At 44.2% G+C, this 115,343-nt stretch carries 110 protein-coding genes, 1 pseudogene and 1 riboswitch (2 of these 112 cut by a window edge); of the genes and pseudogenes, 49 read left to right on the forward strand and 62 right to left on the reverse strand.

Features of this window, described 5'->3' with window-relative positions; all coding sequences use genetic code 11:
• The 10 genes from ATB74_RS18240 to ATB74_RS18285 all read right to left on the reverse strand — a co-directional run.
• On the reverse strand, positions 1-41 hold the 5' end (the start) of the coding sequence (locus ATB74_RS18240; RefSeq protein ID WP_179946927.1) for a CDP-glycerol glycerophosphotransferase family protein. The gene continues 2,098 nt to the left of window position 1, outside the view; 41 of the gene's 2,139 nt are visible here — the first part of the coding sequence; its start codon is at positions 39-41; its stop codon lies beyond the left edge, outside the window.
• Entirely contained in the window at positions 31-714 is a 684-nt protein-coding gene (locus ATB74_RS18245; protein WP_061019376.1) for an ABC transporter ATP-binding protein, read from the reverse strand. Before ATB74_RS18245 ends, ATB74_RS18240 begins: the two co-directional genes overlap by 11 nt.
• Before the next feature lie 2 nt (positions 715-716).
• On the reverse strand, positions 717-1,421 hold the full coding sequence (locus tag ATB74_RS18250; RefSeq protein ID WP_179946928.1) for an ABC transporter permease: 705 nt from the start codon (positions 1,419-1,421) through the stop codon (positions 717-719).
• A gap of 113 nt (positions 1,422-1,534) precedes the next feature.
• On the reverse strand, positions 1,535-2,638 hold the full coding sequence (locus tag ATB74_RS18255) for a biotin/lipoyl-containing protein (protein ID WP_061019378.1): 1,104 nt from the start codon (positions 2,636-2,638) through the stop codon (positions 1,535-1,537).
• Positions 2,638-4,560 (reverse strand): dehydrogenase E1 component subunit alpha/beta, encoded by a 1,923-nt coding sequence (locus tag ATB74_RS18260; protein WP_061019379.1) that lies wholly within the window; start codon positions 4,558-4,560, stop codon positions 2,638-2,640. The genes ATB74_RS18255 and ATB74_RS18260 overlap by 1 nt, the downstream gene beginning before the upstream one ends.
• The gene (locus ATB74_RS18265) at positions 4,560-5,486 is read right to left on the reverse strand and encodes a polysaccharide deacetylase family protein (protein WP_061019380.1); all 927 of its coding nucleotides are present in this window, start codon (positions 5,484-5,486) and stop codon (positions 4,560-4,562) included. The genes ATB74_RS18260 and ATB74_RS18265 overlap by 1 nt, the downstream gene beginning before the upstream one ends.
• Positions 5,486-6,901: a dihydrolipoyl dehydrogenase gene (gene lpdA, locus ATB74_RS18270; RefSeq protein WP_244270927.1), complete on the reverse strand. Its 1,416-nt coding sequence runs from the start codon at positions 6,899-6,901 to the stop codon at positions 5,486-5,488. Before lpdA ends, ATB74_RS18265 begins: the two co-directional genes overlap by 1 nt.
• Entirely contained in the window at positions 6,894-8,018 is a 1,125-nt protein-coding gene (gene neuC / locus ATB74_RS18275; RefSeq protein ID WP_061019381.1) for a UDP-N-acetylglucosamine 2-epimerase, read from the reverse strand. Before neuC ends, lpdA begins: the two co-directional genes overlap by 8 nt.
• The gene (locus tag ATB74_RS18280; protein ID WP_061019382.1) at positions 8,019-9,062 is read right to left on the reverse strand and encodes an N-acetylneuraminate synthase family protein; all 1,044 of its coding nucleotides are present in this window, start codon (positions 9,060-9,062) and stop codon (positions 8,019-8,021) included. It abuts the gene before it with no gap.
• Positions 9,055-9,744, reverse strand: a complete 690-nt coding sequence (locus ATB74_RS18285) for a cytidylyltransferase domain-containing protein (protein WP_061019383.1) — start codon at positions 9,742-9,744, stop codon at positions 9,055-9,057. The genes ATB74_RS18280 and ATB74_RS18285 overlap by 8 nt, the downstream gene beginning before the upstream one ends.
• 552 nt (positions 9,745-10,296) lie before the next feature.
• Here ATB74_RS18285 and ATB74_RS18290 point away from each other — a divergent pair.
• The 5 genes from ATB74_RS18290 (at position 10,297) to ATB74_RS18310 (ending at position 14,963) form a co-directional block, all read left to right on the forward strand.
• On the forward strand, positions 10,297-10,731 hold the full coding sequence (locus ATB74_RS18290; RefSeq protein ID WP_061019384.1) for a rhodanese-like domain-containing protein: 435 nt from the start codon (positions 10,297-10,299) through the stop codon (positions 10,729-10,731).
• 122 nt (positions 10,732-10,853) lie between these two features.
• Positions 10,854-11,321: a protein-export chaperone SecB gene (gene secB, locus ATB74_RS18295; RefSeq protein ID WP_009847959.1), complete on the forward strand. Its 468-nt coding sequence runs from the start codon at positions 10,854-10,856 to the stop codon at positions 11,319-11,321.
• A gap of 178 nt (positions 11,322-11,499) precedes the next feature.
• Positions 11,500-12,564 carry an NAD(P)H-dependent glycerol-3-phosphate dehydrogenase gene (gpsA, locus tag ATB74_RS18300; protein WP_061019385.1) on the forward strand — a complete coding sequence of 355 codons (1,065 nt, stop codon included), beginning with the start codon at positions 11,500-11,502 and terminating at the stop codon, positions 12,562-12,564.
• A 265-nt stretch (positions 12,565-12,829) separates the two neighbouring features.
• Positions 12,830-13,651 carry a serine O-acetyltransferase gene (gene cysE, locus ATB74_RS18305; RefSeq protein WP_009847961.1) on the forward strand — a complete coding sequence of 274 codons (822 nt, stop codon included), beginning with the start codon at positions 12,830-12,832 and terminating at the stop codon, positions 13,649-13,651.
• A 160-nt stretch (positions 13,652-13,811) separates the two neighbouring features.
• Positions 13,812-14,963, forward strand: a complete 1,152-nt coding sequence (locus ATB74_RS18310) for a murein hydrolase activator EnvC family protein (RefSeq protein ID WP_061019386.1) — start codon at positions 13,812-13,814, stop codon at positions 14,961-14,963.
• Between the two features lie 360 nt (positions 14,964-15,323).
• On the opposite strand, the gene ATB74_RS18315 is transcribed toward ATB74_RS18310, so the two are convergent.
• Both ATB74_RS18315 and ATB74_RS18320 read right to left on the reverse strand, forming a co-directional pair.
• Positions 15,324-15,962: a TetR/AcrR family transcriptional regulator gene (locus ATB74_RS18315; protein WP_061019387.1), complete on the reverse strand. Its 639-nt coding sequence runs from the start codon at positions 15,960-15,962 to the stop codon at positions 15,324-15,326.
• A gap of 108 nt (positions 15,963-16,070) precedes the next feature.
• Positions 16,071-17,234, reverse strand: coding sequence for a nucleotide sugar dehydrogenase (locus ATB74_RS18320; protein WP_061019388.1), 1,164 nt, complete (start codon positions 17,232-17,234; stop codon positions 16,071-16,073).
• A gap of 152 nt (positions 17,235-17,386) precedes the next feature.
• On the opposite strand from ATB74_RS18320, the gene rfaD reads away from it, so the two are divergent.
• The 7 genes from rfaD (at position 17,387) to ATB74_RS18355 (ending at position 25,537) form a co-directional block, all read left to right on the forward strand.
• A complete protein-coding gene (gene rfaD, locus ATB74_RS18325; protein ID WP_061019389.1) occupies positions 17,387-18,328 on the forward strand; it encodes an ADP-glyceromanno-heptose 6-epimerase in 942 nt (313 codons plus the stop codon).
• A 178-nt stretch (positions 18,329-18,506) separates the two neighbouring features.
• The gene (gene lpxM / locus ATB74_RS18330; protein WP_061019390.1) at positions 18,507-19,520 is read left to right on the forward strand and encodes a lauroyl-Kdo(2)-lipid IV(A) myristoyltransferase; all 1,014 of its coding nucleotides are present in this window, start codon (positions 18,507-18,509) and stop codon (positions 19,518-19,520) included.
• A gap of 12 nt (positions 19,521-19,532) precedes the next feature.
• Entirely contained in the window at positions 19,533-20,768 is a 1,236-nt protein-coding gene (locus ATB74_RS18335; protein WP_061019391.1) for an O-antigen ligase family protein, read from the forward strand.
• Complete coding sequence (gene waaF / locus ATB74_RS18340; protein WP_081090145.1) at positions 20,765-21,820, forward strand: lipopolysaccharide heptosyltransferase II; 1,056 nt, start codon at positions 20,765-20,767, stop codon at positions 21,818-21,820. The genes ATB74_RS18335 and waaF overlap by 4 nt, the downstream gene beginning before the upstream one ends.
• Positions 21,814-23,085 (forward strand): lipid IV(A) 3-deoxy-D-manno-octulosonic acid transferase, encoded by a 1,272-nt coding sequence (waaA, locus tag ATB74_RS18345; RefSeq protein WP_061019393.1) that lies wholly within the window; start codon positions 21,814-21,816, stop codon positions 23,083-23,085. Before waaF ends, waaA begins: the two co-directional genes overlap by 7 nt.
• Positions 23,085-24,122, forward strand: a complete 1,038-nt coding sequence (locus ATB74_RS18350; RefSeq protein WP_061019394.1) for a hypothetical protein — start codon at positions 23,085-23,087, stop codon at positions 24,120-24,122. The genes waaA and ATB74_RS18350 overlap by 1 nt, the downstream gene beginning before the upstream one ends.
• 197 nt (positions 24,123-24,319) lie before the next feature.
• Positions 24,320-25,537, forward strand: a complete 1,218-nt coding sequence (locus ATB74_RS18355) for a glycosyltransferase (protein WP_061019395.1) — start codon at positions 24,320-24,322, stop codon at positions 25,535-25,537.
• Between the two features lie 95 nt (positions 25,538-25,632).
• On the opposite strand, the gene ATB74_RS18360 is transcribed toward ATB74_RS18355, so the two are convergent.
• A complete protein-coding gene (locus ATB74_RS18360) occupies positions 25,633-26,349 on the reverse strand; it encodes a 3-deoxy-D-manno-octulosonic acid kinase (RefSeq protein WP_061019396.1) in 717 nt (238 codons plus the stop codon).
• A 97-nt stretch (positions 26,350-26,446) separates the two neighbouring features.
• Here ATB74_RS18360 and ATB74_RS18365 point away from each other — a divergent pair, with 97 nt between their 5' ends.
• Genes ATB74_RS18365 through ATB74_RS18390 form a run of 6 tightly spaced genes read left to right on the forward strand, consistent with a single transcriptional unit; the run spans position 26,447 to position 31,021 of the window.
• Positions 26,447-27,502: a glycosyltransferase family 9 protein gene (locus tag ATB74_RS18365; RefSeq protein ID WP_061019439.1), complete on the forward strand. Its 1,056-nt coding sequence runs from the start codon at positions 26,447-26,449 to the stop codon at positions 27,500-27,502.
• A gap of 38 nt (positions 27,503-27,540) precedes the next feature.
• Positions 27,541-28,323, forward strand: coding sequence for a glycosyltransferase family 2 protein (locus ATB74_RS18370; RefSeq protein ID WP_061019397.1), 783 nt, complete (start codon positions 27,541-27,543; stop codon positions 28,321-28,323).
• A 1-nt stretch (position 28,324) separates the two neighbouring features.
• A complete protein-coding gene (locus ATB74_RS18375; RefSeq protein ID WP_061019398.1) occupies positions 28,325-29,356 on the forward strand; it encodes a glycosyltransferase family 4 protein in 1,032 nt (343 codons plus the stop codon).
• Positions 29,353-29,832, forward strand: coding sequence for a pantetheine-phosphate adenylyltransferase (gene coaD / locus ATB74_RS18380; RefSeq protein ID WP_061019399.1), 480 nt, complete (start codon positions 29,353-29,355; stop codon positions 29,830-29,832). The genes ATB74_RS18375 and coaD overlap by 4 nt, the downstream gene beginning before the upstream one ends.
• Entirely contained in the window at positions 29,829-30,752 is a 924-nt protein-coding gene (locus tag ATB74_RS18385) for a glycosyl transferase family 90 (RefSeq protein WP_061019400.1), read from the forward strand. The genes coaD and ATB74_RS18385 overlap by 4 nt, the downstream gene beginning before the upstream one ends.
• Positions 30,753-30,811: 59 nt before the next feature.
• A complete protein-coding gene (locus ATB74_RS18390) occupies positions 30,812-31,021 on the forward strand; it encodes a hypothetical protein (protein WP_061019401.1) in 210 nt (69 codons plus the stop codon).
• Between the two features lie 64 nt (positions 31,022-31,085).
• On the opposite strand, the gene ATB74_RS18395 is transcribed toward ATB74_RS18390, so the two are convergent.
• The 6 genes from ATB74_RS18395 to radC form a co-directional block, all read right to left on the reverse strand.
• Positions 31,086-32,090 carry an NAD-dependent epimerase gene (locus ATB74_RS18395; RefSeq protein WP_061019402.1) on the reverse strand — a complete coding sequence of 335 codons (1,005 nt, stop codon included), beginning with the start codon at positions 32,088-32,090 and terminating at the stop codon, positions 31,086-31,088.
• A 91-nt stretch (positions 32,091-32,181) separates the two neighbouring features.
• The gene (gene mutM, locus ATB74_RS18400; protein WP_061019403.1) at positions 32,182-32,991 is read right to left on the reverse strand and encodes a bifunctional DNA-formamidopyrimidine glycosylase/DNA-(apurinic or apyrimidinic site) lyase; all 810 of its coding nucleotides are present in this window, start codon (positions 32,989-32,991) and stop codon (positions 32,182-32,184) included.
• A 2-nt stretch (positions 32,992-32,993) separates the two neighbouring features.
• Positions 32,994-33,518, reverse strand: coding sequence for a hypothetical protein (locus ATB74_RS18405; RefSeq protein ID WP_061019440.1), 525 nt, complete (start codon positions 33,516-33,518; stop codon positions 32,994-32,996).
• Positions 33,519-33,734: 216 nt separating this feature from the next.
• Entirely contained in the window at positions 33,735-33,902 is a 168-nt protein-coding gene (rpmG, locus tag ATB74_RS18410) for a 50S ribosomal protein L33 (protein ID WP_002535344.1), read from the reverse strand.
• A 13-nt stretch (positions 33,903-33,915) separates the two neighbouring features.
• The gene (gene rpmB / locus ATB74_RS18415; protein WP_004728407.1) at positions 33,916-34,152 is read right to left on the reverse strand and encodes a 50S ribosomal protein L28; all 237 of its coding nucleotides are present in this window, start codon (positions 34,150-34,152) and stop codon (positions 33,916-33,918) included.
• A 291-nt stretch (positions 34,153-34,443) separates the two neighbouring features.
• Positions 34,444-35,118 carry a RadC family protein gene (gene radC / locus ATB74_RS18420; protein ID WP_017071069.1) on the reverse strand — a complete coding sequence of 225 codons (675 nt, stop codon included), beginning with the start codon at positions 35,116-35,118 and terminating at the stop codon, positions 34,444-34,446.
• A 224-nt stretch (positions 35,119-35,342) separates the two neighbouring features.
• On the opposite strand from radC, the gene coaBC reads away from it, so the two are divergent.
• The 3 genes from coaBC to ATB74_RS18435 all read left to right on the forward strand — a co-directional run bounded on the left by coaBC (position 35,343) and on the right by ATB74_RS18435 (position 38,334).
• The gene (gene coaBC / locus ATB74_RS18425) at positions 35,343-36,584 is read left to right on the forward strand and encodes a bifunctional phosphopantothenoylcysteine decarboxylase/phosphopantothenate--cysteine ligase CoaBC (protein ID WP_061019404.1); all 1,242 of its coding nucleotides are present in this window, start codon (positions 35,343-35,345) and stop codon (positions 36,582-36,584) included.
• Positions 36,585-36,723: 139 nt separating this feature from the next.
• On the forward strand, positions 36,724-37,314 hold the full coding sequence (slmA, locus tag ATB74_RS18430; RefSeq protein ID WP_017063086.1) for a nucleoid occlusion factor SlmA: 591 nt from the start codon (positions 36,724-36,726) through the stop codon (positions 37,312-37,314).
• 39 nt (positions 37,315-37,353) lie between these two features.
• Positions 37,354-38,334 carry a Kdo(2)-lipid IV(A) acyltransferase gene (locus ATB74_RS18435; RefSeq protein WP_061019405.1) on the forward strand — a complete coding sequence of 327 codons (981 nt, stop codon included), beginning with the start codon at positions 37,354-37,356 and terminating at the stop codon, positions 38,332-38,334.
• Between the two features lie 72 nt (positions 38,335-38,406).
• Here ATB74_RS18435 and pyrE read toward each other — a convergent pair whose 3' ends face one another.
• Both pyrE and rph read right to left on the reverse strand, forming a co-directional pair.
• Positions 38,407-39,048, reverse strand: coding sequence for an orotate phosphoribosyltransferase (pyrE, locus tag ATB74_RS18440; RefSeq protein WP_017059267.1), 642 nt, complete (start codon positions 39,046-39,048; stop codon positions 38,407-38,409).
• A gap of 106 nt (positions 39,049-39,154) precedes the next feature.
• Positions 39,155-39,871 carry a ribonuclease PH gene (gene rph / locus ATB74_RS18445; protein WP_019826449.1) on the reverse strand — a complete coding sequence of 239 codons (717 nt, stop codon included), beginning with the start codon at positions 39,869-39,871 and terminating at the stop codon, positions 39,155-39,157.
• A 248-nt stretch (positions 39,872-40,119) separates the two neighbouring features.
• On the opposite strand from rph, the gene ATB74_RS18450 reads away from it, so the two are divergent.
• Positions 40,120-40,986 (forward strand): YicC/YloC family endoribonuclease, encoded by an 867-nt coding sequence (locus ATB74_RS18450; protein ID WP_009847984.1) that lies wholly within the window; start codon positions 40,120-40,122, stop codon positions 40,984-40,986.
• A 322-nt stretch (positions 40,987-41,308) separates the two neighbouring features.
• On the opposite strand, the gene cspE is transcribed toward ATB74_RS18450, so the two are convergent.
• The 3 genes from cspE to ATB74_RS18465 form a co-directional block, all read right to left on the reverse strand.
• On the reverse strand, positions 41,309-41,521 hold the full coding sequence (gene cspE / locus ATB74_RS18455; RefSeq protein WP_004735656.1) for a transcription antiterminator/RNA stability regulator CspE: 213 nt from the start codon (positions 41,519-41,521) through the stop codon (positions 41,309-41,311).
• A 310-nt stretch (positions 41,522-41,831) separates the two neighbouring features.
• Positions 41,832-42,257, reverse strand: a complete 426-nt coding sequence (locus tag ATB74_RS18460) for a phosphate-starvation-inducible protein PsiE (RefSeq protein WP_017062464.1) — start codon at positions 42,255-42,257, stop codon at positions 41,832-41,834.
• Between the two features lie 158 nt (positions 42,258-42,415).
• On the reverse strand, positions 42,416-43,786 hold the full coding sequence (locus ATB74_RS18465) for an NCS2 family permease (protein WP_061019406.1): 1,371 nt from the start codon (positions 43,784-43,786) through the stop codon (positions 42,416-42,418).
• 58 nt (positions 43,787-43,844) lie between these two features.
• Positions 43,845-43,944: riboswitch (purine riboswitch) on the reverse strand.
• 324 nt (positions 43,945-44,268) lie between these two features.
• Here ATB74_RS18465 and gmk point away from each other — a divergent pair.
• From gmk to recG, 4 genes are all read left to right on the forward strand, one after another.
• The gene (gene gmk, locus ATB74_RS18470; protein ID WP_017062466.1) at positions 44,269-44,892 is read left to right on the forward strand and encodes a guanylate kinase; all 624 of its coding nucleotides are present in this window, start codon (positions 44,269-44,271) and stop codon (positions 44,890-44,892) included.
• Positions 44,893-45,011: 119 nt separating this feature from the next.
• The gene (gene rpoZ / locus ATB74_RS18475) at positions 45,012-45,284 is read left to right on the forward strand and encodes a DNA-directed RNA polymerase subunit omega (RefSeq protein WP_009848003.1); all 273 of its coding nucleotides are present in this window, start codon (positions 45,012-45,014) and stop codon (positions 45,282-45,284) included.
• A 39-nt stretch (positions 45,285-45,323) separates the two neighbouring features.
• A complete protein-coding gene (gene spoT / locus ATB74_RS18480; RefSeq protein WP_048607651.1) occupies positions 45,324-47,450 on the forward strand; it encodes a bifunctional GTP diphosphokinase/guanosine-3',5'-bis pyrophosphate 3'-pyrophosphohydrolase in 2,127 nt (708 codons plus the stop codon).
• Between the two features lie 178 nt (positions 47,451-47,628).
• The gene (gene recG, locus ATB74_RS18485) at positions 47,629-49,707 is read left to right on the forward strand and encodes an ATP-dependent DNA helicase RecG (RefSeq protein WP_061019407.1); all 2,079 of its coding nucleotides are present in this window, start codon (positions 47,629-47,631) and stop codon (positions 49,705-49,707) included.
• Positions 49,708-49,961: 254 nt separating this feature from the next.
• Here the strand turns inward: recG and envZ are convergent, their stop codons facing one another.
• On the reverse strand, positions 49,962-51,257 hold the full coding sequence (gene envZ, locus ATB74_RS18490; protein WP_050652100.1) for a two-component system sensor histidine kinase EnvZ: 1,296 nt from the start codon (positions 51,255-51,257) through the stop codon (positions 49,962-49,964).
• A gap of 149 nt (positions 51,258-51,406) precedes the next feature.
• A complete protein-coding gene (ompR, locus tag ATB74_RS18495; protein WP_008218409.1) occupies positions 51,407-52,126 on the reverse strand; it encodes an osmolarity response regulator transcription factor OmpR in 720 nt (239 codons plus the stop codon).
• A 178-nt stretch (positions 52,127-52,304) separates the two neighbouring features.
• On the opposite strand from ompR, the gene greB reads away from it, so the two are divergent.
• Together greB and ATB74_RS18505 are read left to right on the forward strand one after the other, a co-directional pair.
• Positions 52,305-52,787: a transcription elongation factor GreB gene (gene greB, locus ATB74_RS18500; RefSeq protein ID WP_048607646.1), complete on the forward strand. Its 483-nt coding sequence runs from the start codon at positions 52,305-52,307 to the stop codon at positions 52,785-52,787.
• A 664-nt stretch (positions 52,788-53,451) separates the two neighbouring features.
• Positions 53,452-55,782 carry a Tex family protein gene (locus ATB74_RS18505; protein WP_061019408.1) on the forward strand — a complete coding sequence of 777 codons (2,331 nt, stop codon included), beginning with the start codon at positions 53,452-53,454 and terminating at the stop codon, positions 55,780-55,782.
• Positions 55,783-55,894: 112 nt separating this feature from the next.
• Here ATB74_RS18505 and ATB74_RS18510 read toward each other — a convergent pair whose 3' ends face one another.
• Positions 55,895-56,368 carry a hypothetical protein gene (locus tag ATB74_RS18510; RefSeq protein ID WP_048618565.1) on the reverse strand — a complete coding sequence of 158 codons (474 nt, stop codon included), beginning with the start codon at positions 56,366-56,368 and terminating at the stop codon, positions 55,895-55,897.
• Positions 56,369-56,542: 174 nt separating this feature from the next.
• Positions 56,543-57,319, reverse strand: coding sequence for a pimeloyl-ACP methyl ester esterase BioH (gene bioH / locus ATB74_RS18515; RefSeq protein WP_061019409.1), 777 nt, complete (start codon positions 57,317-57,319; stop codon positions 56,543-56,545).
• Between the two features lie 93 nt (positions 57,320-57,412).
• On the opposite strand from bioH, the gene ATB74_RS24520 reads away from it, so the two are divergent.
• From ATB74_RS24520 to cysQ, 4 genes are all read left to right on the forward strand, one after another.
• Complete coding sequence (locus ATB74_RS24520) at positions 57,413-58,126, forward strand: phosphoribosyltransferase family protein (RefSeq protein ID WP_179946929.1); 714 nt, start codon at positions 57,413-57,415, stop codon at positions 58,124-58,126.
• A gap of 110 nt (positions 58,127-58,236) precedes the next feature.
• Positions 58,237-58,821 carry a Fe-S biogenesis protein NfuA gene (nfuA, locus tag ATB74_RS18525; RefSeq protein ID WP_026084098.1) on the forward strand — a complete coding sequence of 195 codons (585 nt, stop codon included), beginning with the start codon at positions 58,237-58,239 and terminating at the stop codon, positions 58,819-58,821.
• Positions 58,822-59,135: 314 nt separating this feature from the next.
• Positions 59,136-59,687, forward strand: coding sequence for an ADP compounds hydrolase NudE (gene nudE / locus ATB74_RS18530; RefSeq protein WP_060983216.1), 552 nt, complete (start codon positions 59,136-59,138; stop codon positions 59,685-59,687).
• Positions 59,688-59,723: 36 nt separating this feature from the next.
• Positions 59,724-60,551 (forward strand): 3'(2'),5'-bisphosphate nucleotidase CysQ, encoded by an 828-nt coding sequence (gene cysQ, locus ATB74_RS18535; protein ID WP_048612454.1) that lies wholly within the window; start codon positions 59,724-59,726, stop codon positions 60,549-60,551.
• 117 nt (positions 60,552-60,668) lie between these two features.
• Here cysQ and ATB74_RS18540 read toward each other — a convergent pair whose 3' ends face one another.
• The 12 genes from ATB74_RS18540 to gspC all read right to left on the reverse strand — a co-directional run bounded on the left by ATB74_RS18540 (position 60,669) and on the right by gspC (position 72,212).
• Positions 60,669-61,448 (reverse strand): type II secretion system protein N, encoded by a 780-nt coding sequence (locus tag ATB74_RS18540; RefSeq protein WP_061019410.1) that lies wholly within the window; start codon positions 61,446-61,448, stop codon positions 60,669-60,671.
• A 1-nt stretch (position 61,449) separates the two neighbouring features.
• A complete protein-coding gene (locus tag ATB74_RS18545) occupies positions 61,450-61,938 on the reverse strand; it encodes a type II secretion system protein M (RefSeq protein WP_060983218.1) in 489 nt (162 codons plus the stop codon).
• 20 nt (positions 61,939-61,958) lie between these two features.
• Positions 61,959-63,188 carry a type II secretion system protein GspL gene (gene gspL / locus ATB74_RS18550; protein WP_061019411.1) on the reverse strand — a complete coding sequence of 410 codons (1,230 nt, stop codon included), beginning with the start codon at positions 63,186-63,188 and terminating at the stop codon, positions 61,959-61,961.
• Positions 63,157-64,206, reverse strand: a complete 1,050-nt coding sequence (gene gspK, locus ATB74_RS18555; RefSeq protein ID WP_060983220.1) for a type II secretion system minor pseudopilin GspK — start codon at positions 64,204-64,206, stop codon at positions 63,157-63,159. The genes gspL and gspK overlap by 32 nt, the downstream gene beginning before the upstream one ends.
• On the reverse strand, positions 64,190-64,939 hold the full coding sequence (gene gspJ / locus ATB74_RS18560) for a type II secretion system minor pseudopilin GspJ (RefSeq protein WP_060983221.1): 750 nt from the start codon (positions 64,937-64,939) through the stop codon (positions 64,190-64,192). The genes gspK and gspJ overlap by 17 nt, the downstream gene beginning before the upstream one ends.
• On the reverse strand, positions 64,926-65,321 hold the full coding sequence (gene gspI, locus ATB74_RS18565) for a type II secretion system minor pseudopilin GspI (RefSeq protein WP_060983222.1): 396 nt from the start codon (positions 65,319-65,321) through the stop codon (positions 64,926-64,928). The genes gspJ and gspI overlap by 14 nt, the downstream gene beginning before the upstream one ends.
• Positions 65,308-65,901: a type II secretion system minor pseudopilin GspH gene (gspH, locus tag ATB74_RS18570; RefSeq protein WP_061019412.1), complete on the reverse strand. Its 594-nt coding sequence runs from the start codon at positions 65,899-65,901 to the stop codon at positions 65,308-65,310. The genes gspI and gspH overlap by 14 nt, the downstream gene beginning before the upstream one ends.
• A gap of 65 nt (positions 65,902-65,966) precedes the next feature.
• Positions 65,967-66,410 (reverse strand): type II secretion system major pseudopilin GspG, encoded by a 444-nt coding sequence (gene gspG, locus ATB74_RS18575; protein WP_060983223.1) that lies wholly within the window; start codon positions 66,408-66,410, stop codon positions 65,967-65,969.
• Positions 66,411-66,498: 88 nt separating this feature from the next.
• Positions 66,499-67,719: a type II secretion system inner membrane protein GspF gene (gspF, locus tag ATB74_RS18580; RefSeq protein WP_061019413.1), complete on the reverse strand. Its 1,221-nt coding sequence runs from the start codon at positions 67,717-67,719 to the stop codon at positions 66,499-66,501.
• A gap of 1 nt (position 67,720) precedes the next feature.
• Positions 67,721-69,223 (reverse strand): type II secretion system ATPase GspE, encoded by a 1,503-nt coding sequence (gspE, locus tag ATB74_RS18585; RefSeq protein WP_060983225.1) that lies wholly within the window; start codon positions 69,221-69,223, stop codon positions 67,721-67,723.
• Positions 69,223-71,247, reverse strand: coding sequence for a type II secretion system secretin GspD (gene gspD / locus ATB74_RS18590; protein WP_061019414.1), 2,025 nt, complete (start codon positions 71,245-71,247; stop codon positions 69,223-69,225). The genes gspE and gspD overlap by 1 nt, the downstream gene beginning before the upstream one ends.
• A 41-nt stretch (positions 71,248-71,288) precedes the next feature.
• Positions 71,289-72,212 carry a type II secretion system protein GspC gene (gene gspC / locus ATB74_RS18595; RefSeq protein WP_061019415.1) on the reverse strand — a complete coding sequence of 308 codons (924 nt, stop codon included), beginning with the start codon at positions 72,210-72,212 and terminating at the stop codon, positions 71,289-71,291.
• A gap of 288 nt (positions 72,213-72,500) precedes the next feature.
• Between gspC and hslR the strand changes: the two genes are divergently transcribed.
• The 4 genes from hslR to ATB74_RS18615 all read left to right on the forward strand — a co-directional run bounded on the left by hslR (position 72,501) and on the right by ATB74_RS18615 (position 77,887).
• Positions 72,501-72,887, forward strand: coding sequence for a ribosome-associated heat shock protein Hsp15 (gene hslR / locus ATB74_RS18600; RefSeq protein WP_060983228.1), 387 nt, complete (start codon positions 72,501-72,503; stop codon positions 72,885-72,887).
• Positions 72,888-72,905: 18 nt separating this feature from the next.
• The gene (gene hslO, locus ATB74_RS18605) at positions 72,906-73,799 is read left to right on the forward strand and encodes an Hsp33 family molecular chaperone HslO (RefSeq protein ID WP_060983229.1); all 894 of its coding nucleotides are present in this window, start codon (positions 72,906-72,908) and stop codon (positions 73,797-73,799) included.
• A 337-nt stretch (positions 73,800-74,136) separates the two neighbouring features.
• A complete protein-coding gene (gene pckA, locus ATB74_RS18610) occupies positions 74,137-75,762 on the forward strand; it encodes a phosphoenolpyruvate carboxykinase (ATP) (protein WP_061019416.1) in 1,626 nt (541 codons plus the stop codon).
• 154 nt (positions 75,763-75,916) lie between these two features.
• The gene (locus tag ATB74_RS18615; RefSeq protein WP_061019417.1) at positions 75,917-77,887 is read left to right on the forward strand and encodes an AsmA family protein; all 1,971 of its coding nucleotides are present in this window, start codon (positions 75,917-75,919) and stop codon (positions 77,885-77,887) included.
• Positions 77,888-77,924: 37 nt separating this feature from the next.
• On the opposite strand, the gene ATB74_RS18620 is transcribed toward ATB74_RS18615, so the two are convergent.
• The 3 genes from ATB74_RS18620 to ATB74_RS18630 are packed head-to-tail and all read right to left on the reverse strand — an operon-like array spanning position 77,925 to position 80,224.
• On the reverse strand, positions 77,925-78,860 hold the full coding sequence (locus ATB74_RS18620; RefSeq protein WP_060983232.1) for a bifunctional GNAT family N-acetyltransferase/hotdog fold thioesterase: 936 nt from the start codon (positions 78,858-78,860) through the stop codon (positions 77,925-77,927).
• Between the two features lie 16 nt (positions 78,861-78,876).
• Positions 78,877-79,311, reverse strand: coding sequence for a D-aminoacyl-tRNA deacylase (dtd, locus tag ATB74_RS18625; protein WP_054542071.1), 435 nt, complete (start codon positions 79,309-79,311; stop codon positions 78,877-78,879).
• Positions 79,283-80,224, reverse strand: coding sequence for a virulence factor BrkB family protein (locus tag ATB74_RS18630; RefSeq protein WP_061019418.1), 942 nt, complete (start codon positions 80,222-80,224; stop codon positions 79,283-79,285). The genes dtd and ATB74_RS18630 overlap by 29 nt, the downstream gene beginning before the upstream one ends.
• Positions 80,225-80,266: 42 nt before the next feature.
• Between ATB74_RS18630 and ATB74_RS18635 the strand changes: the two genes are divergently transcribed.
• Positions 80,267-80,908: a DUF2959 domain-containing protein gene (locus ATB74_RS18635; RefSeq protein WP_061019419.1), complete on the forward strand. Its 642-nt coding sequence runs from the start codon at positions 80,267-80,269 to the stop codon at positions 80,906-80,908.
• 30 nt (positions 80,909-80,938) lie between these two features.
• Positions 80,939-81,475 carry an AAA family ATPase gene (locus tag ATB74_RS18640; protein WP_061019420.1) on the forward strand — a complete coding sequence of 179 codons (537 nt, stop codon included), beginning with the start codon at positions 80,939-80,941 and terminating at the stop codon, positions 81,473-81,475.
• Positions 81,476-81,704: 229 nt separating this feature from the next.
• On the opposite strand, the gene typA is transcribed toward ATB74_RS18640, so the two are convergent.
• Entirely contained in the window at positions 81,705-83,540 is a 1,836-nt protein-coding gene (typA, locus tag ATB74_RS18645) for a translational GTPase TypA (RefSeq protein WP_017059220.1), read from the reverse strand.
• Positions 83,541-84,102: 562 nt separating this feature from the next.
• Between typA and glnA the strand changes: the two genes are divergently transcribed.
• The 5 genes from glnA (at position 84,103) to ATB74_RS18670 (ending at position 91,777) form a co-directional block, all read left to right on the forward strand.
• Positions 84,103-85,512, forward strand: coding sequence for a glutamate--ammonia ligase (glnA, locus tag ATB74_RS18650; protein ID WP_019826498.1), 1,410 nt, complete (start codon positions 84,103-84,105; stop codon positions 85,510-85,512).
• Positions 85,513-85,745: 233 nt separating this feature from the next.
• Positions 85,746-86,315, forward strand: coding sequence for a DUF4124 domain-containing protein (locus ATB74_RS18655; protein WP_061019421.1), 570 nt, complete (start codon positions 85,746-85,748; stop codon positions 86,313-86,315).
• Between the two features lie 168 nt (positions 86,316-86,483).
• Positions 86,484-87,560 (forward strand): nitrogen regulation protein NR(II), encoded by a 1,077-nt coding sequence (glnL, locus tag ATB74_RS18660; protein ID WP_060983236.1) that lies wholly within the window; start codon positions 86,484-86,486, stop codon positions 87,558-87,560.
• A 123-nt stretch (positions 87,561-87,683) separates the two neighbouring features.
• Entirely contained in the window at positions 87,684-89,087 is a 1,404-nt protein-coding gene (gene glnG / locus ATB74_RS18665; protein WP_061019422.1) for a nitrogen regulation protein NR(I), read from the forward strand.
• A 107-nt stretch (positions 89,088-89,194) separates the two neighbouring features.
• The gene (locus ATB74_RS18670; RefSeq protein WP_061019423.1) at positions 89,195-91,777 is read left to right on the forward strand and encodes a bifunctional diguanylate cyclase/phosphodiesterase; all 2,583 of its coding nucleotides are present in this window, start codon (positions 89,195-89,197) and stop codon (positions 91,775-91,777) included.
• An 83-nt stretch (positions 91,778-91,860) separates the two neighbouring features.
• Here ATB74_RS18670 and hemN read toward each other — a convergent pair whose 3' ends face one another.
• The 5 genes from hemN to ATB74_RS18695 all read right to left on the reverse strand — a co-directional run bounded on the left by hemN (position 91,861) and on the right by ATB74_RS18695 (position 96,481).
• Positions 91,861-93,252, reverse strand: coding sequence for an oxygen-independent coproporphyrinogen III oxidase (gene hemN, locus ATB74_RS18675; protein WP_061019424.1), 1,392 nt, complete (start codon positions 93,250-93,252; stop codon positions 91,861-91,863).
• A 363-nt stretch (positions 93,253-93,615) separates the two neighbouring features.
• The gene (locus ATB74_RS18680) at positions 93,616-94,104 is read right to left on the reverse strand and encodes a DUF2489 domain-containing protein (RefSeq protein WP_060983240.1); all 489 of its coding nucleotides are present in this window, start codon (positions 94,102-94,104) and stop codon (positions 93,616-93,618) included.
• 6 nt (positions 94,105-94,110) lie between these two features.
• Positions 94,111-94,668, reverse strand: a complete 558-nt coding sequence (gene yihI / locus ATB74_RS18685; RefSeq protein WP_061019425.1) for a Der GTPase-activating protein YihI — start codon at positions 94,666-94,668, stop codon at positions 94,111-94,113.
• Positions 94,668-95,306: a class I SAM-dependent methyltransferase gene (locus tag ATB74_RS18690; RefSeq protein ID WP_048612436.1), complete on the reverse strand. Its 639-nt coding sequence runs from the start codon at positions 95,304-95,306 to the stop codon at positions 94,668-94,670. The genes yihI and ATB74_RS18690 overlap by 1 nt, the downstream gene beginning before the upstream one ends.
• 557 nt (positions 95,307-95,863) lie before the next feature.
• Positions 95,864-96,481 carry a c-type cytochrome gene (locus ATB74_RS18695; RefSeq protein WP_060983242.1) on the reverse strand — a complete coding sequence of 206 codons (618 nt, stop codon included), beginning with the start codon at positions 96,479-96,481 and terminating at the stop codon, positions 95,864-95,866.
• Between the two features lie 148 nt (positions 96,482-96,629).
• On the opposite strand from ATB74_RS18695, the gene yihA reads away from it, so the two are divergent.
• Together yihA and ATB74_RS23915 are read left to right on the forward strand one after the other, a co-directional pair.
• Positions 96,630-97,289 carry a ribosome biogenesis GTP-binding protein YihA/YsxC gene (gene yihA, locus ATB74_RS18700; RefSeq protein ID WP_017060162.1) on the forward strand — a complete coding sequence of 220 codons (660 nt, stop codon included), beginning with the start codon at positions 96,630-96,632 and terminating at the stop codon, positions 97,287-97,289.
• A gap of 105 nt (positions 97,290-97,394) precedes the next feature.
• Positions 97,395-97,532 (forward strand): annotated as a pseudogene (locus tag ATB74_RS23915) (GTP-binding protein); the annotation flags it as partial.
• Positions 97,533-98,038: 506 nt separating this feature from the next.
• Here the strand turns inward: ATB74_RS23915 and polA are convergent.
• The 3 genes from polA to hemB form a co-directional block, all read right to left on the reverse strand.
• Entirely contained in the window at positions 98,039-100,837 is a 2,799-nt protein-coding gene (gene polA, locus ATB74_RS18705; RefSeq protein ID WP_061019426.1) for a DNA polymerase I, read from the reverse strand.
• Positions 100,838-101,515: 678 nt separating this feature from the next.
• On the reverse strand, positions 101,516-101,950 hold the full coding sequence (locus ATB74_RS18710) for a GNAT family N-acetyltransferase (RefSeq protein ID WP_061019427.1): 435 nt from the start codon (positions 101,948-101,950) through the stop codon (positions 101,516-101,518).
• A gap of 77 nt (positions 101,951-102,027) precedes the next feature.
• Positions 102,028-103,071, reverse strand: coding sequence for a porphobilinogen synthase (hemB, locus tag ATB74_RS18715; protein ID WP_017060158.1), 1,044 nt, complete (start codon positions 103,069-103,071; stop codon positions 102,028-102,030).
• Positions 103,072-103,279: 208 nt separating this feature from the next.
• On the opposite strand from hemB, the gene ATB74_RS18720 reads away from it, so the two are divergent.
• Entirely contained in the window at positions 103,280-104,041 is a 762-nt protein-coding gene (locus ATB74_RS18720) for a TatD family hydrolase (RefSeq protein ID WP_061019428.1), read from the forward strand.
• A 286-nt stretch (positions 104,042-104,327) separates the two neighbouring features.
• Here the strand turns inward: ATB74_RS18720 and tatC are convergent, their stop codons facing one another.
• The 7 genes from tatC to rmuC form a co-directional block, all read right to left on the reverse strand.
• Positions 104,328-105,083, reverse strand: coding sequence for a twin-arginine translocase subunit TatC (gene tatC, locus ATB74_RS18725; protein WP_017060156.1), 756 nt, complete (start codon positions 105,081-105,083; stop codon positions 104,328-104,330).
• Positions 105,084-105,231: 148 nt separating this feature from the next.
• Positions 105,232-105,639, reverse strand: a complete 408-nt coding sequence (tatB, locus tag ATB74_RS18730) for a Sec-independent protein translocase protein TatB (RefSeq protein ID WP_048612432.1) — start codon at positions 105,637-105,639, stop codon at positions 105,232-105,234.
• Positions 105,640-105,642: 3 nt separating this feature from the next.
• Complete coding sequence (gene tatA / locus ATB74_RS18735) at positions 105,643-105,897, reverse strand: Sec-independent protein translocase subunit TatA (protein WP_017060154.1); 255 nt, start codon at positions 105,895-105,897, stop codon at positions 105,643-105,645.
• Between the two features lie 54 nt (positions 105,898-105,951).
• A complete protein-coding gene (ubiB, locus tag ATB74_RS18740; protein WP_017065813.1) occupies positions 105,952-107,586 on the reverse strand; it encodes a ubiquinone biosynthesis regulatory protein kinase UbiB in 1,635 nt (544 codons plus the stop codon).
• Positions 107,583-108,188: a ubiquinone biosynthesis accessory factor UbiJ gene (locus tag ATB74_RS18745; protein ID WP_017063051.1), complete on the reverse strand. Its 606-nt coding sequence runs from the start codon at positions 108,186-108,188 to the stop codon at positions 107,583-107,585. Before ATB74_RS18745 ends, ubiB begins: the two co-directional genes overlap by 4 nt.
• A gap of 97 nt (positions 108,189-108,285) precedes the next feature.
• Positions 108,286-109,065 (reverse strand): bifunctional demethylmenaquinone methyltransferase/2-methoxy-6-polyprenyl-1,4-benzoquinol methylase UbiE, encoded by a 780-nt coding sequence (gene ubiE, locus ATB74_RS18750; RefSeq protein WP_026012235.1) that lies wholly within the window; start codon positions 109,063-109,065, stop codon positions 108,286-108,288.
• A gap of 65 nt (positions 109,066-109,130) precedes the next feature.
• Entirely contained in the window at positions 109,131-110,663 is a 1,533-nt protein-coding gene (gene rmuC, locus ATB74_RS18755) for a DNA recombination protein RmuC (protein ID WP_060983248.1), read from the reverse strand.
• Between the two features lie 138 nt (positions 110,664-110,801).
• Between rmuC and ATB74_RS18760 the strand changes: the two genes are divergently transcribed.
• Positions 110,802-111,695, forward strand: a complete 894-nt coding sequence (locus ATB74_RS18760; protein ID WP_060983249.1) for a DMT family transporter — start codon at positions 110,802-110,804, stop codon at positions 111,693-111,695.
• A 128-nt stretch (positions 111,696-111,823) separates the two neighbouring features.
• Here ATB74_RS18760 and ATB74_RS18765 read toward each other — a convergent pair whose 3' ends face one another.
• The 3 genes from ATB74_RS18765 to ftnA all read right to left on the reverse strand — a co-directional run bounded on the left by ATB74_RS18765 (position 111,824) and on the right by ftnA (position 114,187).
• Entirely contained in the window at positions 111,824-113,017 is a 1,194-nt protein-coding gene (locus ATB74_RS18765; protein WP_060983250.1) for an NAD(P)/FAD-dependent oxidoreductase, read from the reverse strand.
• Positions 113,018-113,267: 250 nt separating this feature from the next.
• Positions 113,268-113,591, reverse strand: a complete 324-nt coding sequence (gene uspB, locus ATB74_RS18770) for a universal stress protein UspB (protein WP_060983251.1) — start codon at positions 113,589-113,591, stop codon at positions 113,268-113,270.
• A 68-nt stretch (positions 113,592-113,659) separates the two neighbouring features.
• Positions 113,660-114,187: a non-heme ferritin gene (gene ftnA, locus ATB74_RS18775; RefSeq protein ID WP_060983252.1), complete on the reverse strand. Its 528-nt coding sequence runs from the start codon at positions 114,185-114,187 to the stop codon at positions 113,660-113,662.
• Between the two features lie 189 nt (positions 114,188-114,376).
• Here ftnA and uspA point away from each other — a divergent pair, with 189 nt between their 5' ends.
• The gene (uspA, locus tag ATB74_RS18780) at positions 114,377-114,811 is read left to right on the forward strand and encodes a universal stress protein UspA (RefSeq protein WP_060983253.1); all 435 of its coding nucleotides are present in this window, start codon (positions 114,377-114,379) and stop codon (positions 114,809-114,811) included.
• A 52-nt stretch (positions 114,812-114,863) separates the two neighbouring features.
• Positions 114,864-115,343 carry the 5' portion of a carboxylate/amino acid/amine transporter gene (locus ATB74_RS18785; RefSeq protein ID WP_061019429.1) on the forward strand. 408 nt of this gene lie beyond the right edge of the window, so 480 of the gene's 888 nt are visible here — the first part of the coding sequence; it begins with the start codon at positions 114,864-114,866; its stop codon lies off the right edge, out of view.

The raw sequence follows: 115,343 nt of genomic DNA on the forward strand, positions 1-115,343 counted from the left end.
TTTAAATCTCTACACCCTACAATTATTACTTTATTTTTCATATTCATAAATTACTTTATCTGCATCACCGATCTGACGAACTACTCCATCATCAATCCAAATAACTCTATCGCATAATCTCTTAATTTGATTTGCTGAGTGACTGACAAATACTACGGTTTGATCGCTATTAATTTTCTCTACCATAACCGATTCGGCTTTTTTCCTAAACTTAGCATCGCCAACACTTAATGCCTCATCAATTAACAATACGTCGGGCTTCATTTGAACTGCTATTGAAAAGCCTAGTTTAGATCTCATACCACTTGAATATGTTTTAACTGGCTGATATATAAAATCTTCAAGCTCAGAGAATTCTATTATTTTATCAATGTTATTTACTACTTCTTTTTGTTCAAAGCCAAGTAGTAGTGATGTGAATAATATATTATCGTAACCAGATAATTCTAAATCAAATCCAGCTTGCAAGGTAAGTAAACTTACTGACAAATTTTTCTGATACTTAATACTCCCACTATCTGGAGAATATATCTTTGATAGTAACTTTAGTAGTGTTGATTTACCTGTGCCATTTCTACCAATTATGCCTAGCGTTTCACCCTTAATAACATCAAAACTAATATCTTTTAGTGGTTGATAGTAATCCGAACCCTTCATTTTTCTTTTTAACTTATAACGCACTGAAACTTTATTCAACTCAATCAAACAAGTCATAATTACCTCATAATTTCTCGAGTAAGCTTCTCATCATTATTTTTAAACAGTAAAAAGGTAAATAATATCAGGGCAGTAGATGTTAAAGATAAAATTAACATTGACATAAATGAAGGAGAAGATTTAAAAATCAAAACATCTCTATACATATTTACTAAAATAGCAATAGGATTGTAATCAAAGAACCAATGATATTCTTCAGGGATCTTAGATATTGGATAAACAACTCCACTTATGTACATAAGTACACGCATCCCACTAGGGATTAGCATATTAAAATCTCTAAAAAAGGTGGTTATATATGCAGATATCAGCGAACAAGCACTAACAAATAGCATTTGAACGCCTAACAGCAATATCACCCAAGACCAATGAAAGTCAGGGAAATATCCAGAGAAGATTAGCATTGAAAATAGTAGTAAGAACGAAACACATTGCTGGAAAGCTTCCTGGGTACACGTTACAAAAACAAAGAAGCTTTTCGAAATAGCTATTTGAGAAGATAGCCCTTTACCTTTAACTATCGATAGCGAAGAACGAGAAACGGCTCTTTGAAACCATAACCATGGTACTAATCCAGTCAATAGATAAGCAGCAAAGTTATCTGTACCCTTTTTTAAAAATATTCCAAATACAACATAATAAACCATCATGAATAACAACGGTTCAATAACCAACCATAAATAATTAAGTCGATTCTGACTCATTTCAGACTTTATGTTTAATCTAGATTTCAAAAAAACCAGATAAGTAAACTTTTTAATATTCATCAATAATAAAGCCGATATAACTCGGCTTCCTTTAAAATAAATTTATGAAATTAACCATTTTTACTTGTCAAATTCGACATATTAGCAACAAAGCTATCACTATCTAACGAAAAGTCAGCAAAAAGTGTAGAGTTCATACCAACTAAGCAATTATCTCCAATCTTCACATTACCACCAAGAACTGCTCCTGGAGCAATATGAGTGTTATCTCCGATTGTACAATCATGACTCACAATAGCACCAGAGTTAATAATCACGCCTTTACCTAATTTCACATTGTTTCCAATAATTGCACCTTGCGCTACCTGAGTCCCTTCTCCGATATTTGCAGTTGGCTCAATCATAGCTGAACGATGAACTATGTTAACGGCTTCAATACCTGACTCATTAATGAGGTTTATCAGTTTCTGTCTAGATTTGCATACTCGTTTGTCTTTAAAGCTATAACCTATCGCAATCTTCACTCCTTTCGTATGCAAAGATTGTAGGCTCATTAGACTCAACTGATCTTCGGTAGCTATAACTTCTATACCATTGACAGCTGCACCAACTAATTTTTTATCATGCGTTATTATACCAACCAAATTTCTTCTTTCGTTTAATTGATTATTAAGAATGGTATGTAATGTATTTGCATGAAGACCAGTACCAACAAATAAAATATTTTCATGACTAGCTTTTAAGTTTCGATCAATTATATCTAAATTCATTGGTTCCTTACTAAGAGATAGTAAATGCTGCAACACAAGATTCTCATTTATTAATCCTTTGTGCTTTACTTCACTGATAGAGATACCGTGCTCATTTATCAATTGGTTTGCTGCTTTAGAGATAATAACATCCTCGACAGCCTCAATTACATTCGATTCAAGTGATTCAATTTCATTCTTATTATCATTACTTGAGAAACTCTCATCGCTCCATATTCTAGCAATGATTGAACCGACTTCAACTTCATCATCTTCCTTACATAGTAACTCAATATAGCCACAAACTGGTGCTGAAACAGAGACGATTGATTTAGATGTCTCGAGGCTAATGAAATCTGCACCTTCCTCAATATACTCTCCAGTTGAGCATTCGATATCTTGGACAACAACAAAAGTATCATTAATCACTTCTGTCGGTGTTAAAATTTCCGCTAATAACGACATTACTTTTCACCTTTAATTATTGTCTGGATAACTTGATTAGAATTCAGTAATGCACTAGCTTCTAAATTCTTCACCGACGGGATTGGGATTGGCAACGAGCCTATGCGTTTTGTTCTAACATTTTCACAAGATTCATGAATTGCCGAAGATACTTCACTGCCAAAGCCTCCAATTAAAGAACCTTCTTCCAAAATATATACTGCGTTTGTTAGCTTAGCTGATTCTATAATTTCCGATATGTCTAATGGAGATAGCTGTGAAGGTATAATAACCTCAGCCGCAATATCATATTCAGTAAATAGTTCATGGATAACGCTTTCAGCAATCGAAGCTGCACCGCCATAAGACACGATTGTAATATCTGGGGACATGCCTTTAGGTGAAATTTTTACTACTGGATATTGACTATCTGATTGTTGGTAACTGAATCCTAGTTTTGGTTTTGTCAATAATGTAGAACCATAATCAACTTTATTTTCAATTACGATTACTGGGTGAATTTCTTTATCAACAGAGTCATAAATATACTTGGGATCCAAAAATTTGTTTAGTGCAACGGTTTTAACATTATCAATTCCTATTAGAAACTTATCTAACGTCTGAGAATGAGTTGGACCATAACCTCTCCCCCCCCCCATTGGAGTGCGTATAACTAACGGGCACGTAATCTGTTTGTTATACATATGATAGAATTTAGACGCATGATTCACTATTTGATCCAAAGCGAGTAGAACGAAATCGCCAAACATAATCTCAGCATATGGCTTCATCCCTGATAGTGCTAACCCGTTTGATACTCCAACTAACCCAGCTTCGCTAATAGGTGTACTTAATACTCTTTCAGGGAAGTCAACAGATAAATCTTTAGCTACTTTAAATGCGCCTCCGTACGGTGACAGTACGTCTTCTCCAATAAATACAGAACGCTCATTGGCCATTATTTCTTTAATGGTCAAATTCAAACGGTCAACCATTCGCTTTGAACTAGGTTCAATATCAGTCCACTTGGCAGGCTCAATAAAACCTGGTTCCGAAATTTCAGAGTATTCCTCCAATGACAATTCATTTTTGGAGATCTCATTCAAGATTTCATCGATCTGTCGATCAACCGCATCTAGTTCTTCTTGAAATAGCTTCGGGTCATTTTCTTGACAAATATTGATAGGATCTAACTTCGCGTATTTCTCAACTTCAGATACTTCTCTAGTGTCATCTCCTTTAGAGTGAGGTGCTAAGCGATAAGTTTTTACATGGAAAAAGATTGGCTGATTAGTTTTTCGAACCTCATCATATGCAACCTTTGCGTCAGAAATTAACTTTTCAAATTCCCATGTGTTACCACTTCGATATTCAAGTCCAAAGCCTTCTGCACGAGATTTCAAATCGCCAGCAAAACTATCTTCTTTTACTGTAGTCTGCGCATAACCATTATCCTCGCACACGATAACTAGTGGTAGTCCCCACTTGCCAGCCATATTCATTGCTTCATAAATGACACCTTGTCCTAAGGTCCCATCACCGATAAACACGGTACCAATTCTATTATTTTTCTTTAGTTTATTAGCTAATGCCATACCAGCGGCTACTGGAACAATTCCACCTTGTATACCATTTGAAAAAAAATTGCCTTCACAAAGATGTTGACTGCTGCCAACCCCCGAACAAGTGCCTTCTTTTCGCCCCATCAACTCTGCGAGCAGCCCTTTAGTATCTTTGGTATACGCTAAATAATGTCCGTGGCAACGGTGATTTGAGAAAATAAAGTCATCTTTAGACAATTGGCCAGCAAACGCAATAGCAGATAGCTCCTCACCAATACAAGTATGAACTGTGCCATTTAATTGCCCTTGACCAAAGAGCTCTAACAGCTTCTCTTCTGTTCTTCTTATGAGCAATGCTTCTTTTAAGATTTCTTTTCTCATTATTTAATGCCTATTAATTTACAAAAATCTGTACTGTCAATTCTGGGAATCAAAAAAGGGAAATTGGAGTCAATAGGCTGTGTTTGACTGGCAATAAATCCAGCACGAATACCTAGCGACTCAAGAACCAATTGTGTATTTTCATTGTACTTCCCACATGGGTAAACACTACAATCAATAGTTCTTCCTATGTTTTCTTCTAATATTTTTTTGTTAATGGAATAACTTAATAGCTGTTCTTCATAGCTCCAAGAATCAATTGTTGTTGGATGTTCATGGGAATGTATAGCAATTACATGATTTTTGCTTATTTCAGACAATTCTTCTTGAGAAATCCATAACCGTTCAGCCATTTCATTAACATTAATCCCTGATTGCTCTATCATCTTATCCATGATTTTTACATGTTCGTCTCTAAAAACTATATCTCTAAAATATCGAAATTTTCGGTCTTGGGTAGAATAAAACGTCGCATGAGATAAATATTCATCAAAGTTAACATTATCAATCGTTAACAAATATAAGTTTTTATAGTGTTCATTATTCAACAAAAATGAGAAGTATGCGTCATAGTAATCGTCTATTTTTTCGAAAAAATAGTTCCTGTAATATCGATATATTTCAAAACTATCTTGATCACCATTAAAATACATAGAGCAAAATCCAAAAAGTCCCTGAACATTATGCTTATCGAGAACTTTAACAGCTACATCATATTGTTCTTTAATTCCATCATCAAATGTTAAACAAGTTTCGTTTTCGGCTAAAGAATCTGAAAAAAACTTATTCAACCAAACATCAAAATCTAGGACTTTATATTCATCATTAAGAATTATGGCTTCAAGATCTTCAAAGCTTAATGAGCCATCTACTTTTTTATACTTATTACCATCATCGTGGAAATAATGAAACATTATTGGTTCCATCACATTACCTTAAAATTAGGAACACTTGTCGCTCGCCCAAGATAGAGTTCAGAGAGCAATTGAAAAACTTCTGATAAATTTGGATGTGGCTGAATAAATTTAATAATATCCATAACTTTTAAAGAATTATTAACTATCAGCGTAGCTTGCCCTAAAATTTCATCACATCCTTGACCAACAAATCCGAAGCCCAAAACTTGATGGTTATCTGTGTCGACAATCATTTTGCTTAGCCCACGAGTATCATTTACTGTATAAGCCTTCCCTAATGCGCTAAAAGGAAGTTTAACCACTTCATAATTAACATGCTCAGGAATATTTTTTTCTGAATAACCAACCCAAGCGATCTCTGGTATGGTATACGCGATTGCTGGAATATGGGAATTCGGTATATTTTTGCGTTGGTCTGCAATCACTTCTGCGACATAACGGCCTTCAAAAATACCTTTATGAGCAAGCATAGGACCACCGATTACATCACCGATAGCATATATATTTGATTTACTTGTTCTCTTTTGAGAATCACTAATAATATATCCATACTTATCAGTTGAAATACCAGCAAGTTCAGTGCCTATATTCTCACTATTCGGAGTTCGGCCAATAGCAATTAAAACTGCATCATAGCATTTAGTGGCTTCATTACCTTCGGAATTCATCACAACGTGAATTCCATCTTTTCTCGGAAAGAATGAAGTAGCTTGTGTATTAAACTTTATATTGAGTTCTTTTTTGACAGAACGAGTGTATATTTTGGCAATATCATTATCAATTGTAGGTATAATTTGATCGCTAGATTCGATTATGTCAACTTTTGAACCCAATGATTGATAAATTGTTCCTAATTCAAGCCCTATTACTCCAGCCCCGATAATAAGAAATTTATCAGGTATACTTTTTAACTCTAAAGCATCCGTTGAAGTCCATATCCTAGAATCGTTATATGGCGCTGAAATAATTTCACTCGGTTTTGATCCCGTAGCTACAATAGCATAGTCAAAATTTATCTTGATTATTTCACTGCCACTATCAACTAGAATAGAGTTTGGGCAATTAAACTTTCCGTGACCTTTGACGATTGTTATATTTCGTAAAGAGGCCAATGATTTAAGGCCATCAGAAAGTTTTTTAACCACGTTGTATCTTTTGTTACGAATTTTTGAAAGGTCTATAGATTTTTTTTTAAAACTTACACCAATTCCAGACGCAGCTTCTGCTAGTTTTATAGATTTCGCGATATGAAGTAACGTCTTAGAAGGAATACATCCCACATTTAAACAAACACCGCCCAATGAGTCACCTGATTCAATGAGCGTTGTTTTTAACCCTAAATCCGCACAACGAAACGCAGCAGTGTATCCTGCAGGCCCAGAGCCAAGAACAACTACATCTGCTTTCAGTGTTTTGCTAATCATTGAAATCTACAAACACCTTTTGTTTAGCCGTTTCCCAAAGCTTAGGGTTAGAAATAGATTCAGTAAATAGCTTATCACTATCTCCAGAACCAAACTCACGATATGCAGCATACTGATTTGAGTATTCTCGATTCAAAGCATCAAGTATTTCTTTTGAAGTGTTATCAACATTAATAATTGATTCTGCAGTTGCTCGATCTTTCTGTCGCGTACCAATATCTAGTGAAGGAATACCATAAAATGGAGCTTCTCTGACGCCTGCACTCGAGTTACCAATCACTATTTTGGCGTGCTTCAATAAAGTTAAAAATGACTCAAAGCGAACACTAGGAAATACTTTAATTCTATCTAAGCTCTTGAATCGATCGTATTCATTAATAATGATATCTGTACCATGATCATTATTAGGGAATATTACAACAAAGTTTTTCCCAGATTCAATAATGGCATCAACGACTTGTGTTATATTCTCTTTTAATTGTTCCACCTCAGTCGTAACTGGATGATACATCAAAACACCATAGTCATTAAATGGAATATCGTAATGTCTGAGAACATCAGCAAAGTCAGGTAAATTTCCGGAAGACATAATGTCTAAATCAGGAGAACCTATCACGTGAATTGATTTTTCTGATTCACCTAACTGAACCAAACGACTTTTAGCAGTTTCATTTGAAACATAGTGAAGGTGTGACATTTTACTGACACTATGTCGAATCAACTCATCAATTGTTCCTGAGACTTCGCCCCCCTCAATATGAGATACAAGGATATTGTTTAAGCTTCCAACTATCGCACCAGCCATTGCCTCTACGCGATCGCCATGTACAACGATCATGTCGGGCTCGACTTCCTTAACATAATCTGAAAGCCCAGAAATAGTCTTAGCTAAAACAACATCCATTGTGTCTTCAGAATGTTGATTGATATACTTGTATACATTCGAAAAACCACACTTTTCAACCTCCTGCACTGTAAAGCCATACTTTTTCAGCATATGCATACCAGTTACAAAAATGTGAGGATGAAACTCTTTTGACTGTTCTACTTTATCTATAAGCGATTTCAGTTTTCCAAAGTCAGCTCGAGTCCCAGTTAAAAAGACTATTTTTTTCATTTAAACGATGTCCGATTTTTTGATCTGAATATCCTTTGCAATATCGACCGAAGCCTTCTTACCCAATAGCGATTCATAATCATCTGCTAAAAAGTCACCGGTACCCGGGCGCTTCACCCAAAGGTTATCTCGAGTCAACTCTTCCCCAGCTTTAATTTCTTCAATCGAAACAACACTAGCGTAAGCAAAGTCAATTGTAACTTGTTCTTCTTTAGCTGCTTCCTTCTTACCACCACGCATTTTTGCCATTCGAGCTGACTGTTCAATAAGCTCTCGACACTCTTCTGCATCCATAGAGCAACAAATATCCGGACCAGGTCTAGATTTACTATCTGTAAAGTGTCGTTCTAGAACTGAAGCTCCGCAAGCTACCGCACCTAAACAAGCAAGGTTATCAATACTATGATCAGATAAACCTACAACAGCATCCGGAAATGCTTCTTGTAGTTGCTCCATAGCCCCAATACGAATCAAGTGATCTGGTGTTGGATACAGGTTAGTTGTATGCAGTAAGCAGAATGGTGTTTCATGCTTCCTAAAAATATCTACAGCTTTCTGAATAGAAGGAATATCATTCATCCCTGTACTCAAAATAACAGGTTTGCCGTAGCTAGCAATAAGGTCTAGAAGAGGGTAGTTGTTACATTCCCCAGAACCAATTTTATATGCTGGTACACCCATTCTTTCCAAACGTTCGGCAGCTGCCCGTGAAAATGGAGTACTAATGAATATTGCACCTTTAGACTCTACATATTCTTTCAGTTTCGTCTCATCGGCTTCATTAAGTGAGCATCGTTCCATTATTTCATAAATTGAGACGTCAGCATTCCCTGGTATTACCGACTTTGCCTCTTCACTCATTTCATCTTCTACTACATGAGTTTGGTGCTTTATTACTTCAGCTCCGCCAGAAATTGCCGCATCAACCATTTCAAATGCAACTTTCAGTGAGCCTTCATGGTTAATACCAATTTCCGCGATTACCAATGGAGAATGTTCAAGCCCAACTTTACGTCCAGCGATTTCGAATACAGGATTATGCATTAATTTTTTCCTTTAAAATTTGTTCTACTTTCAAAAAATCATCAATTGTATCAATATCTTCAGATTCTAACTCAGACATAACATACGGCAATACCTTATCTCTCGGTATTTGATTAAACTCTTGAAACGCTTCTTTGTGAAAAGCATAAATTGCACCATTAGGCTGATATGCTTTAGGTAAGTCTTGCCTACGCATATAAGGGGCTTTCTTACTGTAAAGACCAGTAATGAATCCATTCTCACTTTGAATATAAGCTTTAATTGGAGTATGTGTCGGTTCAAACACACTAATAATACAATCTGCATTCGAATTAGACAAAATCTCCAACGCCTCGTTAAGATGGGCACTTGTTCTTAGTGGTGAAGTAGGCTGTAAGAGAACTATTTGTTGCGTATCAACATTCATGCTTTCTAACCATGAGATTGCATGCTCGATAACAGATTCACTAGTTGCGGAATCTGTCGCTAACAGCTCGGGTCTAGGGATAATCTCCGCCCCAAAACTCCTACTCACTTCTGCTATTTCAGCGTCCTCTGTAGATACATAGACAAGGTCAATAGATTCACACTCTTGTGCTGCTTTAATTGTCCATCCAATGAGTGGCATTCCATTTAATTTAAGAATGTTTTTCCTTGGTAATCCTTTAGAACCACCTCTAGCTGTTATCAATGCTACCCGCAAACTTCCACCTCAACCCCATAAACATAGGAGTAATTAACGACAAATCAATTTAGAAACAAATCACTTAAGCTGAGTCCACCTCATAGTTCATAGCCAGCGACATATCCGTTTCCCAACTCAATTGTGCTTGCGTCTAAATGCTCTTCACTTGAGGAGCATTTAGATGCAAGCACAACTCATAAGTCTTGTAAATCACGACACACGGAACTATCAAACTCTCTTACTCAGCTTCACATTGTAAACTCATCACAACAAATAAAAGTCAAGCCTTTGCTATTTTCAGTCTTAGATAAGATACAAAAAGTGTTAGCCTATTAAAAACTAAAGTAAGCTACCGCCCTTGGTTATTTGCGAAACCACACTACGCAGACCACGAGCTATGTTGAAAAACTCAGTAATTATCACATTTCAAGATGCAAGAGGCAAACTATCACAGTGCTCGTGAGTCACGTAAAATGAAGGGCGTTAAGCTTAGTCTATACACCAAGACTAAAACCTCGCTATACTCCTACCCTATAGTTTTTCGCCCAATAACGAATAAGAGTTCAAGATATGCAAGAGTTAGTTCCATTTGTTCAAGAGAATATGATTTTAGCCATCGTATGGATCGGCTTGGTTGTTGCCATCATTGCGAACGTAATCAAAACATCAAATGCAGCCTACAAAGAGATCACGGCAGCGCAAACCACACAGATGATTAACCGTGAAAACGGTGTCGTGGTTGATATTCGTACTAAGGATGAGTTCAAAAAGGGCCATATTACGGACGCAGTTCACATTTTGCCGTCAGACATCAAAGCAAATAACTTTGGTAGCCTTGAAAGCCGCAAAGCAGACCCAATCATCGTAGTATGCAAGACAGGTCAAACCGCTCAAGAAAGCGCGAACTTGCTGGTTAAAGCAGGTTTCGAAAACGTAAGCGTATTGAAAAACGGCTTAGTGGCTTGGAGCGAAGCTAACCTTCCTTTAGTTAAAGGCAAAAAGTAGTTAAAGGTATTAAACCGTTAACGACAAGCAGTAAGCTGACCTGATTACACGAGTATGACTTTAAGGTTTTGTCCGGCAGATATGACGAACAAAACCTAATTTAAATTTTTAAGGACAAGAAAATGGCTGAAGCAGCACAACAAGACGCACAACAAAACTTCGCAATCCAACGCATCTTCTTAAAAGATGTATCTTTCGAAGCGCCAAACTCTCCAGACATGTTTCAAAAAGAGTGGAACCCAGATGTAAAGCTGGACCTAGACACTCAAAGCCGTGAACTTGGCGAAGGCGTGTACGAAGTAATTCTACGTCTAACGGTTACAGTTAAGAACGCAGAAGACACAGCATTCCTTTGTGAAGTTCAGCAAGGCGGTATCTTCTCTGCAAGCGAAATGGAAGCTGGTCAACTGGCTCATTGCCTAGGTGCATTCTGCCCGAACATCCTATTCCCGTACGCTCGTGAAACAATTTCTAGCCTAGTAGTTAAAGGTACGTTCCCACAACTGAACCTAGCACCAGTAAACTTTGATGCTTTGTTCATGAACTACCTACAGAACCAAGCACAGCAAGCTGAAGGCGAACAGGCTTAAGTCTCAAAGTAGAACTTAACTCTAACGATTCAAGCGCTAGTTAGCTTTTAAATGCACATCGCAACTTCTGCGATGTGCATTTTTTCTTTACACTGTACTAAGATTGAAAGCTCTGCTTATTTTAGTGGAAAGCTTTTTCAGAACTCTTCGATTTCCCTCATTATTTTTAGGTGGAAGCATGACAGAAACAACTCGCCCGACTAATACGGCAGACGCTTACGGTAAAGACAGCGCTTACGGCAAAGAGATCGCCATGACTGTCATTGGTGCAGGTTCTTACGGAACCTCTTTAGCGATATCTCTAGCGCGTAACGGTGCCAATGTTGTTCTTTGGGGACATGATCCTGTTCATATGAGTCGCCTTGAATCAGAACGTGCTAACAATGAATTTCTGCCAAACATCGACTTCCCAGAAAGCCTAATCATCGAGTCAGATCTTGAGAAAGCGGTAACAGCAAGTCGTGACCTTCTTGTCGTTGTCCCTAGCCACGTGTTTGGCATCGTTTTAAACAGTCTGAAACCTCATCTATCAGAAAACTCACGTATCTGCTGGGCAACGAAAGGTTTAGAGCCAGAGACAGGACGCCTACTTAAAGATGTCGCGCACGATGTGCTTGGTGATGGTTACTCGTTAGCGGTTCTATCAGGGCCGACCTTCGCCAAAGAGTTAGCTATGGGCATGCCAACGGCTATCTCTGTAGCTTCACCTGATGAAGGTTTCCTAGAAGAGCTCCAAGAAAAAATCCACTGCGGTAAAACATTCCGCGTGTATGCAAACTCAGATTTCATCGGTATGCAGCTTGGCGGCGCAGTGAAGAATGTTATAGCAATCGGCGCAGGCATGTCGGATGGTATTGGCTTTGGTGCTAATGCACGTACCGCACTTATCACTCGCGGCTTAGCTGAGATGAGCCGCTTAGGTGCAGCTCTCGGCGCACAACCGGAAACCTTCATGGGTATGGCTGGATTAGGCGATCTAGTACTAACCTGTACCGATAACCAATCACGAAATCGCCGTTTTGGCTTGGCGTTAGGCTCAGGTAAAGACGTCGACACTGCACAAGAAGAAATTGGCCAAGTTGTCGAAGGTTATCGCAACACCAAAGAAGTTTGGTTACTATCAGAACGTATGGGCGTTGAGATGCCAATTGTTGAACAAATTTATCAAGTGTTGTATCAAGGGAAAGATGCACACTTAGCGGCGCAAGATCTGCTTGCTCGAGACAAGAAGTCAGAAAGATAGTAAGAGCGGATACGAGATTCGGGTAAACGAGATGCGAAGAGAATAAAAGCAGATACGAGATACGGGTAATCGAGATGCGAAAAGATGAAGAGCGCCTTCAAACGTTCGACGACAATGCTTTTCGTTACTCGTATCTCGCGACTCTAATCTGCTCTTTACATCTCGTTCTTCGTATCTCGAATCTCAGTTACTCGCATCTGCTCTTATAGCTCTTCGCATCTCTTATCTCGCTACACGTATCTGGTTTAAAAGAATGGATGGTAAAATGAAACACTGTGAACAACAAAAAGTTTGGCAATGCATTGTGAAGGAAGCTCGACAGCAGTCGGAGCAAGAGCCTATGCTTGCGAGTTTTTATCATGCCACGATCATCAACCATGAAAGTTTAGGCGCAGCCCTTAGCTACATCCTAGCAAACAAGCTAAAAACAGCTTCAATGCCAGCCATGGCAGTACGTGAAGTGGTTGAACAAGCATTTAAGCAGGACCAATCGATTATTGATGCTGCCGCTTGTGATATTTGCGCGACGGTAAATCGAGACCCTGCGGTCGAGATGTACTCGATGCCTCTGCTTTATCTGAAAGGCTACCATGCTCTGCAAGGTTACCGAGTGGCTAACTGGTTGTGGAAGCAAGGTCGTATTGCGCTTGCCACTTACCTACAGAACCAAATCTCGGTTGCTTGCCAAGTTGATATTCACCCTGCAGCTCGTATCGGTAAAGCTATCATGCTCGACCATGCTACAGGCATTGTGATTGGTGAAACAGCGGTAGTTGAAAATGATGTATCGATTCTTCAAGACGTGACCTTGGGTGGTACGGGTAAAGAAGGTGGCGATCGTCACCCTAAAATCCGTGAAGGCGTGATGATTGGCGCCGGCGCTAAAATACTAGGTAACATTGAGGTGGGTGAAGGCGCGAAGATTGGTTCTTGTTCTGTAGTTCTACAAGCCGTACCGCCTCATACAACAGTCGCTGGCGTTCCTGCAAAAATTGTCGGAAAACCGAAAACAGACAAGCCATCTTTAGATATGGACCAAGGGTTCAATGGTCGCTCACAGAACTTCATCCATGGTGATGGGATTTAAGAGCAGATTCGGGATTCGAATCAGCGAGATACGAAAAGCTTAAAAGCAGATGTGGATTCGATTCAGCGAAATTCGAAAAAAACTAAGAGCAGTCACGGGATGCGAGTAACCGAGATGCGAAAAGATTTAAAAGCAGCTGTTGATAATGAATAAGAGCAAAATGACGATAATGATGAAACAAATTCGAGCCATTAGCCGGACTCTTCTGATATCTGCCAGCCTTTGTGTTGCTCTTTTATCTGCATCCTCATTTGCCGCCTCTCAGGGGGAACTGAAAGGCGTGTCGAGTGAAATATCTCGCCAACAAAAAAACCTATCCTCACAGCAGAAAAAGCTCGATAGCCTGCAAGCAAACCTCAAGAAACAAGAGCTATCCATCGCTTCGCTTGAAAGAGCGATTCTAGACAGTAAAAAGCAGCTCAATACGGCCAATGCAAATATTGCCAACTTAGACACCAAGATTAAAGCGCTTACTGCTCAGAAAAAAATCCATACCGACAAGTTAGAGCAGCTCATTCAGACTTACTACATGACTAGTCGAGCTAAGGCTTCTTCTCACATTCTCAATACCGGCGTTGAAGAAGACCGTATCAGTCATTATTACCAGCACCTTGCTAAAGCTCGCTCTGCAACAATCAACACGATTGAAGAGACGCAACTTGAATTAGAAGAAAGCCACAAGCAACGTCAACTTGAGCAAGAACAGATAGCAACACTGTTAAAACAACAAACCACCAAGCGCGATACGCTAGCCAAAACCCAAACACAACGTAAGAAAACAGTTGGCAGCATCAAGAAAAACATCTCAGGTGACAAAAATTACTTGGCAGAGCTTCAGCGAAATGAAACCCGCCTTAAAGCTGAAATTGCGAAAGCAGAAAAAGCGGCTCGAGAAAGACGTAATGCAGTCCCGATGGATGGTCTAGCCAAACGTAAAGGTAAGCTACCTTGGCCGATCAAAGATAAAGTTCTACATAACTATGGTTCACGCCAAACGGGTCAAATTAACTGGAAAGGCATGGTGATCAACGCCAAGTACGGTCAGCAGGTAAAATCGGTTTACTCAGGTACGGTGGTATTTGCAGAGTATCTGCGTGGCTATGGTTTAGTGGTACTGCTTGATCACGGCAAAGGTGATATGACGCTCTACGGCTTTAACCAAGCGCTTTTAAAGAAAGAAGGTGACAAGGTTAAAGCGGGTGAAGCCATCGCACTTGCCGGTGACACTGGCGGCCAAACTCGCCCATCACTGTACTTTGAAATTCGCAGAAACAGCCAAGCTCAAAACCCGAAGAGTTGGTTAGTTAGGTAAAAGCAGGTACGGGATGCGGGTAGCCGAGATGCGAAGAGCTTAAAAGCGGATGCGAATGTTCCGGATACAGAAGGGGTAAGAGTTGGTTAGAGGAAAAGGTACTAATAGTCTTGAGCAACCCCAAATAGTTGATAGGCCTTGAACTAGTCACGTACAAACCTCGTCATTCCAGAATTGAGGGACGAAATATCTGGAATCTCAGTATCATATATTATTTGTGATGTTTGATTTACCACAACACAAAGATTCCCTATCGCGCTCGTACCTCGCTGTAGGGAATGACGCAGCTCACCATATACCGCTACTCGAACCTGCTCTTTCCCGATCTTCGTAACCCGTATCTCGCTTACTCGTCTCTTTCTATTTAGAATTCAACGCCCTTACACCATCTTCCAATAATGTCAGCTGTTCAAAACCTTGGGCTGTAGCAATCGGTTTAACGGTCGCTATCATCTGCAGCATTCCTTGATGTACGACTTGCTCTGTAATTTGGGCTTTTGGAGACATCGCAGACTGATACGCTAACCAGCCCGATGCGATCAAGTGAAGAGAGGTCACCATCGACTTCATTTCCGTATCCGTTGCTTTAAGCAAGTTCAATTCAACAAAGGCTCTCATAATATCGACAAGATTCGTTTGTAGCTTTTCTTGTACAGTCATGTAATCAAGGTGGAGTTTTTCATCACGTGACAATATTTCAGGTAAATTTGCATAGAAGAATCGGTACTTCCACATCAGAGTGAAGATAGAATCTAAGTAGCTCTTTAGTAGCGTGAGGCTTTCTTGCTGCCCTTGAATCGGTGTGAATCTTTCAAGTAACTCTGTTGAATAGAGAGTAAAGATGTCACGGACAATTTCTTGTTTGTTGCGGAAGTGGTAGTAGAGGTTGCCAGGGCTAATCTCAATATGTTCAGCAATATGATTAGTCGTAATACTACGCTCACCGTGCTCATTAAAAAGCTCTAGAGCAGCGTAAACAATCTTGTCACGTGTTTTCATTAGTTATTAGTATCCCTATCCGTTTAGAGGTTCAGTATATCGCCACTAAACGGATAGATCGAGCTGTTAACATCTGGTCTAATTAGCATTAGCTAAAATAGAACCAGATCAATCACTGCCAAACAGGTCTCGTGTGTAAACCTTATCTGCAACGTCTGCGATCTCTTCTACCATTCTGTTAGATACAATCACATCCGATACGGCTTTGAACTCTTCTAGGTCAGAATAAACCTTCGAGTTAAAGAAATGCTCTTCCTCTAACACAGGTTCGAATACGACCACTTCAATACCTTTAGCTTTCAAACGCTTCATGATTCCTTGAATCGAAGAAGCACGGAAGTTGTCCGAGCCGGCTTTCATTATCAATCGATAGATGCCAACTATCTTAGGAGATCGCTTGATAATGGAATCCGCAATAAAATCTTTTCGGGTGCGGTTGGCATCAACGATGGCACCTACAATGTTGTTAGGCACATCTTGATAGTTAGCTAATAGCTGTTTGGTATCTTTCGGTAAGCAGTAACCACCATAACCAAATGAAGGGTTGTTGTAGTGATTGCCAATACGGGGGTCTAAGCCCACACCTTCGATGATCTGACGAGAGTCCAAACCATGCGCTTCCGCGTAAGAGTCGAGTTCATTGAAGTAAGAAACACGCATCGCTAGGTAGGTATTTGAGAATAGTTTTACCGCTTCCGCTTCCGTGGAGTTGGTAAATAAGACATCAATATTCTCTTTTTCAGCTCCTTCAACTAACAGATTAGCAAACACTTTAGCTCGCTCAGAACACTCACCAACAATGATTCGTGATGGGTGTAAGTTGTCGTATAAAGCTTTACCTTCTCGTAAAAACTCTGGTGAGAACATAATGTTTTCACAACCTAATTCTTCACGTATCTGTTCAGTGTACCCTACAGGAACCGTTGATTTTATGACCATCACAGCGTCTGAGTTTATACTCATAACATCTTTAATAACAGATTCAACAGAGGACGTATTAAAATAGTTTGTTTTAGGGTCATAATCAGTTGGTGTTGCAATAATAACAAAGTCTGCATCTTTGTATGCTAGCTTATCGGTTGTAGCTCGGAAGTTTAGCGAACGATTAGCCAAAAACTCTTCAATTTCTGCATCCACGATTGGTGATTGCTTGTTGTTTAACATTGATACTTTTTCTTCAATGACATCAACTGCAATAACGTCATGATGCTGTGCAATCAACATCGCATTGGATAGGCCCACATAACCGGTACCTGCAACTGTAATCTTCATGATATTACCTATAATTTAGAGTGTTTAATAAACACTAAGCTAATACTAATCTTGTCATATCATACGCTGCTTAGGGAATTATTCCACTAGCTCGCCTTTGCAATTCCTTGCTATACTCGCGGTAGTTTTATATTCAAAAGAGTAGGTAAAATATGATTATCGTAACTGGTGGTGCTGGCATGATCGGCAGCAATATTGTTCAAGCACTCAATGACGCAGGCCACAACGATATTCTAGTTGTCGACAACCTCAAGAACGGTAAAAAGTTCAAAAATCTTGTAGACCTAGACATTACTGACTACATGGATCGTGATGATTTCCTAACTCAAGTTATGGCTGGTGACGACTTCGGCCATATTGAAGCTATTTTCCATGAAGGTGCGTGCTCTGCTACCACTGAGTGGGATGGTAAATACATGATGCTTAACAACTATGAGTACTCGAAAGAGTTGCTGCATTACTGTGTCGAGCGTGAAATTCCATTTCTATATGCCTCTTCTGCCGCTACTTACGGTGAGACAGATACGTTCATTGAAGAGAAAGAACACGAAGGCGCATTAAATGTCTACGGTTACTCTAAACAACAATTTGATAACTACGTTCGTCGCTTAACAGCGGATGCTGCAGCTCATAACGAAACATTACCTCAAATCACCGGTTTCCGTTACTTCAATGTTTACGGCCCACGAGAGCAACACAAAGGTAGTATGGCCTCTGTTGCTTTCCATCTAAATAACCAAATGAATGCTGGTGAGAACCCTAAACTTTTCGCGGGTAGCGAAACATTCCAGCGCGATTTTGTGTACGTCGGTGATGTTGCTGCAGTAAACCTATGGTTCTTAGAAAACGGTGTTTCGGGCATTTTCAACCTAGGTACAGGTAACGCAGAATCGTTTGACGAAGTTGCTAAAGCGGTGATCAAACACCATGGTAAAGGCGAAATCGAAACTATTCCTTTCCCTGAACACCTAAAAGGTGCTTATCAAGAATTTACTCAAGCTGACCTTACAAAACTTCGCGCAGCAGGCTGTGATGTAAGATTTAAAACAGTCGCGCAAGGCGTTGCTCAATACATGCAAATTATAAATAAATAGCACTTCGTAAATCTAGGGGAGCGAAACTCTCCCCTAGCATCCTTACTTTAAGTGTCGACACGCAAAGAACGTCTAATTCGTGCCATAAGTAAATACTCTATATTCCCTCGAATTCAAGCAGAAACCTGTTAGGTGACACATAGAGAAGCTAAGAAAATTTTAAGGTTAGTGATTTCGAATGAAAAATCAACGCAATGACTTTGATCCAAAAGCTTACAACCCTAGTTTTAGGCGGGCTTTTTTCGCACCTAAGTTATGGGGAACGTGGTTAGCAGTAATATTTGCACTCCCAGTAGCCCTACTTCCATTACGCTTTCATCAATGGTTAGCGCGCATTATTGCACTCAAGCTATCTAAATCGAAAAAAGGCCCTGCTCACAGAGCCAGGGTGAATTTTGAGCTATGCTTTCCGAACCTCAGTTTTCAAGAGCGTGAGCAATTAATTTATAAAACACTATACACTGCTAGCGTGTTCGTACTTCGCTTTAGCTTACTTACCTTAAAATCAAAATCCTGGTTACAAGAACAGTGTGAATTCATTGGGGAAGATAACCTGACTAAACATACTGACAACGGTGAAAATGTCATCTTATTAGTCCCACACTCATGGGCTATTGATATTCCCGCAGTAATGCTTGCGTCGATGGGCCTTCCAGTCTCAGCAATGGCAAAAAAACAAAAGAACCCAGTATCTGATTGGCTCATGCATCGTCAAAGAGTTCAATATGGAGGCCGTGTATACGAACGTTCGGGAGGAATAAAACCATTTATCAAATCAATTAAAGATGGATACTTGGGGTATTACTTACCAGATCAAGACCATGGTGCAGAGCTCAGTGAGTTCGTCAGCTTTTTTGGTACAACGAAAGCCACCCTACCAGGGCTAAGTAAACTCGCAAAGTTATCACGAGCAAAAATAGTCCCACTCTTCGCGTCAATAAATCCAGAAACAGGTAAGTACTCACTGGAAGTCCTACCTGAACTCGAGCTACAAAGTGAAGACCAAGCCGACGCTCGCTCTATGAACATTGCGATTGAAACCTTTGTTAAACCTAAACCTGAACAATATATGTGGATTCTACAGCTTCTCTATACACAACAAGACGGAACAAACTTCTATAACTTGTTTAAACCTCGTTATGACAAAGACTGGAAGGTCGATTCATGCAATTACACTAACCATAATAAATAGACAATATTATAGATGACAATATCCCAAAATAATCGCGATATCGCCAGTTCATTTGTTTCTGGGGCGTTTTTTTCGTGTTTACTATTAACTGGCTCAAGCTACAAATTAGCAGCTATACCTCTAGTATTAGCTGCTTTATTTTCTTTACCATGGACGATTCGCCAGCAGCGTACCCCAGAAATAAAGATAGCGATTTATGCACTGACCGGATACTTTTTTGTTACAGCTTTATCACTAATCGTTTACGGAGGCGATTTAGGGCAATTGGATATGCCTAGTCGCGTCATTGTTGCATCTATGATAATGCTATTTGTCGCTACGGTTCCTCCATCGATTAAAGCTTTATTCTTCTCAATCTGCCTAGGTGCAAGTATTGCAGGTATAGTTGCTATATATCATTGTACGGCCTTTGGTGGTCGAGCTTTTTTTGGTCATGGGTACATGGTGATTCAAGCAGGAGGAATAGCATCGTCACTTACTCTCTTGTCAGTGGTATCCCTAATTTATAGCAAACACACTAAAGACCAAATATTAACCACGGCATCTGCTATAAGTATAATCCTTGGGCTATTAGCAACTCTACTTTCGGGAGCTAGAGGCGCTTGGGTATTACTCCCTTTAATTATTATGTCTTTATTTTATATATATAGAGGTTATTTCTCTTTCCGCTCTAAAGCGATCGTTATCCTATCGGCAATTTCGATAGCGGTATTATCTTATCCAACTATAGGGCCTAGGATTAATTCCATGGTTTCAGATATTCATGGATATAAAAATAACAATTCTCAAACATCTTCTGGCTTTCGTTTAGAAATGTGGAAATCAGCAACCTATTCGGCTTTAGACAAGCCTATATTCGGTCAAGGCTTCGAAGGCGTAAAACAAGCTAAAAAAGAACAAGTAGAAAAAGGGTTAGTTGACAAAAGTGTTTTAAACTATAAACGCGCACACAATCAGTTTTTTGAAGAGCTTCAAACAAAGGGGCTGATAGGGCTATTTACCATATTAGCCTTCTTTGGAGTTCCGCTCTATTTGCTATGGAAAAAAACTCAAGCGTCATGCTCTAGAGATAGTCAATATTTTTTTGCAGTAGCCGGAATTGTTCACATAACATCAGTAATTGGTTTTAGTTTAACTCAGCACTATCTCGCACACCACTCGGGTATTCTTTATTACTCGATAGGCTCCGCAATACTCATTGGGGCTGCCTACTCAAAAAGAAATGAACAAGAGGTTAGATCATCATGAAAATACTCGTAATAGGGCCTTCTTGGGTAGGTGATATGGTGATGTCACAGCCTCTTTATACAATACTCAAACAACAGCACCCTGAATCTACTATTGACGTGATTGCTCCCGGATGGTGTAAACCAATTCTTGAGCGTATGCCAGAGATCCACCAAGCAATTGAAATGCCTATCGGCCATGGTGAATTCAACTTCCTTGGTCGTCGAGAAATCGGCAAATCATTAAGAGAAAAACAGTACGACCACGCGTATATTCTGCCTAAGTCAGCCAAATCCGCTCTTATTCCTTGGTTTGCAAATATCCCTCTTCGTACGGGGTGGAAAGGCGAGATGCGTTACGGCCTGCTCAATGACATGCGTCCAAACATGAAGTCTTTTCAATTCATGGTTGAGCGCTATGTTGCATTAGCCTATTCGCAAGCTGAAATGATTGACTCGTCCTCATTGGGTGGATTAGAAACCCTACCTCGCCCTAGCCTGTTTATTGATAAGAAAGAGCAGACTGAAACTGTTGCTAAATTCAATCTAAGCCAGGATCTCCCAGTTGTTGGTTTATGCCCAGGCGCAGAGTTTGGCCCTGCGAAAAAATGGCCTGAGACGCACTATGCTGAAGTAGCAATTCAAATGGCTAGATCTGGACATCAAGTATGGTTGTTTGGTTCTCCAAAAGATCTAGAAACCTGTAACAACATCAAACAACTAGTGCCTCAAGAAAATCAGTATCAAATTCATGTTTTAGCGGGACAAACAAATCTGATTGAAGCAGTAGACCTCTTGGCCGCCTGTCAAACTGTCGTAGCTAATGATTCTGGCCTTATGCACGTGGCAGCAGCTGTTGGCTGTAATGTTGTTGCTGTCTACGGTTCAACATCGCCAAAATACACACCACCACTTGCGGAGAAAGTGGAGATTGTTCACACAGATATTAACTGCCGCCCTTGCTTCAAGCGTGAATGTCAGTTCAATCACCTTAAATGCTTGACCGAATTATCACCAAAACAAGTTCTTGATAGTATTCATAAGCTTGAAGCGATCACGGTAAGCTTATGCTAATTCGCATTCTTTACACATTGCTGCTTGCCCTTACATCCCCCTTCCTATTGTTTGGTCTATACAAAAGCAAACCAAACAAACCTAAGTTTGGAAATCGATGGAAAGAGCATTTGGGTATCACGCCAAGACTAGAAGCAACTGAGCGCCCAATTTGGATTCACGCGGTTTCGGTAGGCGAAAGCATTGCCGCAATACCTCTGATTAAAGAACTGAAAAAGGAAAATCCAAAGCAACCCATTGTAGTTACCACCACGACTAGCACTGGCGCAGAGCAAATTGCCAAATTAGGTGGCTTAGTTGAACATCGCTATATGCCTATCGACTTTACTTTCGCAGTGAATGGTTTTCTTAAAGCAACACAACCAAAGCAAATGTTAATCATAGAAACTGAGCTTTGGCCAAACACGCTTAATGTTGTCCACAATGCAGGAATAACAATCATCGTAGTTAATGCTCGCCTTTCTGAAAAATCATACAAGAACTACGCAAAAGTACAGCCTCTGTTTAACCTTTTAACGCCTTGCCTAGATAAAGTGCTGTGTCAGACAGAATCTGATGCTAAGCGTTTCGAACATTTAGGCATCGCGAAGAATAAGCTTTTTGTTACTGGCTCGATAAAGTTTGATATTCAGATATCAGAAGACGTAAAAGAAAAAGGAAAAGCACTACGGGATGACCTTGGATTAAATCGGCCAATTTGGATTGCTGCCAGTACTCACAAAGGCGAAGACGAGCAGATACTAGAGGCTCACAAGAGAATTTTAGAATCTAACCCAAATGCACTTCTAATCCTTGTGCCACGCCACCCAGAACGATTCGATGATGTGTTTGAGCTTTGCCAGGGGCAATGTTTTGAAACCGCTCGTCGTACGAGCCAAACGGAAGTAGCAGAGCTGACCCAGATTTACCTCGGCGATACCATGGGTGAGATGTTGGTATTGATGGGGGCAGCCGACATTTGCTTTATGGGTGGTAGTTTAATTGGTGATAAAGTTGGCGGGCATAATGTTTTAGAGCCTATCGCCTTAAATGTCCCTATTATCTCGGGACCAAGTTACTTCAACTTTAAAAGTACCGTTGAAGATTTACTCCGAGTTAAGGGAATAATTATTAATGAAAATAGCACCAATATCGCGAAATCTGTAATTCAATTTTTTCAGATGCCTCCTAGTGAGCTAAATGCGACCATTAATTCAGCACGATATATTTTTCAAAAAAATTCAGGCTCAGTTAGCAAAACCATAAATAATTTGGAACAAATATAATGAACCTCTTTCTTGCAACCTCCCCTCTTCAATACATCTGCGCTCTTGAAGCAAAGGAATATTTCAATTGTGAAAACAATATCTTACTTTTAGTTGAGCAAAAAAGTGAACATGGTTTAATCCAGCAAGAGAAACTAGTTAATAGCAGTGAATGGGAGCATATCGTCACGATTAGTAGAGATAACCGAAGTAAACAAGTGCCTCATGCCATCAAGCAAATAAAAACGATTCTAGCAGATCAGTCAATCAAACAATTCTTCTATGCCGAGTATAATGGTTGGCGCACCAAACTACTTTTGAAGAACCTACCTGTTGAACAAGAAATCTACTTTGATGATGGAACAATGACCCTTATTGAATATGGTAAATTCATTCTTCCAGGAAAGCCATACTCGCGTCCTAGGTTTTTAGTCGACCTAAAGGTTCGTTTTAACGGTTGCAAGCCTATTGGTACTTTAGTTCAATCTCAAAATCTCGAGATTTTTTCAATGTTTGAGCTAACTGAAAATAAGTTTAAACTGCACGCCAACAACCTATCATCGTTAAAGTGTCATTATGGTAACCCCAAGCTCTACAACCCTAATGCTCCAATTGGTATTATCGGGCAAGGTGCAATTGGTGATAAGAATCAACCGAGTGTTGATGAGTATGTACAATCAATTCTAGGTTTAGCAGAAGCAATCTCCTCCAAAATACTATACTTTCCACATAGAACTGAAAAGCTAGCAGTTAGAGAAAAGCTTGAAAGCCATTCCAATATTGATTATCACTATGGTGAATATCCATTAGAAATTGAGCTGATAGATAAAAATATAACCTTGTCAGCACTGGTTGGCGCCTACTCTACAGCTATGTTTACTTGCCGAAAACTATACCCAGAAATGCCAATTATCGCAAGAAACGTGTATCATCGTGACCCAGATTTTTTAAGGGTGCTAACTGAGCAACTTAAAAAGTGTAATATTGATATTATTGATAACAGCGTATGTTTAACCACATTTTTTTCTGTTCTTGAGTCTACTCACTCAACTAAGTAAAGCATTAAAAATGCTTACAGCAAGAAGCGGCGCTGCTAAAATGTTTCTTATTCTAATTGTGACTCAAGAGCAACCATGACCATTCACTTCTCTGGCCAAAGCAATAACAGCCTCTATACCAGAGTAAAAGTTGAGTAATAATGCGTTCTTTAGAGCTGTTTCCCAAAAATAAATAATACGAATTGAGGTGATATTAAATGCATTTTTTACACCATACCCCTGATCTCTCCGCGACCGGAGGCAGTAGAAATATTCTAGACCTGTCGCAGTACCTTTGTGACAGTGGTCATGATGTTTCCATTATCATAGATTCGAAGCGAATTGCCTTTAATGTAGATCCTAGAATTAACCTTTATTTATTAAAAAAGGGGAAACTCTCTCTATTATCAAATCAACATCAAGAAACAGCAATTGAGGGTTATAAAAATAGAAATAATAAAACAAAAAAGAAAAGAAGCAATTTAAAGAAACTCATAAGAAAGATTCAAAACATAAAAAGATATTTAGTCAAGTTGTTCATATTCCCGGTTAATTATTTCATTGTAAGAAGCTTTATTAAAAATAAAAAAATTGACTTTATCTCAAGCCATAATATGTATACTTTCTTTGAGCATTTCTTTTATTACCCGAAAGAAAAGTTTGCTTTAATGCTAAGAAATTCTCCAAATGAAGTTTTCTTAGAGAGGGGAATTGTGAAACTTTTTCCTTTTAATCGTTATTTTAATGAACGTTTATGTCTTGGTGTATCACAAGCAACGATTGATGAGATAAAAGCGCTTGACCTTGGTGTACAAGACCGCAGTTTCGCTATCTATAACCCTTTTGATTTTTATAACATCAGAAAAAATGCAGATATAAAGCCTAATAGCGAATATGACATCTATAATAAAAAATATATTCTATCTCTTTCATCACTTGACAATAGAAAACGCATAGATCGAACTTTACATGCTTTATCTCTAGCTTCTGATAAAAATATTGAGTTAGTTCTCGTAGGGATAGGCCCAAGCAAAGTGGAACTAACAGAGTTAGCAGAGTCTTTAGGACTTAGTCACCGAGTTCACTTTCTAGGTTTCCAGCAAAACCCATATCCGTTTATTAAAAATGCAGAAATGTTAATTCTCGCCTCGGACTCAGAAGGTCTACCAACTGTAGTGATTGAATCTCTAATATGCGGGACTCCGGTTATCTCTACAGATTGCCCCTGTGGTCCGAATGAGATCTTAATTGATGACTTAGAAGAGTTTCTAGTGCCAATAAAAGGTATAAAAGAAGAAGTCATTCATAAAAACATTGCAAATTGCATAGATCGACTCATAACTGATAGGGTTTTAATTGAAGATAGGCATGTAGAAAGATTTAGTAAAGAGACGGTAGTGAAAAACTGGATAAAAGTTGCAAGTAAAGAGAGGTAACTACTTGCAGACTTAAGAAGTTTATATTTAGTCACCTATATACGCCTTAGTAGCATGTATAGGTGGCAAATAAAATAGCCTAGTAAAAGCTACATCTATTTATTACTATTCTCAAAGTATCCTTCTAACAAAAAGTCAAAATCCGTAGAGCTCCACATAATTGCACGTTTACCTTTCTCTTTCTTAAAGGAACGTAAGAGCCGCTCTAAGTTTTTGTTAGAAAACTTAGTTTCTGGAGATAAGAAGCACTTATCAAAGTCGATAATCCAAATGTTCTCTTGATCATCAATTAAGATATTGTGAATATTCAAGTCGGTATGGTTCACATGAACTTTGTGCATTTTGGCTATTTCTTGCCCGATCTTTTGGTACATCATTTTTGGCAATGGATTTTCTTGTAGAATACTAACCAAGTCTCTAGCATTTGGAATTCTCTCGCTCAATAGATCAGCTTGATAAGTTAAACCTGTTTTTACTGACCTTGCCGCAATTGGTCGAGGAACATTAACCCCAGCGTCTATTAATGTCTGAAGTAGATTAAGCTCTTGAGCGCTACGAGTTTGTTCCCAGCCAGAAAACCAATAATGGTCTTTTACAAACTTCCCAAACAAGCCACCTCGATGATAGTGCCGCAATGCTCCATGCATAGTATCAAGCTCAACGAACCAAGTGGTTCCTCGCCCTATCGCGCTACCAATTATTTTATTCTGCTGTAACCAGTACTCAGCCTCAAAAGCACACTTGACTTGTTGTGCTGAGATTAAAGATTCATCGAACCAGATGACTTGACTATCAAATCGAAGTGTTTGCATTGGGCGTACCTAACTAATTGCTTAGTTTTATTTTACATTCCCCTAGCCCAACTGCATAATTCTTATTAATCACTTTGATAGAGCTCACCTTATGTCCCTGTTCGAATCTGCCCCAAAGTCACTATGTGTTCTTAGGTTGTCAGCTATTGGAGATGTCTGCAACACCATAGCTACAGTACAAGCTATCCAAAAACAGTGGCCTGACACTCAAATAACCTGGATTACTGGCAAACTTGAAGCTCAACTTCTCCAAGCAGTAAATGGTATTGAAGTGATTATTTTTAATAAAAAAGCGGGGCTCGATGGCTATAAGTCATTATGGAATCAGCTGAAAGGGCGTGAGTTTGATGCACTACTTCATATGCAATATGCAATTCGCGCTAGCTTAGCTACTTTAGGCATCAAAGCAAAATACAAGCTTGGATTCTCTTCTGATCGCAGTCAAGATTTTCAAACATTGTTCACCAACGTCAAAGTACCATCCCCAACGTCCCTTCATGTCGCCGATGGTTTAATGGCATTTGCTCATCAGATTGGTACCTCTCAATCTGAGCTCTCTTGGTCTTTATCTTATTCTGATGAGGACAGCATCTGGGCGAAGACACAACTAGAATCTGGGAAACCCAACTTATTATTGGTTCCTGGTGCAAGCAAAGCCTACAAGAACTGGAACGCTAAGGGCTATGTTGATGTCATTAAACATGTGCGAGGTAAGGGTTGGAATGTCATACTAGGTGGCAGCCCTGCAAAGGTCGAAGTAGACCTAGCAAATGAGATTCAAGCTTTACTTAATGCACCCTGTTTGAACTTGGTTGGAGAAAGCTCAATCCTACAAATGCTCGCTTTGATTGATAAGGTAGAGATGGTTATCGCGCCAGATACTGGCCCAGCCCACATGGCAAGCGCGATGAACACGCCAATTATTGGCTTATATGCCCACCACAATCCTCTTCGTGTAGGACCTTATAATTACTTGAAATATGCCGTATCTGTATATGAAGAACTAATTTTTGCAGAAACAGGAAAGACTAGCCAAGAATTAAGTTGGCGAACTCGAGCAAAGGATGAAACAGCAATGAGCCGTATCACAAGCGAACGAGTCGTCGCTATGTTTGATCAAGTCATAGAAGATTTGTATCCACAATATCAGTAAAATTTACCTGTAGAAGATTGTTTAAGAAGGAAACTACCTTGTCTAAACCCACCTTAGCCGTTGCCTTGATCGTAAAAAATGAAGAGAAGCACCTTAAAGCTTGTCTGGACACTGTAAAAGATTGGGCCGATGAGATTGTTCTTCTAGATTCAGGTAGTACTGATAGCACTGAAGAGATCGCTAGGCAGTATACCGATAAATTTTATATCAATTTAGAATGGCCTGGATTTGGCAAGCAACGTCAACTTGCTCAAAGCTATGTGGAATCAGATTTTGTACTTTGGCTTGATGCCGATGAACGTGTTACCGATGAATTACGCCAAGGCATACTCAACGCAATCAGCCAACACAATGATAAAAACATTTATCGTGTAAACCGACTGACGACAGCCTTTGCCAAAGAGATTCGTTACTCAGGGTGGTCACCTGACTGGGTAGTTCGCCTATACAAAACATCAGAGACTAAATATAACGACTCACTAGTTCATGAAAGTATTGTTGTGCCCGATGGCTTTAAAGTGATTTCATTGGATGGCCGTTTGAAGCATTTTACTTACGAAAGGTTGGGCGAGTACACGCGTAAAACCCAACTGTACATGCAATCTTGGGCAGACCAACGTGAAGGTAAAAAGTCGGCCTCACTTTTTAGTGCATTTACGCACGGTTTTTTCCGTTTTTTCAAAATGTACATTATTAAGCGTGGTTTCTTAGATGGCCGACATGGCTTTTTACTTGCGGTACTGAGCGCAAATACAACTTTTACTCGCTATGCCGACCTGTGGCTGCGTGATTACGTCAAAAAACATAATAAAGAGCAATAACATGAACATTTGCCACGTTAACTTAGCTTCTGGATACCATGGTGGCGAGAATCAGACGCTACAGCTCATTAAGCAGCAAGTAAAGCTCGGCTATCAACTGACAGTTGTTGCAAACCCTAAGAGCCCTTTCGCCGATGCGGTAAAAGCGTTAGGCGTTAAAGTGGTATTAGCGAACCACTTTACCAAAGCACACTCAAAGTCGATTACCAATGATTGTGCTCTAATCCATGTACATGAAGGGCGAGCTATCTATTGGGCTCTAATCCAACATATGCTCTACGGAAAACCATATATTATTACCCGTAGAATCGATAACGCACTAAAGAAGAAATGGTTGGCAAACTTAGCCTATTCAAAAGCATCCGCGGTGATAGGTCTAAGTACTGAGATAGTTCAGAGAGTGAAAGATGCTTACCCAACTTCAGTAACGTACAAAATCCCAAGTTCACCAGTTACATACCCTGTTAACCCACAAGCCGTACAAACGATTAGAGACCGCTTCGCAGACAAGTTTATAGTGATACATGGAGCGAACATGCTGAAGCATAAAGGCTTCAATGTCACCGTCGATGCGGCACGGGTTCTAGAAGATTCTGCACCGTTCATCCATTTTTGTTTACTAGGCGATGGCTCAGAGAGACAAGCTCTTGAGTCACAAGCAAAAGACCTTAATAACATCAGCTTCGAGGGCAAACAAAGCAACATGGGCGACTGGTTTGCCGCGGCTGACTTGCAAGTACACCCTTCCTACACAGAGGGGCTTGGCTCTGTCATCTTGGAAGGTATGGGCTCTGGTTTACCTGTTATAGGTACTAATGCCGGTGGTATCCCTGATATTATCGACCACAACTCCAATGGCTTGCTTGTTGAACCCGGTAATGCTCAAGAGTTGGCGGATGCAGTAATGAAGGTAGCCCAAGACGAAAGACTTAAACAAGATTTCATCGCACAGGGGCAAGAGAAATTGAAGTTATTTGATATCAACTATACTGCGAATCAATACGCAGACGTTTATGAGAAAGCTTTACGATGAAAAAAGTTATATATCCTGGCACGTTCGATCCAATCACTAACGGCCACCTAGATATCATCACGCGCGCTGCAGACATGTTTGACCAAATCATTATTGGTGTCGCTGCAAGCCCTTCTAAAAAAACACTTTTTAGCCTGGAAGAACGCGTAAAACTCGTTGAAGAATCAACCGCACATTTAAGCAATGTATCAACGGCTGGTTTTAGTGGGTTGTTAGTCGATTTTGCACGAGAACAGCAAGCTAATATATTGGTGCGCGGCCTTAGAACAACGGTAGACTTTGAGTATGAGTTCGGTCTAACAAGTATGTATCGAAAACTACTACCTGGTGTAGAGAGCGTGTTTTTGACACCAGCAGAGGAGTATGCTTTTCTCTCTTCAACCATCGTTCGTGAAGTGGCGATTCATGGTGGGGACGTGGAGCAATTTGTACCTAAATACGTTCACGCAGCTATCAAAACAAAGGTAGCACAATGAGTTTTATAAAGTTCAAATACTACTTATCCAATAGCCTTCTGGTCTTACTGCCAAATACAATCCGTAAAACATTGGCCAATAACCTTATTCAGGCAATGCCCATAGACTCTTATATCCAAGATAGAGTCGATTACTACAACAAGGTTAACTCACCATTTAATCTCCCAGAAAAAGGCTCAGCTCATGTTAAAGACTTTAAGAAAACGGGTGGAACGACCTACTATTTCGACCTTCACAAGGTAGTAAAATCTTTTCCGTCACACTATTTTTTCCAATTTTTGAATGGTGATGTTCGCCGAATCCCTGAACAACCAAGTTTTCTAAAAAGTCGGCCAATCAATAAAGATAATCAACACTCTGTTTTGCTCAAATTGAATGAAATTCGTCATTTCCAATTTATTTCTGATTCTCAGTCATTTCGAAGTAAGAAAGACATGGCAGCCTGGAGAGGTGTTGGTTACCAGCCTCACCGAAAAAAAGTTCTTGAGCAATACTATGCTCACCCCTCATGTAACATTGGTCAAACTCAACCCGTTAAAGGAGAACCTTGGGAAAAGGGGGTAATGTCCATAGAGGAACAATTACAGTACAAATTTTTACTAGCCATCGAAGGTAATGATGTTGCAACCAACCTAAAATGGGCAATGTCTTCAAACTCACTGGTCATTATGTCCAAACCCAAGTATGAGACATGGTTTATGGAAGGCCGCCTCAAAGCCGGCGTTCACTACGTGGAAGTTACGGATGATTACTCTGACTTAATTGAGAAGATGGAGTACTACATCGCACATCCAGAAGAAGCTGAAAGCATTATCGAAAATGCACATACGTGGGTCGATCAGTTCCGAGACCAAAAGCGTGAACGTTTAATTTCTTTACTGGTAGCAAAGAAGTACTTCGAAAAGTCAGGACAGCTATAATATAACAACACGTTATCTACCCTGAAACTTTCGCTCCGGTAACCAATAGTCACCTCGATATGATCGTCCGTGCCGCGAACGAGTTTGGTCTCACCAGCATGCACAGGAAGCTACTGCCCGGCCTTGAAAGTGTGTTTCTAACCCCATCAGAAGAGTATGCATTTCTTTCTTCGACAATAGTTCGAGAAGTGGCTATTCATGGTGGGGACATTAGTCAGTTTGTACCACAAAAAGTTGCGGCTGAAATCAAACTGAAAACAGTGAAATAATCCTGTGTTCAAAAACAAAAATAGCGCTCATTGAGCGCTATTTTTTATGACTGAAATTTGGGTTTTACAGTGAGTAGTAAGCTTTATACCAATCCGCGAATGCTTTCGCGCCTTCTTGAATTTTAACTTGTGGTTTGTAGCCAACTGCTTCAAACAAATCCTCAGTATCAGCGTAAGTCGCGTACACGTCACCGGGTTGCATTGGCATGAAGTTCTTCTTCGCTTCGATACCTAACGCAGTTTCCAATGCTTCGATGTAATCCATCAATTTAACTGGGCTACCATGACCGATGTTGAATACACGGTATGGTGCTGAGCTGGTTGCTGGTGAGCCTTGCTCTACAGTCCAATCTGGCTGTTTAGCTGGAACTCGGTCTTGAACACGAATAATGCCTTCAACAATATCATCGATATAAGTGAAGTCGCGCATCATGTCGCCATTGTTGTAAATGTCGATCTCTTTGCCCGCTACAATTAAGTTCGCAAACTTGAACATCGCCATATCAGGGCGGCTCCAAGGGCCGTAGACGGTAAAGAAACGAAGGCCTGTCGTCGGTACATCGTATAAATGAGAATAAGTGTGTGCCATTAGCTCATTAGACTTCTTCGTCGCTGCGTACAATGAGATTGGGTGATCAACACTGTCTGCTGTGTGGAATGGCATTTTCTGGTTCAAGCCATACACAGAGCTTGATGAGGCGTAAACTAGGTGTTCAACCTTGTTGTGGCGACAGCCTTCAAGAATAGCTAGATGACCAACCAGATTGCTATCGGCATACGCCATCGGGTTATCAATTGAGTAACGAACGCCAGCTTGCGCCGCTAAATGAATGACGCGGTCAAACTTTTGCTCAGCAAACAACGTTGCCATGCCTTCTCTATCAGCAAGATCCAACTCGATAAAGGTTAGGTTTTCATGCTCAATGCGCTTTAGACGATCATGTTTCAAAGAGACTTCATAGTAGTCATTCAAGTTATCAATGCCGACAACCTTATGTCCAGCCGCACATAGTCGCTCTGAAACTGCAGAGCCAATAAACCCGGCAACGCCAGTTACTAAATATTTCATTCTACTATTCTCAATTCATATCATTAGTGTAATTGTAGCTACTAGCCTGCTTATCTACTAGCGTAAAAAAGTGAACATAAGTTCAGTTTTTTTATACTTGGCACTCTTCACAGAAAAACGTATTCCTCTGCCCTATTTTTAACTCTTGAATCAGAGCTTCACAAATAGGGCACTTTTCGCGGGCTTTGCCATAAACTTGTAGCTCTTGAGCGAAATACCCCGGCTTGCCATCTGCTTGTGCGAAATCTTTTAGCGTGGTGCCACCTTGTTTGATGGCGGTAGCAAGCACTTGTTTGATCTCTTGAGTTAACAAGACCCACTCTTCTTTTGTCACTTTGCATGCAGGGCGCAAAGGGCTAATACGTGAAGCAAATAGCGCTTCATTGGCGTAGATATTTCCCACTCCCACCACCACTTTGTTATCCATGATGAATTGCTTAACGGCGACTTTACGTTTTTCTGCCTTCTCAGCTATGTAGTCGGCGTTGAAATCGTCAGTTAGCGGCTCAGGGCCAGATCCCAGTAATACGGGATGAGTTTCATCAGGCGCTGACCATAGCCAAGCACCAAAGCGGCGAGGGTCGTTGTAGCGCAATACTTTGCCATTAGTGAGCTTGAGATCCACGTGATCATGCTTTGCTGCAGGGAAATCAGCATCTAATACGCGCAGTGAGCCAGACATACCAAGGTGAACAATGGCAGTGCCAGTATCCGTTTCAATCAATAGGTATTTAGCACGACGCGAGATAGAGCGAATTACCTGCCCTTCTAATGCTTTTAGCTCTTGTGGGATATCCCAACGCAGCTTCGGAGTGCGAAAGGTAAGCGTTTTAATGGTCTCACCGACTAAATGAGGCGATATCCCCATACGGCTTACTTCGACTTCGGGTAATTCAGGCATAGTTAGTCGTCCGATTTAGAGGAGTAGTTAGCGTTAAAACTTGGAAACAGGTAGCTCTCTTCAATAGACACCGCCAACCACTGATCATTCCAGTTTTTTAACAACCAGAACTCAGGCAATTGATAATAGGTAATACGCTGGGGCTCTTCTTGGTCTTGATACCATACTTCGATGGTGTGCGGTGTATTTAACCGAGGCGTAAGGTCTGTGTAAGTCTGTGAGTCGACTTCCGTGCCCACAAGCTCTCTCCAACGTTGTGACAGCTCTTGTGCATTGGTGGCTTGAGGAAAGCCTGTACCTTTGAACTGGTAAACCCATTGGTTGTTTTGTTGAATGACAGACCACTTAGCAAAGTGCAACGCTTTAAGCTCTGCTGTTGGGTTCAGGAGATAAGGATAAGGGCTATCAACCTGCTGTTCAGGCTCGATAAGGTACGCTTTGATCAATGTTGGAAGGTTTAACACGCCAATAAAAGCGATCACACTGAACATGAGTATGTTGTTCCACCTACGCCCGCGATATCTCATCTGATTCTGCTCATCTAACCTATTGAACATTCAGTATATCGTGAAAGTGGCAATACTTTCTATGTTGCGCAGTTTTCTATCTATCAGACGCTATATCAAGCGCTACATCAAACAAGAGCAATTGAGTTACTCAAATTTTAGGTATAAAAAAACCCAGCGATTAAACTGGGTTTTTCAATTCTTTCTTCTACTGAAGAAGAGCAAAAAAAGCATCAATTACTTGATTTTAGCTTCTTTGTACATAACGTGTTGGCGAACTACTGGATCAAACTTTTTGATCTCAAATTTGCCTGGCATGTTACGCTTGTTCTTATCAGTTGTGTAGAAGTGACCAGTACCTGCAGAAGATACTAGACGAATTTTCTCACGAATGCCTTTAGCCATTGCTTAATTCCTCTTAAACGTTTTCGCCACGTGCACGGATATCAACAAGAACAGCATCGATGCCTTTCTTATCAATGATACGCATGCCTTTAGCAGTTAGACGTAGTTTAACAAAACGTTTTTCGCTCTCTACCCAGAAACGATGAGTTTGTAGGTTCGGCAGAAAACGGCGCTTAGTAGCATTGCGTGCGTGTGAACGGTTGTTACCCGTTACTGGACGCTTACCAGTTACTTGGCATACTCGGGACATGAATGTCTTCTCCAATCGTTTCAGCTCGATATCAACCTTGGTGGCCGAACCTCTCTATCAATTAAAATAGAAGGTAAAAACCGTTATGGAAAATCCATACAAGGCTATCAAAGGTCGCGCATTATACTAACTTGACACGCATTGCTCAAGACCCGAACAGATCCTTTTTACGGATTTCGTGATCTTTTTTTGTGCAGCGCAGCTTGCTTGAGTAATCAGAGCTGATTTTAGGTCTAAAAATGTGGGCGGAATAATAGCAGATTTAACGCAACTAACAACCTAAAATGTGATTCAAATCCATCCACGCTCTGCAAAAGAGACAACTTCGCCATCTCCAACGACAAAATGGTCGAGAACTCGGATGTCCACCAGCGCTAATGCATCGGTTAATCGACGTGTAATCCGCCTATCCGCTTGGCTGGGCTCAGCAACACCTGAAGGGTGGTTATGAGCCAAGATTAATGCCGCCGCATTGTGATGCAGTGCCCGTTTAACCACTTCCCGCGGGTAAACCGATGCGGCATCGATGGTTCCTTCAAACATGACCTCGTCCTTTATTACTCTATTTTGGTTATCTAGGAACAATATATAGAAGGCTTCTCGCTGGCGATCGCGCAACATGCTCGAAAGATAAAGCTTAGTATGACTTGGGCTAGTGAGTGCATCTCCGCGAGATAAAGTCTCTGCTAGATAGCGCTGTGTCATCTCTAACACGGCCTGCAATTGAACATACTTGGCCTGCCCCATCCCTTTATGAGCACAAAACTCTTCCTGTGTTGCTGAAAAAAGATGACGGAGCGAGCCAAAGTCTTTGATCAACTTGTCAGCGAGCTCCAACACGTTCATTCCTTGTGTCCCTGTTCGCAGGAATATCGCGAGCAGTTCCGCATCACTCAAAGAGTCAGGCCCTCTGTTTAATAGCTTTTCTCTCGGCATCGATTCGGCAGGTATTTTATCTATTGGCATATAAAAGCTAATCACTAGTCTTGAACACGACCCACCACCTTAATGAGATCGTCATCAGATATCCTTCGATAGAGATAAAAGGAAACGAGTCACTAGCAAAACCGTGTAATTGATAAGTTTGATAACACCAACTTGATGAGCGTCAAATCTGTTCCAACTCTGCTTCTAGGCACTCATCCTTTGTTCTGATATCGTAAGTCGCAGAGAAATTAAGGAACAGAATCATGCAAACATTGGTTAATCAACTGGATAACGCTGACCTACAAGGCCTAGCTGGGAAAAAAATCCTACTTGGCATTAGTGGTGGTATCGCTGCGTATAAATGTGCCGAACTGACTCGACGCTTAATTGAACGTGGAGCACAAGTACAAGTCGTGATGACAAATGCAGCTAAGGAGTTCATCACTCCTCTCACCATGCAAGCCGTCTCTGGAAGGCCAGTGTCTGATAGTTTGCTTGATCCTGCTGCTGAGGCTTCCATGGGGCACATTGAGCTCGCAAAGTGGGCTGACCTCGTACTCTTAGCACCTGCAACTGCTGATCTGATTGCTCGCATGACAGCGGGCATGGGTAACGACCTACTGACCACCTTGGTTTTAGCAACCGATGCGCCAGTTGCGGTATCTCCGGCAATGAACCAACAGATGTATAGCCACCCTGCCACTCAAGAGAACATCGCGACTCTAAAACGTCGTGGTTGTGAAATCTGGGGCCCAGCTGCAGGCGAACAAGCGTGTGGTGATGTGGGAATGGGTCGCATGCTAGAGCCTATGCAGCTCGTGCACCGCTGTGAAGACTTCTTCCAACCTAAGCCGCTTGCTGGCCGCTCTGTGTTAATCACGGCGGGTCCAACTCGTGAAGCCATTGACCCTGTGCGTTACATTACCAACCACAGCTCGGGCAAGATGGGCTATGCTCTGGCTGAAGCGGCAGCGAAACAAGGCGCATCAGTAACTCTAATCAGCGGCCCTGTATCACTCGCGACACCAAATAAGGTTAATCGTATCGATGTCGACAGCGCTCAGCAGATGTTTGACGCTGTGAGTGCCAATGCCGCTCAACACGATATTTTCATCAGCTGCGCCGCGGTTGCCGATTATCGCCCAGAGACCATCGCAGACCAAAAGCTTAAAAAGGTCGATGGAAAAGATGACATGACGATTCAAATGGTTAAGAACCCAGACATCGTCGCTTCTGTCGCTGCAATGACTGAAGGTCGCCCATTTACTGTCGGCTTCGCAGCTGAAACTCAAGACGTTGAGAAGTACGCGCGCGGTAAGTTAGAAAGAAAGAACCTCGACATGATCTGCGCCAACAATGTCTCAGTTGAAGGTCAAGGCTTCAATAGCAGTAGCAATGAGCTGCATCTTTATTGGAAAGGCGGCGATAAGTCTCTGCCACTGGAAAGCAAAGACACACTTGGTTTCCAGATCCTCGCTCAGATCCAACAGCTTATTGATGCATAAACGCACAAATTTGCTCTGACAATCTGCTGACACCTCTCGATTCTGTTGACCTAGGGTTCACAAAACTAGGAAACAGAATTGAATGGTGTTTATAATCCTTCTTCACTCAATCCTCATCTTTAGGAAAGGAAGTAAATAGATGGCTGGTGCTCGAAAATCAAACCGTCGTGAAGAAATCCTACAAGCTCTCGCACAAATGTTGGAATCGACCGAAGGTGCTTCTCGTATCACAACGGTAAAGTTGGCCAAGCAAGTGGGTGTTTCTGAAGCTGCGTTATACCGCCACTTCCCAAGCAAAGCCCGCATGTTTGAAGGCCTGATCGAGTTCATTGAAGAAGCGTTGATGTCTCGAATCAACCGCATTCTGGATGAAGAGAAAGACACGCTAGAGCGCATACGTCTGGTGCTACAACTCATCTTAGTTTTCTCAGAACGTAACCCAGGCCTGACTCGAATTTTGTCTGGTCATGCTCTAATGTTTGAAAATGAACGCCTGCGTGATCGCATTAATCAACTTTTCGAACGCATTGAGACGCAACTTCGCCAGATCCTGCGTGAAAGAAAGCTTCGTGAAGGGAAATCATTCCCGGTTGATGAGAAAATCTTAGCCGCTCAGCTGCTCGGTCAAGTTGAAGGCAGCTTGAATCGATTTGTTCGCTCAGACTTCAAATATCAACCGACAGAAAACTTTGATGCTTATTGGGCTCTGCTAAGCGCTCAGATTAAGTAGCAATCAAATTAAGTAGCAATCAAATCTTAAGTGATGGTTATGACGACGAAAACTTCTCCGACAAGCAGCACTGCACAACACGTTATTACTAAGCCACCTTTTACTCTGGCATTACTCCACCCTAAATACTGGGGAGTGTGGTTCGGCTTTGGACTATTGGCGCTTATCGTTAATGTCCTCCCTTACCGTATATTATTAATGCTAGGTCGTTCATTGGGTTCCCTTGGGGCTCGCTATGGTAAAAAGCGCGTAGCGGTAGCAACACGTAACTTGGAGCTCGCCTTCCCAGACAAGCCCGCAGATGAAGTCGCGGCAATGGTCAGCGAGAACTTTAAGAATACCGGTATGGCACTGATCGAAACTGGCATTACCTGGTTTTGGCCAACGTGGCGTTTCAAGCGAATCCTAGTAGATAAAGACACCCAAACCCTGCGTACACATAAAGCCAACGGTAAAGGTGTTCTTCTGTGTTGTGTGCATGCCTTAAATCTAGAGATCACCGCTCGAGCAATGGCTGTTCTCGGTATTTCAGGTTTAGGCGTTTATCGCCCGCACAACAATCCGGCTTATGAATTCATTCAATATCGTGGTCGTACTCAGAACGGCAATCGCCTGATTCACCGTAAAGACGTGAAGCGCATGATCCGAATCCTGCGTCAGGGTGAGATCCTTTTCTACCTACCGGATCATGATTACGGTCGTAACAAGTCTGTGTTTGTGCCTTTCTTCGCGGTAGAAGATGCATGCACCACCACAGGCACCAGTATTCTGGCTTACACCAGTCGATGTGCACTTGTTCCGGGGTCAGGTTTTAGAAATGCCGACGGCAAGTATGAAATCATGGCCGATGAGTCAATTGAAGATGACTATCCACAGAAAGATGAGAAAGCCGCCGCTGCCTACATGAACAGCTATCTTGAGAAGATTATCTTAAGAGCACCAGAACAGTGGATGTGGCTGCACAAGCGCTTCAAAACAATGGAAGATCCAGAAGTTGAGCGCGGCATTCGCTACAAATAATTTCTGAACCAAAAGAAAAGGGGCTGATGAATCATCAGCCCCTTGTGCATTCTATAGCTATAACAAATTGTATTAGATGCCGTATTGAGCGCGGTACGCTTTTACTGACTCTAAGTGTGCTGCGTCTGTGCCTTTCTCTTCAAGGAAAGTCACAAGGTCAGTCAGACTAACGATTGAGATAATTGCACAACCGAAGTCACGCTCAACTTCTTGAATCGCAGACAACTCGCCTTTGCCCTTCTCTTGACGGTCGATAGCAACAAGCACGCCCGCTAAATCGGCACCGTTTGCTTGGATGATTTCCATCGATTCACGAATCGCTGTTCCAGCAGTGATCACGTCATCTACTAGCATGATGCGACCTTCAAGCGCGCTACCGACAAGGTTGCCACCTTCACCGTGGTTTTTCGCTTCTTTACGGTTGAAGCAATAAGGCGTATCTACATCGTGGTGATCTGCCAGTGCAACTGCTGTCGTCGTTGCAATTGGGATACCCTTGTATGCAGGACCAAATAGCACATCGAACTCAATGCCAGAATCAGCCAATGCTGCTGCGTAGAAGCGACCTAAACGCGCTAGGTCACGACCTGTATTAAACAATCCAGCATTGAAGAAGTAAGGGCTCTTACGGCCAGACTTTAAAGTAAACTCACCAAACTTAAGTACTTCTTTCTCTAGTGCAAATTCAATAAATTCACGTTGATATGCTTTCATGTTTTTCCTCTACGTTTATTCAATAAAACTTAACTTACGCTCTGCACTACTCTTTCGAGTTTTACAGACAAAAAAATAGCCCCTTATGAAAGGAGCTATCTAATAATTATTCTGCTAACGCCGACTTCTGCGCTTCAACAATATCGGCAATACCCTTATTCGCCAGGGCTAAAAGCTGCATCAGCTCTTCATGGCTGAACGGTTCGCCTTCTGCGGTGCCTTGAATCTCAATCATCTTACCGTCTTCCGTCATTACAACGTTCATGTCGGTATCGGCTGCTGAATCTTCAACGTACTCAAGGTCACACAGTGCTTGTGCACCAACGATGCCCACTGAAACTGCCGCTACGTGGCCTTTCATTGGGTTCTTTTTCAGTTTACCGCTTGCTAGTAGGCTGTTGATAGCATCCGCCATTGCAACGCTTGCACCTGAGATAGAAGCAGTACGAGTACCGCCGTCTGCTTGGATAACATCACAATCAACAGTGATCATGATTTCACCCATTACTTTCAGGTCAACTACAGCACGTAGGCTACGAGCGATCAGACGTTGGATCTCCATCGTACGACCACCTTGCTTACCGCTCGCCGCTTCACGACGGTTACGAGTGTGCGTTGCACGTGGAAGCATACCGTATTCAGCCGTTACCCAACCCTTTCCTTGGCCTTTTAACCAACGCGGTACGTTTTCTTCTACCGTCGCATTACATAGAACTTTAGTGTTGCCGAACTCAACTAATACAGAACCTTCAGCATAAGCTGTGTAGTTACGAGTAATTTTAATTGGACGAATTTGATCTACAGCGCGGTCATTTGGACGCATTGGTATCTACCTTATTAACAGTCTGAAGTGATTTACTATCGAAAGAGTGCATCACCTAAGAAAGGGGTGAGACAGTTTTGATTGGGGCAAGATTATATAGCAGTTTATCTTTCAAATCTATTTACCGTTCAAAGCTATTTATCATGAAAGGCTATTTATAGTGAAAAGCGACAAGCTTCGGGAGCACACCATATCGTGATACTATGCGTGCGCGTTATTTTCAGAATGATAAAAGACAGGAAAATTCGATGATTTATAGTATGACCGCGTACGCACGCAAAGAAGTAAAAGGCGATTGGGGTACAGCAGTATGGGAAATCCGTAGTGTAAACCAACGCTACCTAGAAACTTACTTCCGTATGCCTGAACAGTTCCGTGGTTTAGAGCCAATCTTGCGCGAGCGTTTCCGTAAGCGTCTAGCGCGCGGTAAGGTTGAATGTAACCTACGCTTCGAAGCAAACCCTGCAGCAAAGGGCGAACTAAGCATTAATGAAGGTTTGGCTCAGCAAGTAATCAATGCTGCTAACCAAGTAATGACGATGACTGGCGAAGACAGCCGTTTGAACCCATTCCAAATTATGAACTGGCCAGGCGTGATGGAAACTCCAGAGCAAGACATGGATGCCATCAACAAAGATCTACTTGAAGCATTCAACGATGCAATCGCCGAGTTCATTGATGCTCGTGCTCGCGAAGGCGAAAACATGAAGGCGCTAATTGTACAGCGCTTAGATGCGATCACTGAAGAAGTCGTGAAAGTTCGTGCACGCATGCCTGAGATCCTAGAATGGCAACGTGAGCGTCTTCTTACCAAGTTTGAAGATGCAAAAATTGAACTTGAAGGTTCTCGCGTTGAGCAAGAGCTTATCCTACTCGCACAGAAGTCAGACGTAGCAGAAGAGCTAGACCGTCTAGACTCTCACGTGAAAGAAGCGAATGTAGTACTGAAGAAAGGCGGCGCTTGTGGCCGTAAGCTTGACTTCATGATGCAAGAGTTCAACCGTGAGTCAAACACGCTAGCGTCTAAGTCTATCAGCACGGACATCACAGCATCAGGCGTAGAGCTTAAGGTTCTTATCGAACAGATGCGTGAGCAGATCCAAAACATTGAATAACAGTCTGTAAGTAGCACACAATAATCAGCCCAATCAGTGCTGATTAGATCAAAATGAGCTCCTAGTTTTAGGGGCTTTTTTTATGGATACAGTAATGACAGTCAGGGCTAGTCAGTAAGCTGGTAGTTACGTAGGAGATGTACTTAGCACAAAAGATAGATATAGATAGCAGATAGCACGGAGCAGGTGTACAAAAGGATTTTTTAATATTTTGAGGAGGTATTGCTAGTGGAGAAGAGTGTTGCGGTAAAACTGAGGGGGAAACAGATTTGAGAGAGAAAGTGACGCAAGTTGCTGTTGCAACCTGCGCCGACTTAAAATCTTATAGAGCTACAACGTTTGCAGCTTGAAGACCTTTTTGGCCTTGCTCTACTTCGAAAGACACTTGTTGGCCTTCTTTAAGAGTCTTGAAACCTTCAGAAGCGATTGCACGGAAGTGTACGAATACGTCAGCGCCGCCGTTGTCTTGAGTTAGGAAACCGAAGCCTTTCTCTTCGTTAAACCATTTTACTACGCCGTTTGTTTTGTTAGACATGATGTGTCCCTTATATAAAAATAAAAAATTAATCGCCAAAAGTGCGATGCGCTGAAAGCTTGAATTATTTAATGTATCTATGAAGCTAAGGGAAACACTGAGAATAACAATGAAGCAATACTAAGGGTTTTACTTTACAACTGGATGTTTCATTTAATAACCCTGAAAACAGAGCGACGCCATTCTTGGTGATCTTAGCCTGCTTGTAAAGCGTTATTTGGATGAATTGATGATTTTTTGTTCAATCGACCCAATTAAAAACCCAACGATATCGCTGGGCTTCATTTATAAAACCTTAACCTTCAAAGTGTTACTCGTCGGGCTGCTTGGTTCGAAGGTCTACATACGGCCAATAATGATGCCCAACACGAATCAAGAGTGTCGCCGCGGCCAAGATAAATGCCGCTAAAGATAACCAAACAATCAATACCGCATCGAGTTCTTTCATGCCCAAAGTGATGTAACGAGCAATCGCCATCATCGCGATATAGATTGGGTATCGCACTGGGATCTTACCGTTCATCACAAACTGTTGAACCATGGCCAACACTTCTAAATAGATAAACATCAATAGAATGTCGGTCAGTTGTACACGGCGTTCAGCGAAGACATGCATGAACTCTTCGACCATCGCAAACAAGGTCGCGAGCGTGATCGCCACCAGCAATACCGCTTCCATAATGTGGAACACTTTTAAAAACGGCTTACTAAAAGATTTAGGTAAATGAGAAGGCATAGTCACTCTTCAAAAAATAATTAATCCAGTCTCTACAATAGCATGCATCAATATAAGTCGCGTACTCTAGAGAGACGACAGATACAAAAATGGCCCCACACTCAATGCGGAGCCATCAGTTTGCCTTTTACTTAGCGACCTTTAGTGGCTAATTAGCCTTAAAGCAGAATCAGGTAAGTTAAGAACACCACACACAGTCCGTAGATAAGCGGGTGTACTTCTTTGCGCTTACCTGCCACAACCATTGTGAATGCGTAGCTGATGAAACCCATCGCCATACCGTTCGCTGGAGAGAAGCTTAGCACTGTGAACATGATGGTGAAGAAAGCTGCAATGCGTGACTCTTTCTTTTCCCAGTTAATCTGACCAAGGCGGCCTACCATGTAGATGCCCACTACTACCATCGCCGGTGCAACCATAGCAGCCGAGAAGATAGAGAAGATTGGGTATAGGAACAGCGAGATTAAGAACAGACCAGCCACCATGACTGCTGCCAAGCCCGTTTTCGCACCTTGAGAAGAAGCAATGCCAGACTCAGAGAACGCGGTAATCGATGTGGTACCAAGAATAGAGCCAATCACAGTACCGCCCGCATCTGCCACTAGAGCCGATTTCGCGTTTGGCACCTTACCGTCTTTATCGATGATGCCCGCATCGCGTCCAACACCAACAATCGTACTCAAACCATCAAAGAAATCGACAATCAAGAAGATAAGCACGATGAACAGTAGGTCGAACATTTTCTCTGGCGTGAAAGCAGAAAAATCAAAGATAGCGCCGAAGCTGCCTGCCATGCTTGGTGGCATAGCAATAAACTGTTCTGGGATTGGTGCATTTGAAGTGCCCATGAAGACGTCAGCAAGAATCGTCAACACGATAGCCGAAACGAACGAGATAAACGTCGCTAGCTTGATATCTCGAACCATACAACCCAGTGCGATGAAGATACTCACGTAAGCGATGATCACTTTTGGATCGGAAATGTCGCCTAAGCCAACCAGTACGAATGGGTTAGAAACGATGATGCCCGCATTCTTAAGACCTAAGAAAGCAATGAACAGTCCGAGAGAAACGGTAATCGCCAACTTCAAATCTTCAGGAATCGACTCAATCATCGATTTACGAATATTGGTTAACGAGAACGCGAGATACAAAATACCTGACAGGAAGATGCCGAACAGCGCCTCATTCCAAAGTACTGCGACTGAACCACTTAACAGCAAGCCTTTGAAGAAGCCGTTCATGCTCATGCCCGGCGCAAGCATCACTGGATAATTGCCCCAAATACCCATGATTAGGGTCGAAATAGCCGCAGCAAGTGCTGTTGCAGTAAACACGGCACCTTTATCCATGCCAGGAATACCCCCCAAAATCGCTGGGTTGACCGCCAGAATATAACTCATCGCCAAGAAAGTAATGAAACCCGCGTACAGCTCAGTGCCAATCGTGGTTTTTCTTTCAGTGATTTTAAACAACGAATCAAGTGAGCCAGAAGAGTTCTGGGCTTTTAGGGTGGAATCGGTACTCACAACAAAACCTATGCAATAAATTAAGAATTTGGTGATTCAAATGCTGTGAGAATAGAGAAGTCTCTACACTAAAAACTGTAGTCACCAAGGTAGGCTCGGTAGTAGAAACATCTAGTCCATATCACTAGACATATACAGCATTTAATCGTTTGCGCGGATTGTAAGGATTGAGATTAAAACTTCAACAAATTTTGTCCAGATCACATAAAAAAGTACCGATGACCAGTCATTACATTTATACAAAGATCCTTGAGAAGATCATTTGCTAATAAATAACGATCAAGCCAGTTGTTCTCAATCATCTAAATATGCTACTCTTCGCCTCCATTTTTCTGGCCTAATTTTCACCAGTTGTTTCTATTAGTTTTACTCGTTATCTCTTAATAGACGTAACCAACGGAACAACAATTAGAGTCAGTGCTATCTTTTATAGTGTAGGTTTATTGCCTTCACTCAATCCAACCAACAGTGGAAACATACAGATGGGCAAAGGTACTCTTTACATCGTATCTGCACCTAGTGGCGCAGGTAAGTCGAGCTTGATCTCAGCAATGCTAGAAACCAATCCAACCTACGCAATGAAGGTATCTGTTTCACACACCACTCGCGGTATGCGCCCTGGTGAAGAAAATGGTGTTCACTACCACTTCGTAGAGAAACATCATTTTGAAGACCTTATTACTAAAGGTGAGTTCCTAGAGTACGCTGAAGTGTTCGGCAACTACTACGGTACTTCACGCGTTTGGATTGAAGAAAACCTAAACCGCGGTATCGATGTATTCCTAGATATCGACTGGCAAGGTGCTCGTCAGATCCGTGAACAAATGCCTCAAGCGAAGAGTGTATTCATTCTTCCACCATCAAATGGTGAATTAGAGCGTCGTTTGAATGTTCGCGGTCAAGACAGCGACGAAGTTATTGCGAAACGCATGAGCGAAGCAAAATCAGAGATTTCTCACTATGCAGAATACGATTATGTGATCGTGAATGACGACTTTGATGCAGCCCTAATGGACTTCAGAGCTATCATTCGTGCGGAGCGCTTAAAAGAAGATAAGCAAGCAGCGAAATACAGCGGCATGCTTACTGCTTTATTGGCGGAATAATCTAGATCCCCTAGATTTTCCATTGAGATAAGTATACGGTGATCTAGAAAGTCTCTAGTTAAACTTGTATACTTTCTCGTCATCAAAAATTTATTAGTTAATTACTATTTGGAGTCCTCATGGCACGCGTAACTGTTCAAGACGCTGTTGAAAAAGTTGGCAACCGTTTCGACCTAGTTCTTATTGCGGCTCGCCGCGCACGTCAAATGCAAACTGGCGGTAAAGATTCACTAGTGCCTGAAGAAAACGATAAGCCAACGGTTATCGCTCTTCGCGAAATCGAAGAAGGTCTTATCACTAAAGACGTACTAGATGCTCGTGAACGTCAAGAGCAACAAGAGCAAGAAGCGGCTGAACTTGCAGCAGTAAGCAGCATCGCTCACACTCGATAAGAACGTCATTCGAACTAATTAACCTTCCGGGCCTTTAATTTGTATCTATTCGATAGCCTCAAAGACGTTGCCCAAGAATACCTAACAGAGCCTCAAATTGAGGCTCTGCGTCAATCTTATGTGGTAGCGAGAAACGCCCATGAAGGGCAAACCCGTTCAACGGGTGAACCATACATAATCCACCCTGTTGCTGTTTCAAGAATCCTGGCAGAAATGCGTCTGGATATCGAAACCCTGCAAGCAGCCCTACTCCACGATGTAATTGAAGATACTGAAGTTACAAAAGAGGAGCTAGAAGCTCAATTTGGCAATACTGTTGCTGAACTGGTTGATGGTGTATCTAAGCTGGATAAGCTTAAATTTCGTGATCGCAAAGAAGCGCAAGCAGAGAACTTCCGCAAGATGGTTCTCGCCATGGTGCAAGACATCCGCGTTATCTTGATCAAATTAGCTGACCGTACTCACAACATGCGTACACTTGGGGCTCTTCGTCCTGACAAAAAGCGTCGTATTGCTCGTGAAACCCTCGAGATTTATTCTCCGCTAGCTCACCGTCTTGGTATTCATAACATCAAGACCGAACTAGAAGAGTTGGGCTTCGAAGCCCTTTATCCTAACCGTTATCGCGTACTTAAAAACGTAGTGAAAGCTGCGCGTGGTAACCGTAAGGAGATGATCCAACGTATCCATAGCGAAATTGAAGGCCGCCTTGAAGAAGTAGGCTTGCCTGCTCGCGTGCTTGGTCGTGAGAAAAACTTGTTCTCCATCTATAACAAGATGAAAACTAAAGAGCAGCGCTTCCACACCATTATGGACATCTACGCTTTCCGCGTGGTGGTTGATACCCCAGATACTTGTTATCGCGCACTTGGTCAGGCTCACAGCCTGTACAAGCCTCGCCCTGGCCGCATGAAAGATTACATCGCGGTACCAAAAGCCAACGGCTACCAATCTCTGCATACATCAATGATCGGCCCTCACGGGGTGCCAGTTGAGGTTCAGATCCGTACTGAAGATATGGATCAAATGGCGGATAAAGGTGTCGCGGCGCACTGGTCTTACAAAGGCAATGGCTCACGCAGCAGTAATGGCACAACCGCACAGGTTAAAGCACAACGTTGGATGCAGAGCTTACTTGAGCTTCAACAAAGCGCGGGTAACTCGTTCGAATTCATTGAAAACGTTAAGTCTGATCTGTTCCCAGATGAAATCTTCGTGTTCACGCCGAAAGGTCGCATTGTCGAACTTCCTGCAGGTGCAACAGCAGTCGATTTTGCTTACGCGGTGCATACCGATGTCGGCAACATGTGTGTAGGCGCTCGTGTAGACATGAACCCTTACCCACTCAGCAAGTCGCTGAAGAATGGCCAAACGATTGAGATCATCAGTGCTCCGGGCGCGCGTCCGAATGCAGCATGGCTCAACTACGTGGTGACATCACGTGCGCGCACTAAGATCCGTCAGGTTCTGAAAACAATGCGCCGTGAAGAGTCGATTACCCTAGGTCGTCGTCTACTGAACCACGCACTTGGCGAACACTCGATTGGCGATATCGGCCAAGAGAACGTTGAACATGTTTTGTCTGATCTGCGTCTCGATAACATTGAAGACTTACTAGCATCGATTGGTCTTGGTGAGCTGATGAGTATCGTGATTGCTCGTCGCCTACTGGGTGATGCTGACGAACTAACTGAAGTGGAAAACAACAGCGATACACCAAGGAAAAAACTTCCTATCCGTGGTGCTGAAGGTCTGCTGCTGACATTCGCCAACTGTTGTCACCCGATTCCAGATGATCACATCATTGCCCATGTATCTCCAGGTCGTGGCCTTGTGGTTCACCGTGAAACGTGTCCAAATGTTCGTGGTTACCAGAAAGAACCAGACAAATACATGGCGGTTGAATGGTCTGACGATTACGACCAAGAGTTCACAGCTGAACTTCAGGTTGATCTGCAGAACCACCAAGGTGCACTGGCTGAGCTAACTAATGTTATCTCGAAAACAGGCTCTAACATTCACGGTATTTCAACCGAAGAACGTGACGGTCGCCTGTACACAGTGACGATCTTGCTGACCACTAAAGATCGTGTTCATCTTGCGAGCATTATGAAAAAGCTACGTGTGATGCCACACGCGCTGAAAGTAAGACGTCGCAAGAACTAACGTTCGAACTTATTGGCAACTTTGCTAAGAATTGAAATCCCCTTAATGCTTTATCGCTTAAGGGGATTTTTTGTGGCTGCGATTCTAGAGTTCCCCTAGCTTCATGCTATTCATGCCTGTACAAAAATCCAGTAAAATGCTTGAATAGATCATCTCTCTTACGTTTATGAGCCTTGTTATGTCACAGCTTTTATCTGCTATCCCTCTCAACTCTTTATCTGGAGTCGGCGCTAAAGTCGCAGAGAAACTGGAGAAGGTTGGGCTTAATAACGTACAAGACCTGCTATTTCACCTCCCTTTACGCTATGAAGATAGAACACGCATCTATCCGATCGTAAAACTGCACGCTGGCCTTTGGGCTGCGGTGCAAGGTAAGGTGATGCATGTTGATACCATTTTCGGTAAACGTAAGATGCTCGCAGTAAAGATCAGTGATGGGAATGGCACCATTACCCTACGCTTTTTCAACTTCACTGCCGGAATGAAGAATAACTTTGCCGAAGGCAAACAAGTACACGCCTACGGTGAAATCAAGCGCGGTAATATGGGGCTAGAGATCGTCCACCCTGACTACAAGTTCTTTGCCCCTAGGCAGCAGCCAGATGTTGAAGCTAACCTGACCCCTGTGTACCCAACCACTGAAGGGCTAAGACAAGTCACACTGCGCAACCTCACTGACCAAGCTCTAGAGCTAATCGACAAAGCTGCCGTCAATGAGCTGCTACCGTCTGGCCTATACGACCACCAAATTACTCTAGCACAAGCACTGCATACCATTCATAGACCACCTCCAGGTATCGACCTAGAGCTGTTTGATGAAGGTAAACACCCTGCACAGCTGCGCCTAATTATGGAAGAGTTACTGGCTCAAAACCTGTCGATGTTGTCGGTTCGTAGCAAAGGGCAACAAGACAAAGCGATGCCATTTCCCCCAGCGAACACCTTGAAAGATAAGTTATTGGCTCAGCTACCATTTTCTCCAACCAATGCTCAAGCACGAGTAACTAAAGAGATTGAAGCTGACTTAGAAAAACCACACCCAATGATGCGTTTAGTACAAGGGGATGTAGGTTCAGGTAAAACCTTGGTTGCTGCACTGGCGGCGGTTCGAGCATTAGAGCATGGTCAACAGGTCGCTTTGATGGCACCAACTGAGCTATTGGCAGAGCAGCACGCGATCAACTTCGCCAATTGGTTTGAAGCTATGGGCATTCAAGTCGGTTGGTTGGCAGGCAAACTCAAAGGCAAAGCTCGTGAGACTGAACTGGCACGCATTGCCAATGGTGAAGCGCAGATGGTGGTCGGTACTCATGCCCTATTCCAAGAGCATGTCGAGTTCAAAAACCTTGGCTTAGTGATCATTGATGAGCAACACCGATTTGGTGTCCATCAGCGATTAGAGCTGCGTGAGAAAGGCGCGAAACAAGGCTATTACCCTCACCAGTTGGTGATGACCGCAACCCCAATCCCACGAACTCTCGCAATGACGGCCTATGCCGATCTCGAAACCTCAATTATTGATGAGCTGCCTCCGGGGCGAACACCGATTCAAACCGTGGCGATTCCTGATACCAAACGTGATGACATTGTTGAGCGGGTGCGCAATGCGTGTCTTAATGAGGGCAAGCAAGCCTATTGGGTGTGTACGCTAATTGATGAGTCAGAAGTATTAGAAGCTCAAGCTGCGGCTGACACAGCAGAAGAGCTGCAACGAAAGCTGCCAGATGTAAAAATTGGTTTGGTGCACGGCCGAATGAAACCTGCCGAGAAGCAAGCAGTAATGCAGGAATTCAAAGAGAACAAACTGCATTTATTGGTTGCGACAACCGTGATTGAAGTAGGTGTGGATGTACCGAATTCGAGCTTAATGATCATCGAGAACCCAGAGCGTCTTGGCCTAGCACAACTGCACCAACTACGAGGCCGTGTCGGCCGTGGTTCGGTCGCAAGCCACTGTGTACTGCTGTATCACTCTCCGCTATCAAAAACCGCTCAGAAGCGCTTAGGCGTACTGCGTGAAAGTAACGATGGCTTTGTGATTGCTCAACGAGACTTAGAGATCCGCGGTCCAGGTGAACTGCTTGGCACTAAGCAGACAGGCTTAGCTGACTTCAAGATTGCCGACTTAGTGCGAGACCAACGTTTAATCCCTGAAGTGCAGCGTATTGCTCGTCATATTCACGATAGATACCCAGACAATGCTAAGGCGATCATCAATCGCTGGTTGGGTGAACGAGATGTGTATTCTAAGGCGTAATTAGCCATTCTATTTCCGCTTAAAACGTAGAAAGGCTTCCACAAGGAAGCCTTTTTAGTGTGCGTAACTTTAATCAACCAAGAGCGAGATTCCCTACTCATTCGTTCCTCACGATAGGGAATGACGATCAAAGTAAACTTCCATCATAAAGGTCCATGGTTAGCAATTCGTCATCCCCGAGAGGGAAGAATGACCGAGTCGGGGATCTCTTAACAGCTCACCGAACCCGTCGCCATAATGCAGACCGATGATATCTAAGGCTTAACAGGGAAACTGATCTGCGCCTTCAAGCCACCTTCACTACGGTTATTCACCACTACCGCACCTTGATGTTGGCTAACAATACGTTTCACAATCGCCAAACCTAAACCTGTTCCTTCACTGCCACGAGCCGTATCTCCGCGCGTGAAGGGTTCAAATAGCTTACCGATCTGGTCTTGTGGAATACCCGGACCATTATCTTCTACCGTTACCCAAGCTAACTTGTTATCCGCCGTCATGCCGGTCGATACCTTGACCCAGCCATTACCATAGCGCAGCGCATTCACCACCAAGTTACTCACTGCACGCTTCATCGCAATTGGATTACCTAGTGCTGGCTTCATTGACTCTGGAATATCGGTTTCAATCTGGACCTCATAGCCACCTTCAGAACTAGAGACTTCTCGCGCAATATCATCGACAAACACCGCTTGGAATGAGTCTCGGTCAACAGGCTTTAGGTAATCCATGAACTGACTGATGATCTCGTTACACTCTTCGGTATCACTGATGATGCCTTCCGCTAAGTAGCTGTCTTCTGGCGACATCATCTCGGTTGCTAAGCGAATACGCGTTAACGGAGTACGCAAATCATGACTGATACCCGCCATCAACAAAGCGCGGTCTTCTTCCAACTCTTGTATGCCTTTCGACATTTGATTGAAAGCTCGTGTTACTGAGCGAATTTCTTGAGCACCTTGAACCGGCAATGGCGGTGGAATATCACCTCGCCCGACACCTTGCGCGGCTTTCTCTAGTGCTATCAATGGCCGGTTTTGCAAGCGGATAAACAGCCACCCCCCCATTACAATCAACATCGCCATGATCAGGCTATTACGAAATAGAGGCGCAAAGTCTTCTTCTTGCAGTTCAGACAGAGGGATACGAATCAAAGAGTTAGGCAGCTGCGCAATATCCATCCACAACACATAGCTCTCTTTACCTAGGATCAACCGTACTTCGGTTTCAGAGCCCAACTCTTTGGTCATCTCCTCACTCATCAGGTCAATCGCAACCGCATGGTAATACTCCCCCGCTGCTTCGCTATTTTTAGCGTGAACGGTTACCCCGAGTTGTTCAAGTACACGCTGACGCAGTGGCGCATCAATCTCGATATCACTGCCTTGGTCCAATACTAGGTTTAACTCGTGAGCCAGAATCTTATTAAACTGCTGCAAACTCGGCATCAATGCATAGTTAAACACCGCGTAATAAGAAAAAATTTGGCTGGCCACCAGCAGGGTTAAAAAGAGCACTATCGACTGAGTAAAGGAGCTACGTATGCGCATAGAAGACCTAAAGTTAGAGGTGATAAAGTGTTATATGACTATAACCATAAACCTTCGCTCTGAATAGAAAACGGGCCATCGCATATTAATGAGATGACCCGTAAGATTCACAGAATCGGTAAAGCAGTTATAGAGCTTATAAAGCTGGATTACACAGCTTTGCCATCTGGAACGAATACATAACCCAAGCCCCACACCGTTTGGATGTAGCGAGGTTTGCTTGGATCTTCTTCCACTAGACGACGCAGGCGTGAAATCTGAACATCGATAGAACGTTCCATCGCTGAATACTCACGGCCACGAGCCATGTTCATCAGCTTATCGCGAGACATTGGCTCACGAGCGTTAGTTACCAGTGACTTAAGCACTGCAAATTCGCCCGAAGTAAGCGGCATTGGCTCTTCGCCACGGAACATTTCACGTGTACCTAGGTTTAGGCGGAATTCACCAAACTCAACCACAGACTCTTCTGTGCTTGGTGCGCCTGGTGCTTCAATCACTTGGCGACGTAATACTGCTTTGATACGAGCAAGCAATTCACGTGGGTTGAATGGTTTTGGTAAGTAGTCATCAGCACCCACTTCCAAACCAACAATACGGTCCACTTCATCACCCTTTGCAGTAAGCATCAGGATTGGTAGCGAGTTGTTTGCATTTCTTAGGCGACGACAGATCGATAGACCATCTTCGCCCGGCAACATCAAATCCAATACCATCAAGTGAAAATTTTCACGGGTTAACAGGCGGTCCATTTGCTCACTGTTTGCCACGCTACGCACTTGAAAGCCTTGCTCTGACAGATAGCGTTCTAACAGTGCACGTAAACGAGCATCGTCATCGACCACTAAAATTTTGTAGTTTTCTTGCATGTAATGGTTCCACCTATTAAAGCTTAAACCTAAGGTTAAGCATTCTTGGTAAATTGTATATTGGTATAAGACATTAAAAATGTAACATTATTGGAGAAAAAGTCGCCTAAATAATTGTTAACGTATGTTGCCTTTCTATATATTCTATCTTAGATCATCATTTCATTAAGTCAGATTTATGAAAACCAAACTTATCACCCGAGAAGGTTATAACAAACTCAAAGCAGAACATGACCACTTATGGCACGAGAAGCGTCCAGAGATCACCAAAATCGTCACTTGGGCTGCAAGCCTTGGAGATCGTTCAGAAAACGCAGATTACACCTTCAATAAGCGTTTGCTTCGTCAGATTGATCGCCGAGTACGTTTCTTACGCAAATTCCTACCTGATGTCACGATCGTGGATTACTCTCCACAACAAGAAGGTAAGGTATTTTTCGGTGCTTGGGTCGAAATTGAGAATGATGATGGGGAAATTAAGAAGTTTCGAATTGTCGGCCCAGAAGAGATCTACGGCGATGCTAAAGGCTATATCTCTATCGACTCGCCAATGGCTAGAGCTCTGCTCAAGAAAGAAGTGGACGATGAGTTTACGGTAAAAACACCGGAAGGCGACAAAGAGTGGTTCATTAACTCGATTAGCTACGCAGATAACGAATAACCACACTTAATTAACACTTAGCGATGAGCTGAGTGTTCAAGCAAACCCAAACTCCAGATAAAAGAAAACCCCGCTAGGCTTTCGCCTGACGGGGTTAAGTCTCTATCGCAGCAATCCGGCTACTGTTTATCTCTTCGAGATAAGGTGCTCCCTGCATCTTTCCTTGATAGTGGCTAAATCCTTTAACCAATTTCCTTTTTGTTCATCGCCATCCTAGCGGTGTCCATTCTAGCCTGTCATCCTGACTGGCGAATCTCATCCAGAGATTGTTACTTCCTTGCTGACCACTCATCCTAAGTAATCAAATCTTCATCCTGAAGATACCTAGTCCATTAGGCTTTTTCCTGTTCCTGCCAACTCCCTGTCGACAAGTTAAATATTACGGCAATTGCGCGAGTTTCCTAGATAGTCCCAAAAAACATTTCAGGTGGGAAATTCGCCCACAAACACACAGTCAAATAAAATCAGTAACTTAGGCTTATTTTAAGACGATTTCATCGATTTAAGGTGACTTAGTCGCACACTACGTGTGAGAGATCTCGCACAAAGTGGGTATCACAAACGGAAATTGGACTTCTGACAGGATAATTACACAGCCAAAGCTAGAAAAAGCGTACGCTCACCCCCATGTATTTGTCATGATATTAAATAAGAGATTCATCGGATGAGCCAAGCTATCTGTCGACTGATCGCTGAAGAACTGAATGTCCGTTCTGAGCAAGTCACTGCCGCAGTAAACCTAATTGACGACGGTAACACCGTTCCCTTTATTGCCCGCTACCGTAAAGAAGTTACGGGTGGCTTAGACGATACCCAACTACGTAACCTGGATAGCCGTCTTTCATACCTTCGCGAGCTCGACGATCGTCGCCAAACGATTCTTAAGTCGATTCAAGATCAAGGAAAACTCACGCCAGAGCTAGAGCGTGATATCACTCAAGCCGACAGCAAGACTCGCCTAGAAGATTTATACCTGCCATACAAACCAAAGCGCCGTACCAAAGGTCAGATCGCGATTGAAGCGGGCTTAGAGCCACTTGCCGATACACTATGGAATGAACCACAGCACGATCCGGAAACGGAAGCAGCTAACTTCATCAGCAGCGATAAAGGCATTGCCGATACAAAAGCTGCACTGGATGGCGCACGCGCGATCATCATGGAGCGCATTGCGGAAGACGCAAACCTGCTTGAAAAGATTCGCCAACACCTGAACCGCAATGCAGAGCTTGGTGCTCGTGTTGTGGCTGGCAAAGAGAACGAAGGTGAGAAGTTCAAAGACTACTTCGAGCACAACGAAGCGCTTAGCAAAGTACCGTCTCACCGTGCCCTTGCAATGCTGCGTGGCCGCAATGAAGGCTTCCTAACACTGGCAATGAACGCAGACCCTGAGCAAGAAGAAGGTGTTCGTGGTTCATACTGCGAAAACATTATCTCTGATCACTACGGCATTACCCTAAGCAGCGCACCTGCAGATACATGGCGTAAACAAGTGATTAGCTGGGCATGGCGCATCAAGGTTTCTATGCACATGGAAACCGAATTGATGGGTGCGATGAAAGAGCGTGCTGAAATCGAAGCAATTGAAGTATTCGCGACCAACCTTAAAGACCTACTCATGGCTGCGCCAGCTGGCCCTCGTGCAACCTTAGGCTTAGATCCGGGTTTACGTACTGGTTCGAAAATCGCGGTGGTGGATTCAACTGGTAAAGTTCTGGCGACAGAAACCATTTACCCTCACCCACCACAAAAGCAATACGACAAGTCTGCACACGTGGTTGAGCAAATGGTTCGCCAATACAATGTTGATTTGATTGCGATTGGTAATGGTACCGCTTCACGCGAAACCGACAGTTTTGTCGCTGACGTAATTAAACGCGGCAACCTAAAAGCGCAAAAAATCATTGTTAGCGAAGCAGGCGCATCGGTTTATTCAGCGTCTGAGTTAGCAGCAAAAGAGTTCCCGAACATGGATGTATCGATTCGTGGTGCTGTGTCTATTGCTCGCCGTCTGCAAGATCCACTGGCAGAACTGGTGAAGATTGACCCTAAATCGATCGGTGTGGGCCAATACCAACACGATGTGAGCCAAACTATGCTCGCTAAGCGCCTAGATGCGATTGTCGAAGACTGTGTAAACGCGGTTGGTGTTGATGTGAATACCGCTTCTGCTGCACTACTAACACGTGTTGCGGGCCTGTCTAGCACCATCGCTCAGAATATCGTAGATTTCCGTGATGAAAATGGTCGCTTCGAAGCACGTACTACGCTGAAGAAAGTCGCTCGCTTGGGGCCAAAAGCCTTTGAACAGTGTGCCGGCTTCCTACGTATTATGGATGGCAAAAACCCGCTGGATGCATCATCGGTTCACCCAGAAGCTTACCCTGTGGTGAAAAGCATCGCTGAGAAAAACCACAAAGACATCAAATCTCTGGTGGGTAACACAGACTTCTTACGTGGCTTACACGCCATTGATTACACCAATGAGAACTTCGGTGTGCCAACGGTCAGCGACATCATCAAAGAGCTCGATAAGCCGGGGCGCGACCCTCGCCCTGAGTTCAAGACCGCAACCTTCGCTGATGGCGTAAACAGCGTTTCAGACTTAGAACCGGGCATGATTCTAGAAGGCGTGGTATCGAACGTGGCTAACTTTGGTGCCTTCGTTGATATTGGTGTTCACCAAGATGGCTTAGTGCACATTTCAGCGCTCACCGATCGCTTTGTCTCTGACCCACGTGAAGTGGTTAAAGCTGGCGACATCGTGAAAGTGAAGGTGATGGAAGTCGATGTTCAGCGTAAGCGTATTGCGCTAAGCATGCGTATGAAAGATGAACCAGGCCAAGACAACCGCGCGCAACGTTCAAGTGCACCTCGCACGCAAAACCGCCCGAACCAAAATTCACAAGGCGGACAACGCCGTCGTGAGGAGCCGCAACAAAACGCGGCGATGGGTGGTGCTTTTGCCGCAGCCTTTGCTAAAGCGAAAAAATAATCCGTTAAACTGATTCGCCTAAAACAAAAAACCTGCATCCCTTAGGGTATGCAGGTTTTTATTATGTGTTCAAAAAAGACATCGAAGCTTGGTTGGGTCATAAGTTTTCGATTTATAAAACAACCAGCATCTCTGACGGAGCATGAGGCGCAACAGCATGACCATAATGATATTTTATGACCTTACGTCGTTTCTCCATCTGTCCCTCCTGAATCGCCGCATCTAAAACATGCTTTGGCAGGCGAAAACGCATGGTATAGCCCTTTCCTTGGTCTGCACTGTAAGTTCTCAGTGCCAACAAGCTGAACAGCCTATCAAAAGGATCTTGTGGCTCTTCTTGGCTAATCGAATTGGCCTCTGACTCGTTCTCCATTTCATAACCAGGATGGTCTGAAGGATCCCAAGCCGACTGCTGCCTTCGCTTATCGTCCGACTTTACCTTTCGCTCTGCATTGGTTTTCGCCAACGCTACTGCGGGAGCAACAGGCTCTCGAACTCTATTATCACGCGCAACTTGCTCTGTTTGCACATTAACGGACGGGGCGATAAGTGGCACACTCACTGCAGTTGCAGGTGACACAATCATCGCGAACTCCTCAAGAATCGCCCATCGTTATTGCTATAACGCTGTTGTACTGTGAGTCAGCACAACAGGCATAGCCCAACTTACTGCAATCAGCTCAGGAGAGAGTTAGGTCTGAGTATCAAGCAACACGTTGGTTAGGTTATATATCGACCAAGTCGGCGATAAATTTAGCGATTATTTTTGCGCGAAGCTAACCAGTTCACTGCAAAAGGCATCGGCTTCGGTCATAAACGGTGCATGTGAAGACTGAGTAAAGATATATTGCTCGGTATGAGGCAAGGCTGCGCCCAAGTCTTTTGCAACCTTGATTGGCACCAATCCATCTAATCGACCATACAGACGCAGCATTGGTACTGAAATCTCAGGCAGTTGTTCACGCAGGTCGACATCCGACAGCATCTTTAGTCCCGCCAATAATGAATCAGGGTTCGGTAATGGGCGAGACAGCACCGCTTGCTTGAGCTGTTTTACATCTTGTCTTGCTGAAGGGCTACCCATAGCTTGCAATGCCATAAAGCGTTCGATGGTGGTTTGGAAGTCTTCAACCAGTTGTTCGGTGAATGCGCTTAATACGTTTGGCTGAATGCCTCGCCATAACACTGGCTCTTTTGAGGCCGAGAATTTAGGAGAACTGGCGACAGTCACCAGCTTACTCACGTAGTCTGAGTGATAGAGAGCCATGTGCGTTGCGACCAAACCACCCAGTGACCAACCCACCCAAATAGCTTGTTTAGGCGCTTCGGCCAACAGTTGCTGAGCAATCTCTTCAAGATCTTGAGCGTGGCAGTGTGCGCTGTGTCCATATCCTGGTAAATCGACAACATGCACTCGGAAATCAGCTTCTAATGCATTAACGGTTTGTTGCCACACCGCACCGTTCATTCCCCAGCCGTGAACCAGTACTAAATCAGGCCCTTGCCCAGAAACATGCCAATATAACCCGTCACTCATTCTCAATATTCCCTACTTTTTCCATCAGCGATAATCCGTGCTTTTCAGTATGGTTAGCAAAAGGAACACCATAACCCAAAAGCATCGCGAGCTATGTTATCCGATTGGCTACAAAAACACACACCACGTCTGGTCACACCTCAATGCCACCTGTGTAAGCTCGATAAGCTTCCCGAAGACGCACATCCTCGATGGTGCAATTCTTGTCTCAAGCTCTTTGAGCCTGTACCACGCTGTCAAAGATGTGGTTTAAAAACACTGACCACTGTCGATCAATGTGGTGAGTGCTTATCAAAACCACCACCCTGGCACCGCCTCTACTGTGTCGGCGACTACACCTTCCCTACGGCAGGTTATATTCAACAAATGAAGTACGCTGATAAGTTTTGGTTTGCCCATGACCTGTCAAAGCTATTGGCATCTCGTATCAAACATCCAGCTCCGCTGATCACCAACGTACCGCTGCATTGGCGCCGATACGCCCATCGAGGTTTTAATCAAAGTCAGCTACTAGCCAATTACACGGCTCAAGAGCTTGGCGTTGAAAGTAATGTGCTATTTCGTCGAATTCGCTCTACCGCTTCCCAACAAGGGCTGACTAAATCCGCACGATTACACAATCTAAAGAGCGCTTTTACGCTGCGAAAACAAGACTTTCGAGGAACTACCCCCTCTCACGTCGCGATAATTGATGATGTTGTAACCACCGGCAGTACTGTGTATCAATTATGCCAATTACTACTTGAAGTGGGCGTTAAAAGGATTGATATTTACTGCATCTGCCGCACTCCTGAGCCCTCTGGATAAAAGCTGTGAATCACTACTTGTACAGCAATCCAACAAAAAAAGGGCTGAATTACAAAACTGACAGGAGTAGAATGGCGCTAATAGCCTACAAATTTACTCAGGTATTCGTCGTGTCAAATATTACTATTACAGAAACAGCTCAAACTCATTTTGCCAATCTGCTGTCACAGCAGCCTGAAGGTACAAACATTCGTGTATTCGTGGTAAACCCAGGTACGCAAAACGCAGAGTGTGGTGTTTCTTACTGCCCTACAGATGCTATTGAAGCATCTGACACAGAGCTAAAATTCGAAGCGTTCTCTGCATACGTAGATGAGCTAAGCCTACCGTTCCTAGATGAAGCTGAAATTGACTTCGTTACTGACAAAATGGGCTCTCAACTAACACTTAAAGCACCAAACGCTAAGATGCGTAAAGTATCAGACGATGCACCACTTCTAGAGCGTGTTGAATACGCAATCCAAACTCAAGTGAATCCACAGCTTGCTGGTCACGGCGGTCACGTTAGCTTAGTAGAAATCACTGAAGACGGTGCTGCTATCGTTGCATTCGGTGGCGGCTGTAACGGTTGTTCTATGGTTGATGTAACGCTAAAAGAAGGCATCGAGAAAGAACTTCTTCAACAATTCGAAGGTGAACTGACTGCTGTTCGTGATGCAACTGAGCACGATCGTGGTGAGCACTCTTACTACTAAGCTCTTTTACGACTAAGCACTCATGCAGTCTTAGTCAGTAAAAAGTGAAAGATTCAATAAAAAGGTTGATGTGCAAGCATCAACCTTTTTTGTGTTTAAAACAGCAGAAGTCCTTCCGAATAATATATTTCCCTTTCAATACCAATAATGGCGGATGCGTTACCATTTAGAGTAAGGTATTCAAGTGATCGCAATCGGTTCCTGCTCTAATAATTCTAGGATATGAAAACTCGGATCTAGGAACTCAACGTCATTTCCCCTATATTAGAATGACTTTATAAGAAAGAATTCCAATGAGCTGAGGAGCGAGCGCAATGACAAAAAGGACCAAGCCAGAAATTTTGGCTCAGCAAACTGTCGCTCAATCAAAACTATTCTCGATCGAGTCTCTCGATTTACGGTTTTCAAACGGTGAACAGCGTACTTACGAACGTATGAAACCTAGCGGCCGCAACGCAGTAATGATGGTTCCGATTACTGAACAAGGCGATATTCTGTTAGTGCGTGAATACGCAGCAGGCACAGAACGCTATGAACTTGGCTTTCCGAAAGGGCTTATCGATCCAGGAGAGCAGCCAAACGAAGCCGCCGTTCGCGAACTCAAGGAAGAAATTGGCTTCGGTGCCAACAAGCTTACTCCGTTGAAAGAAGTGATCCTTGCGCCCTCTTACTTCTCTAGCAAAATGACGCTATTTATCGCAGAAGACCTCTACCCAGAGAAGCTAGAAGGTGATGAGCCTGAGCCACTAGACGTTGTGCGCTGGCCACTGGCTCAAGCCGAAGAACTGTTAACACATCTCGATTTCTGTGAGGCTCGCAGTATTACCGCCCTACTATTAACCCTTCGTGTCTTAACCAATAATTAGAACATTCAGGATCACTCGAAGAGTAAGAGAATATTTATGCCAATAACAAAAGATTTGTCTCACCTCCTACCCTCTGTCATTGAGATTGCTCGCTCTGCTGGCCAACTCATCTTAGAGATCTACGAGAAAAAAGATTACGAAGAATTCACTAAGAGTGATGACACACCTGTCACCAGTGCCGACCTTGCGGCACACAAGCTGATCTCGAAAAAGCTCAGTGAGCTCACACCTGACATTCCAGTGCTGTCTGAAGAAGCCGCAGACATCAGCCTAGAGCAACGTTCTCAATGGGATCGCTACTGGTTAGTTGACCCACTGGATGGTACGCAGGAGTTCATTGCACGAAGTGGTGATTTCGCGACAATTATCGCCCTAATTGAACATAACAAGCCAGTAATGGGCGTGGTATATGCACCCGTTTCAGGCGTGAGCTATTACGCTTACAGTGGCAAAGGGGCTTGGAAGATCCCAGACCTTAATGACAGCGTTAAAATTAAAACGCATCGTCACGAGCTGCCAAACCAGTCAATCGCAATGGCGATCAGCCGTCGCCAAGACATCAATCGAATCACTAGCCGTATGAGCTCAGCATGGAATTATGATTTGGTTCCTCTAGGCTCAGCAGCGCTTAAGGCATGTTTAGTAGCAGAAGGGGCTGTAGATTGTTATCTGCGCCTTGGACCAACCGGAGAGTGGGATACCGCCGCAACGCAGTGCATTGTTGAAGAAGCTGGCGGTCGCATCTTAAGTACTCAACTAGAACCGCTTTCGTACAATGAAAGAGAGACGCTTGAGAACCCGAACTTCATTGTGCTTGGTGATGCTGACTTACCGTGGGCAGAGATCTTACAAGGTAAAGACTAGGCGAGCTTGCTCGCTGTCACTCTCGACGATTCAAACAAAACGGGCACCTCAATGAGGTGCCCGTTTTTTATATCTCGTAATTTAGTAGCCCTTAGCCCTTAGCCCTTAGCTGTTTAGCTAAAAACGACCTTGATAAGTAAACTGGTACTTACCTTGGCTATCAGGGTTACCCAGCCACTTAAGCTGACTCTGCATCGCTGGCGGGAACTCTGCCCCCGGCTTAAACCAAGCCGCCGACGTGTAGCGTTGGTTAGGTGTTACGCTCGCTGAGAACTCACTGTCCACATGTTCGCTCTTCTGAGTGCCTTTCGCTGCAACTGTGCTGTCTTCACAGGTTATGTCCGCAATCACAGGACCAAGGTCTAACGATCCAACAGGAGAGTCGACTGCAGCACCAGACCAAGCCAGTGTGCCTTCACCAGATTGACACCAAGGCTGAGCATGAACTGCATGTTTGATCGTCAGTTCAACTTGTCCACCAATTGAAATTGGGACTGGAATGGCTGGGGCGTATTTCATCACGTTCATAGCAGGCATTGAAGTCACTAAGTTCTCTGCATACGCGCCGCTCATGCTGTACCCGACACGCCCTTTACCTGATAAGTTCATGTCGCTGTTACGACCAAAACGAACCGCCAGTTCTGCTTTGGCTTGAAATAGCTTAGAAAACTGGAAGTCCCACTGCACTGAACCGTAATTGATGCGCTGCCACACAACATTGTTGGCGCTGCCTTGCCAAACGGTGCCCTCAACGCCTTCGATACTCAAACCACGCACAACCTGTGCTTGCTTGAGAGCAAAAGAAGCCGGCAAGTGCAGCAACAGACTGACTGAAAAAAAGACGATAAAGATGCCACTGAAGAGCAGGCCATACTTAAAAGATAAACCGCGTTTCACATTAACCTCGTTTAAACTGTAGTCGGTTGACCTCAATAACCCCAGGGTTATCAGAGCGATCAATATCCATAAACTCAACCTCCACACCCTGTTTTTCTTTCAGGTATGTTAGCCAGTCAACGAACTTATTAAAAGGCACAGGTTTTACCCACACTTGCAGCATTTCGCCACGTGGTTGCACACGTATTAGCTCGATATTAAAGCGACGCATAGAAGCTGGCACCGATTGGTTCAGAGGCTGACTAGCACTGATACCACCGCTGCCTCGCAGCTCAACCACTTCATTGGCTTTATTGGTTACCCAAGCCAGTAGTTGCTTCTCACTTTGAATACGGCTCTGTGCAAGTTCAGCTCGCTGACTGAGTGGCTGGATTAGCCCCCAATAAACGACACCAACCACCAATAGAATTGAGCAACCAATCACTAAACGTTGCTCTCTTTGACTTATTGAAGTCCACCACGCTTGGAGTGGCTCAATCATATTTCTCATCACTGATCTCCTTACGCAGGTTATTGATGGGGTTTAAGAGTAAAGCTGCCAAATACAGCATCGCCATTACGGTTCAATGGACCTTGTTCGACAGTAAACTTCTCTTCGAGCTTCACTCTCGCAGTCTCAAAGTGTTGGAAATCAGAGCTTTTAGCCTGAAGTCGAACCTCAGAGCGGTTGCCATCGTAGCGAATACTTTCGACTTCGATTGACTTCACCTGCCCTAGCGTTTCTGGCAGTAACGCTAGCCAGCCTAGTAAGGAGTCACCATCGCCTGAACCGCCATATTTCTTGGCTTCATCGTTCATCTGACGCTTAAGATAGCTGACTGTTGGGATACGTTGTTTACCTGGCAGCACTGCTCTAAAGATACGTTCACTCTCCATGCGGTAAGCTTGTGCTTGAGCTTCGTATTGTTGAACCTTCAACACTTGTTGAGTCACAATCACAGCCACCAGCAAACAAGCAGCAATCGCTACTTTCTGCCATACGCGCCAATATTTACTGAATGAAGATTTGGTTTTAAAGGTGCCAGTCAGTAAGTTTACGCCGCTTGTGATCGCTTGCTGGCTCAGTAAAGACATCACCAATTCCGCAGGCTTTGCCTGCCAATTCGCACCGCTTTGCTGTTGAACGTCTTCACTCGGCATTGCTGTATAGCTGAAGATAGTCGTCGCTTGCTCTTCGTCATCAGCAACCACCCAATCACTCTGCAAAAACATCGGTAACCATGCTTCGCTGATCGATACTGCTTGATAGTTGCCTTGCCGCAGTAGCCAATGCTGGTCGATCTGCAATGCACTGATGCCAGGTTCTTCAAAAGGCACGGCCAATGTATCTGGCAACACCTTACGGAAGATAATATTGGCTTCACGAAACAGATCTAAAGCTTGCTTTAACCATTCGCGGTCGACACCACACACGGTAGCGTGCGTTGAGTCTTTATCTAAAATCGTCAGGTGTAAGTCTTCGATATCTTGTGCGACTTCGTCTTCTAATAAAAACGGCAGCATAGAGTCGAACTGGCGAGCAGCACCTTTCGGGATCTCAACACGCTTAATTAAGCATTCATTTCCCGGCAATAAAGCGATACAGCTGCGCTTTTCAGCGTAAGGCGTTAACTCATCAAGCTGCTCCCAGCTAGACAACTCGCCACTTGCTATCACTTCTTGTTGGCTTGTCGACCAAACTAACCACTGCACAGGGCTTTGTGGTTCGCTACTCAGTCGAACGGTCAGAAACTCGCTCACTGATTCCTCCAAAACGACGGCGTACTACCGTCACTGTTTCTCGATTACTACTATAGAAAAGCGTCCGTATACGTACACGTGACTGCTCAACTAATACCTCTGCATCTAGCTCAAAATAGGCGCTATCTACAGTTAAATACGCTTTCGCTTTTTTGCTAACTTCGGCACTCACGCCAACAATGGCAGGTTCAGCCATAAAAGCATCCACCGTATCCCAGCCATCAAATGGGCGTTTGTCTATTAGCTGTTTAGCATCTGACTCACTTAAGCCAGGAGCAAACATCGCCTCCAATAAAGGCGCCTGCTTTTCCGTGAGTGTATTCACGTTCAAGCGAAAATCGTCGCTCGGCAGAGCGCAAACAAACGGGCGAACCTTATTCATGACTTCACCCGTGACCTGATAAACCGCTCTTAGCTCAGATTCATCCGCCATTAAGCCATTCGCCGCCAAATAAGATGGCTTCATCGCTTCATAGGTGCTGTCTTCAACCCCCGCTGAAGAGGTGGTTCGGGTATCTGCGTCAACAAATTCCCACGTTGAGTTTGCGATAACCTCAGCCTGATAAGGCTCAACGTCTTGATTTTCTAATAAGGTTTGCCAAACCGTGATCAAATAAGGTGTCTGGTTACTTGAAGTGGTCGTCACCCCAGCTAACGAATTAAGGTTAAAGCAAGCCTGAGCATCAACGATTCGTCCCTTAACTTGACCGTAATCTAATGGGTATACCTGCTCTTCTAGCGCCCATGGTTGACTTAGGTTCACGGTATCACTGTCTTTGTAGCTTTGCCTAATGCCGTCTTGCACCAGCGCTTCTACACCAATGCTGTACCAGTAAGCCTGTTGGTAATTCAGTTGATTACCAACGCGCTTGAATTGCGTAAACAGACGTTCCGACATACTGCCAGCGATAGTTGCCATGATCGCCAGTAGCATCAGAATAATGATCAGTGCGACACCACGCTGCTTGCGACCCATAGCAGACCTTGTCAGTGCAAGCTTGTTAGTTCGATGAGTCATTATTCCCCTCATTACTGCCTGAAGAGTCACTGTTTGAAGAATCATCGGCCTGATCTAGCGTGCCACCGGGAGTGAGATAAACACGCTCTATCTCACCATAATCTTTCAAGGTTAGCTTTAATCTTACCGCTTTCGGTAGCGATTTGTCGGTTTGCCACTCTTTCCCCCAGCGGCTTCCGTCATAAAACTCGAATTCCAAGCTTTCAACATCATCAAGCAAAGGCGTAATCACACCTTCTTGTCCTGCAGGGGTATCGGGGTAACGCCACCACACACGCTCAAGTGTTTCTTCTTTAATGCGGTAACCCACTTTGGTGACTTCTCCGCGAGGAAACTGCTGCTGTGGGTTATGCCAGCCAAGGCGAGTAAACATGATGCCAACGCTGTCGGAATCCAGTAAATACTCTTTAATTAAGATCAGCTTAGATGATGCTTCTTCACCGTTGGTACGAAATTGTCGTACCGCCATCTGGCGAAAATCATTATCTAAAATGACCAAGCTACGTTGCAGTTGGTTTAAACGAGCACTGCGCTCGATTGAAAGCTCGTTGCTGCGCTGAACCTGATTCACTACCTGATAAGCCGCCATACTTAACGTGGCAAAGATCGCGATCGAGACTAAAACCTCAATTAAGGTAAAGCCTCTCCCTTTCGAAGATAGACCTTGTTTATGAGGCACACGCTTATTGTCGGACATGATCTTACTTGACCACATGCTTTTAATTAACCACATAGCTGCGCACCGTGACCACTGGAGAAGCTTGTTTACTGGTTGCCGCACTCACATCAAACGCCTTTAATAAATCATCGCTGGTATCGATGGGAGTCACCTTCCAGAACCACTCTCTTCCCGCCAACTCTTGTGTACCCTGTGCTTTTTTAAGCTTCTCAGGATGCAGCATCACCAAGGCCATTTGATTATCAACGACCATAGCAGCGAAGGTTTTTTCTTCTAGATAACTGAGAGTATTGATGTGCTGCGTAACAGCACGAATCACACTGATCGCTGCCGTTGCGAAAATAGCGAGCGCAACCAATACTTCAAGCAGAGTCATTCCTCGAGAACCAAGGGTCATACCACGAGAACGAGAAGGAGAACGGTTATTCCTCTTCATATTCTTCTCCCGGCTCTAGTAATCGAATGACACCATTATCCAATACTCGAATACGCCAACCATCTTGTATGGTGTCACCCGTATTAGGATAAAACGATAGTACAAACGGTGTCATTTCAGCACTCGACAAGATGTAGATCTGTGGTGGTTTCGGCTTCTTTTCCTCTTCAAGATCCGCAAACATATCTTCATCAAACAAGCTTCCGGGATTGAACAACCGATCATCATCTTCCCATGCACCACCACCTAGAGTCAGTGACAATGCGAGCTCTTCCGGTAGCTCAGTTGAAGAGGGAATTTTTTCAAAGTCGACTTCTTGCCAGCCTTCAGACTTAAGCGCCATCAGTACATAGGTCGATTTCTTTTCATCAACCCGAACGCCAAAATCCAAGCCACTTAAAATAGCTTCTTCATTGAGTAGCTGAACTCGCTGATAAAAGCTTTGAGCGTATTTTTTAGCAACATCTTTACTATTGGTAGGAATGGTCGCGATCACCGCGACCGCCGTTACTGACAGTAATACCAACACCAAAAGAATCTCAATTAAGGTGAAACCTGGCTGTGTTTGCTTAGTTTTCACCTTTAGACTCCATCTGTTTACGTCCTAACATCAAATAACGGCATCAAGTGACAATAAGCCTAGGCTTACTGAAAGTCTTGCATGTTCCAGTTGCCGATATCCGCAGCAACACCTTCACCACCTTCTTGGCCATCAGCGCCAAGTGTAAAGATATCGATAGTGCCGTTATCACCAGGGCTTAGGTATTGGTACTCATTGCCCCATGGGTCGTTAGGTAGACGCTTGATGTAGCCACCGTCACGGTAGTTACGAGGCTCAGGGCTACTTGGTTTAGAAACCAATGCATCAAGACCTTGATCCGTTGTTGGGTAAACGCTGTTATCCAGTTTGTACATATCGAGCGCATTCTCTAGCGCCACGATATCAGTGATGGCTTTTTGTTGGTCAGCCTTCTCTTTGTTACCCAATAGGTTAGGTACAACAAAGCTCGCCAATACGCCAAGGATAACCACAACAACCATCACTTCTAATAGGGTAAAGCCTGATTGTTTCTTCATTCTGTTTTTCATTATTTTCTCCAAATTACAGACAGCGAGTTGAAGGTAATAATGTCCTTCTTCTCGATAATCCAAAAACTAACGTCTTGTGAGCAGTCATTTAGCCGCTCATTAAATTATTCATTTCAAGCATCGGCATTAAGGTCGCCATCACAATGAACAGCACTAAGCCTGCCATCAAAGCGATAAGTGCTGGTGTGAAAATACCTAGCGCGATATTCACGGTCGATTCAAAGCTTTGGTCTTGGTTGTCCGCCGCTCTTGTCAGCATTTGTTCTAACTGACCACTCTGCTCACCACTGGCGATCATATGCAGCATCATTGGAGGGAAGAGTTTGGTTTGATCGAGCGCTTTACGCAGGCTTGCCCCTTCTCTAACACTATCTGATGCCTGTAATACTTGTTGCTTCACATGGTGATTCGACATTACATCAACCGCCACTTTCATCCCTTCAAGAATAGGAATCGCACTCGAAGTACAGATAGAGAGTGTTCGTGCAAAACGAGAGGTATTAATCCCTTTTGCTATTTTGCCGATCAGTGGAATGCTTAATAGCTTGCGATCCCAACTCATGCGAACGCCCGGTTTTTTCAGCGCGGTCTTAATCAACACAATCACACTAATGATCAACAACAGTAATTGGATACCCCAATTCTGGATAAATTCACTCGATGCCAATAAAAATTGTGTCGATTGAGGAAGCTCTTGGCCCATTTGGATAATAGGCTCGACAATCTTAGGTACCACGGTTGCCAACAGGAACGAAACAATCGTCACCGCAAACACCACCAGCACCACAGGGTAGATCATCGCTTGTAGCAGCTTAGAGCGCATCTTCTGGCGGTTTTCTGCATAATCGGCCAACCGCTCCAATACCGCATCTAAGTGACCCGATTTCTCACCAGCCGCAACCATGGCTCTAAACAGTTCATCGAAGATGTGTGGGTAATCAGCCAAGCTATCCGCTAGCGAATAACCTTCCGTTACCTTCGAACGAACCGCCAGTAGCATGGTTCGAATGCGTGGCTTTTCAGATTGCTCCGCCACGGCCTTCAGACACTCTTCTAGCGGCATACCAGACTGAACGAGCGTGGATATTTGTCGAGTAATTAAAGCAAGATCAGGTGTACTGATACCACGCTTAAAGCTGGTCGAGGGCTGAGCACCTTTCGCAGTTTTAGCCTTGGCTTCAGTCATCTCAACCGGCATCAAGCCTTGTTCTTTCAAGCGTTGGCGAGCCTGACGAGCGTTATCCGCTTCAATAGAGCCTTTTTTGCTCTTACCTTTGGCATCCAGTGCTTTGTATTCAAATGCCGCCATACTAGACTTCCTTGGTCACACGCATCACTTCTTCTAAGGACGTTACCCCTTTCAGAACTTTGCTCAAGCCATCATCTCGAATACTTGGGGTTGTGCCACGAATTGCTTTCTCAATCGCCTGTTCGCCAGCTTCACTGTGAATAAGCTCTTGCACCGAGTCGTCAATCATCAGGAGTTCATGAATACCGGTACGGCCTCGATAGCCTTTGTGACTGCAGTTTTCACACCCTTTGGCATGGTAAAGCGTCAAGCTGTCTTTCTTCTTCAACCCAAACAGCTTCTTCTGCTCTTTATCCGCTTCGTAAGGTTCTTTACAGTCGTTACACAGGGTGCGAACCAAGCGCTGAGCCAAAACACCCAGCAGTGAAGAAGAAATCAAGAAGGGTTCGATGCCCATATCACGTAGACGTGTAATCGCACCGATTGCCGTATTGGTGTGAAGGGTCGACATTACTAAGTGACCGGTCAAAGAGGCTTGAACAGCGATCTCAGCGGTCTCTAAGTCACGTATCTCACCAATCATTACCACATCCGGGTCTTGACGAAGAATGGCACGTAAACCACGCGCAAAGGTCATATCAACCTTAGGGTTCACTTGTGTTTGGCCAATGCCATCGATATCGAATTCGATTGGGTCTTCAACGGTTAGAATATTTCGCTCATTACTGTTGAGCTCTTGCAGGCCAGCGTACAAGGTCGTTGATTTACCAGAACCCGTAGGACCAGTAACCAAGATGATACCGTGTGGGCGCTGAATAAGTTTTCGGAAGTTTTCGTGGTTCTCTGCCGTCATGCCTAAACTGTGCAGGTCTAGACGAGTCGCGTTCTTGTCCAACAGACGCATTACCACACGCTCACCGTGCGAAGACGGCATGGTTGAAACACGAACATCGACCGCTCGACCACCGATACGCAGAGAAATACGACCATCTTGTGGCACGCGTTTTTCCGCAATATCTAGCTTAGCCATAACCTTGACACGTGACACCAACAGCGGAGCCAGTTTACGGCTCGGCGCTAACACATCACGCAACACACCATCAATACGGAAACGGATAGACAGTGATTTCTCAAACGTTTCGATATGAATATCCGAAGCACCCTCTTTGATCGCCTCACCCAACATCGCGTTAATTAGCTTGATGATTGGTGCATCGTCTTCCGATTCAAGTAAGTCTTCATCTTGTGGCAGCTCTTCAGCTAGCGAGAAGAAGTCGTCGTTGTCAGCACCAATGTCTTCCATTAGCTGACGAGCTTCCGACGAGTCACGCTGATACGCATCGGTCAATTTTTTATCAAATTCGTCTGCGCTGATCGCTTGTGGCGTGAAGCCATTTTTCACCACACGGCTTACTTCAATGATCGCCGCCGATTTTAGAGGCTCCACATAATAAAGTACCGGCGGACGCTCTGGGTGCTGATATTCCAACACCATCTTGTAGCGGTTCGCAAAGCTAAACGGCAAGCGCTGATAAGTACGTGCCGCCCCTACCAATTCAGCCATTACTCTGTTTCCATTTGATCGATGAAGGCTTGGATTTCAGCCGGGTGGTTCATATCTGCACCAAATTTAGGCAGTACTGGAATATTATCGTCGGCCATCAGTTTCAAACCTTGCTCCGCCTTGTACAACTGCTCAGCACGGATGAAATTGTATTTACGCTGAGTGATGCCGTCTGCTGTCATGCCATCACGGATGATGGTTGGCTTAATGAATACCATTAGATTCTTTTTCTCAACCTGAGTACTGGTTGATTTGAACAGGTGCCCAAGAACAGGAATATCACCTAAGAATGGCACCTTAGATTCACTCTCTAGCGCTCGCTCATCAATCAGGCCACCCAGCACTAGCATTTGACCATCTTGAACAATCACAGACGTATTTAGCTGTCGCTTAGCAAAACGCACATCAACCGCACCATTTGCGCCTAATACGTTCGATACTTCTTGTTCAATATTCAGCTGAACCGAATCACCTTCATTGATTTGTGGCACTACTTTCAGCTTGATACCGACTTCTTTACGTTCAACCGTTTGGAATGGATTATCGTTGCTTGAACCTGCTGTTGAACCTGTTAAAACAGGCACCTCTTCACCCACAATGAATGACGCTTCGCCGTTGTCCATCACGGTAATACTTGGAGAAGATAGGATGTTTGAGTTTGAATCGGTCGCTACCGCACTAATAAGTGCAGTCCAGTCACCCATCACCACACTCATAGCCGCGCCATTAACACCTGAAAGTGCAGAGGCTAATGTTGAATAATCACCTTCTTCAGTCGTGGTTTCGTTTCGTAGGAATTTTCCGTCAGAGTCATAAACAGCGGTGGTTGTCGTAGAATCTTTTGCTTCTTCTAGGCCAACCATCACACCACCAATCGACGCACCAGTGTTGCTGTACTGGATCATTGCACCCGTTTCTAAGTTACCCCACTGCACACCAAGATTAACGCCGTCACCTTCTGCCATTTCGACAATCAAGGCTTCGATCAATACTTGAGCACGACGAATATCCAGTTGTGCGATCACGTCTTGCAGCGCATTCATGATGTCTGGCTGTGCAGTAATAACCAAAGAGTTGGTATCACTGTGGGCGGAAATCATTACTTGGTTACGTTGCGATGAGCTGCCTTTGGTTGATGACTGCTTCTCTGATTGTAGGTTGTCCGACACGCCTTTCAGCACATCAACAAGATCTTCTGCTTTTGCGTATTTGAGGTAAATAACTTGGTTGTTACCCTTAGTTGCCATTTCGACATCAAGCTGCTCAATAAGCTTTCTTAGTCGGCTACGAACCTTAGGGTCACCTGAAATCAGAATCGCATTGGTACGCTCATCAGCAACTAATTTAGGTTGTAGGAAGGCAGGTGTGTTTTTAGCATCTGTGGTTTTGCTTAATGCATCAACGATACGTACCATTTCTGCCGCAGAAGCATTCTTTAGCTCAACGACTTCGATTTCTTTATCACCCGCTTGGTCAACGCGCTTGATGATTTCAGCTAAACGGTTTACTACCGCCGCTCGGCCTGTAATAAGGATGATGTTGGCTGGGTCGTAGTGCACAACATTACCCGCACCTGCATTGTCGTTCAATTGGCGAAGCAAAGGAGAAAGTTCACGAACCGAGACATTACGAACCGTCACTACGCGTGTCACGACACTATCACCAGCGATCGAATCACGGTCACCAACAACAGGAATGGCAGAGGTTTTAGAGTCTTTGGCTTTGATGATCTTAAGAACACCCGAGTCCATTTCAACGACCGCGTAGCCATACACCTCTAATACGTTTAAGAAGAAGCTGTAATATTGCTCTTCATTCAATACGTCGTAGCTGCGTACATCGATTTTTCCGCGCACCGATGGATCAACGATGATGGTCTTCTCTAGGTTACGACCAACAATATTAATAAACTCTTGGATATCAGTGCCTTTAAAGCTGGCACTAAAATCACTCGCGATGGCTGCGGGTGTGCAGATCAAGCTTCCTGCCAATAACCATGCACTTTTCTTAAACCAATGCTTCACGTACTTCTCCTACACTTTCGTCCTTCGTTAGACGCAAAGTTTTAAAATTCAATAAACACTTCATGTTGTTGACCATCTCTCTCGACGACGAGATTTAACTCTGTCAGCTCTGAGATAGAACGGAATATGTTGCCCATAGCGGCTGGGTCTGTCAGGTCTTGTCCATTTAACTGAGTAGCAATATCTCCGTTTTGGAGCCCTACTGAATTAAAAAGTTCTGAATCTTTGCCAGGGCTCACACGATAACCGATCACACTGTCGTCGCGCTTCACCTGAGACAGTCGAACATATTGGAAGATTTGTTGCGGATCTTTCATTATCTTCGCTTTAATTTCATCGAGCTTCTCTTCTGCTGAAGCTGGGTTATTACCGCGAACCGAAGAAGAGGTGCGAGGTGCTGCAGGCGCTGATACTGCCAAACGCTTGTACTCGATACCTTCGAGCATCAAAGTTTCATCTCGCCCTGAGTTATCAATGATCACGCGATCCACTAATACGGCTTTGAGCTTAGCTCGGGTGCCTTCAATCTCTTCATTAATTCCGTAAGTCGCTTGTGTACCGCGATTGGCAATCACCGCTAAGCTCAATTTTGGATTTGAGCTCGCTACCGCACCAACCAAAACCAAGTTCAGTCGCGTCTTTGGTGCATCTTGAATAACTTGCTGTTCAACTACAGCTGGCGTGGTTGGGTTATAAGCACCAAACATGTTGCTCTGCTGCAAAGAAGAGATATCAAGGATCGATTGGGGAGTAGAAGAGGATGAAGCTGTTGCTTTCCAAGGCACGACGGTGTGCTCAGCAGGTTCAATAAACCATGCAAGCTGTCCTAAAATCCATGCGGAAGCTGCAATCAATACACAGCACGTCGCTAGACTTAATTTCTGCTGGAGTACAAATCCGTTCTCTAACAAGCGGCTCAACACAGGAGAATTTCCTACGCGACTTTTGAGCTCTAAAAAGTTCACTTTCCTTGCCCCTTTTCATGACGGCAAACGCTGTAAATTATTAAACTTTCAGCTTTTTTATTCATTCGTTCGATACCGAGCTTATTTAAGCATAAGATCCTGAACTATATCATAGCAAATCTATAAATCGGCATTACATGGCTATTTTGTATTATGACTTGAAAAAAATGCCAACCGCCTCCACATAAAACCTCTATCTAATGTGATAAGCATCATCAAAAACATGTTGCGCACTGTTCACTACAGTTAAACCGCATTCATTTCTCACTTAATAAGGCACAGCCCTATATGAAAACTTCTAATGAAGCTGTCAGACTCGATAAATGGTTGTGGGCAGCACGCTTTTACAAAACTCGGTCTATTGCTCGTAACATGGTCGATGGTGGCAAAGTCCACTATAATGGTCAGCGCAGCAAGCCAAGTAAAATTGTCGAACTTGGGGCAGTGATTACACTGCGCCAAGGTAATGAAGAAAAGACGGTGACTATCGAGAGAATCTCAGCCCATCGTGGCGGAGCTCCGATCGCTCAAACCCTCTATGAAGAAACCACCGAGAGCTTGGCAAAAAGAGAAGAGTTTGCGACACAACGTAAACTAAATGCTCATAACCCAGCTCCAGAGCGTCGCCCTGATAAGAAGCAACGTCGTGACATCATCAAGTTCAAGCATCAATAAGCTAGAAGGAATAGCCAAATGGCAGACCCAATGTCTACAAGTAATGTTTTAAATCGCTACCTATTTGAAGACCTATCAGTACGTGGTGAATTGGTACAAATGGATGAAGCGTACCAACAAATTATTTCTAGCAAGGAATACCCAGCACCAGTACAAAAGCTACTGGGTGAGCTACTGGTATCAACAACGCTACTAACTGCGACCCTAAAGTTTGAAGGATCTATCACTATGCAATTGCAAGGTGACGGCCCAGTATCTCTAGCAGTTATCAATGGCGATCACGATCAAAAGATCCGTGGTGTTGCTCGCTTTGAAGGCGATATCGCAGACGACGCAGGTCTACACGACCTAATGGGCAAAGGCCACCTAGTGATCACTATCGATCCTAAGAAAGGTGAGCGTTACCAAGGCATCGTTGGCCTTGAAGGTGACACGCTTGCCCAAGTACTTGAAGGCTACTTCGCTAACTCGGAACAACTTAAGACTCGTCTATGGCTGCGCACTGGCGAACATGAAGGCAAAGCACACGCTGCAGGTATGTTGCTACAAGTGATGCCAGACGGCACTGGTACGCCAGATGACTTCGAGCACCTAGAGCAGTTAACTGACACCGTTAAAAACGAAGAGCTATTCTCTCTAGAAGCGAACGAATTGCTTTACCGCCTGTACAACCAAGAAAAAGTACAACTGTTCACACCACAACCAGTTCAGTTCTTCTGTGGGTGCTCTCGCGAAAGAAGTGGCGCTGCTATCATTACCGTTGCTCAAGAAGAGATCTACGACATCCTAAGCACCGAAGGAAGCGTTGGTCTTCACTGCGATTACTGTGGCACAAACTACTCGTTCGACAAGAACGATGTTGATGCTCTGTACGCAGAAGCAGCAGATAAAGGCAGTAATACGGTTCATTAATTTACGGCGTACCAAAAACACGTAATTTACCCCAAAAAGGTCAGCGCAAAGCTGGCCTTTTTTGTGATCAAAATAGCGCAAAGTCCGTAACATCTCGTAATAAAATCACCGCTTAATTTTAATCAATTAATAATGTTCTCGCCCCTAGCGCAAAGGTTTGCGTACAGGATAGACTAGTTGGGCCAATATGTGACGAGACGCTTAAAACCCTATGGTTAATATGGATATTTTTTGAGCTGTATCCCTGTTTCCCCCGAGTCTCGTTGCTAGCATGGTGAGCAGATAACAATAAAAAATTAATACAAAATCCCTACAAAATATCCTACAAGGAGCACCTATGACCGTTATGGAACATACAAAGGCTGCACAAATTGATCTAACTAAGCACGGACTGACTGGCGTTACTGAAGTTCTTCGTAATCCTAGCTACGAGCAGTTATTCGTTGAAGAAACACTGCCAGGTTTGGAAGGCTACGAAAAAGGCGTAGTAACGGAACTAGGCTCTGTTGCGGTAGACACTGGTATCTTTACTGGCCGCTCACCAAAAGATAAGTACATTGTTAAAGATGACACGACCCGCGATACCATGTGGTGGTCAGATCAAGGCAAAAATGACAACAAACCGATTACAACTGAAGTATGGAATGAGCTTAAAGAGCTTGTGACAACTCAGCTATCTGGCAAGCGCCTGTTTGTCATCGACGGTTATTGTGGTGCTAACCCTGATACGCGCTTAAGTGTACGTATTATCACTGAAGTAGCGTGGCAAGCGCACTTCGTTAAGAACATGTTCATTCGTCCAACTGACGAAGAGCTAGCAACGTTCGAACCTGATTTCGTGGTAATGAACGGTGCTAAAACAACCAACCCTAACTGGGAAAAGCAGGGTCTAAACTCTGAAAACTTCGTTGCTTTCAACCTAACAGAGCGCGTTCAAATCATCGGTGGTACTTGGTACGGCGGTGAGATGAAGAAAGGCATGTTCGCAATGATGAACTACCTGCTTCCTCTGCAAGGTATTGCTTCAATGCACTGTAGTGCAAACGTCGGCGAGCAAGGCGATGTTGCCATCTTCTTCGGCCTATCTGGTACAGGCAAAACAACGCTTTCAACCGATCCTAAGCGTGAGCTAATCGGTGATGATGAGCACGGTTGGGATGACGATGGTATCTTCAACTTCGAAGGTGGTTGTTACGCGAAGACTATTCGTCTATCTAAAGAAGCAGAACCTGAAATCTACAATGCAATCCGTCGCGATGCACTACTAGAAAACGTAACGGTTCGTGGTGATGGTTCTATCGATTTTGATGACGGTTCAAAAACTGAGAACACTCGTGTTTCTTACCCGATTCACCACATCGACAACATCGTTAAGCCAGTATCAAAAGCCGGTCACGCTCAAAAGGTTATCTTCCTGACTGCTGATGCATTCGGTGTACTACCACCCGTTTCTAAACTGACTCCAGAGCAAACTAAGTACCACTTCCTATCTGGCTTCACTGCGAAACTAGCGGGCACTGAGCGTGGTATTACTGAGCCAACGCCAACCTTCTCTGCGGCATTTGGTGCAGCATTCCTAACACTTCACCCGACTCAGTACGCTGAAGTGCTTGTGAAGCGTATGGAAGCGGCTGGCGCTGAAGCTTACCTAGTCAACACTGGTTGGAACGGTACTGGCAAGCGTATCTCTATCCAAGATACGCGCGGCATCATCGACGCTATCCTAGATGGCTCAATCGACAACGCTGAGACTAAGGTTATCCCTATGTTTAACCTAGAAGTACCTCTAGCGCTGCACGATGTTGACCCAGCGATCCTTGACCCACGCGATACGTACACTGACCCTCTACAATGGGAAAGCAAAGCGAAAGATCTAGCAGAGCGCTTCATCAACAACTTTGATAAGTACACTGACAACGCTGAAGGTAAATCACTGGTTGCGGCTGGCCCTCAACTGGACTAACCCAATCATCTGCTCGGGCTTAGCCAAAAGCGAACGCCCAATTTAAAGTGATATTTTTGTAGCAAGCCCCTCTTTTGAGGGGCTTTTTTGTTGCTGCTTGCCCCTTTTTGTTCCACTCTGTTTTGAGACTATTGAAATTTAAGGCTTTCAGGGAATGAAAAAGGTATTGATGGTGTTCGGCATTGTGTTGGCTATCGCCGTTGCAACTATCGCAGCGTTGCTATTAAGCCTGCAGACCCAATACCGTGCGGATGTTGCTAACTTTTTTATCAAACATACGATCGAACAACCTGTACTCATTGAAGATGTTGAGTATCAGGCGCCTTATCACATCACCTTAATGGGCATTACCCAAAGCCAACCTGAAAAACAGACACCTCTGTATATCGACAAAATCGATCTTTGGTTCAGTCCCAACTCAATTACAGAGGGCAAACTGGTCTTTGAATCTGTTTTGATCAGTGGCCTGCAATTAGAAGCAGACGATCTAAGAACACTGACATCTTTATTTACCCAGCCAAACATCAAGCTCCACCAGCTGGCCATCAACAATCTCGACTTTTCGACGCCAGAGTTTAATGCGCGAGGCATCGACCTGCAGATCTCTGACCCAAGGTGGCACGACGACAACTCGCTTCTACCTTATGGAAAAACCCAACTCTCTGCCTCACAACTGTATTGGCAAGGTGAAGCATTCGATAATCTGTTGATTGACCTAGACCTAAAGCCGAGTGATAGCACCCTTTATGGTGCTTCCTTTGACTGGCGTGGCGCCAAGATTTCAGGGCAAGCAGAGCAATATAAGCATGACTGGTCGCTAGTGAATGTCACCGTCGATGGCTTACGGCTCAATCAGCAGCAAACTCAGAGCCTACGAAGCAAAGAATGGGATGTGGCAGGCATTCATATCAACCACATCAACAGCTTAGACATCCTGCGTAGCGACATCGAATGGCAAGATGGTCACCTAACAGCCTTTGATGCCTCACTAGAAAATATCCAACTGCCCTTTGAACTGTGGAAGCAGAAGAAAGCCATTTTCTCTCTGCAAGCAGAAGGGGTGAGCATTGATGATGACATGTTCATCGAGCCAAATATCAAGCTAAGCCTAGAGCCAAACCAGATTCTAATCGAAGATTTCTATACTCAATTCCTGCAGGGCACTGTACAACTCACTGGCGAAGTCACCCCTAGCAGCATTGAATTAGAGCAGCTCGACCTGCAAGGCATAAAATGGGTCACTGAAAACCAAGATAACCCTCTAGCCGCCGCTCGCCTATTACCTTGGCTTACAAAGCTTCAGCAAGCCTCTATAGACCGCCTGAATGTAGAACGCACCCAACTCATTCAACTTGCACAAAAGCCTTACTGGCAAGTCTCTGGGCTGCACATTGAAGGACATCAAGTTCAGTTGCTTCAAGAACGGAAACTAGGATTATGGCAAGGCAAACTGATGGCCAGCGCAAACGATGCCAGTTACCAAAACATTGTTAGCGCACAGCCGGTGGTTGAGATGAATAGCGAACAAGGGAAATGGACGCTGACACGTCTGTTTGCGCCACTCAGGAATGGTTATATTGAAGCCAATGCAACACTCGATTTTAACCAAATCAGCAAGCCATGGAGCTTAGATATCTCTGCCGATGGGTTACCGATAGCGCCCATGCTACAGCAACTTGAATTACCACTCGATGCAACTGGTTATGGCGAGTTTGAACTTCAAGCCGCAGGTTTATATGGCGACTCACTGATGCTTGGTTACTCAACCACAGGGCAATTCACAGGCAGCGTTCGCCAAGGTGTGATGACCTTTAACGACAAGCTTTCTGAAACATCGACTGATAATGTGTTTGAAATCCCAGAGCTCAATGCGAATTTTGACCGTGGACGCTTCACTCTCGAACCGATGCACATTATTGGTGCATCGGCAGCAGAGCAAGGCGAACAAAGGATTCAAACGCTCAATGGTGAGGTTTCTGGAAAGCTCGACTTGCTTAAAGCCGATCAACACACCCTCTCGATTACCCTATCGGACACATGCCATCAAATCTCAGGCAAGCTCACCCAAGCTGAGTATTCTGAGATTAACAACTGCCAACAAAAAAGCGCCACTCCTCAGGAGTAGCGCTTTCAGTCAATCTTTACAGTATTACCGGTGTTAGCTATTCGCTCTCATTTGAATCTGTCGAGAGTATCTTTTTATAGTCGGGGATCAACATGTAGGTTCCGGTAAACTCTACCGCTTCCACATCACCACTGTTAATAGTCACATGAATGATGATACGTGCCTTTCTGCCCGACGCGAGGCGGTCTAAATCCCCACTGATCCCATCCAAAGAGGTAGAGGCTACTGGGTTTTGCTCGACTGGATGACGATAACGAATATTGCTGTCTGCCAATACGATATCACCAGTCAGTCCACGCTCTTTCATCAATAACCAAGTCATCCCCCAACCGGTTAAGGTCGCTAGAGTGAACGCTGAGCCCGCAAACATGGTGTTATGAGGGTTCAAGTTGGGATTCAGCTGAGCACTGCACTCAAATTGGTAACCCGTGTATTGGTTAATCTTGATACCCATCTTGTCACTGATCGGGATCTGATGTTCCCAACGTTGCTGAAGCTCATTACACCACTCAGGCTTACGCAGAACATCTGCCATTGGATCAAGCTGTTTCACCATCTGTTGGTGGCGCACAGGGCCACGTTGATCATTAATTTCACCGCGACGTTCAAACTCATTCTTCTCATAGAATGAGATCGCATCTTCACGTGCATTACACACCAAACGCTTAGCACCCTCTTGGCGAGCCAATGACTCAAGCGCGACTAGAATCAACGAACCCATACCTTTACTACGGCGAGAGTTCTTAACCGCCATGTAGCGGATCTGACCTTCTAGATCTGGGGTGATATACAGACGACCAATCGCCATCGGACGACCTCGACCATCAACAATCATGCGATGGTGACTCATTGGGTCATATTCATCGCGCTCAGAACCTACCGGCATTCGCCAAGGTTCACGGAGCATCTGCCAACGAAAATGGTAATACTTATTTAGTTGATTTTCGGTGGTCGGTGTTATGAGTTTAAACATGCTTATTCCTTTAAGCCTAAACCTGCAGCCAGAATGTCACAGGGCCATCATTAACCAAAGACACTTTCATGTCGGCTGCAAATCGGCCACGTTCCGTTGGCAACACTGATTCACATTGGTCAGAGAAATAGTTGTAAAGACGCTCAGCATCTTCAGGGGGAGCACCACGAGAAAATCCTGCTCGTGTTCCTTTCTTGGTATCGGCTGGCAGAGTGAATTGAGACACCACTAATACCTTACCTTCTACCTGCTTCACGTTGAGGTTCATTTTATCGTCTTCATCTCCAAAGACACGATAAGTAGTTACTCGTTCCATCAAACGTTTGGCTTTGGCTTCGTCATCACCTTTTTCTACGCCTAACAGAACCAATAAGCCTTGCTCAATCTCACCAACGACTTCGCCATCAACACGGACGGCAGCTTCACTTACTCTCTGGATCAGTGCTATCACTGTTGTTTCCTTGCTCTGTGATTTTGTCTTTATCCGACGAGTGTACCATTTCTTTCGAGTCACTCCACTGTTCCTGCTCACCCAATGCGGCCGTCACCTCAGCACCCACCAGTACGATCAACCAGCACAAATACACCCAGACAAAAAGAATAGGAATTGCCGCTAATGCGCCATAAATCAACTGGTAAGAAGGGAATTGCGTAATGTAGGCTGCAAAGCCTTTCTTACTGAGTTCGAACAACAGAGCCGCAACCAGAGAGCCCGCTGCTGCATGAGAAAAGTGTATCTTTTTGTTGGGAACCAGCAGGTACAAACCGAAGAATGCAAAGAAAGAGAGAATCAAAGGAAGTTTGCGAATCACGGTATTAAAGGCACCAGACACAACCTCATTTTGCAGTAAGCTCAATGATGTCACGTAAGACGTTGCAGCAATGCTCGCACCGACCAAGATAGGTCCAAGCGTGAGCACCATCCAGTACATAGAAAAAGACAGCACTGCACGTCGCTTTTCCGTTACTCGCCAGATGTAGTTTAAGTTTTTATCAATATTGGAGATCAGCATCAGCGCTGCAATGAATAAGAACACACTACCTACCGCCGTCATCTTGCCGGTATTGGCAACGAACTCTAACAAAGCACCGTGCACCGCATCTCCTGATGCTGGAACAAAGTTGGTAATGACGAAATTTTGAATCACCACGCCAACATCAGCAAAGACTGAGAATGACGACAAGATAGAGAGCAAAACCGTCAACATCGGCACAATTGAGAGCAAGGTAATGTACGCCAAGTACCCCGCATTCACGTTGACTCTATCATGTGTCATGCGCGCCAAAAGATAGCGGGAAAACTGAATGCTGAGTGTGCCGACCTTTTTTATCTTCAACTTGTAACTCCCTGGTAACTCGTTCATAGTTCTAATTAATATTCCGTTACTTAACTATAGGAAACAAGGATGCCTTATTTAATAGTTATAGTCCTCTCTATTTTTACTCTTACTGGATGCCAATCCGCTTATTACTCTGCAATGGAACAGGTGGGCTACCACAAGCGTGACATTATGGTCGATAGAGTGGAAGACGCTAAAGAGTCGCAGCAGGATGCTCAGGAAGAGTTTACCAGCGCACTTGAAGCCTTGGGTAGCCTGACTAATTTCAGTGGCGGCGACCTTGAAGACATGTACAACCAAATCAACGATAAATATCAAGACAGCGAGAAAGCCGCGCAAAATGTCAGTGATCGTATTGCTGCGATCGAAGATGTGTCAGATGCGCTGTTTGAAGAGTGGCAGAGTGAATTAGATCTCTACACCAGTGATTCACTACGCCGCTCGAGTGAGCGAAAGCTACGTGAAACCAAATCGTCTTACCAAACGATGCTGTCAGCAATGAAGCGCGCCGAGAAGAAAATGGATCCCGTGCTCAATACCCTTCGCGATAACACGCTTTACTTGAAGCACAACCTCAATGCGAGTGCTGTGGGTTCACTGCAGGGCGAATTTATGAGCTTAGAAAAAGACATCGCTTACGCGATCAAACAGATGAATGCTGCAATAGCAGAATCAGATAAGTTCCTAGCTCAGCTGAACCAGAAATAACATAATTAGAAACGCATTAGATAAGCCCGTATGAACCCAATCATTATTACTGGCGGCCCTGGCGCCGGAAAAACCACATTGATTAATGCCTTGGGTGGTGCGGGTTACCCCACCTTCTCAGAGTCCTCTCGCCAGTTAATAGAACAGCAAAGTCAGATTGAAGACGGTATCTTGCCTTGGGTAGACCTTCCCGGCTTTGCTGAGCTTTGTTTAGGTGTGATGGGCGAGCAAAAAGACCAAGCCAATCAACATCCAATTGCCTTTCTCGATCGTGCTATTCCGGACATTTGTGGCTATTTGGCGCAGGCTAAACTAGAGATAGATGCGACCTACCAAGAAGCAAGCCAAGGATATCACCCTCAAGTGTTGTTCTGCCGCCCTGAGGATTCGATCTATGTTCAAGATGAAGTACGCCCTTACCCATTTGAAGAAGCGTTAGAGATTCACCACGCGCTGGTCAACGTCTATCAAGAGCTGGGTTATGATGTGGTTGAAGTACCGTTTATGTCGGTAGATGAGCGAGTGCAGTTCGTTGAAAGTTACTTAGCAATAAAAACTGCTCTCTAACTTAGTGAGCATCTCTTGCCTACCGCCAATGCATATCGAAGAGAGATTCCAGATATTTCGTTCCTCAATTCTGGAATGACGATTCGATGAATAGATATGGTACATGCTCTTCGTATCTCGCATCTCGCTTACCCGTATCTAAGCTTACACCACATAAAACAAAAGCCCCGAGCAGCTAGGCTACTCGGGGCTTTCTTATCTACTTAGCTAGAAGCTAGTCAGTTGGCAATTAAGCCTTAGCTGGACGTGCTGCACGCTTACGTTCGTTTTCAGTAAGAAGCTTCTTACGGATACGAATGCTTACAGGCGTTACTTCTACTAGTTCGTCTTCGTCGATGAACTCAAGAGCTTGCTCTAGAGTGTGACGGATAGGTGGCGAAAGAACCTGTGCTTCATCAGTACCAGATGCACGAACGTTCGTTAGCTGCTTACCTTTCAGACAGTTTACTGTTAGGTCGTTTGAACGGTTATGAATACCGATGATTTGACCTTCGTATACTTCGTCTGCGTGCTCAGCAAATAGACGACCACGTTCTTGTAGGTTGAATAGTGCGTAAGTCAGAGCTTTACCAGTTGCGTTCGAGATTAGAACACCGTTGTTACGTTGACCGATTACGCCGCCTTTGTGAGGACCGTAGTGATCAAATGAGTGGTAAAGAAGACCTGAACCAGACGTTAGCGTTAGGAACTCAGTTTGGAAACCGATAAGACCACGAGAAGGCATCATGAAGTCCATGCGAACACGGCCTTTGCCATCTGGAGACATATCAGTTAGCTCACCTTTACGTAGACCGATGTTTTCCATGATGCCACCTTGGTGCTCTTCAAGCACGTCGATAGTCACAGTTTCAAACGGTTCAGTTAGGTTGCCATCTTCGTCTTTCTTGATGATAACTTCTGGACGAGATACAGCTAGCTCGAAACCTTCACGACGCATGTTTTCGATCAGGATAGATAGGTGAAGTTCACCACGACCTGAAACACGGAAACGATCTGGGTTATCAGTTTCTTCAACACGTAGTGCAACGTTGTGTACTAGTTCTTTCTCTAGACGCTCAAGGATGTTACGTGAAGTAACGAACTTACCTTCTTTACCCGCGAACGGAGAAGTGTTTACTTGGAACGTCATTGTTACTGTTGGTTCATCAACAGAAAGCGGAGTCATTGCTTCAACATTGTTTACGTCACAGATAGTGTCTGAAATTTTCAGCTCACCAAGACCAGTGATTGCAATGATGTCGCCAGCGTTAGCTTGCTCAACTTCGTGACGGTCAAGACCTAGGTAACCAAGAACTGTACCTACTTTACCGTTACGTTTTTTGCCTTCTGCATTTACGATAGTTACTTGTTGGTTTGGCTTAACAGAACCACGAGTAACACGAGCAACACCGATAACACCTACGTAAGAGCTGTAATCAAGTTGCGAAATTTGCATTTGTAGTGGACCGTCAAGGTCAACTGCAGGCGCGTCTACTGTATCAACAACAGCTTGGAACAATGGTTCCATGTTCTCGCCAGTTTCGCCTTCAGTCATTGTTGCCCAACCGTTTAGAGCTGAAGCGTAAACAACTGTGAAGTCTAGTTGCTCATCAGTAGCACCTAGGTTGTCGAAAAGGTCGAATACTTGATCCATAACCCAATCAGGACGAGCGCCTGGGCGGTCAATCTTGTTGATTACAACGATTGGCTTAAGACCGTGTGCGAATGCTTTTTGCGTTACGAAACGAGTTTGAGGCATTGGGCCATCAACTGCGTCAACGATAAGCAGAACAGAGTCAACCATAGACATGATACGCTCAACTTCACCACCGAAGTCCGCGTGTCCCGGAGTATCTACGATGTTGATGCGGTAATCATTCCAGTTGATTGCTGTGTTCTTAGCAAGAATGGTAATGCCACGCTCTTTTTCGATGTCATTCGAATCCATGACACGCTCTTCAGCTTCACCACGAGACTCAAGAGTGCCTGACTGTTGTAGCAGTTTATCAACCAAAGTCGTTTTACCGTGGTCAACGTGCGCGATGATCGCGATATTTCTTAACTTATCAATCTGTGGAGTAGACATGGATTCTCGATTCACTCATAAAAGTAGCCGTCACTTATCTCAAAAGTTTGGATAATAACCGCTAGCTTGATTTAAAAAACGGTCAATAATATACCAGATTCTAGACAAAAACCCAGAAATATGTGATCTGAACCGGGGCTTTTTTCTTTATTAGCGATTCATATCCGCTTAACTTTGATTCAGTACAGTGTTGAGCAGCCAAATTCGTAGGACTCTAAAAAAGCATCACCTGCGAGTGGCGAGTCAAATCTCCCGCTAAATAACAAAAGTGGATTGACAACTTAGGCAATTCATTGCTGAATGGTGCTCGCTTATGTCTCATATTGGTGCACAGACAACCGATTGCACCAACAATGTGCAATCAGAGATCATTTTGGTGCAAAAACCAGATTAAGCAAAATCGAAAAACAAGTAAATCATTGAAATTAATGGAATAATTTTTTTGGCACGTTTTTGGCAATAGATAAATCAGCATCGATTAATGCACTTATAGACATTAATCAATGCTAGTTTCAACCGAATCGAGCTAATACCGAATTAATAACACTGGAGGTTATCCAAGATGTCAGTAGAAAATGTACTATCCCTGATCCAAGAGAACGAAGTTAAATTTATCGACTTACGTTTTACTGATACAAAAGGTAAAGAGCAGCATATCTCTATTCCTTCTCACCAAGTTGATGCAGACTTCTTCGAAGAGGGCAAAATGTTTGACGGCTCTTCAGTAGCTGGTTGGAAAGGCATTAACGAATCTGACATGGTAATGATGCCAGACGCAGCATCTGCTGTACTGGACCCATTCACAGAAGACGCAACGCTAAACATCCGTTGTGACATCCTTGAGCCTGCAACAATGCAAGGCTACGACCGTGACCCACGCTCTATCGCTAAACGTTCTGAAGAGTACCTACGTTCTACAGGTATCGCAGACACAGTTCTAGTTGGTCCAGAGCCAGAATTCTTCCTATTTGACGACGTTAAGTTCTCAAACGACATGTCTGGTTCTTTCTTCAAGATTGATGACGTAGAAGCAGCTTGGAACACAGGTTCTGACATCGAAGGCGGTAACAAAGGTCACCGTCCTGGCGTTAAAGGCGGTTACTTCCCAGTAGCTCCTGTAGATTCATCTCAAGACATCCGTTCAGCAATGTGTCTAGTAATGGAAGAGATGGGCCTAGTAGTTGAAGCTCACCACCACGAAGTAGCAACTGCGGGTCAAAACGAAATCGCAACTCGCTTCAACACGCTAACAGCGAAAGCTGATGAAACTCAAATCTACAAGTACGTTGTACACAACGTTGCTCACGCATTTGGTAAAACAGCGACATTCATGCCTAAGCCACTAGTTGGTGACAACGGTTCTGGTATGCACGTTCACCAATCTCTAGCAAAAGATGGCGTTAACCTGTTTGCTGGTGATAAGTACGGCGGCCTATCTGAAATGGCGCTTTACTACATCGGTGGTGTAATCAAACACGCTCGTGCAATCAACGCGTTTGCTAACCCATCAACTAACTCGTACAAGCGTCTTGTACCTGGTTTCGAAGCACCTGTAATGCTTGCTTACTCAGCACGTAACCGTTCTGCTTCTATCCGTATCCCAGTAGTACCAAGCCCTAAAGCTCGTCGTATCGAGCTACGTTTTGGTGACCCAGCAGCTAACCCATACCTATGCTACTCAGCAATGCTTATGGCTGGCCTTGACGGCATCAAGAACAAGATTCACCCAGGCGAAGCTATGGATAAAGATCTATACGACCTTCCTGCAGAAGAAGCAGCTGAAATCCCAACAGTTGCAGAATCTCTACAAGAAGCTCTAGCTGCGCTTAGCGAAGACCGTGAGTTCCTAACAGCTGGCGGCGTATTCTCTGACGATTTCATCGATTCTTACATCACTCTGAAATCTGACGACGTACAACGCGTGAACATGGCTACACACCCACTTGAGTTTGAACTGTACTACTCAGTTTAATCTCCAGTAGAGATAAGCTATTTCTTACTGCAATCTTGTAAGAATCGCTAACTAAATATTAGGCTCGCCTCGCAGGCGGGCCTTTTTTATATTCTCCCAACCTCACCTTCTTCGTAACATGCCTTAGATAATAGACAAAAGTCCCCAGAGGCTGTCGATCTAAATACAATAAAATCAATAACAAAACCAACGCCAAACGTGAAATCACCTAGCGGTGAAAAGAGGCTAAAGATATGAAAAACATACTGTTCCTGATCGGGTTAACAGTCGCGCTCTCGTGCTCTGCTCAAACGGTGTATACCTGGGTAGATGAGGATGGCGTGCTCCACTTTAGTGATAACCCTAGCGCTCAAGATGCCGAGGCTCTTCGCCTGCCAGATGTGCAAGCTTCAGCACCCGCCCCTAAATTTGAGGCCTCGACTCCGGTTGACGCCGCAGCTTCACCTGCAACTAAAACGGCAACGCCAGCTAAAACTCAGGCAGAAACAGAAACCACAAAGCGTGAGGTTCCCACTCAATTAGCCCTCACCATGCTGACTCCAGTTCATGATCAAACCATTCGTAGCAACCGCGGCTTAATCCCAATTCAGATAGATCTCAACCGAAAACTTGGTATTGGTGAGCAGTTACAATTGATGCTTGATGGCCGTCGTTATGGCGCCCCACAGACCCAACCTATTTGGGAATTAAAAGGGATCGATCGAGGTACTCACACCATTGCAATTCAAGCACATAGAAGCGGCAAGCTTATTGCATCTACTAGTCCAGTCACCGTGTATTTACATCGAGCGACGCTCAAGTAGGCCAATGTGTGAAAAGAGACTGAATTACCTCTACTTTTCACCAAATCGAAGCAGCTTTCAGCGACTCTAATGAATTATCTTTAGCTTCTGGTTGATATGCGCCATACTTGAACTTAGCTACGCACCAATTTGGTGCAGTGAAAAAAACACCAGTTCAAGGACGAAATAGTGAATCGATCAGCCAAAAGCGACAGCATAGATACACATCATCTTTCCAGCGCCATTCTCGACAATATGGTGACTTCGACATTGATGCTCGATGAGCAGCTGTATGTCCGATACGCCAATCCGGCGGCTGAACAACTCTTTTCACAGAGCGCGCGACGCATCGTTGATCATCCACTGAGTCAACTTATCCAACACGCGTCACTTGATTTGGCACTGCTGACGCAACCGCTACAAAGTGGCCAGAGTATTACCGACAGTGACGTGACCTTTGTGGTTGATAACCGCCCTCTAATGCTTGAGGTAACGGTTAGCCCAATCTCTTGGCAGCGAGAGACGCTGTTATTGGTTGAGATGCGCAAGATCGACCAGCAAAGACGTCTTAGCCAAGAGCTCAACCAACACGCACAGCAACAGGCAGCTAAACTGCTGGTACGCGGGTTAGCACATGAGATCAAGAACCCATTGGGCGGCTTAAGAGGTGCAGCACAGTTACTTGGCAAGATGCTTCCTGATCAGTCTCTTAATGAATATACCCAGATCATTATTGAACAAGCCGACCGCCTAAGAGCTTTAGTCGACCGCCTGCTTGGCCCGCAGAAGCCGGGAACCAAGTCAGAAGAAAACCTCCACCAGATACTTGAGAAAGTAAGACAGCTCGTAGAACTTGAGTCGGGCTCAGCACTGACTATCGAAAGAGACTATGACCCTAGCCTACCGCCAATTTTGATGGATTCTGCACAGGTTGAACAAGCGATGCTCAACATCGTGAGCAATGCAGCACAGATTCTAAAAAACCAAGAATCAGGAAAAATCACCATTCGCACCAGAACGGTGCATCAAGCCAACATTCATGGTCAGAGACACAAACTCGCCGCTCGTATTGAGATCAGCGATAACGGCCCGGGCATCCCTGATGATTTAAAAGACACCCTATTTTACCCAATGGTCAGCGGGCGAGAAGGTGGCACAGGGCTGGGGTTATCGATTTCTCAAAACCTAATCGATCAACACAATGGGAAAATTGATGTTGAAAGCTGGCCGGGCAATACCACATTCACGATTTATCTACCAATTTAGGTCAACAGAGCCTCGCTATTGGACAGTGAGATGAAAGGCTTAACTCGGTAGCACAAAGAATTAGAGACATCATAAAAACAACAATGATTATCACAATAGATTTGGCTGCAAAGGAATTGAATTATGAGTAAGGGATACGTTTGGGTCGTCGATGACGACAGCTCTATCCGCTGGGTAGTAGAAAAAACACTTTCATCTGCGGATATAAAGTGTGAAACATTCGCTGATGCTGAGAGCGTATTACTTGCTCTGGAGCGCGAAACACCAGACGTATTGGTGTCTGATATTCGCATGCCCGGCATTGACGGGATTGAACTGCTGCATCAGGTTCATCAACGCTCCCCTGACCTACCCGTGATTATCATGACCGCGCACTCAGACCTTGATGCTGCGGTGAATGCTTATCAAAAAGGCGCCTTTGAATATCTACCAAAGCCGTTCGATATTGATGAGACACTGACTCTAGTGGAGCGAGCGATCGCGCACAGCCAAGAACAGAAACGTGAGCAAGCCAGTGAAGTAGCCGAAGATACCAACGCTCCTGAAATCATCGGTGAAGCGCCGGCAATGCAAGAGGTTTTCCGTGCTATTGGCCGTTTGTCTCGCTCATCCATATCCGTACTGATCAATGGTGAATCGGGTACCGGTAAAGAATTGGTCGCTCACGCTCTGCACCGTCACAGCCCAAGAGCCAAGAAACCCTTCATTGCCTTGAACATGGCGGCAATTCCCAAGGATCTGATCGAATCTGAGTTGTTTGGCCACGAGAAAGGCGCCTTTACCGGAGCCAACAGCGTTCGCCAAGGACGTTTCGAACAAGCCAACGGCGGCACGCTTTTTCTTGATGAGATCGGCGACATGCCACTCGATATTCAGACTCGCTTGCTACGTGTACTTTCTGATGGTCAGTTTTATCGTGTGGGTGGACACTCTGCGGTGAAGGTTGACGTGCGCATCGTTGCCGCAACCCACCAAGACCTTGAACGATTGGTGCATGAAGGCGACTTCCGTGAAGACCTTTTCCACCGACTCAACGTTATCCGAATTCATATCCCGGCACTTCGCGAACGTAAACAAGACATTGAAAAGCTCACACATCACTTCCTCGCATCCGCCGCCGAAGAGCTCGGTGTTGAAATGAAGACACTGCATCCTGAGACCATTTTGAAGCTCAACCAGCTCAATTGGCCGGGTAATGTGCGTCAGCTAGAGAACATTTGTCGTTGGCTCACCGTGATGGCGAGCGGCAGCGAAATTCTTCCTTCAGACCTACCACCAGAGCTGCTAGAAGAAAAAGTGGTGACAACCTCAGGGGGTGGAGATAACTGGCAACAACTGCTCGCTAATTGGGCGAAGTGTGCGCTTGATTCAGGAGAAAAAGAACTGCTGACTTATGCGCTACCAGAGTTTGAACGTATACTACTTGAGGCTGCACTCAACCATACTAATGGTCACAAACAAGATGCAGCCAAGGTTTTAGGTTGGGGAAGAAACACCCTAACTCGCAAGCTTAAAGAGCTGTACTGACCTAATATGACTCTCGATGCAGCTACTTTTTAACCAAAAAAGTGTCGCTTGGTTTGAATAGTGTCGGTACAATTACAGTACACTATTCACCAAAGTTGTAGCTAAAGATGTCTTTGAAAACACAAATTACCTTGAGAACCGCAGTGGTTCTGCCATTCGTGATGATTTTTCTATTCACTATGGGCGTAATGGTTTTTACTCAAAAGCAAAGCTACAAAGAGATGGTGAGTGATGTTAGTGCACGCCAGCTAACATCACTTACTGATCACGTTCACCAAAGCCTGTCCAATTTTTTAGAAAAGCCATTTCACGCGAACCTCTCGCTCAGCCATAACATCGGCTACCACCATCTTTATCAGCCCGGTAATCTCAGCAAGGTTCAAGACTATATTTTTTATACGTTTTCAGACCATTACACAGCTGTGCCTCAACTCGATGTGATCGGCTTTGGCTCTGAAGACGGTAACTACGTCGGTTTCCGCAAAGAAGCCAACAAGGGCTACACCTTGATGGTGCAAGACGAACGCACTAATGATCAGTTGGTCATTTACCGTGGCAGTAAGATTAGTGAAGACATTCGATCGGTGATTTCAGGTTACGATCCTAGAATTCGTCCTTGGTACACACCCGTTGCGACACAGAAAAAACCGTTATGGTCACCAATTTATGCCAATGCTGACGAACGTCAAGAAATCACCTTATCTGCTCTCGCGCCTATCTATGATGATAATGAATTCAAAGCCGTCGTCGTCAGCGACATCAAAATCAATACCTTCAATGCGTTTCTCAGAAAGCTCAAAGATAGAACGGATGCCTCTGTTTACATCATCGATAAGCAGCAACGCTTGGTCGCGCACTCAGGTGGAGGCAGTGTCGTTTCATGGGGCACAGGACAAACCAACAAAGGGCAACGCAAACTAGCAACAGAGAGTGCTAACCCAGTCATACGTGAGAGTGCTAGCTACGTAGACCAATTCCACCTAATCGATAATTTGGGCGAGCAGCGCTTTAGCTTCAGCCTAGACAACGAACGATATTTCAACCAAATCACCCCTTACGAAGATGAACATGGCCTCACGTGGTTTATTGGGGTATCGATCCCTGAAAGCAATCTGCTCGGTGAGTTGCCAGAAAACCAAAGAAACAGTTGGTTACTCGGGCTAGCACTGAGTTGCATTGGGGTCATTGCAGGGTTAATTGCCTTTAATCGCGTAACCCAACCCATTACCTCGACAGCAGATGCGGCAAAGCGTCTTGCTAAGGGCGATTGGGACACGAGCATGCCAAAGACTGGGCATATCTATGAAACCAGTATGTTGGTGGAGTCATTCAATGAAATGGCCAGCAACTTAAAGGCCTCGTTTCACGCATTACAGTCTCAGCTTACCTATGACTCACTTACCAAACTATACAGCCGTGAAGGCTTTATTGATGCTGCCAAGAAACACCCCGACAACGAAAAAGGCACGCTGTATTTGATTGGTATTGATCGCTTCCGAGACATCAATGACAGCCTAGGTCATTACAATGGTGACCAACTGCTTATCATTGCGGCAGCTCGTTTAAGGGGCACACTGCCATCCGAATACCTACTGGCTCGTACTGGTGGTGATGAGTTTGCCATCTACGCACCAAACGTTACGCGAAGCGATGATGTTCAGCTACTGACTAATCGCTTACTTCAAACCTTCGCTTCCCCATTTTCTATGGAATCGGAAAGCGTGGTGATCAAGGTATCGATGGGGATAGTCAATGTCTCGAATCTCCACGACATTACACTCCTGCTACGCAGCAGCAGCATTGCACTGAGCAACGCGAAACAAGACAAAACCAGTGTCAGTATTTACAGCCCGGAGATGGGCCAAGCATCGAGATATCGCACCAAGATGCTAGCTCGGATGAACCGAGCGATTGAGCTTCAACAATTCGAACCGTTTTATCAGCCTATTATTGATCTGGAATCTGGCTCAACCATAGGTGCAGAAGCTTTAGCTCGTTGGATAACCGATGAAGGGGTGATCTCTCCGCTCGAGTTCATTCCTCTCGCGGAAGAGAGCGGGCTCATTTACGATATCGGAAAACAGATTCTGCATAAGTCCTGTCGAGATACAGCGATCGCGATTGAGTCAGGAAAGTGGAGCAAAGACTTCTCGATTCACGTCAATCTATCGGTCGATCAACTAAGCGAAAGTGGCTTTGTCGAACAAGTTAAAGGCACGCTACGTGACACCAAGCTTCCAGCAGGCAACCTGACACTAGAGATCACGGAGTCACGCATCGTCGATAATGACCCGACCATCATCGACAATATGCTGACGCTAAAAGCACTCGGTATCTCAATTGCGATTGATGACTTTGGCACTGGCTACTCATCCCTAGCCTATCTGCAAAAACTGCCATTTGACTGCTTAAAGATCGATCGCAGCTTCGTCAGCAAGCTCGAAAAAGAGAACCTAGACAGCTCCATTGTCGCGGCCATCGTTAACATCACTAAGGGTTTCAAAGTAAGCTTGGTGGCAGAAGGCGTTGAAACACAGCAACAGGCTGAACTCCTCAAGCAGCTGCAGTGCCCACTTGCTCAAGGATTCTTATACAGCCGTCCAGTTCCGTTTGACCAATGGCCTACCGACCTCAGCAACTCCAAGCAAAGTGCCACGGTCAAACAAAATACCAAACAGAGCCTCAACTAAGTCACGCAGAAATCGAATGAGTCAGATACAAAAATGCCAGCATAACGCTGGCATTTTTTATTGTTCTATTCTCTATCGAGCGATTAGATAACGCGAGAGAATTGCTGCTGGCGAGCCTTGGCACGTAGGTATTTATCAAAACACATACAGATGTTACGGATCAGCAAACGGCCACGCAGAGTAACGCGGATTTCTTTATCATCGACTTCAACCAAATCGTCGTTGATAAAGGTTTGTAGAAGCTCTAAATCTTCTTTGAAGTAGCGACTAAAGTTAACCGAGAACTCAGATTCGATCATGGTCTTATCAAGCTTAAAGTTACAGATAAGCTGCTTGATCACCTCACGACGTAGAAGGTCGTCACTGTCTAGTGCCACTCCTTTCCAAAGTGCATGGCGCAGGTCATTCACCTGAGCGTAGTACTTCTTCAGCTCTTTTTGGTTTTGTGCGTAAGCATCACCCACCATAGAGATAGCAGAAACACCGAAGCCAATTAGGTCAGCTTCACCTTGGGTGGTGTAGCCTTGGAAGTTACGATGCAGAATGCCTTCACGCTGGGCAACCGCTAGCTCATCTTCAGGTAGAGCAAAGTGGTCCATACCGATGAACTGGTAACCCGCCCCCGTTAGCGTCTCGATGGTATCTTGTAAGATAGCCATTTTCTCTTTCGCTTCAGGTAAGTCTTCGTCTTTAATCTTACGCTGCGCCGCAAACAGCTGAGGCATGTGTGCGTAGTTAAATACCGATAAACGACCTGGTTTCATCTCTAGCACTTGTTTCAATGTTTCAGCAAACAAAGCTTGAGTCTGCTTTGGTAGGCCGTAAATCAAATCAAGGTTAGTCGAGCGGAAGCCTAGCTCTTTCGCTCGTTGAACCATCGCAATGATGAACTCTTCATCTTGCTCACGGTTAACCAGCTTCTGTACTTCTTTATTGAAGTCTTGAACACCAATACTCAGGCGGTTGAAGCCTTCGCTACGTAGGTGGTCGAGTACGTCTAGCTCAATCTCACGCGGGTCAACTTCGATACTGATTTCAGCGTCAGCGGTGAAGTTAAATTCCTCACGCAGAATCATCATCAAGCGAGTGATTTGTGTTTTGGTCAAAAACGTTGGCGTACCACCACCGAAGTGCAATTGAGTCACTTCACGACCATTCAATAAAGAGGCGCGTTGGCGGATTTCATGTTCAATCACATCAAGGTACTCATCCGCTTTATGCGAGTGACGAGTAATGACTTTATTACAACCACAGTAGTAACAAAGCTTGTGACAGAATGGGATATGCACGTAAAGAGAGAGTGGACGCTCAGGATATTGAGTACACGCCATGTCGTAATCAGCGACGGTAAACGCTTCATGAAACTCCAACGCAGTTGGGTATGAGGTGTAACGAGGTCCCGAATAGTTGTACTTGTTTAAGATCTCTTGATCCCAAACGATTTGCTGATTCGTTGTTACTGGCTTGCTCGACATAGCGGTATTTCCAATTTAGATCCGCGAGAACCTAAGGTCTCTCAAATCATTTTACATACATTAAAATATAGACGGGTTATTTTGCCACACGACCAGTAAGGTCGTTCTAAGACAAAATCAATTTTTCAGACAAAAACTCAGAACTGCTAGCTTGATCACTAACAAAGCGTCGGGATTAACGAGACGCAAAAGGTAAGAAGGCTCATTTAACACTATCTGTTAAAGACAAATCGCACTAAAGACAATGAGTCTTAAAAGCTGTATGTCTCAAAAGCAGCGCGTCTTAAAAACTGCGCGTCTTGAGAACTGCGCGTTTTGAGAACTAAATGTTAAACAAGCCTCTATATTAAATAGTCTTAGTGACTAGATCATCTGAATGTTGATTTGATTGTTGAGTGGTTTAACCTTCTCCTGCAATCTTTTCAAATCCTCGATGACCGCATCATTCAAGCGAGTCTCTGCCTTATGGCGTGTGAGATTCTGCTGCATGCGTTCTTTCTTGGTCAGTTCCTGCCTTTCATCTCCGCGAGCCATATCTTTTACGATGTGGTACAGCTCAGAAAGAGCAGGATACTCAGAATCAAAATCGACGCGCTCATCACCCTGCACATTATCCATAATGATACACACTCGGATACTGATCTCAGGTAAGTCACATTGCCCTTGAATACCCGCTAAGCACAAAGTATTTACGTTTTCGTAAATCGTCGCGTTACGTTTTTCAATGGCTAGTGCTTGATGCTGCTTTTGCAACTCCGTCTGCTTCTTCACTTGAAGTAGAAGGTAACCTGCGTAAGAGCCCAAGCCGAGAATGATAATTCCACCAGCAATTGCTAATAAGGTTACGTTCATTGGCTATTAACCTTTAAAGCTGTCTAAATCGAAATCTTCGAATTGAGATAGCAAGTCTTCGTCAGAGCTCGCTTTCTTCTTAGATGCAACCGGTGCTTCTTCGAAGGTCTCTTCTTCATCGTCTTCTGGCTCTAGTAGACCTAAGCGGCCCATTAGGTGTTCGATACGATCAAGTTTCTCATCAACAAACTTCTGTAGACCAGCACCTAGGTTTTCACCATTTTCGATACGATCTAGCAATGTGTTCAGTTGAGCATCATTCTCAAGCATTTCTAACTCTTGTTCGTTAGATAGCTTGCGCTCTTGTTTAGTCGGCTTCTTCACTGGTTCAACGATCAGCGGGATTTTTTTCTTGCTGCCTAAACGAGGGTCACGAGCTTGTGCAGCTTTACGCTGTTTTGCTTCGCTACCATCTGAGTGACGGCTGCCAGACTTAAGGCCTTTACGTTTTTTAACACGCTTACGTTCACGACCTTCAACATCAGATTCACTACGGTTACGAGTAACCATAGGTTCCGGAGCGCCAAGTGCTCCCGGTTTTCTTGATTTCTTACTACGACCCATTACTGCACTTTCCTCAGTAAAATTACATCATTTCCAAAAAATTCTAGTTCGAGCTTATCCCGCTCTGCCAAAAACTGGAATGTTTGACGACTAAAGAAGACGACATGTGTCGGGTCATTCTTGTAGTGCCAACCAGCAAACGCATCTACGTCTATTACTAGTTTAGTCATAAGACCAATCCAGCCCTTGGGTTTAACTAAATTCAACCATTGCTGCCACACTTTGTCTGGGTGATAAAGATGCTCTATCACCTCCGTGGCAGTCATAAAGTCATACGTTTTTTCCAACACAGAGGTATCTGGGTGGTAATAGATATCGTACAACTCCATGGTGTGTCCGGCTTCTTCTAACATAATAGATAGCGTAGGGCCTGGGCCACAACCAAAATCTAACCCTTGTGAGTTAGATGAAATTTTGTCTGTTAGTGGATCCGCAATGCGAGATAAAAAGCGGCGATAGCCTGCATCACTAGGATCGTTCTCATGGAGATCATAGTGTGCTTTTTCTTCTTTTGCTTCTAACCTTTGTTCAGGTTTAACAAATACCAGTTCACATTGCTGACACTGCAGATAGGCTCTGCGTTTGTCTTCAAAATAGTGATTCACGCCTTGGTGATGGCATAAGGGACAAGTATACATAGCACATCCTTAAACAGGGATGCGAAACATACCAGAAACTGAGTTTATAGTGGAGTGGTATTGGGTGTTTTTTCATCAAATCAATAAAAAAAGCGATAGGAAAACCTATCGCTCTCTAAATCTGCCTATATCGGCCAAAATTTGCATACTCAACTTGGTACACAAATCTCCATTTGTTATTGGTGCTTTCCATGCCAAATTTGTTTGTTGTTCATCGTCCTGATGAGTTTTGGCTATCCTTTTCTAACACCTTGTTGCTGGGCTGTCCTAGCCTGATCCATTTCTGTCTATACCGTTAGACTAGATGATCATCCATATCTAAGTCAGCTCCTAGCTGATGGCCGTTACTTTACCCGGTTACAAAAAGACTACAAGAGTGCGACTTCACACTTTTGTACACAAATCGATCACACATTGATAAATCAGACACAAGCGTATAATTCATTAATAAAACCAATACAAAAGAAAACGCCCCGATCATTACTGACCGGGGCGTCTCTTCAATCTCGCTCGAGCGTACATTCCTTGACTCTGGCTAAGAGCAAGAAACCGACAAATTAGTGTAAACCACCAACGTACTTCGATAAGGTATCAATTTCTGCGTCTGTTAACTTTTTAGCTACATCACGCATCATCGCATTCATGTCGTTATTACGGCTACCATCGCGGAATTTCTCAAGTTGAGCCTTGATGTAATCTGCGTGTTGGCCTGAAATCTTAGGGAAACCAGAAAGTTCGGTACCATTACCACGAGGGCCGTGACAAGCAATACATGCCGTTACGCCGCGTTCTGCGTTACCCGCTGTGTAAAGAACCTTACCTTCATCTACTACATTTTCAGGAGTAGAGTTACTAGAGATAGGTAGCGATGCGTAGTATGCCGCTAGGTCAGCCATATCTTCTTCAGATAAAGGCATCGCCATTGCACCCATTACAGGTTCATAACGACCTTGCTTACCACCACTCGTCATACCTAGCTTAAGCTCTTTTAACTGCTTATCTAGGTACTTCTCGTGTTGACCAGCCAGCTTAGGGTACTGAGTGATCAGACTGTTGCCGTCAGCACCGTGGCAGGCAACACATGTTTGTGATTTGGCTTTACCAGCTTCAATACTACCTTGAGCCCATACTGAGCAGCTGGCTAAAAGACTCAAAATTAGCGCTAATTTCTTCATGACATTCCATTATAATTATCAAGCTTCCAGTACCACTCTATGTTGCCACTCATGGTACAATAGGCGACCTTATGCCGAGCACGGTTATTTTACACAAATTCACAAAAAAGTAATCAATCGACTACACAAAGTCGAGATGGAGTTAACAGTGAGCGTAAAAATTCATTATCAAAACACGCATTTCATTACCAGTGCACCTGATATTCGTCATTTACCAGAAGACGAAGGGATCGAAATTGCGTTTGCAGGACGCTCCAATGCTGGTAAATCTAGCGCGCTAAATCGCGTTACAAACCAAAAAAGCTTGGCGAAAACCAGTAAAACACCCGGTCGAACTCAGCTAATTAACCTATTTAAGGTAACGGACGGTTGTCATATCGTCGATTTACCTGGATATGGCTTTGCTCAAGTACCACTTGAGATGAAGAAAAAATGGCAGAAATCGCTAGGTGAATACCTACAACGACGTGAAAGCCTGAAAGGTTTAGTGGTACTGATGGATATCCGTCACCCAATGAAAGACCTTGACCAACAAATGATCTACTGGGCTATCGATAGCCGTATCCCAGTACAAGTTTTGTTAACAAAAGCAGACAAACTGAAAAGTGGCGCGCGTAAAGCACAGCTACTGAAAATTCGTAACGATGCAAAATCTTTCGGTGGTGATGTGGCGGTTGATGTCTTCTCTTCAATGAAGGGCATCGGCGTTGACCAACTACGTGCCAAAATGGATGAGTGGTTTGCCCCAGCACTTGCTGATCAAATCATTGATGAGTTAGCGGACGAAGAGCACAACGACTCAGAGTAGTTCCTCTACTTGTCGCTATAGGTTAGAAAACTTACAACAAGTAACTTAGCCTTATCAATGCCCCTCCTTATATAGGTGGGGTATTTTTTTTCTGTAAATTCGTGAGTTAAAGCGACCAACAATATCCCTTCGATGGCGCAATCCATCCAAATTGCTGCTGAAGCCCTGAAATACAGCACCGAGAAACAACAGAAAATCATGGATTACATTGAGCATTCACCGACTCAATACACTGATAAATAAGGCGTGAGCCATCAATCCTTTATCGATTACTTGTAAAATAAAAGTTATTTCAAGTGATAAAACAATCAACTTAGAGACGGATTTAAATTACCAAAAGCTGATCGAATTCCAGATCTAAGGCAAATAAGGGGTTATCACGGTGCTTGAGAAAGTGTAATAAAAGGCACTAAAAATGAGAGATTTTACGGGGGAATGGTAGCTTGGAAATATTTTTCTTTCGCATAAGAAAAAACGCCCCAGTCAAATACTGACTGGGGCGGCTGAATCAGCCTAATCCAATAACGTGAAACAAAAGGTCTGAAAGATAGAACATCTTACCTCTGTACCCTACGAGATTTAATGTACAACAATTGCTCAGAAATGAAAACAATTTTTGTAGTTTTTTTTCATGAATGTTTTATTAAAACATCCAAATTCTTCTTACGACTCAACTTTATTTGAGATAAAAAAAAGCCAGTGTTTGTGCACTGGCTCATACTAATTTGCTTATTAAGGTCAAAAACTGATTAGTGGGCTTGATCCCAGTTGTCACCATGGCCAGCTTCAGCGACAAGCGGCACTTCTAGCTCTGCAGCGGATTCCATCAATTGTTGTACTTTACTTTCAATTTCGGCTAAAGCTGACTCTTCTACTTCAAATACCAATTCATCGTGTACTTGCATAAGCAATTTCACACGACCATCGCCTTCCGCTTGAATCCACTCATCAACCAATAACATCGCTTTCTTAATGATGTCTGCCGCTGTACCTTGCATTGGCGCGTTAATCGCCGCACGTTCAGCCGCCTTACGACGCATACCATTACGAGATTGAATTTCAGGAAGGTGCAGACGACGACCATAAATGGTTTCTACGAAACCTTGTTCTGAAGCCGCACTGCGCGTGTCTTCCATATACTGCATCACGCCAGGGTAACGCTCGAAGTAAGTATCCATGTAGTGCTGTGCTTCGCCACGAGGAATACCCAGTTGCTTAGCCAAGCCAAAGGCACTCATGCCGTAGATAAGACCGAAGTTAACAGCCTTGGCACGACGACGTTGTTCCGTCGTTACATCCTCAATATTAACGCCGATAATCTCAGCCGCAGTTGCTGCGTGGATATCTTTGCCTTGTTGGAACGCTTCCAGAAGCGCTTTATCACCCGATAGGTGCGCCATGATACGCAATTCAATTTGAGAGTAATCGACCGCTAAAATCTTCCAACCATGTTGTGCAACGAATGCTTGGCGGATACGACGACCTTCTTCATTACGAATTGGGATGTTCTGTAGGTTTGGATCCGTCGAAGACAAACGACCCGTTGCTGTCACCGCTTGGTGATAAGACGTGTGAACACGACCCGTTTCAGCGTTGATCATCTTCGGTAGTTTATCTGTGTAAGTCGACTTCAGTTTCGCAAGACCACGATACTCAATGATCAGCTTAGGTAGCGGGTAATCAAGAGCCAGCTCTTGCAGCACTTCTTCATTGGTTGAAGGCGCACCTGATGGCGTTTTCTTGATAACTGGCAAACCCATTTTCTCAAACAGGATCGCTTGCAGCTGTTTTGGCGAGTTCATGTTGAACTCTTGCTCTGCAATCTCGTAGGCTTTCTGTTCTAGCTCATCGAGACGAACCGCAATCTCTTGCGATTGAGCGCCTAGCAGCATGTCATCGATGAATACGCCTGTGCGTTCAATGCGAGACATCACAGGGATCAGTGGTACTTCAATTTCTTCATAGATGGCTTTTAGCTTTTCATCTTGCTCAATGTTTTCCATCAAACGGTTATGAAGACGTAGTGTCACGTCTGCATCTTCTGCAGCGTAGGGAGACGCTTCACCCAGCTCAATTTGGTTGAAAGTCAGCTGTTTCTTGCCTTTACCTGCGATTTGCTCAAATGAGATACAGCTGTGCTGTAGGAAACGCAGCGCTAGGCTGTCCATATCATGCTTGCCGCCTACGCTATTGAAAACGTAAGACGCCAGCATGGTGTCGTGTTTGATGCCTTTCATCTCGATACCGTAGCGCGCTAGCACACTCATATCATACTTAAGGTTCTGACCTACTTTTGCTTGTGCATCATCTTCAAGAATCGGCTTAAGCTGTTCAAGTACCCAATCGCGATCCAGCTGCTGCGGTGCATCTAGGTAATCATGAGCAACTGGCACGTAAGCGGCAACGCCTTCTTCAGTCGCGAATGACAGGCCAACGAGGTTCGCCACCATGTAATCTAGGCTGTCTGTTTCAGTATCAAAGGCAAACACTTCAGCCGCTTTCAGTTTCTCTAGCCACGCATTAAAAGAGGCTTCATCTAAGATGGTTTCGTAGTTGCTGCGATCAATCGTCACTGCAGAGGTGTTCATTTCTACGGTAGAAGTGGTTAATGCCGTATTGCTACGCACTGCGCCCGACTTTTCATCCGCCTCAACCACACCACTGCCACCTTCAAGTAGCTCGTTCAACCAAGACTTGAAGACCAGTTGACCGTATAGCTTAATCAGCTCATCCGTGTTTGGTTGTGCTTTTACAAGCGACTCAGGTGTCTCTTCTAACTCGACGTCCAGTTTGATCGTTGCAAGCTCGTAAGACATCTCAGCGTTGTCTTTATTATCAATCAGCTTCTTAGCCATGGTTTTTGAACCACGGAAACCAAGCGCCGCAATATCATCAAGATTTTGGTACAACTTTTCGATGCTACCAATGCCTTGCAGCAGAGCAGTCGCTGTCTTGTCACCGACACCCGGAACACCAGGAATGTTATCGACTTTATCGCCCATCAGCGCAAGGTAGTCGATGATCAACTCTGGCGGAATGCCAAACTTCTCAATCACTCCTTCACGATCCATTACCACGTTGGTCATGGTGTTGATCAGAGTAACGTTGTCATCGACAAGCTGCGCCATATCTTTATCGCCAGTACTAATAAGCACAGGCATACCCATCGCAGAAGCTTGAGAAGCAAGCGTACCGATCACATCATCCGCTTCAACGCCGGGAATAGAGATAAGTGGCAAACCCATTGCACGAATCACATTGTGCAATGGCTCAATCTGGCAACGAAGATCATCCGGCATAGGTGGACGATTTGCCTTGTACTCTGGGTACATATCATCACGGAACGTCTTTCCTTTCGCATCAAAAATTACCGCAATACGATCAGAAGCAAATTGACGCATCATGCTGCGCAGCATGTTAACTACACCGTAAACAGCGTTAGTTGGGATATCACCATTGCTCATTGTGCCAGGGTAAGCATGGAACGCGCGATATAGGTAAGAAGAGCCATCGATCAGAATCAATGGATTATCAGGAATACGAGCCATAATGTTTGTGTATCCAGTAAGTACAGAAATTATCTGTTAAGAATGCCACGTCTGTTGGTTGGATTCCACGTTGTCGATCTGTATCCGTTCACTCGGTTGTGTTCGTTATAAGCGATTTGTTGTTATTTTTTGTTCTTAGACGCAAGCGTTCTGTGGATAACTCTGTTTATATTATTTATCCACCCTGTTGAGAACTAAGGTGGACAACTCAAAAAACACCAATAAGCACCTGAAAACAAAGAATAATTTTACAGATCGAACATATGATCAACGATCTTTTCTCGATCTTGCGTTGTGGAAAAGAATGCTGATGGCGTTTTATTCATAAAAATACGTGCCACTAAATATGCATCTTGTTGAAATGGTAGGTATAAAAAAAGCGACATCCGAAGATGTCGCCTAGCAAAAACCGGTAAAGCCATTCAATTGAATACCACAGCTGTACCTAAAAGCTATAAATTACACTGGAAGCAATGTGAGCAATGTCGTGTCAAAAAGAACTTAGTACAAGTTCACGAGAATTCTGTTGGGTAACCAAGTAGATACTTGAGTACTTAACATCCTTATGAACATTTCCTCATTCCCTAAGACGAAGTTAATAATAATGATTCTCATTTAATAGTCAACACTTAAGTGAGAATAAATCTCATTTAATTTATAAACCGTTAACGCCAGTGCTCAAATTTGCTTCAAAAAATGGATTCTATGGTCATTAATGTCTTCTTTTTCTTCAAATTTTTCGATTAGGTAACCGTTTCTCAATAACAGGCGCAACATTGCAGGGAACTGGTTACGAGACTTAACCTTTAACTGTCTGTAGCCCTGCTCTTTCGCCCACTGTTCTTGAGCGTCTAATTGCGCCTGTGCAACGCCTTTGTTCCTCGCGAGCGGTGACACGCCACCAAACCAGCTGTAAAAAGTATCTTGATCCAATTCATAGCCGATCTTAAAACCGAGCAGCACGCCAGCTGCTTCAGCCACTAAGATAAGATTCTTTTTCCCTGCTAGCCGCTCTGATAGAGAAGCGACGCTCTCTTTTTTAGCGAACTCAGAGATCTGCTCGACCACAGACACCACTTCTTCTAAAGAACCTTCACGTACGACAACTGACATCTTATCCATCCTCATAAACGAAAGGGCTGGCACAATGGCCAACCCTTTTACTGATCACTTAAGTGAGCTCTACACGGTTACTTTTCTTTTAAGTGCTCTGCGGCTTGTGCATTGTCTTCTGCAAGCCACTCAGCCACATCTTTAGCGAAGTAAGTAAGAATGCCATCGGCACCAGCGCGCTTAAAGCACAACAGTGATTCCATGACGGTTTCACGCTCTTTCAGCCAACCGTTTTGGATCGCTGCTTTGTGCATCGCATACTCACCAGACACTTGGTAGGCAAATGTCGGTGCTTGGAGTTCATGCTTCACACGGCGCACGATGTCTAGGTAAGGCATGCCAGGCTTGACCATCACCATGTCGGCACCTTCATTAAGATCCATCGCGACTTCGTGAATCGCTTCATCGCTGTTCGCAGGATCCATTTGGTAGTTCTTCTTGTTACCACCTTTCAGGTTCGAAGCACTGCCGACTGCGTCGCGGAATGGACCGTAGTAGCACGATGCGTATTTCGCAGAGTACGCCATAATCTGAGTATGAATATGGCCCGCTTCTTCTAACGCTTCACGGATCTTACCAATGCGACCATCCATCATATCTGACGGTGCAACCACGTCAGCACCTGCTTCAGCGTGTGATAATGCTTGCTTGATCAAGACTTCAGTCGTCTCATCATTCATCACGTAACCATCTTCATCGATGATGCCGTCTTGGCCGTGAGTGGTGAACGGGTCTAGTGCTACGTCAGTAATAACGCCAATGTTTGGCACATGCTCTTTTAGTAAACGTACAGCGCGCTGCACCAAACCTTCTGAGTTATGAGCTTCAGCTGCGCATAAACTTTTAGCATCTTGGTTCACGACTGGAAATAGAGCAATCGCAGGAACACCCAGTTTTGACAGGTAATCTGCTTCCTCGAGCATGTAATCGATCGACAAGCGTTCAACACCTGGCATTGACTCGACAGGCTCGCGGCGGTCTTTACCCATCAGGATAAACATTGGGTAGATTAGATCATCCACAGACAATTGATTTTCTGCCATTAGGCGACGGCTAAAGTCGTGCTTACGCATACGGCGCATACGGCGACCTGGGAATTGACCTTGAATTGAAACAGACACTAGATTCTCCTTGCCTAGTCTAAGCACCGAAATACTTAGATATGAAAAGTGCTAAATACAGGCAAAAGCATATCACTGATGGCTCAGGACGCTAGCAGTAAAATATAAAACCCACTCAAAAACAGGTAGAAATGGCAAAAAATGACCTTCACCTCACACTGCCGTATACTCATGACAACTCAGTAATGACCGCTTTCAGGACAAAACAATGATCGACACCCATGCCCATATTTACGCTAGCGAATTCGATGAAGACCGTGAACAAGTGGTGCAACGCGCACTGGCTCAAGGTATTGATAAAATTCTACTACCAAACATCGATTTAGAGTCTATCGAGCCAATGTTAGCGACGGAAGCTCAGTTTCCTGATGTGTGCCGTTCAATGATGGGCTTACACCCTTGTTATGTGGATGCGAATATCGAGCAAACCCTCAAAACCATTCGAGCTTGGTTTGATAAGCATGACTTTATCGCGGTAGGTGAGATTGGTATCGACTTGTACTGGGATAAAACCTTCAAGGCTGAACAAGAGATGGCTTTCGTGACTCAGCTGCAGTGGGCAAAAGAGCTCGATCTACCGGTGGTGATCCACACCCGTGATTCAATTGAAGAGACACTTACCCTACTTCGTAAAGAACAAGATGGCAGCTTACGTGGCGTATTCCACTGCTTTGGTAGCAGCTTAGAGGAAGCTAAAGCGATTAACGAGCTGGGCTTTCACTTAGGTTTAGGCGGCGTATCGACGTTTAAGAACTCAGGGATGGATAAGGTGATCCCACACCTTGACATGAATTACATAATCCTAGAAACAGACTGCCCGTACTTAGCACCAGCACCAAACCGCGGTAAACGCAACGAACCAGCCTACACAGAGCTAGTCGCAAAACGCATTGCTGAACTACGAGGCATCACTCTAGAAGAAGTCGAAGCGATCACAACAGCTAATTCTAAGTCATTGTTTAATTTATAAATAAAGCCAACAAGCGATTTCTATTGTTTTCAATAAAATTCATTTGTTAATACACAGTGATGTGTATATTATCAACCACCTGCATATGGAGGTAGTTGATTATGTGTGACCATTCACAACACTTACAACGTCAACATCGAACCCTATGGCATAAAGTTTTGGGCATCAAAGAGCTCTATATATGTCAGAACTGTGGCTATCAGTTAAAGATTCGATAAACAGACATAATAAAAAAGCGGCCCTAGGCCGCTTTTTTATTATGTGATTTTTACTGAAGCATTCCGAATCAAGATTCAGCTTCTTCCTCTTCATCCGCATCTGGCTTACGCGTATAAAAACGTGCGAAGAACAGACCAATCTCAAACAGAATACACATTGGAATCGCCAACAGTGTTTGCGAGATCATATCGGGTGGTGTCAGCATCATACCTATGATGAAAGCACCCACAACAATGTAAGGACGCTTTTCAGACAGAGATTGAGGCGTTGTTGCACCCGTCCAACACAGCAAGATAATCGCAACTGGCACTTCAAAGGCAATACCAAAAGCAAAGAACAGCGCGAGTACAAAATCAAGATAGCTTGAGATGTCGGTTGCGAACTCTACTCCCCCTAATGATATAGCCGTAAAAAAGCCAAATACCAACGGGAATACAATGAAGTAAGCGAACGCCACACCACAGTAAAACAGCAATGAACTTGAAGCCAATAGCGGCATGATCAAGCGTTTTTCATGCTTGTATAAACCCGGAGCAACAAAAGCCCACACCTGATACAAAATAAACGGAACCGCGAGGAATATAGACGCGATCAAGGTTAATTTCAGTGGTGTGAAAAATGGCGATGCAACATCGGTTGCGATCATCGTCGCCCCTTCCGGTAGACGATCTACCAAAGGTGCTGATACGAATTCATAAATATCATTAGCAAAATAAATTAGCCCGACAAATATCACTAGCACCGCGACAATCGCACGTAGTAGGCGATTACGTAGTTCTAGAAGGTGGCTAATTAAAGGCTGTGTCTGCTCAGTCGAAGACATGTCAAACCTCTTAAACAGGAAGATCGAAAAGGAGCCGCGCGTGTATCTATCCAGTTGAATTGGTATCCACATGAATAGTTATTTACTTGAATAGCTATCTATTTAAACATCTAGCGACTCAAGTATCCGGCGACTCCTCCTTGCGAGACTATTCGGCTTTCTTATCTGACGGTGCTGAAGCTTCGCTGTTGACCTGAATGGTTTCAGATTCCACAGTTTCCGTGACACTAGGTTTAGTCTCACTTGGCTTATCAGACTCAGGCTTAGCATACGGACGTTGAACCTCAGCAGCGGCCTGCTTGAGTTCATCGACTGACGCTTTAAGGTCTGGAGATAAATCTTCCATACCCATTTTTTCCGCCTTGCGTAGGTTTTCTTGTAGCTCTTGCACCTTAAGCTCATGAGAAAGTTCATCTTTCACACTATTTGCCATGCTTTTCGCTTGTCCAACAAACTTGGAAATACTGCGAATCGCCACGGGCAAACGCTCAGGCCCTAAAACCACTAACCCAACGACAGATATTAATACCAGTTCCCAAAAACCGATATCAAACACGATTTACGCCTGCTCTTTGTCTTTCTTTGTTTCAGCAGTTGTTTCAGCGTGAGCTTCTGTCTTCTGCTGTTCAATATTCTTTGGTTCGAAGTCTGCATCTTTCTTATCCGCAGGCTTGTCTTCATCGCTCATCGCTTTTTTGAAGCCTTTAACCGCTGAACCTAAGTCACCACCCATACCGCGCAGTTTCTTTGTTCCGAATAGCAAAATTACAATTACAGCAATGATTAGAAGTTGCCAAATACTGATACCACCCATTGTCATTGTCCTCGGGTCTGTCTACACATAAAAAATATTAAGAGAGTCTACTGCCTAACGACGGTAAGCTCGCCAACTAAGCAACCAAAATGTGACACCTGCGATGCCACAGCCCATAGATAGCTGCTCATAAGGGCTTGAAACTAATATTGCGGAGCATACGACTAAAGTGGCTCCAACGCCAAACAAAAACTTTCCAGTTGCTTGCTGACGCTTACTATCTCGGTAACCTTGATAAAGCTGATCCATTCTGTGGTTCATCGCTTTACCTTGGCGTAAGCTGTCATAAAGTAGCTCTGGCAGCTCTGGCAGTTTTTCTGCCCAGAATGGCGCACGCTCTTTTACTGCGTTGATCACAGCCTGCGGCCCCACCTGATTCATCATCCAGGTTTCAAGGAAAGGCTTGGCGGTTGCCCACAAATCAAGTTGCGGATACAACTGGCGACCCAATCCTTCTACATACAACAAGGTCTTCTGCAGAAGCACCAACTGAGGTTGAACCTCCATGTTGAAACGTCTTGCTGTATTAAATAAGTTTAGCAACACATGGCCAAATGAGATCTCGCCAAGTGGTTTTGCAAAAATTGGCTCACACACCATGCGAATCGCGAACTCAAAATCATTGACGTTGGTGTCGTGTGGCACCCAACCCGAATCCACGTGCAGCTCTGCGACCTTACGGTAATCTCGATTGAAGAAAGCCAACAGGTTCTCGGCTAAATAGCGCTTATCTTCACTGTTGAGCGTACCGACAATGCCGCAATCCAAACCAATCCACTGAGGGTTATCTGGATTCTCTGGGTTAACAAATACGTTGCCAGGGTGCATGTCTGCATGGAAAAAGCTGTCTCGGAATACTTGGGTGAAGAATACCGTCACACCGCGTTCCGCGAGCAATTTCATGTTGGTGCCGTTGGCTTCTAGCGTCTCAATATCGGAGACTTGAATACCATAGATTCGCTCTGACACCATCAGGGTTTCGCTGCTTAGATCAGGGATAACCTCTGGAACATACAGCTCTTCACTGCCTTCAAAATTACGTCGTAGTTGAATGGCATTAGCAGCCTCACGGCGCAGGTCGAGTTCATCAAGTAACGTTTTCTCGTACTCGTGAACCACTTCAACTGGTTTCAAACGACGTGCTTCAGGAAGCGACTTAGCGACTATACGCGCCATTCGGTGCATCAGTTTTAGATCTGCGTCAATCACCGGGCGAATATCAGGTCGAATTACCTTCAGAACAATCTCGCGACCGCTCTCTTTAAGCTTTGCGGTATGCACCTGAGCAATAGAAGCAGAAGCCAGTGGCTCGATATCAAAGTCGGTAAACCAGTTGTCTAAACTGCCACCCAACGCCTTTTCCATATCTTGCTTCGCCAGTTGACCATCAAACGGCGCAACTTGATCTTGCAACAACGCCAACTGATCGGCGATATGAGGAGGGAACAGATCACGACGTGTCGACATCATCTGTCCAAACTTGATCCACACTGGGCCAAGTTCTTGCAGCGCAAGGCGCAAGCGATGACCCAACTCTTTATCTTGATGCTTGTTCTTGAGCCAAAACAGTGACTTTCGCGCCAACAAAGGAGCTTTAGTCAGTTGGTGTTCCGGCATCAACTCATCAAGGCCGTACTCCAACTGTACCTTGATAATATGATAAAGACGTTTCAGTTCTGCTGGGGTCATGCTTTCTCCAACAGAGCGTTCAACTTAGCTTCAAGACGAGCAGCAGAGCTTTTTACGTCATCAACTTGGTCGCAAAAATGCGCGACTTCTAACGGTGCGGGTGCGATCTTCCACTCTTCAGTCAGAACTTGAGCAACATGGTTTTGATGCTTAGTCGCCTGTTTTGCGACAAAGCCACCGACGTTTTTAACGCCTTGCACCAAGGTATGCGCAACCACATCCCCCGTCACACGCGATAACCACTCTTCCAAATCAGGCTTGCAGTCTGTCATCAGCTGAGCAAATTTCTGTGCCAGTTGAATGTCACCCTCTAAGATCAGCTTATCTTGCTTGATCAGCTTGGTGATGTTCGATTGTTCACGCAGTTCAGGTAACACCGATAGGTTCAAAGATAGGTAGCAGTCAGGCTGCCCTTCGTACTCCGACAACACATCGATCTGTTGGCTGAAAACGAAAGTGAGTGTTTTATTCAACTCTTTCAAATTGACTTGAATGATCTGCCCCTTTAAACGAGACAAACGACGAACCAAAGCTGGATCATCGTTCACGAAAGTATTTAAAGAGGTTTCAATAACCGCGGTTACCAATGGATCAAATGGCATGACTGTCCTTACCTTTGAAAACGGATAAGCGTTAACCTATCCGTTCTATCTTTATTCTTATTTTTAGCACGCCCTACGAGCCTGCTACCAAGCTCGACTAGAACTTGTAACCGCGGTGCAGCGCAACAATGCCGCCCGTTAGGTTGAAGTATTTAGTATTCTCGAAACCCGCTTCCTGCATCATACCTTCCAAGGTTTCTTGGTTAGGGTGCATGCGGATAGATTCTGCAAGGTAACGATAGCTGTCTGCATCGTTAGCAATCAGCTCACCCATTTTTGGCAACAGGTGGAAAGAGTAGGCATCGTAAACTTTTGATAGCGGCTCAAGTACTGGCTTAGAAAACTCAAGAACCAACAGACGGCCACCCGGCTTAAGCACACGGTACATTGAACGCAGCGCTTGGTCTTTATCGGTTACATTACGCAGACAGAAGCTGATGGTAATGCAATCGAAGTAGTTGTCTGGGAAAGGCAGCTCTTCAGCGTTTGCTTGAACGTAATGGACGTTGCCCACAATACCGCTATCACGCAGCTTATCACGGCCAACATTCAGCATTGAGTTGTTGATATCAGCAAGAACCACGTGGCCTTTTTCACCAACGATACGCGAGAACTTCGCAGTCAGGTCACCGGTACCACCACCAAGGTCTAGGATACGTTGACCAGGACGAACGCCACTGCAATCAATCGTGAATCGCTTCCACAAGCGGTGAACACCACCCGACATTAAGTCATTCATGATGTCGTATTTAGCGGCTACAGAGTGAAATACCTCTGCTACTTTCGCGACTTTTTCGTCTTTTGCGACTGTTTCGAAACCAAAGTGTGTGGTTTCTGACTCTACTGCTGAATTTGTCTGCACGCTTGTGTCCATAATGCTGTTATCTACCATGGTAAGTTCTCATCGACAGCGCTCTTTGTATTTAGAGGCGCTGCGGCCGATTAGTTTACTTTATCCTCAGCAGGTTGTCTTTCTACTAAGGAGGCATTTTCTGAAAAAGCCTCATTTTGCGCCATTTCAGCCAAACCAATCGAGATCGGTTTCTTCACTTCAACCCCCAATTGCTTGAAGCTTTCAGCCTGACGAATCACATTGCCCCGCCCTGTGACTAGCTTATTCATCGCCCCTTGGTAGCTTTGGTTAGCTCTATCAAGCGAGCTGCCAAGGCCTTCCATGTCATCGACAAACAAGCGCAGTTTGTCGTATAGCTTACTCGCACGTTCCGCGATAACTTGTGCGTTCTGGTTTTGTCTGTCGTTGCGCCATAAGTTATCAATGGTCCGCAGTGCCACCAGCAGAGTGGTTGGGCTAACCAAGATAATGTTTTGCTCCATCGCATCTTTCACCAAGCTAGGATCCGCCTGAATCGCCACTTGGAATGCTGGCTCAACCGGGATAAACATCAACACGTAATCCAAGCTTTGGATGCCTTTGAGCTGATGATAATCCTTCTGGCTCAAGCCTTTAATGTGCGCTCGCAGTGACACCAAGTGATCACGCAGTGCGGCATCGCGTTGTTGGTCGGTTTCGGCATTGAAATAGCGCTCAAACGCCACCAACGCCATTTTCGAATCGACCACCACTTGCTTATCTTGTGGCAGATGAACGATCACATCCGGCTGGTAACGCTTGCCTGCATCGTTTTGCAGGTTCACTTGCGTTTGGTATTCGTGGCCTTCGCGTAGCCCTGATTCAGCAAGCACGCGAGCCAGTACCACTTCGCCCCAGTTACCCTGCTGTTTGTTATCGCCCTTTAGCGCTTGAGTCAGGTTAACCGCTTCACGCGTCATACTCTCATTCAGACGTTGTAGGTTCTTAAGCTCGTGCACTAAGGTGTGACGCTCTTTGGCTTCTTGGCTAAAGCTGTCGTTCACTTGTTTCTTGAAGCCTTCAAGTTGCTCTTTCAGCGGCGACAACAAACCTTCTAAGCTCTGCTTATTCTGCTGATCGACCTTGGCAGTTTTACTCTCAAATAATTGGTTCGCTAACAACTCAAACTGCTGCTTAAGTCGAGATTCAGCTTGTTCTAGCAACTGCAGCTTTTCGCTATTGGCGAGGTTTTCTTGATCGTGCCTTGCCTCTTGCTCACGAAGTTCAGCTTCCAATTCAGACTTGTGATCCTTGAGTACATTGATCTCATCGGCATACTGCTGGCGCTCTTGCTTTACCGCCTCAAAGTAGCGCAGCTTTTCCATCGCAGCCATCACCTTACCGTGCGCCTGCTTGAGCTCGAATGCCGCTTTGTCTCGGTCATCATCTAACTCATTGAGTTCTTGTTGCGCCTCTGCGAGTGATGATTTGAGCTGAGATTGCTGAGATTCATGCAACAAACGATCGGACTCTAGCTGCTGCTCGAGCAATCGCTGCTGAAAAGAGAGCTTCTGTTTAATCCACCAACCCACGACGCCACCGCTGACGAGCGCGCCAGAAATTGCAGCAATAAGCGTTGCCTGATGTTCGATAATCCATTGCATGATAATGATTTAGCCTAATTGGAAATAACTCATTAAATGGTATTTTGATACTGGATAAATGTCCAGTTTGCCGTATTAAAATTCGACAGATAGACTAGGCGCTCCGTATTCTGTTCCATCAAATTAGAATGAGTTGCCATGAACGAACGTCGTGCCTTGGGCTTTGGCCTTTCCGCAGTACTGCTGTGGTCAACGGTCGCTACTGCTTTTAAGCTGACCCTTGCTGAGTTTTCACCTATTCAAATGCTGACCATCGCTAGTATTGTGTCATCAATTGCGCTGATCGCAGTCTGCGCCTTTCAAGGCAAGCTTTCTCAGCTGAGTACTACGTTCCTTTCAAACCCGTGGTATTACCTACTGCTCGGTTTGGTGAACCCTCTAGCCTACTACCTGATTCTATTCAAAGCCTACGACCTGCTGCCCGCCTCTCAAGCGCAAGCTATCAACTACAGCTGGGCTATCACGCTAACCTTAATGGCAGCGGTTTTTCTGGGGCAAAAGATTCGTAAGCAAGATTGGATTGCCTGTACCTTCAGCTATGCGGGTGTAGTAGTTATTGCGACCAAAGGCGATGTGTTAGGCATGCAGTTCGACAGCCCACTCGGTGTGGCACTGGCGCTGCTTTCTACTCTACTTTGGGCGGGATATTGGATTCTCAACACCAAAAACAAGGCTGATCCTGTGGTTGGCGTACTGCTTGGTTTCTTAGTGGCATTACCATTCGCGATCGGTTTAACCCTTTACGAAGGCGAAAGCTTTAGCCAAATTACGGCGAAGGGTTGGATGGCGGTGACTTACGTTGGTCTGTTCGAGATGGGCATTACCTTTGTATTGTGGTTATCAGCACTCAAGCTTACCAACAATACAGCACGTATCAGCAACCTGATTTTTGCCTCGCCATTTATCTCACTGATGCTACTTTCAACCATCATTGGTGAAGAGATTCACCCAGCGACACTGTTTGGTTTGGTACTGATCATTGCTGGCTTGGTGATTCAACAGATCAAGTTTTCAAAAAACAAACCGGCGTGAATAAGAGCCAAAAGACTCGATTGATCGCGAAAACCATCAATTTAGTTACTTTTAACGCTAAACTAGATACAAAAATGGCGAGTCGTATGACTCGCCATTTTTATATAATTTAAAATCTATGGGTAAACTTAAACCCACTGGCCCGCAGCAAAACCCGAGCTCCAACACCATTGGAAGTTATAACCCCCAAGCCAACCTGTTACGTCCATTACTTCACCGATGAAGTAGAGGCCAGAGACACTCTTACATTCCATGGTTTTTGAAGATAGGTGATTGGTGTCCACACCGCCTAGAGTCACTTCGGCCGTTCGATAACCTTCAGTGCCGTTTGGCGCAATTTTCCAGTTCTCTAGGTGCTCAACAATGCCACTAAGCTGCTTTTCATTGAACTGCTTAAGCGGTTTGTCTTCCAGCTCTTTACGGTCAATCAACACTTCCACAAAACGCTTCGGCAGTGCTTTCGCCAAAGTGTTTTTCAGGCTCTGATTTGGGTGCTTCTCGCGAGAGTTAGCTAACAGTTCAGCCACATCCACTTCAGGTACTAGATTAATCGAAACCGATTGACCCGCTTTCCAGAACGAAGAAATTTGCAAAACTGAAGGACCAGATAGGCCACGGTGAGTAAACAGCAACGCTTCTTTGAACAAGGTTCCGTCTTGCGCCGTGATCTCAGCAGGAATTGCGATACCAGAAAGCTCTGCGAAAGCTTCTTTGTCTTCTTTATGCAGCGTGAATGGTACTAGCCCCGCCGTAGTCGGCATTACAGACAAACCAAATTGCTCTGCAATCTTATAGCCAAATGGCGTTGCGCCCAGCTTAGGCATCGACAAACCACCTGTCGCTACCACCAGTGAGTCACACTCAACTTGGTCGGTATTGAGGTGCATCTTGAAGCCAGCGTCTGTTTTTTCGATGGAGTGAACATCACAACGGTAGCGTTGTTCGACTTTCGCTTGCTTACACTCGTCAAGCAGCATACTTACGATATCTTTTGCGGTGTGGTCATTCACACAGAACAACTGGCCGTGATCGCGCTCTTCGAACTCAATACCGTACTTGCTCACCATCGAGATGAAATCCCAGTTGGTGTATTGAGATAAGGCTGATTTCACGAAGTGAGGGTTGTTACACAGGAAGTTGTTTGCTGAAACATCGTAGTTAGTGAAGTTACAACGGCCGCCACCTGAGATTAAAATTTTTCTGCCTGGCTTTTTCGCATGATCAACCACCAGCACTCGTCGGCCACGTTTACCAGCTTCCGCAGCACACATTAAGCCTGCGGCGCCCGCACCAATTACGATTACATCAAATTTTTCACTCATGTGGTTCTGCTTTTCTTCACTTTTGCAGCCCGAGTACGCCCTGTTCTCGAAATGCCATCAATAAAAAAGGATGTGCATAAACAGCACATCCTTACTAATTGCTCGCTATTTTAGCGGCAATTTTAAACTTTGCAATTGATGTTCAATTGTACAATTTGCAGACAGCAGCAAAACCACTACTTGGCTTAGCGAACCAACAACCAAAGCTTTACACCAAAAACTAAGTTCTACTTCACACGTACTAAATGACTTAGACGATGAAAGAAGCCAGCAAGGTTACACCTAGCAGAGCGGAAGAGAGTATGAATAACTGTCTTACACGATCGCACTTCGCAGTAAACACTTCATCGTGATGATGGTGATACTCTTTGCTTTTGATGTAACTAAACAAACGAACCTGTTTGGTCATATTGCCATGAGTTGTGAAGAAACCACCTCCGTCTACTTGTTGATAAAGCAGAGGATGTGCTTCTCGCATAATATAAATGAGTGTTCTTAACGCAGTAAAATAACGCGCCCAGTTCACACAAGTCACAACCATTAGTGCAAATAGAATAGTGTCGCCGCTGATCATCCTTTCCTCCCTACATCTTCCGAAGAAAACTCAAAAGAAAAAGATAATCAGTGTCTTTCTCATACTACCTAAACGGCAGGAGCTTCCATAATTGAAGATGAACCATCTTTTGCCAATTGCGCTAAGTCTTTATCAATAAAGAACAGTGCTTTACCGTCTTCACCAACAAGCTCTAGCTTATCCAATACACCTTTAAACAACTTCTCTTCTTCATGTTGCTCTGCAACGTACCATTGCAGGAAGTTAAAGGTTGAGTAGTCTTGTGTGCTGAAAGCAACGTGAGCCAGTTTGTTGATTTTTTCAGTAATCATCTGCTCATGTTCATAGGTTTCACGGAACACTGCGCCAAGGCTTTCAAATTCATGTTTTGGCGCTTCGATAGCACCCAGAATTGGCATAGCACCTGTTTCGCTTACGTAAGTGAAAAGACGCTGCATATGTTCCATTTCTTCTACTGCATGTGCACGCAGAAACTCTGCTGCGCCTTCAAATCCTTTGTCTTCACACCAAGCACTCATTTGTAAGTATAGATTGGATGAGAAAAATTCTAGGTTAATTTGATCATTCAGTTGCTCAACCATAGTTTTTGACAGCATTTAAGACTCCTAATTACATCCTCAATTTTCTCTACTATATCACTATTTAATGATTATCTCGCTGACCATTAGTTAACCGATATTTCGAGCAGATATTACGCAAGACAGTGGATATGAGATCACTTCAGCAAAAAAAGCCACCGCATAGTGCTAATCTTTAAACAGACAATGAATAAAGGAGGTAGCGATATGAGTTACAAACATATTTTGGTCGCAGTCGATTTATCAGAAGACAGCAAATTAATTGTGGATAAAGCGGTAGCATTGGCAAAGCCATTGGAAGCCAAAGTCTCTTTTATCCATATCGATATTAACTACGCGGAGCTCTATACCGGCCTGATAGATATCAACATGGCCGAAACCCAACACAATGCGATGGAAGCATCACGAATTCAGCTACAGAATTTTGCTGAGCACGCTCAATACCCGATCACCCATACCTTAGTGGGCAGTGGCGATTTGAGTCATGAACTGTGCGATACCATCGCTGAATACAACGTTGATTTAGTGGTCTGTGGCCACCATCAAGATTTTTGGAGCAAGCTGCTTTCTTCAACACGACAACTGATCAACGCCTCTCCGGTTGATATGCTGGTCGTGCCTCTCAGAGATTCAGAAGACTAATGATTTAAGGTTAGGTAACATACAGCTCATATCTTATTAACGAAGTTTTACTATGAGCTATTTAGCTGGTGTTACCCTCCTATGGGCCTTCTCCTTTAGCCTGATCGGTGTTTACCTTGCGGGTCAGGTTGATTCTTGGTTCTCTGTTCTGATGCGTGTTGCCCTTGCTGGCGTCGTATTTCTTCCTTTCCTAAAGTTTCGCGGTGTATCGCGTAAGCTGATCGCTAAATTGATGACAATTGGTGGTATCCAGCTTGGCCTGATGTACTGCTTCTACTATCAGTCTTTCTTGCTGCTATCCGTTCCTGAAGTCCTTTTGTTTACCGTTTTCACACCAATTTACGTCACGCTGATTTATGACTTTCTCAAAGGGCAATTCTCTCCGTGGTACCTAGTGACGGCAGCAATTGCGGTATTGGGCGCGGTTTTCATTAAATTCGCAGGTATCAACGAAAACTTTTTAGTTGGCTTCCTAGTCGTTCAGGGCGCAAACCTGTGCTTTGCTATCGGTCAGGTGGGCTACAAGGTGGTG

This window comes from Vibrio splendidus (genome assembly GCF_001557875.1).
GTDB lineage: Bacteria > Pseudomonadota > Gammaproteobacteria > Enterobacterales > Vibrionaceae > Vibrio > Vibrio splendidus_F.

What these genes read in the sequence shown, in the direction of transcription:
- ATB74_RS18245 (WP_061019376.1), bottom strand. Translation starts at nt 714, where the DNA reads ATGACTTGTTTGATTGAGTTGAATAAAGTTTCAGTGCGTTATAAGTTA.
- ATB74_RS18250 (WP_179946928.1), bottom strand. Translation starts at nt 1,421, where the DNA reads ATGAGTCAGAATCGACTTAATTATTTATGGTTGGTTATTGAACCGTTG.
- ATB74_RS18255 (WP_061019378.1), bottom strand. Translation starts at nt 2,638, where the DNA reads ATGTCGTTATTAGCGGAAATTTTAACACCGACAGAAGTGATTAATGAT.
- ATB74_RS18260 (WP_061019379.1), bottom strand. Translation starts at nt 4,560, where the DNA reads ATGAGAAAAGAAATCTTAAAAGAAGCATTGCTCATAAGAAGAACAGAA.
- ATB74_RS18265 (WP_061019380.1), bottom strand. Translation starts at nt 5,486, where the DNA reads ATGGAACCAATAATGTTTCATTATTTCCACGATGATGGTAATAAGTAT.
- lpdA (WP_244270927.1), bottom strand. Translation starts at nt 6,901, where the DNA reads ATGATTAGCAAAACACTGAAAGCAGATGTAGTTGTTCTTGGCTCTGGG.
- neuC (WP_061019381.1), bottom strand. Translation starts at nt 8,018, where the DNA reads ATGAAAAAAATAGTCTTTTTAACTGGGACTCGAGCTGACTTTGGAAAA.
- ATB74_RS18280 (WP_061019382.1), bottom strand. Translation starts at nt 9,062, where the DNA reads ATGCATAATCCTGTATTCGAAATCGCTGGACGTAAAGTTGGGCTTGAA.
- ATB74_RS18290 (WP_061019384.1), top strand. Translation starts at nt 10,297, where the DNA reads ATGCAAGAGTTAGTTCCATTTGTTCAAGAGAATATGATTTTAGCCATC.
- secB (WP_009847959.1), top strand. Translation starts at nt 10,854, where the DNA reads ATGGCTGAAGCAGCACAACAAGACGCACAACAAAACTTCGCAATCCAA.
- gpsA (WP_061019385.1), top strand. Translation starts at nt 11,500, where the DNA reads ATGACAGAAACAACTCGCCCGACTAATACGGCAGACGCTTACGGTAAA.
- cysE (WP_009847961.1), top strand. Translation starts at nt 12,830, where the DNA reads ATGAAACACTGTGAACAACAAAAAGTTTGGCAATGCATTGTGAAGGAA.
- ATB74_RS18310 (WP_061019386.1), top strand. Translation starts at nt 13,812, where the DNA reads ATGACGATAATGATGAAACAAATTCGAGCCATTAGCCGGACTCTTCTG.
- ATB74_RS18315 (WP_061019387.1), bottom strand. Translation starts at nt 15,962, where the DNA reads ATGAAAACACGTGACAAGATTGTTTACGCTGCTCTAGAGCTTTTTAAT.
- ATB74_RS18320 (WP_061019388.1), bottom strand. Translation starts at nt 17,234, where the DNA reads ATGAAGATTACAGTTGCAGGTACCGGTTATGTGGGCCTATCCAATGCG.
- rfaD (WP_061019389.1), top strand. Translation starts at nt 17,387, where the DNA reads ATGATTATCGTAACTGGTGGTGCTGGCATGATCGGCAGCAATATTGTT.
- lpxM (WP_061019390.1), top strand. Translation starts at nt 18,507, where the DNA reads ATGAAAAATCAACGCAATGACTTTGATCCAAAAGCTTACAACCCTAGT.
- ATB74_RS18335 (WP_061019391.1), top strand. Translation starts at nt 19,533, where the DNA reads ATGACAATATCCCAAAATAATCGCGATATCGCCAGTTCATTTGTTTCT.
- waaF (WP_081090145.1), top strand. Translation starts at nt 20,765, where the DNA reads ATGAAAATACTCGTAATAGGGCCTTCTTGGGTAGGTGATATGGTGATG.
- waaA (WP_061019393.1), top strand. Translation starts at nt 21,814, where the DNA reads ATGCTAATTCGCATTCTTTACACATTGCTGCTTGCCCTTACATCCCCC.
- ATB74_RS18350 (WP_061019394.1), top strand. Translation starts at nt 23,085, where the DNA reads ATGAACCTCTTTCTTGCAACCTCCCCTCTTCAATACATCTGCGCTCTT.
- ATB74_RS18355 (WP_061019395.1), top strand. Translation starts at nt 24,320, where the DNA reads ATGCATTTTTTACACCATACCCCTGATCTCTCCGCGACCGGAGGCAGT.
- ATB74_RS18360 (WP_061019396.1), bottom strand. Translation starts at nt 26,349, where the DNA reads ATGCAAACACTTCGATTTGATAGTCAAGTCATCTGGTTCGATGAATCT.
- ATB74_RS18375 (WP_061019398.1), top strand. Translation starts at nt 28,325, where the DNA reads ATGAACATTTGCCACGTTAACTTAGCTTCTGGATACCATGGTGGCGAG.
- coaD (WP_061019399.1), top strand. Translation starts at nt 29,353, where the DNA reads ATGAAAAAAGTTATATATCCTGGCACGTTCGATCCAATCACTAACGGC.
- ATB74_RS18385 (WP_061019400.1), top strand. Translation starts at nt 29,829, where the DNA reads ATGAGTTTTATAAAGTTCAAATACTACTTATCCAATAGCCTTCTGGTC.
- ATB74_RS18390 (WP_061019401.1), top strand. Translation starts at nt 30,812, where the DNA reads ATGATCGTCCGTGCCGCGAACGAGTTTGGTCTCACCAGCATGCACAGG.
- ATB74_RS18395 (WP_061019402.1), bottom strand. Translation starts at nt 32,090, where the DNA reads ATGAAATATTTAGTAACTGGCGTTGCCGGGTTTATTGGCTCTGCAGTT.
- mutM (WP_061019403.1), bottom strand. Translation starts at nt 32,991, where the DNA reads ATGCCTGAATTACCCGAAGTCGAAGTAAGCCGTATGGGGATATCGCCT.
- ATB74_RS18405 (WP_061019440.1), bottom strand. Translation starts at nt 33,518, where the DNA reads ATGAGATATCGCGGGCGTAGGTGGAACAACATACTCATGTTCAGTGTG.
- rpmG (WP_002535344.1), bottom strand. Translation starts at nt 33,902, where the DNA reads ATGGCTAAAGGCATTCGTGAGAAAATTCGTCTAGTATCTTCTGCAGGT.
- rpmB (WP_004728407.1), bottom strand. Translation starts at nt 34,152, where the DNA reads ATGTCCCGAGTATGCCAAGTAACTGGTAAGCGTCCAGTAACGGGTAAC.
- radC (WP_017071069.1), bottom strand. Translation starts at nt 35,118, where the DNA reads ATGCCAATAGATAAAATACCTGCCGAATCGATGCCGAGAGAAAAGCTA.
- coaBC (WP_061019404.1), top strand. Translation starts at nt 35,343, where the DNA reads ATGCAAACATTGGTTAATCAACTGGATAACGCTGACCTACAAGGCCTA.
- slmA (WP_017063086.1), top strand. Translation starts at nt 36,724, where the DNA reads ATGGCTGGTGCTCGAAAATCAAACCGTCGTGAAGAAATCCTACAAGCT.
- ATB74_RS18435 (WP_061019405.1), top strand. Translation starts at nt 37,354, where the DNA reads ATGACGACGAAAACTTCTCCGACAAGCAGCACTGCACAACACGTTATT.
- pyrE (WP_017059267.1), bottom strand. Translation starts at nt 39,048, where the DNA reads ATGAAAGCATATCAACGTGAATTTATTGAATTTGCACTAGAGAAAGAA.
- rph (WP_019826449.1), bottom strand. Translation starts at nt 39,871, where the DNA reads ATGCGTCCAAATGACCGCGCTGTAGATCAAATTCGTCCAATTAAAATT.
- ATB74_RS18450 (WP_009847984.1), top strand. Translation starts at nt 40,120, where the DNA reads ATGATTTATAGTATGACCGCGTACGCACGCAAAGAAGTAAAAGGCGAT.
- cspE (WP_004735656.1), bottom strand. Translation starts at nt 41,521, where the DNA reads ATGTCTAACAAAACAAACGGCGTAGTAAAATGGTTTAACGAAGAGAAA.
- ATB74_RS18460 (WP_017062464.1), bottom strand. Translation starts at nt 42,257, where the DNA reads ATGCCTTCTCATTTACCTAAATCTTTTAGTAAGCCGTTTTTAAAAGTG.
- gmk (WP_017062466.1), top strand. Translation starts at nt 44,269, where the DNA reads ATGGGCAAAGGTACTCTTTACATCGTATCTGCACCTAGTGGCGCAGGT.
- rpoZ (WP_009848003.1), top strand. Translation starts at nt 45,012, where the DNA reads ATGGCACGCGTAACTGTTCAAGACGCTGTTGAAAAAGTTGGCAACCGT.
- recG (WP_061019407.1), top strand. Translation starts at nt 47,629, where the DNA reads ATGTCACAGCTTTTATCTGCTATCCCTCTCAACTCTTTATCTGGAGTC.
- envZ (WP_050652100.1), bottom strand. Translation starts at nt 51,257, where the DNA reads ATGCGCATACGTAGCTCCTTTACTCAGTCGATAGTGCTCTTTTTAACC.
- ompR (WP_008218409.1), bottom strand. Translation starts at nt 52,126, where the DNA reads ATGCAAGAAAACTACAAAATTTTAGTGGTCGATGACGATGCTCGTTTA.
- greB (WP_048607646.1), top strand. Translation starts at nt 52,305, where the DNA reads ATGAAAACCAAACTTATCACCCGAGAAGGTTATAACAAACTCAAAGCA.
- ATB74_RS18505 (WP_061019408.1), top strand. Translation starts at nt 53,452, where the DNA reads ATGAGCCAAGCTATCTGTCGACTGATCGCTGAAGAACTGAATGTCCGT.
- ATB74_RS18510 (WP_048618565.1), bottom strand. Translation starts at nt 56,368, where the DNA reads ATGATTGTGTCACCTGCAACTGCAGTGAGTGTGCCACTTATCGCCCCG.
- bioH (WP_061019409.1), bottom strand. Translation starts at nt 57,319, where the DNA reads ATGAGTGACGGGTTATATTGGCATGTTTCTGGGCAAGGGCCTGATTTA.
- ATB74_RS24520 (WP_179946929.1), top strand. Translation starts at nt 57,413, where the DNA reads ATGTTATCCGATTGGCTACAAAAACACACACCACGTCTGGTCACACCT.
- nudE (WP_060983216.1), top strand. Translation starts at nt 59,136, where the DNA reads ATGACAAAAAGGACCAAGCCAGAAATTTTGGCTCAGCAAACTGTCGCT.
- cysQ (WP_048612454.1), top strand. Translation starts at nt 59,724, where the DNA reads ATGCCAATAACAAAAGATTTGTCTCACCTCCTACCCTCTGTCATTGAG.
- ATB74_RS18545 (WP_060983218.1), bottom strand. Translation starts at nt 61,938, where the DNA reads ATGAGAAATATGATTGAGCCACTCCAAGCGTGGTGGACTTCAATAAGT.
- gspK (WP_060983220.1), bottom strand. Translation starts at nt 64,206, where the DNA reads ATGACTCATCGAACTAACAAGCTTGCACTGACAAGGTCTGCTATGGGT.
- gspJ (WP_060983221.1), bottom strand. Translation starts at nt 64,939, where the DNA reads ATGTGGTTAATTAAAAGCATGTGGTCAAGTAAGATCATGTCCGACAAT.
- gspI (WP_060983222.1), bottom strand. Translation starts at nt 65,321, where the DNA reads ATGAAGAGGAATAACCGTTCTCCTTCTCGTTCTCGTGGTATGACCCTT.
- gspG (WP_060983223.1), bottom strand. Translation starts at nt 66,410, where the DNA reads ATGAAAAACAGAATGAAGAAACAATCAGGCTTTACCCTATTAGAAGTG.
- gspF (WP_061019413.1), bottom strand. Translation starts at nt 67,719, where the DNA reads ATGGCGGCATTTGAATACAAAGCACTGGATGCCAAAGGTAAGAGCAAA.
- gspE (WP_060983225.1), bottom strand. Translation starts at nt 69,223, where the DNA reads ATGGCTGAATTGGTAGGGGCGGCACGTACTTATCAGCGCTTGCCGTTT.
- hslR (WP_060983228.1), top strand. Translation starts at nt 72,501, where the DNA reads ATGAAAACTTCTAATGAAGCTGTCAGACTCGATAAATGGTTGTGGGCA.
- hslO (WP_060983229.1), top strand. Translation starts at nt 72,906, where the DNA reads ATGGCAGACCCAATGTCTACAAGTAATGTTTTAAATCGCTACCTATTT.
- pckA (WP_061019416.1), top strand. Translation starts at nt 74,137, where the DNA reads ATGACCGTTATGGAACATACAAAGGCTGCACAAATTGATCTAACTAAG.
- ATB74_RS18615 (WP_061019417.1), top strand. Translation starts at nt 75,917, where the DNA reads ATGAAAAAGGTATTGATGGTGTTCGGCATTGTGTTGGCTATCGCCGTT.
- ATB74_RS18620 (WP_060983232.1), bottom strand. Translation starts at nt 78,860, where the DNA reads ATGTTTAAACTCATAACACCGACCACCGAAAATCAACTAAATAAGTAT.
- ATB74_RS18630 (WP_061019418.1), bottom strand. Translation starts at nt 80,224, where the DNA reads ATGAACGAGTTACCAGGGAGTTACAAGTTGAAGATAAAAAAGGTCGGC.
- ATB74_RS18635 (WP_061019419.1), top strand. Translation starts at nt 80,267, where the DNA reads ATGCCTTATTTAATAGTTATAGTCCTCTCTATTTTTACTCTTACTGGA.
- ATB74_RS18640 (WP_061019420.1), top strand. Translation starts at nt 80,939, where the DNA reads ATGAACCCAATCATTATTACTGGCGGCCCTGGCGCCGGAAAAACCACA.
- typA (WP_017059220.1), bottom strand. Translation starts at nt 83,540, where the DNA reads ATGTCTACTCCACAGATTGATAAGTTAAGAAATATCGCGATCATCGCG.
- glnA (WP_019826498.1), top strand. Translation starts at nt 84,103, where the DNA reads ATGTCAGTAGAAAATGTACTATCCCTGATCCAAGAGAACGAAGTTAAA.
- ATB74_RS18655 (WP_061019421.1), top strand. Translation starts at nt 85,746, where the DNA reads ATGAAAAACATACTGTTCCTGATCGGGTTAACAGTCGCGCTCTCGTGC.
- glnG (WP_061019422.1), top strand. Translation starts at nt 87,684, where the DNA reads ATGAGTAAGGGATACGTTTGGGTCGTCGATGACGACAGCTCTATCCGC.
- ATB74_RS18670 (WP_061019423.1), top strand. Translation starts at nt 89,195, where the DNA reads ATGTCTTTGAAAACACAAATTACCTTGAGAACCGCAGTGGTTCTGCCA.
- hemN (WP_061019424.1), bottom strand. Translation starts at nt 93,252, where the DNA reads ATGTCGAGCAAGCCAGTAACAACGAATCAGCAAATCGTTTGGGATCAA.
- ATB74_RS18680 (WP_060983240.1), bottom strand. Translation starts at nt 94,104, where the DNA reads ATGAACGTAACCTTATTAGCAATTGCTGGTGGAATTATCATTCTCGGC.
- yihI (WP_061019425.1), bottom strand. Translation starts at nt 94,668, where the DNA reads ATGGGTCGTAGTAAGAAATCAAGAAAACCGGGAGCACTTGGCGCTCCG.
- ATB74_RS18690 (WP_048612436.1), bottom strand. Translation starts at nt 95,306, where the DNA reads ATGTATACTTGTCCCTTATGCCATCACCAAGGCGTGAATCACTATTTT.
- ATB74_RS18695 (WP_060983242.1), bottom strand. Translation starts at nt 96,481, where the DNA reads ATGAAGAAATTAGCGCTAATTTTGAGTCTTTTAGCCAGCTGCTCAGTA.
- polA (WP_061019426.1), bottom strand. Translation starts at nt 100,837, where the DNA reads ATGGCTCGTATTCCTGATAATCCATTGATTCTGATCGATGGCTCTTCT.
- ATB74_RS18710 (WP_061019427.1), bottom strand. Translation starts at nt 101,950, where the DNA reads ATGTCAGTTGTCGTACGTGAAGGTTCTTTAGAAGAAGTGGTGTCTGTG.
- ATB74_RS18720 (WP_061019428.1), top strand. Translation starts at nt 103,280, where the DNA reads ATGATCGACACCCATGCCCATATTTACGCTAGCGAATTCGATGAAGAC.
- tatC (WP_017060156.1), bottom strand. Translation starts at nt 105,083, where the DNA reads ATGTCTTCGACTGAGCAGACACAGCCTTTAATTAGCCACCTTCTAGAA.
- tatA (WP_017060154.1), bottom strand. Translation starts at nt 105,897, where the DNA reads ATGGGTGGTATCAGTATTTGGCAACTTCTAATCATTGCTGTAATTGTA.
- ubiB (WP_017065813.1), bottom strand. Translation starts at nt 107,586, where the DNA reads ATGACCCCAGCAGAACTGAAACGTCTTTATCATATTATCAAGGTACAG.
- ATB74_RS18745 (WP_017063051.1), bottom strand. Translation starts at nt 108,188, where the DNA reads ATGCCATTTGATCCATTGGTAACCGCGGTTATTGAAACCTCTTTAAAT.
- rmuC (WP_060983248.1), bottom strand. Translation starts at nt 110,663, where the DNA reads ATGCAATGGATTATCGAACATCAGGCAACGCTTATTGCTGCAATTTCT.
- ATB74_RS18760 (WP_060983249.1), top strand. Translation starts at nt 110,802, where the DNA reads ATGAACGAACGTCGTGCCTTGGGCTTTGGCCTTTCCGCAGTACTGCTG.
- ATB74_RS18765 (WP_060983250.1), bottom strand. Translation starts at nt 113,017, where the DNA reads ATGAGTGAAAAATTTGATGTAATCGTAATTGGTGCGGGCGCCGCAGGC.
- uspB (WP_060983251.1), bottom strand. Translation starts at nt 113,591, where the DNA reads ATGATCAGCGGCGACACTATTCTATTTGCACTAATGGTTGTGACTTGT.
- ftnA (WP_060983252.1), bottom strand. Translation starts at nt 114,187, where the DNA reads ATGCTGTCAAAAACTATGGTTGAGCAACTGAATGATCAAATTAACCTA.
- uspA (WP_060983253.1), top strand. Translation starts at nt 114,377, where the DNA reads ATGAGTTACAAACATATTTTGGTCGCAGTCGATTTATCAGAAGACAGC.